Source organism: Amycolatopsis sp. NPDC049253 (assembly GCF_040678995.1).
GTDB lineage: Bacteria > Actinomycetota > Actinomycetes > Mycobacteriales > Pseudonocardiaceae > Amycolatopsis.
In genome coordinates, this window is sequence record NZ_JBFAQX010000001.1 from 55470 (window position 1) to 141003 (window position 85534).

The 85534-nt window shown below is 70.4% G+C and carries 86 protein-coding genes and 1 tRNA gene (1 of these 87 running past the window's edge); 61 read left to right on the top strand and 26 right to left on the bottom strand.

Features of this window, described 5'->3' with window-relative positions; genetic code table 11:
• Both AB0K15_RS00300 and AB0K15_RS00305 read left to right on the top strand, forming a co-directional pair.
• Positions 1 to 469, top strand: the 3' portion of a protein-coding gene (locus AB0K15_RS00300) for a thiopeptide-type bacteriocin biosynthesis protein (protein ID WP_364043502.1). The gene continues 335 nt to the left of window position 1, outside the view; 469 of the gene's 804 nt are visible here — the last part of the coding sequence; its start codon lies off the left edge, out of view; it ends in the stop codon at positions 467 to 469.
• A 38-nt stretch (positions 470 to 507) separates the two neighbouring features.
• Complete coding sequence (locus AB0K15_RS00305; protein ID WP_364043505.1) at positions 508 to 675, top strand: hypothetical protein; 168 nt, start codon at positions 508 to 510, stop codon at positions 673 to 675.
• A 132-nt stretch (positions 676 to 807) separates the two neighbouring features.
• Here the strand turns inward: AB0K15_RS00305 and AB0K15_RS00310 are convergent, their stop codons facing one another.
• The 4 genes from AB0K15_RS00310 to AB0K15_RS00325 form a co-directional block, all read right to left on the bottom strand.
• A complete protein-coding gene (locus tag AB0K15_RS00310) occupies positions 808 to 1143 on the bottom strand; it encodes a hypothetical protein (RefSeq protein WP_364043508.1) in 336 nt (111 codons plus the stop codon).
• 37 nt (positions 1144 to 1180) lie between these two features.
• Positions 1181 to 1927 (bottom strand): trypsin-like serine protease, encoded by a 747-nt coding sequence (locus tag AB0K15_RS00315; protein WP_364043511.1) that lies wholly within the window; start codon positions 1925 to 1927, stop codon positions 1181 to 1183.
• 147 nt (positions 1928 to 2074) lie between these two features.
• A complete protein-coding gene (locus AB0K15_RS00320; protein ID WP_364043514.1) occupies positions 2075 to 2830 on the bottom strand; it encodes a trypsin-like serine protease in 756 nt (251 codons plus the stop codon).
• A gap of 133 nt (positions 2831 to 2963) precedes the next feature.
• Positions 2964 to 3338, bottom strand: coding sequence for an FKBP-type peptidyl-prolyl cis-trans isomerase (locus AB0K15_RS00325; RefSeq protein WP_364043517.1), 375 nt, complete (start codon positions 3336 to 3338; stop codon positions 2964 to 2966).
• Between the two features lie 149 nt (positions 3339 to 3487).
• On the opposite strand from AB0K15_RS00325, the gene AB0K15_RS00330 reads away from it, so the two are divergent.
• The 4 genes from AB0K15_RS00330 to AB0K15_RS00345 all read left to right on the top strand — a co-directional run bounded on the left by AB0K15_RS00330 (position 3488) and on the right by AB0K15_RS00345 (position 9612).
• Positions 3488 to 6709: a penicillin acylase family protein gene (locus AB0K15_RS00330; protein ID WP_364043520.1), complete on the top strand. Its 3222-nt coding sequence runs from the start codon at positions 3488 to 3490 to the stop codon at positions 6707 to 6709.
• Positions 6710 to 6896: 187 nt separating this feature from the next.
• Positions 6897 to 7928 carry a PLP-dependent transferase gene (locus AB0K15_RS00335; protein WP_364043523.1) on the top strand — a complete coding sequence of 344 codons (1032 nt, stop codon included), beginning with the start codon at positions 6897 to 6899 and terminating at the stop codon, positions 7926 to 7928.
• Positions 7929 to 8176: 248 nt separating this feature from the next.
• Complete coding sequence (locus AB0K15_RS00340; protein ID WP_364043526.1) at positions 8177 to 8914, top strand: hypothetical protein; 738 nt, start codon at positions 8177 to 8179, stop codon at positions 8912 to 8914.
• A complete protein-coding gene (locus tag AB0K15_RS00345; RefSeq protein WP_364043529.1) occupies positions 8914 to 9612 on the top strand; it encodes a class F sortase in 699 nt (232 codons plus the stop codon). Before AB0K15_RS00340 ends, AB0K15_RS00345 begins: the two co-directional genes overlap by 1 nt.
• Positions 9613 to 9691: 79 nt before the next feature.
• On the opposite strand, the gene AB0K15_RS00350 is transcribed toward AB0K15_RS00345, so the two are convergent.
• Positions 9692 to 10432: a FadR/GntR family transcriptional regulator gene (locus AB0K15_RS00350; protein WP_364043532.1), complete on the bottom strand. Its 741-nt coding sequence runs from the start codon at positions 10430 to 10432 to the stop codon at positions 9692 to 9694.
• Between the two features lie 98 nt (positions 10433 to 10530).
• Here AB0K15_RS00350 and AB0K15_RS00355 point away from each other — a divergent pair, with 98 nt between their 5' ends.
• From AB0K15_RS00355 to AB0K15_RS00390, 8 genes are read left to right on the top strand one after another with little or no spacing between them, the layout of a single operon-like run.
• Positions 10531 to 12021 (top strand): ABC transporter substrate-binding protein, encoded by a 1491-nt coding sequence (locus AB0K15_RS00355; RefSeq protein ID WP_364043535.1) that lies wholly within the window; start codon positions 10531 to 10533, stop codon positions 12019 to 12021.
• Complete coding sequence (locus tag AB0K15_RS00360; RefSeq protein ID WP_364043538.1) at positions 12018 to 12962, top strand: ABC transporter permease; 945 nt, start codon at positions 12018 to 12020, stop codon at positions 12960 to 12962. Before AB0K15_RS00355 ends, AB0K15_RS00360 begins: the two co-directional genes overlap by 4 nt.
• Positions 12962 to 13792, top strand: a complete 831-nt coding sequence (locus AB0K15_RS00365; protein ID WP_364043541.1) for an ABC transporter permease — start codon at positions 12962 to 12964, stop codon at positions 13790 to 13792. The genes AB0K15_RS00360 and AB0K15_RS00365 overlap by 1 nt, the downstream gene beginning before the upstream one ends.
• On the top strand, positions 13789 to 14523 hold the full coding sequence (locus AB0K15_RS00370; RefSeq protein ID WP_364043544.1) for an ABC transporter ATP-binding protein: 735 nt from the start codon (positions 13789 to 13791) through the stop codon (positions 14521 to 14523). Before AB0K15_RS00365 ends, AB0K15_RS00370 begins: the two co-directional genes overlap by 4 nt.
• Positions 14520 to 15302: an ATP-binding cassette domain-containing protein gene (locus tag AB0K15_RS00375; protein ID WP_364043547.1), complete on the top strand. Its 783-nt coding sequence runs from the start codon at positions 14520 to 14522 to the stop codon at positions 15300 to 15302. The genes AB0K15_RS00370 and AB0K15_RS00375 overlap by 4 nt, the downstream gene beginning before the upstream one ends.
• The gene (locus AB0K15_RS00380) at positions 15295 to 16719 is read left to right on the top strand and encodes an aldehyde dehydrogenase family protein (RefSeq protein WP_364043550.1); all 1425 of its coding nucleotides are present in this window, start codon (positions 15295 to 15297) and stop codon (positions 16717 to 16719) included. Before AB0K15_RS00375 ends, AB0K15_RS00380 begins: the two co-directional genes overlap by 8 nt.
• Positions 16716 to 17474 carry an SDR family NAD(P)-dependent oxidoreductase gene (locus AB0K15_RS00385; protein WP_364043553.1) on the top strand — a complete coding sequence of 253 codons (759 nt, stop codon included), beginning with the start codon at positions 16716 to 16718 and terminating at the stop codon, positions 17472 to 17474. The genes AB0K15_RS00380 and AB0K15_RS00385 overlap by 4 nt, the downstream gene beginning before the upstream one ends.
• A gap of 13 nt (positions 17475 to 17487) precedes the next feature.
• A complete protein-coding gene (locus AB0K15_RS00390) occupies positions 17488 to 18870 on the top strand; it encodes an amidase (RefSeq protein WP_364043556.1) in 1383 nt (460 codons plus the stop codon).
• Between the two features lie 22 nt (positions 18871 to 18892).
• Here the strand turns inward: AB0K15_RS00390 and AB0K15_RS00395 are convergent, their stop codons facing one another.
• On the bottom strand, positions 18893 to 19747 hold the full coding sequence (locus AB0K15_RS00395) for a CoA ester lyase (RefSeq protein WP_364043559.1): 855 nt from the start codon (positions 19745 to 19747) through the stop codon (positions 18893 to 18895).
• 433 nt (positions 19748 to 20180) lie between these two features.
• Here AB0K15_RS00395 and AB0K15_RS00400 point away from each other — a divergent pair, with 433 nt between their 5' ends.
• The 3 genes from AB0K15_RS00400 to AB0K15_RS00410 are packed head-to-tail and all read left to right on the top strand — an operon-like array spanning position 20181 to position 22529.
• Positions 20181 to 20834 carry a hypothetical protein gene (locus tag AB0K15_RS00400; RefSeq protein ID WP_364043562.1) on the top strand — a complete coding sequence of 218 codons (654 nt, stop codon included), beginning with the start codon at positions 20181 to 20183 and terminating at the stop codon, positions 20832 to 20834.
• A 41-nt stretch (positions 20835 to 20875) separates the two neighbouring features.
• Positions 20876 to 21526, top strand: a complete 651-nt coding sequence (locus AB0K15_RS00405; protein ID WP_364043565.1) for an NAD(P)H-binding protein — start codon at positions 20876 to 20878, stop codon at positions 21524 to 21526.
• 43 nt (positions 21527 to 21569) lie between these two features.
• A complete protein-coding gene (locus tag AB0K15_RS00410; RefSeq protein WP_364043568.1) occupies positions 21570 to 22529 on the top strand; it encodes a ribose-phosphate pyrophosphokinase in 960 nt (319 codons plus the stop codon).
• Here the strand turns inward: AB0K15_RS00410 and AB0K15_RS00415 are convergent.
• Positions 22526 to 23830 (bottom strand): D-arabinono-1,4-lactone oxidase, encoded by a 1305-nt coding sequence (locus AB0K15_RS00415; RefSeq protein ID WP_364043571.1) that lies wholly within the window; start codon positions 23828 to 23830, stop codon positions 22526 to 22528. The genes AB0K15_RS00410 and AB0K15_RS00415 overlap by 4 nt on opposite strands.
• Before the next feature lie 103 nt (positions 23831 to 23933).
• Here AB0K15_RS00415 and AB0K15_RS00420 point away from each other — a divergent pair, with 103 nt between their 5' ends.
• Positions 23934 to 25121: an amino acid deaminase/aldolase gene (locus tag AB0K15_RS00420; RefSeq protein WP_364043574.1), complete on the top strand. Its 1188-nt coding sequence runs from the start codon at positions 23934 to 23936 to the stop codon at positions 25119 to 25121.
• Between the two features lie 1098 nt (positions 25122 to 26219).
• Positions 26220 to 27089 (top strand): MerR family transcriptional regulator, encoded by an 870-nt coding sequence (locus tag AB0K15_RS00425; RefSeq protein WP_364043577.1) that lies wholly within the window; start codon positions 26220 to 26222, stop codon positions 27087 to 27089.
• Here the strand turns inward: AB0K15_RS00425 and AB0K15_RS00430 are convergent.
• Positions 27062 to 27688 carry a TetR family transcriptional regulator gene (locus tag AB0K15_RS00430; protein WP_220245489.1) on the bottom strand — a complete coding sequence of 209 codons (627 nt, stop codon included), beginning with the start codon at positions 27686 to 27688 and terminating at the stop codon, positions 27062 to 27064. The genes AB0K15_RS00425 and AB0K15_RS00430 overlap by 28 nt on opposite strands.
• A 176-nt stretch (positions 27689 to 27864) precedes the next feature.
• Here AB0K15_RS00430 and AB0K15_RS00435 point away from each other — a divergent pair, with 176 nt between their 5' ends.
• Complete coding sequence (locus tag AB0K15_RS00435) at positions 27865 to 29187, top strand: GH1 family beta-glucosidase (protein WP_364043581.1); 1323 nt, start codon at positions 27865 to 27867, stop codon at positions 29185 to 29187.
• Positions 29180 to 30445: an MFS transporter gene (locus tag AB0K15_RS00440; RefSeq protein WP_364043584.1), complete on the top strand. Its 1266-nt coding sequence runs from the start codon at positions 29180 to 29182 to the stop codon at positions 30443 to 30445. The genes AB0K15_RS00435 and AB0K15_RS00440 overlap by 8 nt, the downstream gene beginning before the upstream one ends.
• 348 nt (positions 30446 to 30793) lie before the next feature.
• Here AB0K15_RS00440 and AB0K15_RS00445 read toward each other — a convergent pair whose 3' ends face one another.
• Both AB0K15_RS00445 and AB0K15_RS00450 read right to left on the bottom strand, forming a co-directional pair.
• A complete protein-coding gene (locus tag AB0K15_RS00445; protein WP_360598643.1) occupies positions 30794 to 31198 on the bottom strand; it encodes a hypothetical protein in 405 nt (134 codons plus the stop codon).
• 13 nt (positions 31199 to 31211) lie between these two features.
• Entirely contained in the window at positions 31212 to 31556 is a 345-nt protein-coding gene (locus tag AB0K15_RS00450; RefSeq protein ID WP_364043587.1) for a hypothetical protein, read from the bottom strand.
• A 318-nt stretch (positions 31557 to 31874) separates the two neighbouring features.
• Between AB0K15_RS00450 and AB0K15_RS00455 the strand changes: the two genes are divergently transcribed.
• Positions 31875 to 33272: a helix-turn-helix transcriptional regulator gene (locus AB0K15_RS00455; protein WP_364043590.1), complete on the top strand. Its 1398-nt coding sequence runs from the start codon at positions 31875 to 31877 to the stop codon at positions 33270 to 33272.
• Positions 33232 to 34161, top strand: coding sequence for an aminoglycoside phosphotransferase family protein (locus tag AB0K15_RS00460; protein ID WP_364043593.1), 930 nt, complete (start codon positions 33232 to 33234; stop codon positions 34159 to 34161). The genes AB0K15_RS00455 and AB0K15_RS00460 overlap by 41 nt, the downstream gene beginning before the upstream one ends.
• Positions 34162 to 34400: 239 nt before the next feature.
• On the opposite strand, the gene AB0K15_RS00465 is transcribed toward AB0K15_RS00460, so the two are convergent.
• The 4 genes from AB0K15_RS00465 to AB0K15_RS00480 form a co-directional block, all read right to left on the bottom strand.
• Positions 34401 to 35429, bottom strand: coding sequence for a CopD family protein (locus AB0K15_RS00465; protein WP_364043596.1), 1029 nt, complete (start codon positions 35427 to 35429; stop codon positions 34401 to 34403).
• The gene (locus tag AB0K15_RS00470) at positions 35426 to 35995 is read right to left on the bottom strand and encodes a copper resistance CopC family protein (protein ID WP_364043599.1); all 570 of its coding nucleotides are present in this window, start codon (positions 35993 to 35995) and stop codon (positions 35426 to 35428) included. Before AB0K15_RS00470 ends, AB0K15_RS00465 begins: the two co-directional genes overlap by 4 nt.
• Positions 35995 to 36744: a YcnI family protein gene (locus AB0K15_RS00475; RefSeq protein WP_364043602.1), complete on the bottom strand. Its 750-nt coding sequence runs from the start codon at positions 36742 to 36744 to the stop codon at positions 35995 to 35997. Before AB0K15_RS00475 ends, AB0K15_RS00470 begins: the two co-directional genes overlap by 1 nt.
• A gap of 75 nt (positions 36745 to 36819) precedes the next feature.
• Complete coding sequence (locus tag AB0K15_RS00480) at positions 36820 to 37314, bottom strand: hypothetical protein (protein ID WP_364045317.1); 495 nt, start codon at positions 37312 to 37314, stop codon at positions 36820 to 36822.
• A 345-nt stretch (positions 37315 to 37659) separates the two neighbouring features.
• On the opposite strand from AB0K15_RS00480, the gene AB0K15_RS00485 reads away from it, so the two are divergent.
• The 6 genes from AB0K15_RS00485 (at position 37660) to AB0K15_RS00510 (ending at position 42260) form a co-directional block, all read left to right on the top strand.
• A complete protein-coding gene (locus AB0K15_RS00485; protein ID WP_364043605.1) occupies positions 37660 to 38307 on the top strand; it encodes an ABC transporter permease in 648 nt (215 codons plus the stop codon).
• On the top strand, positions 38300 to 39499 hold the full coding sequence (locus AB0K15_RS00490) for an ABC transporter ATP-binding protein (protein ID WP_364043608.1): 1200 nt from the start codon (positions 38300 to 38302) through the stop codon (positions 39497 to 39499). Before AB0K15_RS00485 ends, AB0K15_RS00490 begins: the two co-directional genes overlap by 8 nt.
• Complete coding sequence (locus tag AB0K15_RS00495; protein WP_364043611.1) at positions 39496 to 40275, top strand: ABC transporter permease; 780 nt, start codon at positions 39496 to 39498, stop codon at positions 40273 to 40275. Before AB0K15_RS00490 ends, AB0K15_RS00495 begins: the two co-directional genes overlap by 4 nt.
• Positions 40275 to 41246 (top strand): glycine betaine ABC transporter substrate-binding protein, encoded by a 972-nt coding sequence (locus AB0K15_RS00500; protein ID WP_364043614.1) that lies wholly within the window; start codon positions 40275 to 40277, stop codon positions 41244 to 41246. Before AB0K15_RS00495 ends, AB0K15_RS00500 begins: the two co-directional genes overlap by 1 nt.
• Positions 41247 to 41344: 98 nt before the next feature.
• The gene (locus AB0K15_RS00505; RefSeq protein WP_364043617.1) at positions 41345 to 41914 is read left to right on the top strand and encodes an NAD(P)H-dependent oxidoreductase; all 570 of its coding nucleotides are present in this window, start codon (positions 41345 to 41347) and stop codon (positions 41912 to 41914) included.
• A gap of 10 nt (positions 41915 to 41924) precedes the next feature.
• Positions 41925 to 42260: a helix-turn-helix domain-containing protein gene (locus AB0K15_RS00510; protein ID WP_364043620.1), complete on the top strand. Its 336-nt coding sequence runs from the start codon at positions 41925 to 41927 to the stop codon at positions 42258 to 42260.
• Between the two features lie 56 nt (positions 42261 to 42316).
• Here AB0K15_RS00510 and AB0K15_RS00515 read toward each other — a convergent pair whose 3' ends face one another.
• Positions 42317 to 42781: a DUF6474 family protein gene (locus tag AB0K15_RS00515; protein ID WP_364043623.1), complete on the bottom strand. Its 465-nt coding sequence runs from the start codon at positions 42779 to 42781 to the stop codon at positions 42317 to 42319.
• A 115-nt stretch (positions 42782 to 42896) separates the two neighbouring features.
• Here AB0K15_RS00515 and AB0K15_RS00520 point away from each other — a divergent pair, with 115 nt between their 5' ends.
• From AB0K15_RS00520 to AB0K15_RS00550, 7 genes are all read left to right on the top strand, one after another.
• The gene (locus AB0K15_RS00520) at positions 42897 to 44570 is read left to right on the top strand and encodes a TM0106 family RecB-like putative nuclease (protein ID WP_364043626.1); all 1674 of its coding nucleotides are present in this window, start codon (positions 42897 to 42899) and stop codon (positions 44568 to 44570) included.
• Between the two features lie 31 nt (positions 44571 to 44601).
• The gene (locus tag AB0K15_RS00525) at positions 44602 to 45078 is read left to right on the top strand and encodes a hypothetical protein (RefSeq protein ID WP_364043629.1); all 477 of its coding nucleotides are present in this window, start codon (positions 44602 to 44604) and stop codon (positions 45076 to 45078) included.
• An 11-nt stretch (positions 45079 to 45089) separates the two neighbouring features.
• Positions 45090 to 45446, top strand: coding sequence for a GNAT family N-acetyltransferase (locus AB0K15_RS00530; protein WP_364043632.1), 357 nt, complete (start codon positions 45090 to 45092; stop codon positions 45444 to 45446).
• A gap of 80 nt (positions 45447 to 45526) precedes the next feature.
• Positions 45527 to 46045, top strand: coding sequence for a sigma-70 family RNA polymerase sigma factor (locus AB0K15_RS00535; RefSeq protein WP_364043635.1), 519 nt, complete (start codon positions 45527 to 45529; stop codon positions 46043 to 46045).
• Entirely contained in the window at positions 46042 to 47172 is a 1131-nt protein-coding gene (locus AB0K15_RS00540) for a hypothetical protein (protein WP_364043638.1), read from the top strand. The genes AB0K15_RS00535 and AB0K15_RS00540 overlap by 4 nt, the downstream gene beginning before the upstream one ends.
• 64 nt (positions 47173 to 47236) lie before the next feature.
• Positions 47237 to 48046 (top strand): PadR family transcriptional regulator, encoded by an 810-nt coding sequence (locus AB0K15_RS00545; protein WP_364043641.1) that lies wholly within the window; start codon positions 47237 to 47239, stop codon positions 48044 to 48046.
• Positions 48043 to 48720, top strand: coding sequence for a class I SAM-dependent methyltransferase (locus AB0K15_RS00550; protein WP_364043643.1), 678 nt, complete (start codon positions 48043 to 48045; stop codon positions 48718 to 48720). The genes AB0K15_RS00545 and AB0K15_RS00550 overlap by 4 nt, the downstream gene beginning before the upstream one ends.
• A 48-nt stretch (positions 48721 to 48768) precedes the next feature.
• Here the strand turns inward: AB0K15_RS00550 and AB0K15_RS00555 are convergent, their stop codons facing one another.
• Positions 48769 to 49527 carry an SDR family NAD(P)-dependent oxidoreductase gene (locus tag AB0K15_RS00555; RefSeq protein WP_364043646.1) on the bottom strand — a complete coding sequence of 253 codons (759 nt, stop codon included), beginning with the start codon at positions 49525 to 49527 and terminating at the stop codon, positions 48769 to 48771.
• Positions 49528 to 49708: 181 nt separating this feature from the next.
• Between AB0K15_RS00555 and AB0K15_RS00560 the strand changes: the two genes are divergently transcribed.
• From AB0K15_RS00560 to AB0K15_RS00570, 3 genes are all read left to right on the top strand, one after another.
• On the top strand, positions 49709 to 51019 hold the full coding sequence (locus AB0K15_RS00560) for a UDP-glucose/GDP-mannose dehydrogenase family protein (RefSeq protein WP_364043649.1): 1311 nt from the start codon (positions 49709 to 49711) through the stop codon (positions 51017 to 51019).
• Positions 51020 to 51088: 69 nt separating this feature from the next.
• Complete coding sequence (locus AB0K15_RS00565; RefSeq protein WP_364043652.1) at positions 51089 to 51535, top strand: VOC family protein; 447 nt, start codon at positions 51089 to 51091, stop codon at positions 51533 to 51535.
• A gap of 336 nt (positions 51536 to 51871) precedes the next feature.
• Positions 51872 to 52285: a hypothetical protein gene (locus tag AB0K15_RS00570; RefSeq protein ID WP_364043655.1), complete on the top strand. Its 414-nt coding sequence runs from the start codon at positions 51872 to 51874 to the stop codon at positions 52283 to 52285.
• 346 nt (positions 52286 to 52631) lie between these two features.
• Here AB0K15_RS00570 and AB0K15_RS00575 read toward each other — a convergent pair whose 3' ends face one another.
• On the bottom strand, positions 52632 to 53573 hold the full coding sequence (locus tag AB0K15_RS00575) for an EamA family transporter (RefSeq protein ID WP_364043658.1): 942 nt from the start codon (positions 53571 to 53573) through the stop codon (positions 52632 to 52634).
• Positions 53574 to 53673: 100 nt separating this feature from the next.
• On the opposite strand from AB0K15_RS00575, the gene AB0K15_RS00580 reads away from it, so the two are divergent.
• Genes AB0K15_RS00580 through AB0K15_RS00590 form a run of 3 tightly spaced genes read left to right on the top strand, consistent with a single transcriptional unit; the run spans position 53674 to position 55520 of the window.
• Positions 53674 to 54192, top strand: a complete 519-nt coding sequence (locus AB0K15_RS00580) for a sigma-70 family RNA polymerase sigma factor (RefSeq protein ID WP_364043661.1) — start codon at positions 53674 to 53676, stop codon at positions 54190 to 54192.
• Positions 54185 to 55072 carry a VOC family protein gene (locus AB0K15_RS00585; protein WP_364043664.1) on the top strand — a complete coding sequence of 296 codons (888 nt, stop codon included), beginning with the start codon at positions 54185 to 54187 and terminating at the stop codon, positions 55070 to 55072. Before AB0K15_RS00580 ends, AB0K15_RS00585 begins: the two co-directional genes overlap by 8 nt.
• Before the next feature lie 52 nt (positions 55073 to 55124).
• Positions 55125 to 55520 carry a hypothetical protein gene (locus AB0K15_RS00590; protein ID WP_364043667.1) on the top strand — a complete coding sequence of 132 codons (396 nt, stop codon included), beginning with the start codon at positions 55125 to 55127 and terminating at the stop codon, positions 55518 to 55520.
• A gap of 4 nt (positions 55521 to 55524) precedes the next feature.
• On the opposite strand, the gene AB0K15_RS00595 is transcribed toward AB0K15_RS00590, so the two are convergent.
• The gene (locus tag AB0K15_RS00595) at positions 55525 to 56955 is read right to left on the bottom strand and encodes an MFS transporter (protein WP_364043670.1); all 1431 of its coding nucleotides are present in this window, start codon (positions 56953 to 56955) and stop codon (positions 55525 to 55527) included.
• A gap of 102 nt (positions 56956 to 57057) precedes the next feature.
• On the opposite strand from AB0K15_RS00595, the gene AB0K15_RS00600 reads away from it, so the two are divergent.
• The gene (locus AB0K15_RS00600) at positions 57058 to 57891 is read left to right on the top strand and encodes a helix-turn-helix transcriptional regulator (RefSeq protein WP_364043673.1); all 834 of its coding nucleotides are present in this window, start codon (positions 57058 to 57060) and stop codon (positions 57889 to 57891) included.
• Here the strand turns inward: AB0K15_RS00600 and AB0K15_RS00605 are convergent.
• Positions 57888 to 58139, bottom strand: coding sequence for a Smr/MutS family protein (locus AB0K15_RS00605; protein WP_364043676.1), 252 nt, complete (start codon positions 58137 to 58139; stop codon positions 57888 to 57890). The genes AB0K15_RS00600 and AB0K15_RS00605 overlap by 4 nt on opposite strands.
• 96 nt (positions 58140 to 58235) lie before the next feature.
• On the opposite strand from AB0K15_RS00605, the gene AB0K15_RS00610 reads away from it, so the two are divergent.
• Both AB0K15_RS00610 and AB0K15_RS00615 read left to right on the top strand, forming a co-directional pair.
• Positions 58236 to 59384, top strand: a complete 1149-nt coding sequence (locus AB0K15_RS00610; RefSeq protein ID WP_364043679.1) for a sensor histidine kinase — start codon at positions 58236 to 58238, stop codon at positions 59382 to 59384.
• Complete coding sequence (locus AB0K15_RS00615) at positions 59381 to 60049, top strand: response regulator transcription factor (protein WP_364043682.1); 669 nt, start codon at positions 59381 to 59383, stop codon at positions 60047 to 60049. The genes AB0K15_RS00610 and AB0K15_RS00615 overlap by 4 nt, the downstream gene beginning before the upstream one ends.
• A gap of 89 nt (positions 60050 to 60138) precedes the next feature.
• Here AB0K15_RS00615 and AB0K15_RS00620 read toward each other — a convergent pair whose 3' ends face one another.
• From AB0K15_RS00620 to AB0K15_RS00635, 4 genes are all read right to left on the bottom strand, one after another.
• A complete protein-coding gene (locus AB0K15_RS00620; protein ID WP_364043685.1) occupies positions 60139 to 61686 on the bottom strand; it encodes an acyltransferase in 1548 nt (515 codons plus the stop codon).
• Positions 61687 to 61767: 81 nt separating this feature from the next.
• The gene (locus tag AB0K15_RS00625) at positions 61768 to 65481 is read right to left on the bottom strand and encodes an FkbM family methyltransferase (protein WP_364043688.1); all 3714 of its coding nucleotides are present in this window, start codon (positions 65479 to 65481) and stop codon (positions 61768 to 61770) included.
• Positions 65474 to 66670, bottom strand: a complete 1197-nt coding sequence (locus AB0K15_RS00630; protein ID WP_364043691.1) for a hypothetical protein — start codon at positions 66668 to 66670, stop codon at positions 65474 to 65476. Before AB0K15_RS00630 ends, AB0K15_RS00625 begins: the two co-directional genes overlap by 8 nt.
• 135 nt (positions 66671 to 66805) lie before the next feature.
• Positions 66806 to 68143, bottom strand: coding sequence for a hypothetical protein (locus AB0K15_RS00635; RefSeq protein WP_364043694.1), 1338 nt, complete (start codon positions 68141 to 68143; stop codon positions 66806 to 66808).
• Positions 68144 to 68257: 114 nt separating this feature from the next.
• On the opposite strand from AB0K15_RS00635, the gene AB0K15_RS00640 reads away from it, so the two are divergent.
• The 4 genes from AB0K15_RS00640 (at position 68258) to AB0K15_RS00655 (ending at position 70505) form a co-directional block, all read left to right on the top strand.
• Positions 68258 to 68557 (top strand): hypothetical protein, encoded by a 300-nt coding sequence (locus AB0K15_RS00640; protein WP_364043697.1) that lies wholly within the window; start codon positions 68258 to 68260, stop codon positions 68555 to 68557.
• Between the two features lie 130 nt (positions 68558 to 68687).
• Positions 68688 to 69293, top strand: a complete 606-nt coding sequence (locus AB0K15_RS00645; protein WP_364043700.1) for a hypothetical protein — start codon at positions 68688 to 68690, stop codon at positions 69291 to 69293.
• Between the two features lie 182 nt (positions 69294 to 69475).
• Complete coding sequence (locus tag AB0K15_RS00650) at positions 69476 to 70018, top strand: DUF2716 domain-containing protein (protein WP_364043703.1); 543 nt, start codon at positions 69476 to 69478, stop codon at positions 70016 to 70018.
• An 85-nt stretch (positions 70019 to 70103) separates the two neighbouring features.
• Entirely contained in the window at positions 70104 to 70505 is a 402-nt protein-coding gene (locus AB0K15_RS00655; RefSeq protein WP_360598681.1) for an immunity 7 family protein, read from the top strand.
• Positions 70506 to 70611: 106 nt separating this feature from the next.
• Here AB0K15_RS00655 and AB0K15_RS00660 read toward each other — a convergent pair whose 3' ends face one another.
• On the bottom strand, positions 70612 to 72084 hold the full coding sequence (locus tag AB0K15_RS00660) for a phosphocholine-specific phospholipase C (RefSeq protein ID WP_364043706.1): 1473 nt from the start codon (positions 72082 to 72084) through the stop codon (positions 70612 to 70614).
• A gap of 780 nt (positions 72085 to 72864) precedes the next feature.
• Positions 72865 to 72937 (bottom strand) — tRNA-Gly (locus tag AB0K15_RS00665).
• A 219-nt stretch (positions 72938 to 73156) separates the two neighbouring features.
• Here AB0K15_RS00665 and AB0K15_RS00670 point away from each other — a divergent pair.
• The 11 genes from AB0K15_RS00670 to AB0K15_RS00720 all read left to right on the top strand — a co-directional run bounded on the left by AB0K15_RS00670 (position 73157) and on the right by AB0K15_RS00720 (position 83938).
• Complete coding sequence (locus AB0K15_RS00670; RefSeq protein ID WP_364043709.1) at positions 73157 to 74779, top strand: sigma-70 family RNA polymerase sigma factor; 1623 nt, start codon at positions 73157 to 73159, stop codon at positions 74777 to 74779.
• A 108-nt stretch (positions 74780 to 74887) separates the two neighbouring features.
• The gene (locus AB0K15_RS00675) at positions 74888 to 75328 is read left to right on the top strand and encodes a DUF983 domain-containing protein (RefSeq protein WP_360598683.1); all 441 of its coding nucleotides are present in this window, start codon (positions 74888 to 74890) and stop codon (positions 75326 to 75328) included.
• Between the two features lie 38 nt (positions 75329 to 75366).
• Complete coding sequence (locus AB0K15_RS00680) at positions 75367 to 76227, top strand: DNA-formamidopyrimidine glycosylase family protein (protein ID WP_364043712.1); 861 nt, start codon at positions 75367 to 75369, stop codon at positions 76225 to 76227.
• Positions 76228 to 76439: 212 nt separating this feature from the next.
• On the top strand, positions 76440 to 77741 hold the full coding sequence (locus tag AB0K15_RS00685; protein WP_364043715.1) for a histidine kinase: 1302 nt from the start codon (positions 76440 to 76442) through the stop codon (positions 77739 to 77741).
• Between the two features lie 18 nt (positions 77742 to 77759).
• Entirely contained in the window at positions 77760 to 78605 is an 846-nt protein-coding gene (locus tag AB0K15_RS00690) for a S49 family peptidase (RefSeq protein WP_364043719.1), read from the top strand.
• Positions 78606 to 78767: 162 nt separating this feature from the next.
• Positions 78768 to 79601 (top strand): LytTR family DNA-binding domain-containing protein, encoded by an 834-nt coding sequence (locus tag AB0K15_RS00695; protein ID WP_364043722.1) that lies wholly within the window; start codon positions 78768 to 78770, stop codon positions 79599 to 79601.
• A gap of 4 nt (positions 79602 to 79605) precedes the next feature.
• Entirely contained in the window at positions 79606 to 80112 is a 507-nt protein-coding gene (locus tag AB0K15_RS00700) for a hypothetical protein (protein WP_364043725.1), read from the top strand.
• Between the two features lie 70 nt (positions 80113 to 80182).
• The gene (locus AB0K15_RS00705) at positions 80183 to 81970 is read left to right on the top strand and encodes a cation acetate symporter (protein WP_364043728.1); all 1788 of its coding nucleotides are present in this window, start codon (positions 80183 to 80185) and stop codon (positions 81968 to 81970) included.
• Between the two features lie 130 nt (positions 81971 to 82100).
• Positions 82101 to 82418, top strand: a complete 318-nt coding sequence (locus AB0K15_RS00710) for a DUF485 domain-containing protein (protein ID WP_364043731.1) — start codon at positions 82101 to 82103, stop codon at positions 82416 to 82418.
• 50 nt (positions 82419 to 82468) lie between these two features.
• Positions 82469 to 82819, top strand: coding sequence for a rhodanese-like domain-containing protein (locus AB0K15_RS00715; protein ID WP_364043733.1), 351 nt, complete (start codon positions 82469 to 82471; stop codon positions 82817 to 82819).
• A 186-nt stretch (positions 82820 to 83005) separates the two neighbouring features.
• A complete protein-coding gene (locus tag AB0K15_RS00720; protein WP_364043735.1) occupies positions 83006 to 83938 on the top strand; it encodes a DUF4328 domain-containing protein in 933 nt (310 codons plus the stop codon).
• Positions 83939 to 84015: 77 nt separating this feature from the next.
• On the opposite strand, the gene AB0K15_RS00725 is transcribed toward AB0K15_RS00720, so the two are convergent.
• Complete coding sequence (locus tag AB0K15_RS00725; protein WP_364043737.1) at positions 84016 to 84600, bottom strand: TetR/AcrR family transcriptional regulator; 585 nt, start codon at positions 84598 to 84600, stop codon at positions 84016 to 84018.
• Between the two features lie 99 nt (positions 84601 to 84699).
• Between AB0K15_RS00725 and mca the strand changes: the two genes are divergently transcribed.
• On the top strand, positions 84700 to 85497 hold the full coding sequence (gene mca / locus AB0K15_RS00730) for a mycothiol conjugate amidase Mca (RefSeq protein WP_364043740.1): 798 nt from the start codon (positions 84700 to 84702) through the stop codon (positions 85495 to 85497).
• Positions 85498 to 85534 lie beyond the last annotated feature (37 nt).

The following is an 85534-nucleotide window of genomic DNA, read 5'->3' on the forward strand; positions in this document are numbered from 1 at the left end:
GGGCAGCGACACCGCGCTGGAGCTGTTGCCCGGCCGCGCTTCCGCCCATCGCATCACGCAGGCCGCGGCCCACACCGCCGCGATCGTCGAGGGCCTGCCCGCCGACCAGCAGGTGAGCTTCCTGCACCAGTACGCCTGGTACTGGTCGGGCCGCGGCGCCCGCACCGTCGCCTGGCGCCCGGCCGCGGCCACCGCCCGCCCGGACGACCCGGCCGCGGTTCGCCAGGCGGGCCGGCTGTTCGAGAACGTGACGCGCGAACTGGCCACCGACCGCGTCGGCAAGCCCCTGCGCCGCTACGCCGAGCGCTTTTGGACGGAGTACCGCGAATCGGCACGGCGGGTTTCGCCGTATCGGGCGGCATTCCAGCACGTCCACCTCATGAACAACCGGCTCGGCGCAGTTCCCGGAGAGGAGGCCCAAATCGCGCGGTTGTTGTGGGTGCAGCGATTGCGTAGCATCGGTAATTGATCGGGTAATCCGATAAACAACAGTTGGGGAGAAATACCATGGACTCAGGCTCCAGCGGCGTTGCCGGCGGCATCGGCGACCCGGACGACGACCACCCGAACCCTGTCGGCGACGCCGTGGTCAGCGGCGTGCGCACCGTCCTCGGCAAGCTCGGCCCGGCAGGCAAGAAAGCCGCCGACCAGTTGCCGAAGAAAAAGGACAAGTAAAGTCGCGATTATTCCGGCATCGTGATTGTGGGGGAGAAGGGGAATTCCGCACCCCGCCGGAAACTCCTCGGTGCCGCGGGAATCGACGAATGGCGCACGGAGAGCGATCCCGGTGATCGCTCTCCGTGCGAATCAGAAGCTGATGTTGCCGTGTACGTCTCGCGTCTGGACGACCTTGGCCCCTTCGGCCACGGTGCCCACGTGGTTCGTCACGCCGCCGCCGCGGGCGTCTTGGTGCACCTCGAACTCGGCGCGCAAGGCGGCCGCGAACGAGGAATCCGAAAGGCTCGCGGCGTCGAGCCGTTCGGCGAGCGCTTGAACCGTCTCCGGCTTCTCGGGGGTGGCCGCTTCGAGGGTGGCGACCGCCTTCTTGTCCCCGGAGAACTTGCGCTTCACCAGGTCGTACAAGCCGGTGGCCGCCTTCGTGGCCAACGCGGTGGCCACGGCGGTGAGAATCGGCTCTGGCATCTGCCCCTCCCTCGGATCGATGTCGGCTTCACCGTACTCACTTCGTCCTGGCCGCGATCCAATCCGCGATCACGTCCACGCGCGACGTCGTCTCGACGGTCGCGTGGGGGCAGTCCGGGCCGGTCGTCTCCACGGAGATGAGCTGACCGCCGCTGCCGGAGGGCACGAAGTAGGGCGCGCCCGAGTCGTAGACGCACGCGCTGGTGGTGGGCGAAGGCGCGACGCCGCGGACGCCGACGGTAGTGCTGCCCACCGAGGCGATCTGCACGGTGCCCTGTTGCAGCTTCGACGACGGCACGGGGTTCTTCGCCGTGTGGCTGCCCCAGCCCGCGAGGGTCAGGCGCTGTCCGGCGGCCGGGATCAGGCGGTTCACGGTCAGGGGCGTGATGTTCGGGACCGCGCTGTCGAGTTGCACGAGCGCGACGTCGTTCTCCGCGGACTGCAGCACCTGCGTGGCTTTGCGGGTGACGCCCGCCTCCTTCGCTTCGTCGACCAGGCCGAGCGTGACGGTGGTCGGGTACGGCACCGGGCCGGACACGCGGTTGCGCTGCGCGTCGTGGAAGCAGTGGCCGGTCGTGATGATCCACGTGGGCGCGACGAGGGAGCCCGAGCAGAAGCTCGTGTACGTGCTCCCGTCCGGGCGCGGGATGCTCGCCATGGTCAGCTTGGCCGTGAAGCCGTACTGGCCCGGGGCCACGTCGGACCCGTCGGCGACGGCCAGGGCCGGGCCGGCGGTGAGGAGGGGCAGGAGGGCTGCTGCGGTGAGTGCGGCGCGGACGCGCATTCTTTCCCTTCGTCGGGCCACCGGCGGGGCGCCGATGATCGGCCCTCAACGCTATCCAGCTACTTCCGGGTCAGGAATTCCCTTGTCGGGCGAAAGAAAACGGGCCCCGCGACCTGTGCGCGGAGCCCGTCTTCTGGTATCTGGGCGTCAGTGGGTCTGCGACAGCACCCAGTCGGCGATCACGTCGACGCGCGAGGTCGTCTCCAGCTGGTCGTGGGGGCAATCGGGGCCTTCCGACTCGACGGCCACGATCCGGCCGCCGCGGCCGGAAGCCACGAAGTACGGCGCGCCCGAGTCGTAGAGGCAGGCGCTGGTGTCGGCGGCCGGCGCGACGCCGTGCACGCCCAGGGTGGTGGCCGCGACCTCGCCGACCGCCACGGTGCCCTGCTGCAGCTTCATCGACGGTGCCGCGTCCACCGAGCTCAGCGCGCCCCAGCCGGCGAGTGTCAGCTGCTGCCCGACCGTGGGCTCGGAGCGGCTCACCTTCAGCGGCGTGATCCCGCGGACCGGCCTGTCGAGCTTCGCGAGGGCGATGTCGTTGGTACCGGCCTGGACCACGTCGGTGACCTGGCGCGTCACGCCGAGCTTGCCGCGCTGCACGGTCGTGCCGAGCAGCACCGAAGTCGGGTACGGCACGGGGCCGGAGATCGGGTTGCGGTTCACGTCGTGGAAGCAGTGCCCGGCGGTGAGGATCCACTGCGGCGCGACGAGGGCGCCGGAACAGCCGCTGTCGTAGTGCGTGCCGTCGGGCCGCGGGATGTTCGTCATCGTGAGCTTCGCGGCGAACTCGAACCGGCCCTGCGGCACGTCGGACCCGTTGGCGACGGCCGACGCGGGCACGGCGGTGGCGAGCGCGGCTCCGAGCGTGAGCAGGGCCGCGGAAAGAATCGCGCGAACGCGCATGTCAGGTCCCCCTGGTTACCGGCACCGGCCCCAGCCGGTGATCAACCCGCAGCCTAGCCAGCACCGGGGTTCACTCGAAAGTGTTCGGGCAACCGGGCTGCCCACAGGGCCGGCCCGGTTGCCCGGAAGTCGATCAGTTCACGCCGACGAGGTCGACGACGAAGATCAGCGTCTCGTTCGGCTTGATCACGCCGCCCGCGCCACGCTCGCCGTACGCGAGGTGCGGCGGAATCACGAGCTGTCGGCGGCCACCGATCTTCATGCCGGCCACTCCCTGGTCCCAGCCGGGGATGACCTGGCCGGCGCCGAGCGCGAAGCGCAGGGGCTCGCCGCGATCCCAGGACGCGTCGAACTGCGCACCGGTGGAGTGCGAGACGCCGACGTAGTGGACCGTCACTGCGTTGCCCGGCTGGGCCTCGGCGCCGTCACCGACGGTGAGGTCGGTGATCTCCAGTTCGGCGGGAGGGGGTCCGTCCGGGCGGTCGATTTCGGGCTTTTCCAAGGTCATGGCGCTCACCGTACCCAGCGGCGCGGAGCTGCGCCGAACGGACTAGGCCCAAAGAGGGGTTAAACGCGAATAGTCTTCACACTTCATCTACCCGTCGGTAGCGTGCGCTGGGTCACCCCTGGGGGAACCTCGTGGACGGGAGCTCCGGCATGCGACGACGCATCCGCACCCTGGCTGTTTCGGCCCTGGCCGTTGTCGCGGCGGGACTCGTGACAGCGGTCGGCGGCGCGCCACCCGCTTCGGCGGCCTTGCCCGGCAACGACTACTGCGCCGGCCAGTGCAACGACATCCTCCCGCCGGGGGAGAACGGCAGCGCGACGCTGGCGGAGATCCTCGGCAACAAGGCGTTCGGCACGCAGCCCGCCCACGCCGACGACCAGCTCGGCAAGTACGCCGACCTCGCCGGCGGATACAAGACGCTGACCACCGACACCATCGGCAAGTTCTTCAACGACTCCTCCTTCGGTGTCCCCGCCGACCAGGTCGCGAGCACGCTGCAGCCCCGCTCCGACGTCACGATCACGCGCGACAAGGCCACCGGCGTCCCGCACATCCAGGGCACCACGCGCTCCGGCACCGAGTTCGGCGCCGGCTACGCGGCCGCGCAGGACCGCCTGTGGCTCATGGACATCATGCGCCGCGTCGGCCGCGGCCAGCTGACGTCGTACGCCGGTGGCGCGCCCGCGAACCGCGAGCTGGAGCAGTCGTTCTTCGCCGCCGCGCCCTACACCGAGGACGAGCTGCAGCAGCAGATCGAGGCGACGGCCGCCAGCGGCCCGCGCGGCAAGCAGGGTCTGGCCGATGCGCAGTCGTACCTCGACGGCATCAACAAATACATCACCGACTCCCACAACGGCCGCTACTTCCCGGGCGAGTACGTGCTCACCGGGCACGTCGACGCGATCACCAACGCGGGCACCATCGAGCCGTTCAAGCTCACCGACCTCGTGGTGCTCGCGTCCGTGGTCGGCGCGCAGTTCGGCGCCGGTGGCGGTGGTGAGGTGCAGAACGCGATCGCGAAGCTCGCGCTGCAGGAGAAGTACGGCGTGGCGAAGGGCGAGCAGGTGTGGCAGAGCCTGCGCTCGGCCGATGACCCCGAAGCCGTGAAGACACTGCACGACGGCCAGACCTTCGACTACGGCATGACCCCGGCCAACCCGCAGGGTCTTGCCATGCCGGACAAGGGTTCCGTCTCCCCGCAGCAGCTCGTGTACGACCAGACCGGCTCGGCGGCCACGAACACGCCGGCGAAGGTCGACGTCAAGGCGCCGGCGGACCAGCAGGCCGCGAAAGGCATGTTCGACAACGGCGTGCTGCCCGGCGACATGCTGAGCGACAAGCACGGCATGTCCAACGCGCTCGTCGTTTCAGGCAGCAAGACCGCCAGCGGCCACCCGGTCGCCGTGTTCGGCCCGCAGACCGGGTACTTCGCGCCGCAGCTGCTCCTGCTGCAGGAGCTTCAGGGCCCGGGCATCAGCGCGCGCGGTGCGTCGTTCGCCGGCATCTCGATGTACGTGCTGCTCGGCCGCGGCCAGGACTACTCGTGGAGCGCCACGACGTCGGCGCAGGACATCATCGACACGTTCGCCCTGCCGCTGTGCGACCCGAGCGGCAAGCCGGCCACGAAGGACTCGAACTACTACGTCTACCAGGGCCAGTGCCTGCCGATGGACACCGTGGAGCGCAAGAACTCCTGGTCGCCGACGGTGGCCGACGGCACCGCCGCCGGTTCGTACACGCTGCGCAGCTACCGCACGAAGTACGGCCCCGTCGTCAGCCGCGCGACGATCGGCGGCAAGCCGGTGGCGTACGCGTCGCTGCGGTCCTCGTACTTCCACGAAGTCGATTCGCTCATCGGCTTCCAGGAGTTCAACGACCCCGACTTCATCCACTCCGCGGCCGACTTCCAGCGGGCCGCGAGCGACGTGAACTTCACCTTCAACTGGTTCTACGCCGACTCGAAGGACGTCGCCTACTTCAACTCCGGCGCCAACCCCGTCCGCAATTCCACTGTGGACCCGATGATGCCGGTGTGGGGCGACAAGGGGTACGACTGGCAGGGCTGGAACCCCGACGGCAACAAGGCGAACTACACGCCGGCCTCGCAGCACCCGCAGTCGGTCAACCAGGACTACTACGTCAGCTGGAACAACGCGCAGGCCAAGGGGTACGCCTCGGGTGGGGCCGACAAGTCGGCCGTGCACCGCGCCGACCTGCTCGACACGCGCGTGAAGGCGCTCATCAGCAGCGGCACCAAGGTGACGCGCGTGAACCTCGCGCAGGCCATGGAAGACGCCGCACTGGCCGACCTGCGGGCCGAAGAGGTCCTGCCGTTGCTGCTGCAGGTGCTCGACAAGACCCCGCTCACGGGCGCGGCGGCCGACGCCGAGGCCAAGCTGAAGACGTGGCTGTCGCACGGGCACCAGCGCGTGGAGTCTTCACCGGGCAGCAAGACCTACAACGACGCCGACGCGATCCGGATCATGGACGCGTGGTGGCCGCTGCTCGTCACCGCGGAGTTCAAGCCGGCCATGGGCGACGACGCGTTCACCGCGATGACCAACGTGCTGCAGATCAACGAGAGCCCGTCCGGCTTCCAGAACGAGCTGCCGGGCAAGCACGTCGGCCAGCCGCACCAGGGGTCGTCGTACCAGCACGGGTGGTGGGGCTACGTCAGCAAGGACATCCGCACGGTGCTGGGCCAGCCGGTCGCCGGTCCGCTGGGGTCCACGTTCTGCGGCGGCGGTGACCTCACCGCGTGCCGCACCGCGCTGGTCGACTCGCTCACGGCGGCCGCGGCGCAGCCCGCCACCACCGTGTACCCGGGTGACACCGACTGCTCGGCCGGCGACCAGTGGTGCGCCGACACCGTGATCCAGCGGCCGCTCGGCGGCATCACGCACGACAAGATCAGCACGCAGAACCGGCCGACGTTCCAGCAGGTCGTGGAGTACCCGGCCCACCGTGGCGACAACGTCAGCAACCTCGCCGCGGGCAAGCCGGTGAGCGCCACGAGCGCCGAGACGGGCTTCTACAACTCGCCCGCGTCGAACGCTGTGGACGCCAACGCGAAGACGCGGTGGGCCAGCGACTGGAGTGACAACCAGTCGATCACCGTCGACCTCGGTTCGGTGCAGCAGGTCGCGCGCGTGGTGCTGTCGTGGGAAGCCGCGTACGCGAAGGGCTACAAGATCCAGCTCTCCGCGGACGGCGAAAGCTGGCGTGACGCGGCCGTGGTGACCGACGGCAACGGCGGTGCGGACAACGTGTCGTTCGCGCCGTCGGACGCCCGGTTCGTCCGGATGCAGGGTGTGCAGCGGGGGACCGGTTACGGCTACTCGCTGTACGAGTTCGAGGTGTACGCCCACTGAGCACGCGGTCGGCTCGCCGGCGCGGGTGAGCCGACCGCCGCACCACGGCCGCGAGGTCGCGTGAGCGCCATTGCCAATCCGGCCCCACGCAGGCGCACCCCCCGGCACGAACCGGAAGCCTGCGACGCAGGTCATAGCGCCGTGACTGTGGCCGGATTGGCGACAAAGGCACAGTACGGTGTCGGGTATGGACGATTGGACACCGCGCACGATCGCGATCGCGGCCGGGCGGCCGCACGGCCCCGGCGAGCCCCTGAACACCCCGATCGTGGCCACGAGCACGTTCGAAGCCGGCGGTGACTCCGTCTACGCGCGTTCCGACGGCACGGAGACCTGGCACGCGCTCGAAGAAGCCGTCGGTGCGCTGGAAGGCGGCCACGCCACCAGCTTCGGCTCCGGCGTCGCGACCCTGTCGGCCGTGCTCGACACGTTGCCGGTCGGCTCGTCCGTGGCGGTCCCGACGTTCAGCTACGCGGTGACGCGCGGTGCGATGCACCACGCGGAGAAGATGGGCCGCATCACCGTCACCGAGCTCGAACCCACCGACACGCAGGCGTGGCTCGACTGCGACGCCGACCTGCTGTGGCTCGAGTCGCCGACGAACCCGACGCTCGAAGTGATGGACATCGAGACCATCGCGCACGGCTCGCGGGGTCGCGTGGTCGTGGACAACACCTTCGCGACGCCGCTGCACCAGCAGCCGCTGAAGCTGGGCGCGGACATCGTGGTGCACAGCGCGACGAAGCTCATCGGCGGCCACAGCGACCTGTTGCTGGGCATCACCGTCGCGGCCGACGAGACCATCGCGGCCGAGCTGCGCGGCGCGCGTACGCGCATCGGCTCGACGCCCGGCGCGCTCGAAGCGTGGCTCGCGTTGCGCGGCCTGCGGACCATGCCCGTCCGCCTTGCGGAGCAGACGAAAACGGCGGCACTGCTGGCTTCCCGGCTGGCGGACCACCCGGCGGTGACGAAGGTGCGCTACCCCGGTTTCGGGATGATGGTGTCGTTCGAGCTGGCCACGGCCGAAGCCGCCGACAAGGTGTGTTCCGCCGTCCGGCTGATCCGCGCGGCGACGAGCCTCGGCGGCGTGGAAAGCCTGGTGGAGCGGCGTGCGTGGCTGCCGGGCGAGGAGCGCGTGCCCGCCGGGTTGCTGCGCTTCAGCGTCGGGCTGGAGGACCCGGAAGACCTCTGGCGCGACCTCGTCACCGCACTGGGCTGAATCCGGTCAGCAATTCACGGAGCTTCGCCGGCGGGCCGGAAACTGTTACAGTAAAGCCACGGTTCCGCCGGCTTTCGTGTGTACAGCGCGATGTCGAGCCAGTTCATCGCCAGTGCCCGCGTGTTCGTTACCTCTGTTTACGGTGCTTTTAATCACCGCCGAAATCGTTTCGTGTTCACCCCATTCGTCCGGCAGGATCAGCGGACGCGGTGGGGGTCACCGCGCTTTCTTCCAGGGGAGAACAACACGTGAAGAAGACCCTGGGCAGACTCGCGGGCGCCGTGCTCGCGGGCGCCCTGATCAGCCTCGCCGTCACGCCGACCGCCCTCGCGGACGACGAGACCAGCACCACCCCGACCACGTCCGAGGTCTCGACTCCGCCCACTTCGGACACCCCGGTCACCGACACGCCCACTTCGGACGCGCCGAGCTCGGACGCCCCGTCGTCGGAGGCACCGTCCTCTTCGGACAACCCGCCGGCGACCAGCGGTCAGCCGACCGACACCAGCCAGCCGGGCAACCCGGGCAACCCGGGCAACACCGGTGAGCCGAGCGACTCCTCGACCCCGACCACGTCGGGCTCCGAAGAGACCTCCACGCCGGAGGAGCCGCCGTACGTGGACGACAGTGCCTACGGCATCGACTTCGACGGCAACGAGGGCCTGTTCGTGATCGCGTGCGCCGCGGGCGAGCCGACCAACGTGTCCTCGAGCGACTTCGACCTGATCGAGGGCCCGCACCAGGACGAGACCGACGGCCGCTTCTGGGGCTGGCTCGTGGAGCGCCACGACGGCGTGTCCTTCGACGCCGGCAACGTGACCGCGACCTGGACCTGCGGTGGCGACGAGACCGGCAACCAGCCGGTGCCGCCGGCGGGTGGCGCGGGCGCGGGTTCCGCGGGCACGACCAACGGTGACGGCACCTCGCAGGTCAAGTACGCGCCCAAGGGTGGCGTCGAGACCGGCTTCGGCGGCATGGCCGCTTGATGGCGAGTACTGCGCCGATCGTTACCAATCCGACCACAGCCACGGCCGAATGGCTTCGCGGTAACGGTTACGTGCCGCGCGGGGGCCGGCCTGCTTTTGGCCGGATTGGTAAGTACGGCCAGGGCGTCGCGATCGCGGGCGCCCTGCTCCTTTCCCTGACGCTGAGCGGCTGCGGGTCGGACGCCCCGGCGACCGCCGCGAAGCCGGCCCCGGCGAGCAAGCCGGTGCCGGTGACCAAACCGTTCACCGGCCTGCGGCCGACGTCGGTGGAGATCCCGAAGATCGGCGCGAAGTCTTCGCTGATCACCGTGCTGCCCAACAGAGAGGGGCAGATCTCGGTGCCGTCGGTGAAGACGCCGATGCAGGCCGCGTGGTACCGCCTCTCGCCCGTGCCGGGTGAGGTCGGGCCGGCGATCGTGCTGGGGCACGTCGACGGCAACCACCAGCCGGGGATCTTCTACAAGCTCAAGGACGTCAACCCCGGCGACGAGGTCGACATCGAGCGCAGCGACGGCAAGAAGCTGAAGTTCGTGGTGGACCACAAGGACGAGGTCCCGAAGGACACGTTCCCCACGCAGGCGGTCTTCGGCAACACCGACAAGCCCCAGCTGCGGCTCATCACGTGCGGCGGCGTGTTCGACCACGCCGAGCACAGCTACAAGGACAACATCATCGTGTACGCGAACCTCGTCTCCTGAGCGCTCCCCGACACGATCACGCAGCCCGGCGCCGTAGGCGGCCGGGCTGCGGTCGTTTTGCAGGGCGGCCTCAACGAGTTCAGAGCAGCGGGGTGAGCAGCGCCCGCTGCTCTTCCGGCACGTATTCGGCGTAGTTGTCGTACAACGCGCGCCGCGCCAGCCGCGCCGCCAGTTCGCCGTCGGCCGCGCGCACGGCTTCCAGCACCTCGGCGTGGTGGCCCAGCCACGACTGCATCAACGCCGATCGGTCGCGGGCATGCGAGAGTTTGTCCTCGATCAGCTCCAGCACCACCCCGCGCACGACCTCGGCGCTCACCACCAGCAGCGGATTTCGGGACGCGCGGGCGATCGTCTCGTGGAACGCGACGTCGGCGTGGCTGAACTGCTCGAACCCCTCTTTCGCACCGGCGCGCATGGCCACGAGCGCGGTGTCCAAAGCGGACAGATCGTCGTCCGTGCGCAGCTGCGCGGCCAGCAGGTGGGCCGAACCGTCGAGCACCATCCGGAACTGCAGCAGCTCCGCCAGCCCCACGTGGTCGGCGCGGGCGAGCCGGTGCATCGAGCGGTGCAACGCCGCCGGTGACGCGGCCAGCACTTCGGGGCCGCGCGGATCTCCGGGCCGCGACCGGATCAGCTCGGCGGCCTGCAACACGCGCAACGCTTCCCGTACGGTCGAGCGGCCGACGCCGAACTGCGTCATGAGCTCGCGTTCGCCGGGCAGGCGCTCGCCGGGTTTGAGGCGGCCGCTGACCACGGCCTCCTCGATCTGCTCCACGATCCGCTCGTAGGCGCGGACCGGGGCCACCGGCTCGAACTTCATCCCTTGACCTCAGCGTCGTGTGGTGCGAACCTCAGGCTACTGGTCTGACCAGTGTACTTGCTCAGTGTAGCGGCCGAGGGCCCGTCACAGGAGGCTGAATGAGAGCCCGGCTCCACCTCGCGGCGCTGGCGGTGCTGCTCGCGGCGTCCGCTTGCTCGGCCGGCTCCAGCGCGAGTGTGTCGAGCGGTCCCGGCACACTGTCGGTGGGCTTCACGGCCGAGCCCGCCAACTTCGACTTCACCCACGCCGACGGCGCCGCCATCCCACAGGCCTTGCTGTACAACGTCTACGAGGGCCTGGTGAAGCTCGACGCGCAGGGCCGGATCGTGCCGCTGCTCGCCAAGTCGTGGACCGTGAGCCCCGACCGCAAGACCTACGACTTCCAGCTGCAGCCGGGCGTGAAGTTCAGCAACGGCGCGCCGTTCACCGCCGCGGACGTGAAATTCTCCCTGCTGCGCGTGAAGACCGACTGGACGATCTCGATCAAGTCGGCCATGGACGTGGTCGACCACGTGGACGTGGTCTCGCCCGATCACGCGCGCGTGGTGCTGTCGAAACCCAGCAACGGCTGGCTGTTCAGCCTCACCAGCCGCCTCGGCGCCATGTTCAGCCCGACCGGCGTGGCCGACCTGGCGAACAAACCCGTGGGCACCGGGCCGTACGAGGTCGCGTCGCGCCGGCGCGGAGATTCCATCGTGCTCAAGGAGAACCCGGCGTACTGGGGCCGCAAACCGGCGTACTCCACGGTGGTGCTCAAGTACATCGCCGACCCGACCGCGCTCAACAACGCCCTGCTCAGCAACGGCATCGACGTGATCTCCTCGCTCACCTCGGCCGACTCGATCCCGCAGTTCCAGGGCGACGACCGCTTCACCGTGCTGCAGGGCACCACGAACAGTGAGGTCACGCTCGCGTTCAACAATCGGAAAGCGCCGCTCAACGACCCGCGCGTGCGCCAGGCCCTGACGTACGCGATCGACCGGAAAGCCGTGCTGGACCTGGTGTTCAACGGCCGCGGCACCCTGATCGGCAGCATGGTCCCGCCCACGGACCCGTGGTACGAAGACCTTTCCGGCGTCTACCCGTACGACCCGGCGAAGGCGAAGCAGCTGCTCGCGGAAGCGGGCGTGAAGAACCTCAACCTGCGGCTGCGGATCCCGAACCTGCCCTACGCCGTGTCGGCCGCGCAGGTGGTGCAGTCGCAGCTGGCCGACGTCGGTGTGCGGACCACGATCGAGCCGCTCGACTTCCCGGCCGTGTGGCTCAAGCAGGTGTTCACCGACCACGACTACGACCTGTCGATCATCCAGCACGTGGAGGCCCGCGACATCACGACGTTCGGGAAGCCCACGTACTACTGGGGTTACGACAGCCCGCGGGTGCAGCAGCTGCTGGCCGAGGCCGACAGCGGCACGCCGCAGCAGCAGGTCGCGGACATGAAACAGGTGGCGCGCCAGCTCAACACCGACGCGGCGGCCGACTGGTTGTTCCTGTACCCCAACGTGATCGTGGCGAAGAACAAGGTCACCGGGTTCGCGAAGAACCAGGTCAGCGAGTCGTTCGACCTCACGGGATTGAGGCCGGCATGACCGTGAGAGTGCTCCGGCGCGTGGCGATCCTCGTGGTCAGCCTGTTCGTCGCGTCGATCGTGGTGTTCCTGTTCATGGCCGTGCTGCCGGGCGATCCCGCGCAGGTCGCGCTCGGCGTCAACGCGACGCCGGAGCTGCTGGCGAAGACGCGCGCGGAGTTCGGCATCGACCGCTCGCTCGTCACGCAGTACTTCAGCTGGATCGGCGGTGTCCTGCACGGCGACTTCGGCCGCTCGTACGTCACGCGTGAAGCGATCGGCCCGCAGCTGCTGGACCGACTCGGCGTGACGTTGTGGCTGGTCGGCGCGGGCATGGTCGTGGCGCTGGTGATCGCGGTGCCGGTGGGGATGTTCGCGGCCGTGCGGCATCGCAAGCCCAGCGGGGTCACGGTTTCCGGGCTGTCGCAGATCGGCGTGGCGATCCCCGCGTTCCTCGCCGGGATCATCCTGGTGCAGATCTTCGCCGTGCAGCTGCGGTGGCTGCCCAGCGGCGGGTGGACACCGCCGGACCAGGACGCGGGCCAGTTCGTGCGCGGGCTGATCCTGCCGGCGTTGTCGCTGGGGCTGGTGCAGGGCGCGGTGCTCACGCGCTACGTCCGCTCGGCCGTGCTCGACACGCTCGGACAAGACTATTTGCGCACGGCGCGGTCGAAGGGCCTGTTGCCCGCGCAGGCGTTGCGGCGCCACGGGTTGCGCAACGCGTCGGTGCCCGTGGTGACGGTCCTGGGCTTGCAGCTCGCGACGCTGCTGATCGGCGCGGTGGTGGTGGAGCGGGTGTTCGTGCTGCCGGGCCTGGGCAGCATGTTGCTCGACGCCGTGTCGTCGCGGGATCTGCTGACGGTGCAGGCAATCGTGCTGGTGCTCGTGGCGGGAGTGCTACTGGTGAACTTCGTCGTGGACGTGCTCTACACGGTGCTCGACCCGAGATTGCGGGGTTCGTGATGACCACGCTCACCCCGGTGCGAAACCGCAGCCTCGTGCTCGGCGTGGTGCTGGTGGCGCTCGTCGTGCTGGCCGCGCTGGTGTCCTTCGTGTGGACGCCGTACGACCCGGTGCAGGTCAACGCGGCCGACAAGCTGCTGGGCTTTTCGGCCGAGCACCTGTTCGGCACCGACAAGTTCGGCCGCGACGTGTTCAGCCAGATCATGGTCGGCGCGCGCACGACGTTGTACGTCGGTGTGGTGGCCGTCGGCATCGCCGCGGTGATCGGCACGCCGCTGGGCGTGCTCGCGGGGCTGGCGCCGCGGTGGCTGGGCGAGTTCGTGATGCGGGTGAACGACCTGGTGCTCGCGTTCCCCGCGCTGCTGCTGGCGATCATGTTCGGCGCGGTGTTCGGCGCCGACACGCTGACCGCGATGATCGCCATCGGCATCGCGACCATCCCGTCGTTCGCGCGGATCGCGCGATCGGGGACGTTGCAGGTGGGCAGCAGCGAGTTCGTGCTGGCGGCGCGCGCGGCCGGGCGCTCGCGCGGGAACATCGCCGTGCGCCACGTGCTGCCGAACATCTCGGGCCTGCTGATCGTGCAGTCCTCGGTGTCGTTCGCGATCGCCGTGCTGGCCGAGGCGGCGCTGTCGTTCCTCGGCTTCGGCACGCGGCCGCCGACGCCGTCGTGGGGCCGGATGCTGCAGGAGTCGCAGGAACTGCTGACCAGCCACCCGCGGCTCGCGCTGGTGCCGGGCGTCGCGATCGCGGTGGCGGTGCTCGGGTTCAACCTGCTGGGCGACGGGCTGCGCGACCGGCTCGACCCGCGATTGGCGGCCCGGGCATGACTCTCACGGTGGACGGCCTGCGGGTCGGTGACCTGGTGCGCGACGTTTCGTTCTCCCTCGGCGCGGGCGAACGCGTCGGGCTGATCGGTGAGTCGGGGTCGGGGAAGTCGCTCACGGCGTTGTCGATCATGGGGCTGCTGCCGGACGAGCTGCGGGCGACGGGTTCGGTGCGGCTGGACGACCGCGAGCTGCTGGGCGCCTCCGAACGTGAGCTGTCTCGGCTGCGCGGCAACGGGTTGTCGATGGTGTTCCAGGAGCCGATGACGGCGCTGAACCCGGCGATGCGCGTGGGCCGGCAGGTGACGGAGCCGTTCCGGGTGCACGGCCGGCGGGGGCGTTCCGCCGAGGAACTGCTGGCGGCGGTCGGATTGCCGGGCACGGCCCGGGCGTATCCGCACCAGCTTTCGGGCGGCCAGCGGCAGCGGGTGGTGCTGGCGATGGCGCTGGCCAACGAGCCGTCGCTGCTGATCTGCGACGAGCCGACGACGGCGCTGGACGTGACGGTGCAGGCGCAGATCCTGTCGTTGATCAAGGATTCTTTGTCGGAGAACGCCGCGTTGCTGTTCATCACGCACGACCTGGCGGTGGTGGCGTCGGTGTGCGAGCGGGTGCTCGTGATGCTGGACGGCGAAATCGTGGAGCGCGGGTCGACGCGTGACGTGCTGACCGCGCCGCAGCATGAGTACACGAAGGCTCTGTTGGCGGCTTCGGATCTGGAGGCTTCCCGATGAGCGCGTTGGTCGAAGTGCGCGATGTGACGCGCGTGTACAAGCGCCGCGACGTTCAGGCGTTGCGGGGCGTGAGCTTCGACGTCGAGGCCGGTCAGCGGTTCGGCATCGTCGGTGAGTCCGGGTCGGGCAAATCGACTCTGGTCCGGTTGCTCGCCGCGCTGGACCGGCCGACGTCGGGCACGGTTTCCTTCGACGGGCGGCGGATCGACAACCTGCCGGAGCGGAAGCTGGGGTTCCTGCGGTCGTCGATGCAGATCGTCTTCCAGGACCCCATGGGGTCACTCGACCCGCGGATGCGCGTGCGGGACATCATTTCCGAACCGTTGGGCCGGCGTTCGCCGGAGCGGGTGGCCTCGTTGCTGGAAGCCGTCGGCCTGCCCGCCGAAGCCGCTTCGCGCTACCCGCACCAGTTCTCCGGTGGCCAGCGGCAGCGCATCTCCATCGCTCGCGCGCTGGCGCCGAACCCGAGCGTGCTGCTGGCCGACGAACCGGTGAGCGCCCTCGACGTCTCCGTGCGCGCCCAGATCCTCGACCTGCTGGCGCGCCTGGTGGCGGAGTTCTCGCTGACGCTCGTTTTCGTCTCCCACGACCTCGGCGTGGTGCGGCACGTGTGCGACCGCGTCGCCGTGATGCGGCGCGGGGAGATCGTGGAGATCGGCGCCGTCGAGGAGGTCTACGAAACGCCGCAGCACGAGTACACCCGGGAACTGCTGGCGGCCGCGCCCAACCTGCGCGCCGAGCTGGCCCGGCTGAGTGGAGGGAGCGCGCAGGATGCCTGACTACCCCGAGGGACTGCCGATCGGCTCCGGCTGGGTGTCTACTTCGGACACTTCGGAGGTGGTCTTCCCCTATGACGGCAGTGTGATCGGCTCTGCTCCGGTCGGCACTCCCGCCCTGGCGACCCGCGCGGTCGACGAGGCGGTGGCCGTCGCGCGCGAGGTCGCCGCTCTTCCTTCGCGGACGCGGCGGCAGCTGCTGAACGACGTGGCCGCTGAGTTGCGGACGCATCGCGAGGAGTTCGAACAGCTCCTGGTTCTCGAAACCGGAAAACCGCTGGTCGACTGCCGGGTCGAGGTCGCGCGCACGATCGTCACCTGGGAAGCCGCGGCCGAAGAGGTCTCGCGCCTGCACGGTGAAACCGTGCCCCTGGACCTGCTCCCTTCGGGCGACGGCCTCGTCGGCTTCTGGAAACGCAAGCCGATCGGCGTTGTCGTAGGGATCGCCGGGTTCAACTACCCGGTGCTGCTCGCGTCGCACAAGATCGCGCCGGCCATCGCGGCCGGCTGTCCGGTGGTCGTGAAGCCCGCTCCGCAGACGCCGTTGGCTACGCTGTGGCTGGTCCACCTCGTCCGCTCGCTGGCGCCAGTCCCGGCCATGGTGCAGCTGGTCACGGGTGATGCCTCGGTCGGGTCCGCGCTGGTCACCGACCGCCGCGTCGGCGCGGTGTCGTTCACGGGCTCGGCCGCCGTGGGCCACCGGATCGCCCGCGACGCCGCGCCGACCAAGACCTTGCTGGAGCTGGGCTCGAACGCGGCTCTGGTTGTCGCCGAAGACGCCGACCTCGAAGCCGCCGCGGACGCGGTGTTGCGTGGCGGGTTCTACGCGTCCGGCCAGGCGTGCATCTCGGTGCAGCGGGTTCTGGTCGTTTCTTCGGTGGCCGCGGAGTTCACGGCTCTCGTGTTGGCCCGCCTCGCCGAAGTCGTCGTCGGCGACCCGCGCTCGGAGACCACCCGCGTGTCCCAGCTGATCGACTCCCGTTCCACCGACCGCGTCGTCGAGTGGGTCGACAAAGCGACCGCCGCCGGCGCGCGGGTGCTGTCCGGCGGCTCGCTCGTCGACGGCGCCCTGGAACCGACGGTATTGGCCGACGTCCCCGACGGCGTCGAATGCTGGGACGAGGAGATCTTCGGCCCCGTCGTCTGCCTCCGCACGGTGTCCGATGTGGACTCGGCCTTCGAAGCCGTCAACGCCTCCCGCTACGGCCTCCACGCCAGCGTCTACAGCCGCTCCCTCAGCACCGCCTTCCGTGCTCTTGACGAGCTCGACGTCGGCGGCGTAGTCGTGAACGAGGTCCCCGGCTTCCGCTCCGACACCATGCCCTACGGCGGCGTCAAGGACTCCGGCATCGGCCGCGAGGGCCCCCGCTTCGCCGTGGAAGAACTGACCGTGACGAGGATGGCGGTGCTGCGCCCGTGAACTACGAAAACCTCTTCCGCCTCGACGGCCGCCGCGCCGTCGTCCTGGGTGGTGGCAGCGGCATCGGCCGCGAAGCCGCCCGCGCGCTGGCGGCGCATGGCGCCCACGTGATCTGCGCGGACCGTGATGTCGCCGCCGCGCGCGAGACGGGCGTGGCCGAGGCCTACGAGATCGACCTCCTCCGACCGGGCGCCGTCGAAAAGGCGGCCGCGGACCTGGGTGAGCTCGACACCGTCGTCCTCACCGCCGGCGTCAACGTCCGCAAACGTCTCCTCGACTACACCCGCGAGGAGTTCGACCGCGTCGTCGAGCTGAACCTCGGCGTCGCGTTCGAGGTGGTGCGCGCGTTCGGCGGGCCGATGGTCGCTCGCGGGCGGGGCAGCATCATCGGGTTCTCCTCGATCCGCGGCACGACCGTCGAGCCGGGCCAAGGCCCTTACTCCGCGACAAAAGCCGGCCTCGTGCAGCTCTTCCGCACCGCCGCCGCGGAGTTCGGGCCCTCGGGCGTCCGCGTGAACGCCATCGCGCCGGGTGTCGTCGAAACCCCGCTCACCGCGCAGATCAAGCAGAATCCCGGCTGGTACGACGCCTACGCCACGAAGGGTGCCCTCGGCCGCTGGGCGCGCGCCGACGAGCTGGCCGGCGCCGTGGTGTACCTCGCTTCGGACGCTTCGACGTTCGTCACGGGCTCCGTGCTCGCCGTCGACGGGGGCTGGACCGCCGTCGACGGGCGTTTCGAACCACCCGCTTCGTGAATCGGAGGTAACGATGGAGCTGGCCGATCTGACCGCGGTGGACCTGGTCGCGGGCTACCGCGCGGGCACGGTGTCGCCCGTCGAAGCGACCGAGGCCGTCCTCACCCGCATCGAGGCGCGCGAGCCGCAGCTGCACGCCCTGTACGCGTACGACGCCGCTTCAGCGCGCTCCGCGGCGAAGCAGTCCGAAGCCCGCTGGCACGCGGGCGAACCGCTGGGCCCGATCGACGGCGTTCCCTTGACGTTGAAGGAAAACATCGCCACCCGCGGCACGCCCGTCCCGCTCGGCACCGCCGCCACGGCCCTCACCCCGGCCGCCTCCGATGCCCCCGCCGCCGCGCGCGTCCGCGAGTCCGGCGCCGTGCTGCTGGCCAAGACGACCATGCCCGACTACGGCATGCTCACCTCCGGCCTCTCCAGCTTCCACACCGCCACCCGCAACCCGTGGGACCTTTCGCGCACCCCCGGCGGCTCCAGCGCCGGCGCCGCCGCGGCGGCCGCGGCGGGCTACGGCCCCCTCCACGTCGGCACCGACATCGGCGGCTCCATCCGCCTGCCGGCCGGCTGGTGCGGCCTCGTCGGCCTGAAGCCGAGCTTCGGCCGCGTGCCGGTGGACCCGCCGTTCCTCGGCCGCGTCGCGGGCCCGCTGACCAGGACCGTCGCCGACACCGCACTGCTGATGGGCGTCCTGTCCGCCCCTGACTCGCGTGACCACCTCAGCCTCCCACCGGCCACCCTCCACTGGACCGCGCTGGAGTCTTCGGTGCGCGGCCTGCGCGTCGGCCTCCACCTCGATCCGGGAGCCGGCCTCCCCGTCGACCCGGAGATCACCGCCGCCGTCACCGCAGCCGCAGCCCTCTTCGAAGCCGCCGGCGCCGACGTCTCCCCGGTCGATCCCTTCCTCACCCGCGAGCTCCTCGACGGCCTCGACGTCTTCTGGCGCGTCCGTGCCTGGTCGGACCTGCTCGCCCTGCCCGAGGACCGCCGCTCCCGCGTCCTGCCCTACATCGCCACCTGGGCCGGGGCCGCCGCTTCGGTTTCGGCCCTCGACACCTACCGCGGCTTCGCCTGCATCGACCGCATCGGCACCGCGGCGCTGCACGCCACCTCGGCCTACGACGTCGTCCTCTCCCCGGTCTGCGCGGTCTCCGCCCCGGCCTTCGACGCCGCGTCCCCGACCGACGACCCCGCGCGCCCCTTCGAACACATCCCGTTCACGGTGCCCTACAACATGTCCGGGCAGCCCGCCATCGCCCTCAACTGCGGCTACACCACCGACGGCATCCCGATCGGCCTGCAGATCGCGGGTCCCCGCTTCGCCGACCTGGCCGTGCTGCGGGCCGCCGCCGGCTACGAACAGCTGCGCCCGGAGCAGCGTCCCTGGCCGGTCGGCTGAGGACGGACCGTCCACCCGGGACTCAGCCGACCGCCTCCGCGAGCGCCAGCACCCGCTGCGCTTCCTCCACGTGGAGGTTCTCGATCATCCGCCCGTCCACGGTCACCACGCCGCGGCCGGCCGCGCGGGCCTCGTCGAAGGCCGCGATCACGCGGCGCGCGTGGTCGACCTCCGCGGGGGACGGGGCGAAGACCCGGTTGCACGGCTCCAGCTGCGACGGGTGGATCAGCGTCTTGCCGTCGAAGCCGAAGTCGCGGCCCTGGCGGCATTCGGTCTCGAAACCCGAAGCGTCCTTCACGTCGTTGTACACGCCGTCGAGGATGACCTTGCCGGTCGCGCGGGCGGCGAGGACGGCGGTCGACAACGCGGAAAGCAGCGGCCAGCGGCCCGGGATGAAGGCGGCGTGCAGCTCCTTCGCCAGGTCGTTCGTGCCCATCACCAGCACCGTCAGCCGCGACGAGGCGGCGGCGATCTCCTCGGCGTGCAGGATCGCGACCGGCGTCTCCAGCATCGCCCAGATCTTCGTCTCCTCCGGCGCGCCGCCGAGCTCCAGGGCGCGCTCGATGTTGTGCACCTCGCTCGCCGAGTTCACCTTCGGCACGACCACGGCGGCGGGGCCGGCGGACGCGGCGGCGCGCAGGTCGGCGTCGTGCCATTCGGTGTCGAGGCCGTTGACGCGGATGGCCACCTCGCGCGTCCCGTAGCTCCCCAGTGCGGCGCACACCCGCTCGCGGGCGGCTTCCTTCGCGTCGGGTGCGACGGCGTCCTCGAGGTCGAGGATGAGCGCGTCGGCCGGCAGGGTCTTGGCCTTCTCGAGCGCGCGTTCGTTGGCGCCCGGCATGTAGAGCACCGATCGGCGGGGCCGGATCTGCGTCATGCTCGCTCCTCACGCGACTGGACTCGACGGGTTTCGACGGTCGCCAAACCCTAATCCGGGCCCGTCTGACACCGCTGCGGCGAAGGTCACCGCCAACCGGGTGACCCCCTCCCACCTGCGACGTCCACTGTGGAACACGGCTCGGTTGCGCCGAACGGCGTAACGCGCTGGACTCTTTGCCACGGCGGAGTTCCGGGCTGCGGGTAGCCGGTTGTAGGCGGTCCGTAACGCCACTCATCTCCGGCTCACTCGCTTGGCGGCACCGTCGGGCCGAAGTCCGCCGACCGCCTACCGACCGGTCACCGACCGCTGAGCGCCGCCGATCGCAGCCACTCGCGCAACGTGAAGACCCCGTGCCGCCGCACTGGTACTCAAGTCATGTGCCCGTTTCACAAGGCACACAGGGGTACAGGTTGTTGAAGGAGGCGGACTCGTGGCGGCTACACCTCAGAACACCGAGCGCTCGACGGTCGCCGGCGGCGCGAAGCGCAGCCGGTCGATGCCGAGCCGGGTGGTGCCGCCGATCGAGCTCCCCGCGAGCGTCGACGAGCTGGCGCGCAAGGCCGCGGCCCTGCTGGGCTGGAACGGCGTTGTGCTGCCCGAGGCGACCTTGCTCGGCCGCAAGGTCAGCATCGTCGCCCGGCTTCGCACCGACGTGCACGCGGAGCGGATCGCGATGGGCGTCGGTCCCGTCGCTGATCGCGCCATCGTCGACACCTGGACCTGGCCAGAGCTGGCCGCGACCGCACCCGCGCCGGCCGCCGAGATCATCGGCGTCCTCGCGGTCGCACGGCACTGGCGGACCGCGATGGCCTCCGCGGTTCCGTTCGCACGTTACGGCGAGGCCGCGATGGTTCTGCCATCGCCTGCCGTACTGACGGAAGACTACGTGGCGAACTGCCTGCCGCGCGCTCGCGCGTACGGGCTCGGCATCGCCACCGCCGACCCCCACGCCCAGGTCGATCTCGACCTCGAGGGCCGCACCGAGCGCATCCTCCTCGCCGAGGACCCCGTGTCGCGCTGGGTCAACGAAATGGCCTACGACCTGCTGCTGCGCACCGCCGAAGTCCCCGCCGACGTCGACTGACCACCCGGCGCGGCCGTCCTGATCCGGCTACCCTCGCGAACATGCGAGTCGTCATTGCCGGTGGACACGGTCAGATCGCCCTTCGTCTCGAGAAGCTGCTGTCCGAGCGGGGTGATCAGCCCGTCGGGATCGTGCGCAACCCCGATCACGAAGGCGACCTGCTCGCGGCCGGCGCCGAGACCGTGGTGCTCGATCTGGAGCAGTCCGATGTGGACGCGGTCGCCGAGGTGCTCCGCGGCGCCGACGCGGCGGTGTTCGCCGCGGGCGCCGGGCCGGGCAGTGGCGAGGCGCGCAAGGACACTGTCGACCGCGCGGCCGCCGCGCTCTTCGCCGAGGCGGCCCAGAACGCGGGCGTCCGGCGGTTCATCCAGATCGGCTCCATGGGCGCCGACTCTCCCGACGCGCCGGGCCTCGACCCGGTTTTCCGCGCCTACCTGCACGCGAAGGCCGCCGCGGAGGACGACCTGAAGGCGCGCGACCTCGACTGGACGATCCTGCGTCCCGGCGCGCTGACCAACGACTCCGGCACCGGCAACGTCAAGATCGCCCCCAAGACGGGCCGCGCCGCCGTGCCACGGGAAGACGTTGCCGCCGTGGTCGTTGCCCTGCTCGACGCGCCGGACACCGCGCGCCGCACGCTGGAGCTGATCTCCGGTGAGGATCCGATCGCAGACGCGATCTCGGCGCTCTGACCTGCACCTCTAGGATTGGATCCGTACCCACCGGACCACAGAGATGGGGAATCCTTCCTTGCGGGACATCGCGGTTTTCAGCGGTAGCGCTCATCCTGAACTCGCGGCGGAGATCTGCACCCACCTCGGGGTGCCGCTGCTCCCGGTGCAAGTCGAACGCTTCGCCAACGACTGCCTCCAGGTGCAGCTGCAGGCCAACTGCCGTGAGCGCGACGTCTTCATCATCCAGCCGTTGGTGAAGCCGGTGCAGGAACACCTGGTGGAGCTGCTGCTGATGCTCGATGCTGCCCGCGGTGCGTCGGCGGCCCGCATTTCCGCGGTGATGCCGCACTACGCGTACGCGCGCTCGGACAAGAAGGACGCGCCGCGCATCTCCATCGGCGGCCGGCTCGTGGCCGACCTCATGGTCACCGCCGGCGCCGACCGCGTGCTCGCGATGACGCTGCACTCGCCGCAGGTCCACGGGTTCTTCTCGGTGCCTGTCGACCACCTGCACGCGCTGCACGAGCTGGCCCGGCACTTCCGGCAGTACGACCTGTCCAATGCCACCGTCGTCTCGCCCGACCTGGGCAACGCGAAGGAGGCGGCGCACTTCGCGCGGCTGCTCGGCGCGCGCGTCGCGTCGGGCACGAAGCAGCGCTACGCCGACGACCGCGTGGAGATCGCGTCGGTGATCGGCGACATCACCGGCCGCGACGTGATCGTGCTCGACGACGAGATCGCGCGCGGCAGCACCGTGCTGGAGCTGCTCGACCGGCTGCGCGAGCTGAAGCCGCGCACGATCCGCGTCGCCTGTACCCACGGGTTGTTCGCAGACAAGGCGATCGACCGGATCGGCAGCCAGGAGGACGTGCTGGAGATCGTCTGCACCAACACGGTGCCGGTCGCGGTGGAGGAGCGCAGCGAGAAGCTGAAGATCCTGTCGATCGCCCCGGCGATGGCCGAGGCGATGCGGCGGATCCACAACGGCGAGTCGGTCAGCTCACTGTTCGAGCCGATCTAGGCCGGCCCGAGCACCCGGTCCAGGTACGTGTTGGTGAACGTGCCGGCCGGGTCACACTCCTTGCGCACGCGCAGGAAATCGTCGAAGTGCGGGTAGCGCGTGCGCAGGGTGTGGGCGTCGAGGTCGTGCATCTTGCCCCAGTGCGGGCGGCCGCCGACCTGGGCGACGATCGCCTCGAAGCCCGCGAAGTACTCGCGGTAGGGCATGCCGACGAACTGGTGGATGGCGATGTAGGCCGAGTCGCGGCCGTTCGCCGTGGACAGCCAGATGTCGTCGGCCGCGGCGACGCGCACCTCGACGGGGAACATCACCGGATTCTCGAGCCGCGGCACGAGCGCGCGCAGCTCGGCGAGCACGTCGAGCAGTGATTCACGTGGAACCGCGTATTCGGACTCCACGAACCGCACGCCGCGGTGCGTCACGAACACGCGGTGCGAGAGGTCGCTGTACTCGCGCGCCGAAAGCACCTGCGCGGCGAACCCGCCGAGCGGCCGCACCAGCTTCGGCACGGCGCGGCCGAGTCGGCAGAGGCCGCCGAACGCGACGTTCTCCGTGAGCTCGTAGTCCACGAACTGCCGCACCCGCGACAGCGGCTTGCGAACGGTGCCGAGCGGCTGCCGGTTGTTGCGCTTGACCAGGGCGTTCTTGCCGTAGGGGAACCAGTAGAACTCGAAGTGGTCGCACGTGGAGGCGAACTCGTCGAAGCCTTCGAGTACCTGCTCCAGCGGCTCGGGCCGTTCCTGCGCGGTCAACACGAACGAGGGTTCACACTGCAGGGTGACGGTGGTGATCACGCCGAGGGCGCCCAGACCGACGCGGGCAGCGTTGAACAGGTCGGGGCGCTCGTCGGCGGAACAGGTGACGACGGAGCCGTCGGCAAGCACGAGGTGCAGCGCGACGATCTGCGCCGAGATGCCGCCGAAACGCGCGCCGGTGCCGTGGGTGCCGGTGGAGATCGCGCCGGCGATGGTCTGTGCGTCGATGTCGCCGAGGTTCGTCATGGCCAGGCCGAGGCCGTCGAGTTCGGCGTTGAGCTGCTTGATCGTGGTTCCGGCGCGCACGGTCACGCGGCAGGTTTCGAGGTTGGCCGTCTCGATCCCGGTCCAGCGCGTGAGGTCGAGCGCGTCGCTGTCGGCGACGGCGATGGCCGTGAAGGAGTGGCCGCTGCCCCACGGCCGCACGCGACGGCCGGCGTCGGCGATGCCGCTCACCACGTCGGCGATCTCGGCCGTGCTGCGGGGCCGGTGCACCCGTTGCGGGGAGGCCTTGGCGGTGCCGGCCCAGTTGCTCCACGGAGTCATCGCGCACCTTGTCGTCGCTGAGCTGAGTGTCGTTGAAGATAGTGGGTGGAACAGTAAGTGAATGAGATTCGCGTTTCAAGCGTTGTTGTCGTACCGTAAGTCCGTGACCACCTCTCCGAACGGCTACGACCTCGCGACGAAGGACCTCGATCCGCCTTTCGCGATCGTCGACCTCGACGCGTTCGACGCGAACGCCGACGATCTCCTGCGTCGTGCCGCCGGCAAGCCGATCCGGGTGGTCAGCAAGTCGGTCCGGTGCCGGTACCTGCTGGAACGCGTGCTCGTGCGCGACGGCTTCGAGGGCCTGATGTGCTACTCGCTCGCCGAGGCCGTGTGGCACGTGGAGCAGGGCACGACGCGCGACATCGTCGTGGCCTACCCGACGGCCGACCACGAGGCGCTGCGCCGCCTCGCCGCGTCGGACGAAGCCTGCGCGGCCATCACGATCATGGTGGATTCCACCGAGCACCTGGACCTCGTCGACGCCGCCCTCGGCCACGGCCACCCGGACATCCGCGTGTGCCTCGAGCTGGATGCGTCGTGGCGCCCGCTGCCCGGCGTTCACGTCGGCACGCGGCGTTCGCCGGTGTTCACCGTGAAACAAGCCGTGTCCTTCGCCCGCGAAATCGCCGCGCGGCCGGGCTTCGTGCTCAAAGGACTGATGGCGTACGAAGGCCAGATCGCCGGCCTCGGCGACGCGGCGGGCGGCGGCGTGTCCAACTCCGTGATCGGCTGGATGCAGCGCCGCTCGGCCGCCGAGATCTCGCGCCGCCGCGGCGCCGTCGTCCGCGCCGTGCGCGACATCGCCGACCTCGAGTTCGTCAACGGCGGCGGCACTGGCAGCATCGAAACGACCGGCGCGGAACCCGCCGTCACTGAAATCGCCGCCGGCTCAGGCCTCGTCGCCCCGACGTTGTTCGACGGCTACTCCCGCTTCCACCCGCGCCCCGCCGCGCTCTTCGCCCTGCCCGTCGTCCGCCGCCCGGCCCGCGACGTCGCCACGCTGTTCGCCGGCGGCTACATCGCGTCTGGCCCCGCGGGCGCCTCGCGCGTCCCCTCGCCTTTCTTCCCGGCCGGCCTGAAACTCCTCGGCTTCGAAGGCGCCGGCGAGGTCCAAACCCCGGTCACCGGCCCCGCCGCCCGCACCCTGCGCCTGGGCGACCGCGTCTGGCTGCGCCACGCCAAGGCCGGCGAACTCGCCGAACGCTTCGACGCCTACCACCTGCTGCGAGGCGACCAACTCGACCGCACGGTCCCGACCTACCGCGGGGAACACAAGAACTTCGGCTGACGGCACCACCACGACCTGGAACTCGTCCTCGTACACCACCCGCCCCGGCTCCGCCGACTCCACGCGCTCGCACCCCACCCCGTGCGCCTCGAGAATCTCCAGGTACCCCCGCACCCGCGCGATGAACTCCTCCGCGCCGACCTTGAACCACGCCGCCGCACCGACCCGCTCGTACACCGCGGGATCCACCTTGGTGGGGTTGGGGAAGTTGGCGTCGTACCAATCATTCGCGGCCCGCCGAAACGCTTCCTGCTCCTCGGACAGCCGCCCGGCCTTCGCGAGCCCGTTCACCAAGCCGAACACACCGGTGAACCCGCCCCGCCCGTTCCGCGCCGTGCTCTGAAACCTCACGAACAGCGCAGCCACCCCCACCGCTTCCATGCGCAGTGCCCTCCGGCGCTTCGGCCGCCGCCGGGCTCACGCCTACTTCCTCGGCCCGGCACCGCTCCGGCCGTCCGCTCCTGCTTGGTGCCACCTGGGCGCCTCCGCCTGGCACCGCCCGGGCCGCGCCTTCGCCTGGTACCGCTCCGGCTTGGTGCTGCAGATCCGCACGTCCGCACATCCGCCCGGAACTGCGCCGTCCGTGCTTCTGCCGAACACTGCCGCCCGCGCCTTCGTCCGATACCGTGCGCGCCGCCTTCCGACGAACACTGCCCGGCCGCGTTTCCGCCCCAGTACCGTGCCGGCCGCACCTTCGGCTTGATGCCCGCCCAGGCCGCGCCTCCGCTGGGTACCGACCGCGCCGGCCGCCCCGCCACCAGGCACCGCGCAGGCAGCGCCTCCGCCCAGCACCGCCAAAGTCGTCCAATACCAAGCCAGCCATGCCCTCCGCTGGCCCTTCGACCCGCAGAGCCCTGAACGACCCCCGCAACGACCTTGCTGCCCGCCCACCCCCGCGGAGACAAACCCCCGCCCACCCCCGCGGAGACAAACCCCCGCCCGCCACGGGGGGACGCCCCGATCCCATTCTACCGCCCGAAAGTCGCGCGGAGGCCCCAACAGCCGAGTTGTCCACAGGGGACACGAGTTGTGGACAACTCCTGTGGGCAAACGGAAAACCTTGCACCTCCCCCGAGGGGAGCAGGCACGCTGGTCTCCGTGGAAGACGACGAACTTCTCTCCATCGGTGAGCTGGCCCGGCGAGCCAAGCTGTCCGTCAAGGCGGTCCGCTACTACTCCGACCTCGGGTTGGTCCCCACCAACGGTCGGGATTCAGCCGGGCGGCGGCGGTACAGCCCGGATGCCGCGAAAAGGCTCGGGCTGATCCGGGCCTTGAGAGCGCTCGGCGTCGGGCTGAGGACCATACGAGCCGTCGTCGGGCGGGAAGCCGAGCTGGGCGACGTCGCGGCAAGGGAGGCCGAGGCGATCGGCGAAACGATCAAGGTGCTCCAGCTGCGGCGCGCGGTTCTGCTGGCCGTCGCGCGCGACGGGGTCGGTTGGGAGGAGGTCGAGATGGTGCACGAGTTGGCCGCGATGTCGGCACGGGAACGGCGGAAGTTCGTCGGTGAGTTCCTCGACGAGGTCTTCGGAGGGCTGGACGCGCGGCTGGCGGGGATCAAACGCACCCTCACCCCGGAGCTTGCCGACGAGCCCGCCCCCGAACAGGTCGACGCTTGGGTCGCGCTGGCCGAGCTCACCCAGGACCCGGAGTTCCGGACCACCCTCCGCGACCTGGCCGCCGCCCAGCCGCGCACCCAGCGCCCAACAAAGGACGTCATCGCCAAGGTCGCCGGAGTCAACCCCGAAACCGACCCCACCGGACCAGACGGCGCCGAAGCCCTCCACCGCATCAACCCGACCGCGGCGGACCTGGCCCGCATCAACCAGGCCAAAGACCCGCGCCGAGACGACTACCTCCGGCTATTGGCCGCCATCAACGGCTGGGCGGCACCAACCCCACTCACCCCGGCCCTCGAGTGGTTCGAAAGAGCCACCCGCCATCACTCGCCGAACTTGCTCGCCAAGTAGCCCTTCACCACGTGCTTCGCCTCCGCCACGATCCGCTCGTCGCCCTGCGGATCGCGCCGGAACGCCAGCTTCAGGAGCGCGTCCGCGGTCTCGTTGGCGATCGCGATGGCGAAACGGAGCTCGTCGGCCGGCCGGTCGACCTGCACGCGCAGGATGTCCACCAGCGAGTCGACGATCACGGAGTTGTTGTCGCGCTCCTCGTCGAGGAGCTGGACGTCGATGACGTCACCGAAGTGGACCTTGGAAAACCCCGGGACCTCGCGGTGCATCCGCAGGTAGATGTCGAGCACGGAGTCGACGATGTTCCACCAGTGCTCGGGGTTGAGCTCCTTCAGCCGCTCGTTCACGGCGGCCACGAAGCGCTCCAGGTTGCGCTGCGTCAGCGCCTGGACGACAGCCCGCTTGTCGGGGAAGAACTGGTACAGCGAGCCCACCGCGACGTTCGCGCGTTTGGCGATCAGCGTGGTCGTCAGCGCGTCGTAGCCGAGCTCGTCGATGAGCTGCGCGCTGGCGTCGAGCATCTGCTCCACGCGCTTGGCGCTGCGCTGCTGCACGGGCTTGCGCCGGAGCGGAGTGGTCTCCGCCTGGGTCTCGGACACTGTCGTTCCTCGGTCCTTCTCGCTTTCCTGTTCCGCCGGTGCCGGCGGAACCACTCGTCTGATCTGGGACTTTAGCGCCCTTCTGGGCTTCCCCCTGGACGAGTGACGACCTAGCATATGAGAACTTTTCACGTTCACCCGACCGGGTGGCCGGATGAGAAAGGTGTGTTCCGCCGGTGGACTATCCGACCTTCCCGCCCGAATTCCTGTGGGGTGTCTCGACCTCGGCGTTCCAGATCGAAGGCGCCACGGCCGAAGCCGGCCGTGGACCGTCCATCTGGGACACCTTCACCGCGACCGACGGCAAGATCGCCCGCGGTGAGGACGCCAAGGTAGCGGCGGACCACTACTACCGCTACTCCGAAGACATCGCCCTGATGGCGGAACTCGGTGTGGGCGCCTACCGGATGTCCATCGCCTGGCCGCGCATCCAGCCGACCGGCACCGGCAAACCGAACGCCGAAGGCCTCGCCTTCTACGACAAGCTCATCGACGATGTCTGCGCCGCCGGCATCGCGCCCGCCCTCACGCTGTACCACTGGGACACGCCGCAGGCACTCGAAGACGACGGCGGCTGGCTCAACCGCGACACCGCGCACCACTTCGCCGAGTACGCCGCCATCCTCGGTGAGCGCTTCGCCGATCGGGTGAAGCTGTGGATCCCTCTCAACGAGCCCATGGTCATGTCGATCTACGGCTACGGCATCGGCGAGTACGCGCCCGGCCAGTTCCTCCTGCTCGACGCCCTCCCGACGGCCCACCACCAGAACCTCGCCCACGGCCTCGCCACCCAGGCGCTGCGGGCCGCGGGCGCCGAGAGCATCGGCACGGCCAACAACCACTCGCCCATCTGGCCCGCCGACGAAGACGACGAAACCGAAGCCGCCAAAACCTGGCTCGACGCCCTCCTCAACCGGGCCTTCGCCGACCCGGTCCTGCTGGGCACCTACCCCGAGCAGATCCACCCCCACCTGCCCGACGGGTTCGAAAAGGACCTGCCCACCATCCACCAGCCGCTCGACTTCTACGGCGTCAACTACTACGAGCCCCAGGGCGTCGCGGCACCCGGCGAGGGGAATCCCCTTCCGTTCGAGCTGCGCCCGGTCGAGGGTTACCCGGTGACCACCAACGACTCGCCGATCGTGCCCCAGGGCCTGCGCGAGCTGCTGGTGTCCTTCCACGACCGCTACCGCGAGCACCTCCCGCCCGTCTACATCACCGAGAACGGCTGCAGCTTCGCCGACGCACCCGCCGCCGACGGCCAGGTCCACGACCCCGAACGCATCGACTTCCTCGACGGCCACCTCCAGGCCCTGCGCGAAGCGATGAACGCCGGCGTCGACGTGCGCGGTTACTTCGTCTGGTCCCTGCTCGACAACTTCGAATGGTCCAAGGGCTACGCACCCCGCTTCGGGCTCGTGCACGTGGACTACGAGACTCAGCGCCGCACACCGAAGGACTCCTTCGCCTGGTACCGAAAGCTGGTCCGCCATGAGTGACACGACCACCAACCGGCTTCCGGCAGCGCTCGCCGAACCCGTCACGCGGGTGCGGCCGGGCTGGATGAGCCTGCTGTTCTTCGCGAACATCGCGATGTGGCTCGGGATCTACGCGCCGATCCAGGTTCTGCTGCCGCAGCAGGCCGAGCTGCTCGACGCGGCGAACAAGGAAACCGTGTTCGGCGTGGTCACGGGCGTCGGCGCGGCGGTGGCGCTCGTCGCGAACCCGCTGGTCGGCCTCCTGTCCGACCGCACGGTCTCGCGCTTCGGCCGCCGCCACCCGTGGACCGTCCTGGGTGCGATCCTCGGCGCGGCCGGGCTGCTGGTGCTGGCCGAGGCGCCCAACGTCGTCGTGATGACCATCGGCTGGTGCCTCGTGCAGGCCGGGCTCAACGGCATGCTCGGCGCCACGCTCATGTGCGGCATCGCCGACCGCGTCCCCGTCGGGCAGCGCGCGCAGGTCGGCGGGCTCGTCGGCATCGCGCAGATGCTCGGCACGGTGCTCGGCGCCGTGGTGGTCGTGGTGATGCTCGACCTGGCCGGCCTGCCGCTGGGGTACGCGGTGTGCGCGGTGATCGTGCTCGGCGGGGCCGGCGCCTTCGTGTTCCGCACGCCCGATGCGCGCCTGCCCCTGGAGTTCCGGCCCAGCACCCGGTTCCGGCGGTTCCTCAAGGACCTCTGGGTGTCGCCGCGCAAGCACCCGGACTTCGCGTGGGCCTGGGGTTGCCACTTCATGATCAACCTGGGCAACGCGTTCGGCACGCTCTTCCTGCTGTTCTTCCTCAAGGGCGCCGTGCACTACCCGTCTCCGGAAGACGGGCTGCTCATCATGATGGGCCTTTACGGCGTGGCGCTGGTGATCGGCGCCGTGCTGGCCGGGCACTTCTCCGACAAGTCGGGCCGCCGGAAGCCGTACGTGCTGGCGTCCTCGGCCGTGATGGCGATCGCCGCCCTGCTGCTGGTGGTGTGGCAGACGTGGCCGGCGGCGCTGATCGCGTCGCCGCTGCTGGGCATCGGGTTCGGCGTGTACATGGCCGTGGCGCTGGCGATGCTCACGCAGGTGCTGCCGGTCGCGCAGAACCGGGCGAAGGACCTCGGCGTGGTCAACATCGCCGGTTCGCTGCCCCAGGTCGTGGCACCGTTGCTGACGACGCTGATCCTCAAGTTCCTCGGCGGCTACCCCGCGCTGTTCGGGGCTGCGGCGCTGGCGACGGTCCTCGCGGGTGTGCTCGTCACGCGAGTGAAAGCCGTCCGGTAATCAGTCCGGTAGACAGAGTGGTAATCGGGCAAACCCGATAACTCCGGGAAGTGGAACCGCGGGCCGGTGCCGGTCGGGGGAGGGGAGTGCAACGGCACCGGCCCGCGGAGTTTGTGGTCGTAGCCAGGGGGTTGGCCCGGCTGCGATGATCTTCAACCTAGCGGCGGATTTCACGGTTCGCTAGAGCCTGCGGTGATAATTTTCGATTAATCGCGGTGGGGACTGGGGTAACCGGGGCTGGTTCGCCTCGCTCGGGGGGACGGACGAACCAGCCCGCGGCCACGGCGAGAGTGCCGGTGCCGGTCCGACCGGGGCAGTCGGGTCCGGCGCTCGCTCGCCTGCTCGGGATCAGGCCGTGACGGCCCGGGGGTTCACCAGCGCGTGGCGGCCGGTGGTTTCGGCGGGCGTCGCGCGCCGCGCCTGGTTCGGGACCCGGCGACGGCTCGCGCGACCCTCGTCCTGCGTGCGGGCCTGCGGAGCCAGGCCGCCGGCGACGAGGTGCTCGTGCGCCACCTGCCACACCGAGCACGGCGCCTTGCAGCGGTGCCACCGGGTGGAGCACGTGGGGCAGTCACCGCGCTCGTCGGGCTCGTGGGCCTGCAGCATCGCCCGCCAGCCTTCGGTCAGGCGCGGCAGTTCGGAGCGGGCCACCGAGACGAGCGACTGGGCGTCGGCGCGAGTCGCCAGGTCGGACAGCATGTCGAGGCGTTCCCAGACCGCGTTGCGGAGGACCTGCCCGAGTACCTGATCCATGGAGAGCTCACCGTTACCTTTCCGCCATTTTGGCGGCTTCGTTGAGAGCGGCCCTGAGCTGGCCGAGCTGACCGGATGTCAGGCGAGCGGTCTCACCGGGAGGCGAAACGACGACGACCTGGTCGTTTTCCACGAACACCGTCACCGCGCGCTCGCGGCTGATGAGGTCGCCGCACTGCACGCGCCACACCAGCTGTCCGCCTTCGTAGTGACGGACACCCGCGGTGCGGGGGTCGGCCGCGGCGGAGGGGGTGACGGGCCGGGTCGCGGTCGCGACTCCCGGCATGCCCGGGGCGGGCCGCAAGGGCCGCATCGCGGTCCCGGCATGTCCTCCTGCGAGCGAGTCAACGAACTCCACTGGCCCTCCACCGCTCTCTCGTCCCGTGTGCACCTTGCGAGATGCACATCCGCGTCGTCGCCGGTCTCCCGGTCTTCGTCGCTCTCCGTGATCGCTACCGGTGTCCGGGCGGTGACGGAGATCTGACAACTACAGTGAAGTGAAACCGGGTGCGATAGAAGGTCGAAACCGCGTCATAGCGGTGACCGGGCGGGGTTCCACGGTAAGCGGTCAGTGGAGTTCGGCCGGGCCGATCAGACACACTGTCTGCTCGATTCACATGCTTCTCGAGGTGTGCTTAGTCTGCTTCCGACGCCCAACGGACGGTGAGGGGTCGTTATGGACGCCAGTGCTGGCGACAGTGTTTCCGGTGGTACCGATGCCCGTCAGGGCAGCCCGGTCCCGCCCGATGCCTGGGAACAGCCGGAGATGCGCTCGGCGCTGGCGGCCCGGGAGGTCAGCGCGGTGTACCGCCTGTTGCGCAAGCACGGTGTCTCGCAGCGCCAGATCGCCGCGATGACCGGCCAGTCGCAGTCCGAGGTGTCGGAGATCCTCAAGGGTCGCCAGGTCATGGCCTACGACGTGCTCACGAGAATCGCCGACGGCCTGGGTGTCCCCCGTGGATACATGGGTCTCGCGTACGACGAGACCACGGCGATACGGGTCGTCGGTTCGTCCGACGGCCGGCAGGCTGAGGAGGACGAGTCCGTGAAGCGACGGAGGTTCCTCGCGCACGCCGCCCAGGTCACGATGGGTGCGGCGGTGTTCGGTTCGGAATCCGGGACGTGGTCGGCGGCGCCGGCGCGCACGCCCGCTCCCGGGCGCATCGGGACGACCGACGTCCGCCAGGTGGAGGCTGCGACGAGGGCGCTGCGCGCGCTCGACTACCAGTACGGCGGCGGGTTCTGCCGCGACGCCGTGGTGGCACAGCTGTCCTGGGGTCAGCAGATGCTCGAGTCCAGCTCGACGGAAGCGGTGAAGCAGCGCCTGTTCGTGGCGCTCGCCGACCTGCACAGCCTCGCCGGCTGGACCTCGTTCGACACCGGTCTGATGGACTCCGCCCGCGGCCACTTCGCCAACGCGCTCGACCTGGCCAAACAGGGTGACAGCCACCCGCTCGTCGCCAACGTCCTCTACCGCATGGGCCGCGTCTACCTGCACAACGACGCCCCCAACGACGCGCTGAAGCTCTTCCAGCTCGGCCAGATCGCCGCGCAGGAGTCGGGTTCCGAGCTCGCCGTCGCGGTGCTCTGCGCCAACGAGGCCTGGGCCTACGCGATGATGGGCAACGAGGAGCAGGCCACGAAGCTGCTCGGCCGCAGCAAGGACGAGTTCGCCCGCGCCGACATCGCCAACGCCGAGTCGTGGGTGAAGTTCTTCAACGAGACCGACGTCTACGCGATGACCGGAACCGTGCACACCGTGCTGGCGCAGAAGAACCCCGAGCACACCAAGTACGCCATCCCGGCCCTGACCAGGGCCGTCGACTCCTACACCGACGACATGGCGCGCAGCAAGACGTTCATGCTCAGCGCGCTGGCCACCAACCACCTGCTCGACGGCGACCTCGACCACGGCGCCAAGGTGGGCAGCAAGGCCATCGACTACGCCGAGAGCATCAAGTCGGAGCGCGTGAAGGACCGCCTGCGCCCGCTGCAGGTGGAGGCCGAGCGTCGGCGCAACAACGGTGACGCCCGTGACCTCGCCGACCGGCTCAAGATCTTCTACGCCGCCTGAGGCCGGCGGCCGGTTCACGCCCGAAAAGCTCCGGGGGGCGCTGGCCGACACCTGCGCCCAGCTGGGCCTGGATCCGGCCGGCGCGCGCCTGCTGCGCTTCACCAACAATGCCGTATACGCGCTGGCCACGGCCCCGGTCGTGGTGCGGATCGTCGGCTCCACACGGCTGCGCCACCGGGTCGACACGGTCGTGCGGGTCGCCGAGCACTTCGCGCGCCACGGCATCCCTGCGATCCGGTTGATCGAGGGGGTCGAGCAGCCGCTGTCCGCCGGGTCGCACCTGGTCACGGTGTGGCACGAGGTGCCGCCCGTCGGGTCGGCGCCGACCCCCGCGGACCTGGCCGGGCTGCTGCGCCGCGTCCACGCGCTGCCGCCACCCGAAGGGCTTGCCGTGTGGGCGCCGTTCGACGCGGTGCGTGCCCGCGTGTCCGACGCCGAGGAGCTGTCCGACGGCGATCGCGAGTTCCTGCTGGAGCGCTGCGCGGCCGTCGAGACCCAGCTCGCCGAGCTGGAGTTCCCGCTGGCCAGAGGCTTCGTCCACGGCGACGCGTACCCGGGCAACGTGATCCCCGGCCCCGGCGGTCCGGTGCTGTGCGATTTCGACTCTTCGTGCGTCGGCCCGCCGGAGTGGGACCTCACGCCGCTGGCGGTCGGGCGCGAGCGGTTCGGCGACGCCCCGGGCGGCTACCAGGAGTTCTGCCGGGCGTACGGCTTCGACGTGACCGCTTGGCGCGGGTTCTCCGTGCTGCGGGCCGTGCGGGAGCTCAAGCTCACCACCAGCGTGCTGCCGATCCTGCGCAGCAACCCGCAGGTCCGGTCCGAGCTGCACCGCCGGCTCGACGACTTGCGCCACGGTCGTACCGACGCCCGCTGGACCCGCTACCGCTGAACGGCACGAGTGGCCCGCGCCACATTCATGAGCTGCTGCACGTGCATTCGACGCCTGAAGAGGACCACTCGTCGCTTCCCCGAAGATCGCTGACGGGGTCTCCGCGCGAGTAGAAAATTCGGTCCGGCCGATCGCCTCTAACGGAGGACTGCTACTCCCGTGGTGCAACTTGCAGCTACGTGCGGTGAGAACCAGCCGGTGGCGAGCGGGGAAACAGCGGGATTCCGAGCAAAACGGCTTCAGGAAACGGCGACCGGCGCCCGCGTCAGCACGACCGCGAAGCCGAACGCCAGCCCCATCACCGTGAGCTCGAGCGTCGCCCACGACGCGATCGCCGTGCGGTTGTGCCGCACGATCTGCGGCATCAGCCGCCAGCGCAGGTTGGCCGCGAGCAGGGCGATCGCCACGGTGCACGCGATCTTCAGCAGCACCAGCTGCCCGTAGGGCGTGGTGAACACGCCCGCCCAGAAGCTGATGGTCGGGTTGGCCAGGATCTCGACGGCGCCGTTGAACACGCCGGTCACCGCCGAGACGGCCAGGCACAGCGTCGCCAGCTTGGAGAACCGCGGTAGCGCATGGGCCAGCAGCGTGCGGTTCGTCGCGAGCAGCACGATCATCGCGCCGAGGCCGCCGCACCAGGCGACGGCGCTCATCACGTGCAGCTCCATCGAGATCATCGTGTAGTCGTGCCACGACGAGTTCGACGCGTGGCCGGTCACCGGCAGCGGCAGGAGCGCGAACATGCCGACTCCCACGCGCACCTCCGCCGGCACCTTCTCGCCCTGGCGCAGCGCGAGGAACCCGAGCCCGGCGTGCAGCAGCGCCAGCACCGCGACGATCACGAGCGCCTTGCCCGCGCCGACCTCCGCGATGTACGCGCCGATGTCGCTCGCGGTCAGCGTCGACTTGCCCGGCTTGTACTCCGCCGTCTGCAGGATCAGGGCGACCACCGAACTGGCGGACCAGATCAGTGCGGCGGCGACGGCGGCAGGGCGCGCGCGGCGCATGATCGGCTCGGTGAGCTTCGGCCGGTCGTAGCCGACCATCACCGAAAGCAGGCCCAGCCCGATCGTGGCGACCGCGGCCAGATCCATCAGCACGCGCACGATCGGGATGGCGGCCGAGACCACCTCGCTGGGCTCCACCACACCCGGAATGGGTGCCGACGCCGTGAGCGCGACGCCGATCAGCGCGCCCAGCAGGCCCGCCGTGACCACGCAGACCAGCGTGGACCAGCGGACCGTGGAGGTGGTCTCGGCTCTCGTCACTGCTTCGTCTTCTCCTGGCTCGGTTCACGCCCGGTGCGCAGCGCGACGGTGAGCCCGATCGCGAGCAGGACCACCGCGCCGGCGATCCAGACCCAGATCGGAATGCCCGTCGAGCCGGAGGTCGAAGACGTCGCCGGCGCACCGACGGCCGGCGCCCCGGACGCCTTGGCCGCGTCGACCTTCGCCGGCGTACCGGTGCCCGCCTTGGTGAGCGTGAACGGGATCTCGCCCGACACCGGGTGCCCGTCGGCCGACAGGATCCGGTAGCCGACCGTGTACTTGCCAGCCGGGCCGAGCGGCCGCAGCGGTGCGCTGATCACGTTGTTCTCCACGGTCACCGGGCCCTCGGCCCACTGGTTCCCGTCGGGTCCGGTCACCGCGATCTGGTTCACGTCGGCGTCCTGCACGTACTGGTCGAACGTCAGCGTGACCTTCGCCGGACCGGTGGCCAGCGACGCGCCGTCGGCCGGGTCGGAGCTGATCAGCACGTTGTGCGCCAGCGCCGGGGTGGCCGTGCCCAGCAGGGCCATCCCGGTGATCGCCAGCGCGAGGAGCGCTTTCCGCATTACTTGGTTCCTTCGGTGTTTCCGGTGCGCCGCGAGCGCGTGATGGCGCCGACGCCGAAGCCGAGGCCGAGCGCCCCGACGACGAGGCCCGCGCCGCCGAGCCAGCGGGCGGTGCTGTCGGAGGTATCGGCCGCGGCCGCCTGCGGTTCGGCGTCCGTGGTGGACGCGGTCATGCCGGCGTGCTCATCCCCGCCGCTCTTGGCGGCGAGCTTGATGGTGGGCGCCGGGTGCTCCGGCTCCTCGCCGCCGGGAGTCGCCGTCTCGTTCCACGACACCACCTTGCCCGCCTCGTACGTCTGGATGGCGGGGAACTCGAGCTGGTCCACGTTCGCCGGCAGCGGGCCGGCGCTGACCTCGAACTCCTGGAACTGGTTCTGCCCGATCTTGGTGCCGGCCTCTGCGGTCCAGACGACCTTGGTGACGGCCTCGGTGATCTTCGTGCCCGACGCGGTGGTCACCGGCTGGGGGAGCGAAGACTTGGTGACCTGCGCGGTCCAGCCGGGGATCGGCTTGGTGCTCACGCTGCCGATGCCGTACTCCGGCTTGAAGTCCACTTCGAGGCCGATGGTGCCGAGTTTGGCGTCCTCGTTGGGAACGCGGAAGAAGATCGCGCCGTAGCCGCCCTGGGTCGCCGGGCCGCCGTAGACGTTGGCGGTGACGTGGGCCGACGCAATGCCGGCGCCGAGCAGGCCGGTGATGCCGATGGTGGCGGCGAGGACACCGGCGCGTTTGAAGACGTGATGGGACACAACTGCTCCTGAACAGGGGTGATCCGGTGGAGAGCTTTCGGGGGCTCCACCGGTGAGGGGAAAGGGAAATCGGGTTCAGGACAGCGCAGGTGGCCCGCGCCGGCCGCGGACGCGCCGCAGCTCGACGTCGAGGATCGCCACGGACCGCACGGGCCGCGGCGGGAGTGCCACGGCCGCGCCGGCGGGCACGGGCAGTGGCGGCGTGAGGAGCGGCAGGACCGCTCGCACCACGTGGAGCACGGCCAGCAGCAGCGCGTCCGCGCGCGCCAGCAACAGGGCCGTGAGCAAGGTGGCGGCGGCGTGCGAAGCCGTCATCGTCCAGCCGCTCGCCCAGCCTGCGGCGGGGTGGGCGTCGTGGCCTGCGAGCGTGGTCAGCACCAGGTGCATCACCAGCTGGCCGGCCCCGAGCACGCCGACGGTCGCGAGGCGGCCGCGGGCTTTGCCCGCGAGCGCGGTGGCCGTCCAGCCGAGCAGACCGGTGAGCAGGACCGTGAGCGCCGGGTCGGGCAGCCCGCCGTCGGCGACGCCGTGGGCGGTCACCGCGAGTGACGCCGAACTGGCCGCGAGCAGCCCGCCACGCGCAGCGGCCAGCGCTCCGCGGTGCCGGGTCCGGGTGCTCACCGAGGCAGCTTATCGGCACTCCGCCGGGTGATCGAGCGCTCCCGGCCTGTGAGCAGTGTCTCGGTGAACGTTCAAGTAGCTGCTGGTCGCAGCGTTGCGATCAGGTGACGACCGCCTGGCCGGGCCACTTGCTTCGGTTGCCGATCGTCTCAGGATGCGAAACGGTGGCCTGACCAACGGTGAGACGGGAGGTTTGGTCCGCATTCGTTCTGGGTAGTCACCCTCCCGGTTGATGAGCTACTCCGAACGGGTGACTTCTGGGGCTCCTCACTAGCGGCAGGAGAACGAATACGCATGAACCTCTTCGAGTACATCTCGGACCGGTGGGACCGGCTGTGGCTGCAGGCGTACCTGCACACGAGCATGGTCGTGCAGTGCACGATCCTCGCCGCCGTGCTGGGTGTGGTGATCGGCATCGCGGTGTACCGCAGTCCCATCGGCTCGGCCGTCGCCACGGCGCTGGCCAGCACAATCCTGACCGTTCCCTCGTTCGCCCTCCTCGGGCTGCTGATCCCGATCTCGGGACTCGGCTCCACCACCGCGGTCATCGCGCTGGTGCTCTACGGCCTCCTCCCGATCGTGCGGAACACGATCGTCGGCCTCGCCGGTGTCGACCCGGCGGTGACCGATGCCGCGCGCGGCATCGGGATGGGCCGGTTCGCCGTGCTCACCCGCGTCGAGCTGCGGCTGGCGTGGCCCGCGATCCTCACCGGCATGCGCGTCGCGACGCAGATGCTGATGGGCATCGCGGTGATCGCGGCCTACGCGAAGGGCCCCGGCCTGGGTTCCGAGGTCTTCTCGGGCCTCACCAACGCGGGGAGTGCCAACTCGCTCAACCAGGCCCTCACGGGCACCGTCGGCGTCGTCATCCTCGCGCTCGTGCTCGACGCCATCTACGTCCTGATCAAGCGATTGACCGTAACGAGGGGGCTCCGTGGCTGAGCACGCTTCCGAAGACCAGGTGTCCGGTGTCGAGATCGAGCTGGACCGCGTCACCAAGCGCTACTCGGGCACGCGCGAACCGGCCGTCGACGACTTCTCGATGGTCGTGCCGGCCGGCAAGATCGTGGTGTTCGTCGGCCCGTCGGGCTGCGGCAAGACCACCACGATGCGGATGATCAACCGCCTGATCGAGCCGACGTCCGGGCGCATCACCATCGGCGGCGAAGACGCGCTGAAGCTCGATGTCGACACCTTGCGCCGCCGCATCGGCTACGCCATCCAGCAGGCCGGGCTGTTCCCGCACTTCACCGTCGCGCAGAACATCGGCGTGGTGCCGGGGCTGCTCGGGTGGGACAAGAAGAAGGTCACCGCGCGCGTCGAGGAGATGATGGACCTCGTCGGGCTGGACCCGGCGGACTTCCGCGACCGCTTCCCGCGCCAGCTCTCCGGTGGCCAGCAGCAGCGCGTCGGGGTGGCCCGCGCGCTCGCGGCCGACCCGCCGGTGCTGCTGATGGACGAGCCGTTCGGCGCGGTGGACCCCATCACGCGCGGCAACCTGCAGGACGAGCTGCTGCGGCTGCAGACCGACCTCAAGAAGACGATCGTCTTCGTCACGCACGACTTCGACGAGGCCGTGAAGCTCGGCGACAAGATCGCCGTGCTGGGCAACCAGTCGAAGATCCTGCAGTACGACACTCCGGACGCGATCCTCGCCAACCCGGCCGACGACACCGTCGCCGGCTTCGTCGGCGCCGGCGCTTCGCTCAAGCAGCTGACCCTGCTGCGCGTACGCGACGTCGAGCTGAAGCAGGACGCGCTGACCGCGGGCGAGGACGAGGCCCCGGCCGACATCGCGCGCAAGCTCGACGACCAGCGCAAGCACTTCGTGCTCGTCCTCGACCGGCGCCGCCGCCCCGTGCGCTGGGTGCACCGGCGTCAGCTCACCGCGGCGACCTCGCTCGCCGACGCGGGCAAGCCGCTGCGCGACATCGTGAGCCTGCAGTCGACGCTGCAGGACGCGCTCGAGGCCATGCTCGCCGAGGGCGGTTCGGTGCCGGTCACCGGCCCGCGCGGCGAGTTCGCCGGCACGATCGAGCTGGACACCGTGATCTCCACGATCCAGCAGCTGCGCGACGAGCACGCCGACGACCACTCCGACAATCACCAGTCGGTGGGAGGTGTGACCCAGTGACAGCCGTCGTCGAAGCGGGCTTCTCCACCGAATCCGGCTCCCGCGGCGCGGAGCGCTTCCGCCTGTTCGCGCAGCCCATCGCCGTGGTCGTGCTGGTCGCGGTCACGCTCGGCTGGGTGTTCGGCACCGGGCTGACCGCCACCGAGAAGACCACGCTCAACGCGACCTCGCTGCTCACCGCGCTGCGGGACCACGTCGCCATGACGCTCGTCGTCGTGGTGCTCGTGGTGCTCGTGGCCGTGCCGCTCGGGGTCATGGTCACGCGGCGGTGGGCGCGGTTCCTCGCGCCCGTCTTCCTCGCGATCGCCAACATCGGCCAGGCCGCGCCCGCGCTGGGTGTGCTGGTGCTGTGGTTCATCTTCACCGGCGCGGTCGGCGGGCTGTGGGTCGCGGCGCTGCCGCTGGCGTTCTACTCGCTGCTGCCGGTGCTGCGGAACACGATGGTGGGCCTGCAGCAGGTGGACCCGGCGCTGATCGACGCCGGGCGTGGCATCGGGATGTCGTCGTCGGCCGTGCTGTGGCGCGTCGAGTTCCCGCTGGCGATCCCGCTGATCCTGGCCGGCCTGCGCACGTCGCTCGTGCTGGCCGTGGGTACCGCCACGTTCGGGATGTTCGTCAACGCCGGCGGTTTCGGTCTGCTGATCGACACCGGCTACAAGCTCAACCTCACGAAGGTGCTGATCACCGGCTCCGTGCTGGCCGTCGCGCTGGCGCTGCTGGTCGACTGGCTGGGCGCGGTGGCGGAACAGTTCTTCGGACCGAAGGGGCTGCGCTGATGAACGTCCTCAAGAAGGCGGGCGTCCTCGCGGGGGCCGCGCTGCTCGCCGGGACGCTCTCGGCGTGCGGGCTCGACCTCAACACGTCCGTGCCGTACTCGATCCAGCCCGGTTCCATCCAGCCGACTCCCGGCGTGCAGGGCGTGCGCGTGGTGGTGGGCTCGAAGGACTTCACCGAGAACATCATCCTGGGCTACATGGCCGAGATGGCGCTGAGCGCCGCCGGTGCCGACGTCGTGGACCTCACCGACATCAAGGGGTCCAACTCGTCGCGCCAGGCGCTGCTCAACGGGCAGACCGACGTCACCTGGGAGTACACCGGCACCGGCTGGATCAACTACCAGGGCAACGAGCTGCCCGTGCCGGGCGGTGAGCAGGCGCAGTACGACGCGACCGCGAAGGCCGACGCCGAGAAGAACGGCATCACCTGGCTCAAGTACTCGCCGCTCAACGACCAGTACGCCTTCGCCACGACCGAGGCCTACGCCAAGCAGAACAACCTCAAGACCACCACCGACCTGGCGAACTTCCTCAAACAGAAGCCCGACCAGGCGCGGTTCTGCCTGGAGACGGAGTTCACCAGCCGCCAGGACGGGTTCCCGGCGGCGGTCAAGGCGTACGGCTTCCAGAACCCGAAGATCGAGAACTTCGGCATCGGCACGATCTACTCCGCGGTGGCCAACGGCACGTGCCCGGTCGGCGAGGTGTTCACGACCGACGGCCGCATCTCGGGGCTCAACCTGCGAGTGCTGGAGGACGACAAGAAGGCGTTCCCGCAGTACAACGCCGCGGTGACGATGCGCACGGACTTCCTGAACCAGCACCCCGCGCTGCGGGGCCCGCTCGAGAAGGTGACCGCGGCGATCGACAACGAGCAGATGGTGCAGCTGTGCAAGCAGGTCGACGTCGACGGCAAGGACGCCGGCGTCGTCGCGCACCAGTGGATGATCGACAAGGGGTTCATCAAGTAAGCAGCCGGACGCGGGCCGTTCACTAAGGAATGCTAAGTTGCTCAGGAATCCTTAGTCGAGCGGCCCGCGTTCTGCCGGGCCGGGAGGAGGCGGAGGCGTTGCCGAAGCTTGAGATCATCCTGGCGAGCACGCGGCCGGGCCGGGTGGGCCTGCCGGTGGCGAAGTGGACGGAGTCCGCGGCGATCGAGCACGGCGGTTTCGACGTCGAGCTCGTGGACCTCGCGGAGGTCAACCTGCCGTTCTTCAACGAGCCGAAGCACCCGCGCCTCGGTCAGTACGAGCACCAGCACACGAAGGACTGGAGCGCGAAAGTCTCCGAAGCGGACGCGTTCGTCTTCGTGATGCCGGAGTACAACTACGGCTACAACGCCGAGCTGAAGAACGCCATCGACTACCTGCACAACGAGTGGAAGTACAAGGCCGTCGGCCTGGTCAGCTACGGCGGCGTGGCGGCGGGCACGCGCGCGGTGCAGCAGATCAAGCAGGTCGTGACCACGCTGCGCATGACCCCGGTGATCGACGCGGTGTCGGTGCCGTTCGTGCAGCAGTTCATCAGCGACGAGGGCGAGTTCGTGCCCAACGAGATCGTGAAGACCTCAGCCAAGGCCATGTTCGACGAGCTGGTGCGGGTCACCGCGTCGCTGGCGCCGCTGCGCTCGGGCGACTGAGGGAATGGCCGTGGACCGGCACGAAGTGGAAGCCCACCGCGTGTGCACGCGCTTCCACGCGGCGATCGAGCTGATCGGCACGCGCTGGACGGGCGCGATCCTGCGCGCGGTCTTCACCGGTCACCACCGCTACGCCCTGATCAAGGCCGCGGTGCCCGGCATCAGCGACACGATGCTGGCGCAGCGGCTGCGGACGCTGGAGGAGGAGGGTCTGCTGGAGAAGCGGGTCCTCACCGCCACGCCGCTGCAGGTGGAGTACCACCTCACGGCGAAGAGCCAGGACCTGGAGCCGGTTCTCGACGCCGTGATCACGTGGTCGCACAAGTGGATCCCGCTGCCGTCATGACGCCGGCGGCCGAAGCCGGGCCGTTCACCGCTTCGGGTGACCGGCCCGGCTCGCGCTCAGACGCCGAGCCGGTGCAGCAGCTGTTCCTCCAGGGAGTCGAGCTCGCTCGCGACCGCGCGGTGCGCGGCCTTGCGCCGGGTGGCGGGCATCCGCTCGGCCGCGCGGACCGTGGCCGACAGCTGTTCGAGGGTGCCCTGGGTGTCGGTCGCGAACTTCGCGTCGGCGTCGGTGGCCTTGCTCGACTTCCTGAGTTCGCCCAGGCCCTGCACGAGACCGGCGATCCGCGCGTGCAGCGCGGCGCCACGGCCGGAGAACTCGCCGATCTGGTCGACGGCGACGCCGAGCTTGCGCGCCTGGTAGCGGTCGTACAGCTCCCGGGCCGCGCCCGCCGCGCGCACCGCGTACGGCGCGACCACGGGGATCACGGCCGGGCCGAGCACCTTGGCCACCGCGATCGCGTTCTTCGCCTTCTTCGGGGTGATCCGAGCTTCACCCGCGTCCTGCTTGGCCTTGCGCGCCATGGCCCACCTCCTGCTACTCGTCGGGGTCGAACTTACTGGTCCGAGCAGGGCCGGGCATGTCGGCTCGCAGCACGGAAAGGCAGTTCTGTCGGTGGGGCCGGATAAGGTGATCGTCATGGGTAACGAGGTGCTGCTCGACGCCGGAGCGGTCAGTCGCTGCCGTCGTCGTGTGCATCTGGAGCACGACCCCGCGATGCGCGACGTCCCGCTGCCGCCGCCGGATCCCACGGCGCAGCAGCGGATCGACGACGCGACGGCGCACCGCGAGGCGATCCTGCGGCGCCTCATCGACGCGACGACCGAGGGCATGGACCCCGATGCGACCAGTGCCGACGCGACCTGGGTGCGCATCCCGCGCGACCTGCCCGCGGCCGACCGCGTGCGGCTCACGGAGGAGGCCTTCGCCGAGGGCACGCGGTTCATCTGGGGCCCGCTGCTGCAGGCCGACCCGGTCGGGCACCGGCGCGGCGGCGTCGACCTGCTCGTGCGCACCGCGACCGGTTACGTGCCGGTGCTCGTGGTGCGCCACCGCATCACCGACCGCGGCCAGGGCGCGCCGACCACCGGGCTGACCGACCTCGACCCCGCGCACCGCACGCCGGACGAGACGCGCAAGGTGCGTTCGCAGCCGCGTGACCAACTGCGGCTCGCGCACTTGCGGCGGATGCTGCAGACGTACGGCCGGGCGGAGACCGGCCGCGCCGTCGGCGGCGTGATCGGGCTCGACGCCGACGTGGTGGTCTGGCACGACCTCACCGCCGGAACCTGGCCCGGCGGCCGCAGCGCGCTGGCTGAGTACGACGCGCGCTTCGCCGACCGCCTCGCCGTGGCCACCGCGGCCGCGACCGGCGGCGAACCACTGGCCATGCCCTCGCGGGTGCTGGAGTGCCGACGCTGCCCGTTCTGGCCGACGTGCGAGGTGCAGCTCACCGAGACCCGCGATGTCAGCCTCGTGGTGCGCGGCGAGGACGCCGGCGAGCTGCGCCGCGCCGGTGTGTCCACTGTGGACAAGCTGGCCGCACTCGACCCGGCCGCCGAGGCACCGCCGATGAACTGGACCGGCGGCACGTTCGCCGACGCCATCATGCTCGCGCGCGCGTGGCTCGCCGACCTCACCGTGGTGCGCCGCACGCCGCAGGTCGAGGTGCCGCGCGGCGACGTCGAGGTCGACGTCGACATGGAGAGTTTCGGCGACGCGGGCGCGTACCTGTGGGGCACGCTGCTCTCGGGCGCCGACATCGGCGTCGAGCAGGGCTACCGCGCGTTCGCCACGTGGGAGCCGCTGCCGACCACGGACGAAGCGCGTTCGTTCGCGGAGTTCTGGGCGTGGTTCACCGACGTGCGCGAGCGCACGCTGGCGGCCGGGCTCACGTTCCGCGCGTATTGCTACAACGCGCTAGCGGAGAACCGCTGGCTGTTCGGCTCCGTCGAGCGGTTCGGCGACCACCCGGGGATTCCGGCGAAGAAGGACGTGCAGTCCTTTGTGGACTCCGACGAGTGGGTGGACCTCTTCCGCAGCGTCACCGACCAGTTCCTGTGCTCGCGCGGCAAGGGCCTCAAGGTGATCGCTCCCGTCGCGGGCTTCCGGTGGCGCGACGCGGAGGCCGGCGGCGAAGCGTCGATGCGCTGGTACCGCGATGCCGTGGGCATGGACGGCGAAACCCCCGACGACACCCAGCGCGAGCGTCTCCTGCAGTACAACGAGGACGACGTGCTGGCCACCAAGGCCTTGCGCGAGTGGATGTCCGATCGGGCACAGGTCGAGGTGCCGTTCATGCTCGACCTCTGACCCGGTGGCCGGCGCGAAGTAGGGTGGCCCGATGATCAAGGTCGAGCCACCCCTGGCGATCGAGGAGTCCGAGGCCGAAGCGGTGTTTCGGCTCGAGACCGGCGGTCCCGAATCGGTGCGTTCCGCGCTCGGTGTGACGGCCACCCGGCTCGGTGGCGCGGTCGTGTTGGCGGTGCGCAACGACCCGACCGACTACTGGAGCAAGGCGCTCGGCTTCGGCCGCACGGAGCCGGTCACCGCGGAGCTCATCGCCGAGGTGTGCGCGTTCTACCGCGCCGCGGCCACGCGCCGGGCCACGTTGCAGCTCGCGCCGTCGGTGATTCCGGAGGACTGGGCCGAGATCTGCGAGCGCGAAGGGCTCACTCCCTCGTCGGCGGTGGCGAAGCTGGTCGCGTCGGTGCCCGAGGTGGTCGCCCGAGCCGATGACCCCGCCCGCAGGCCGGCCGATGGCATCCGGATCGCTCCGGTCGAACCCGGCGACACCCCCGGTGGACGTCGCGGCTGCTGAGCGTCTTCGGCATGCCGGAAGAGCACTTCGCGGAACTGTTCGCCGCGTTGACCACCGACCCGGACTGCTACCCGTACGGCGCCTGGCTCGGCGACGACCTCGTGGGCACCGCGCTGCTCTACCACCGGGGCGACATCGGCCAGCTGTTCAGCGGCGCGGTCGCCGAGCACGCCCGCAACCGCGGCGGTCAGACGGAGCTCGTCGCCGCTCGCGCCCGGCTCGCGGCCGAGCTGGGCTGCCGCCTGCTCGTCGCCGAAACCGGTGCCGAGGCCGAGGGCGAGCACAACTCGTCGCTGCACAACCTGCTCAACCTGGGCTTTCAGGTGGCCTACGAGCGGCAGCACTGGGTGTGGCAACCCGCCGACTGACTTGCCGGCCCGAGTTCGCCTGCCCAGGCAACTTTCCGGCGTCCTCCGTGATCCAAGGGGGCGTCGGCTAGCGGAGGGCGGTGGGTGTGCGCGGGTTCGAGGTCTTCGTCGAGCGGCACTACGACGAGCTGTTCCGCTACGCGCTCGTGCTGACCGGTGACCGCGGCGAGGCCGAGGACGTGGTGCACGACGCGCTGCTGCGGCTGGTCAAGCACGTCGGCCGCACGGACATCGAGCACGAGCGCGCCTACGCCCGGCAGGCGTTGTTCCGCGTTTTCCTCGCTCGTCGCGACCGTCGCCGCCGCGAGCGGCTGATGCCGATCGCCGGGGCGGACGTCGAGGCCGGCGGAGACGCGTTCGCCGTGTCGGCCGGCCGGGCGGAGATGGTCGCGTTGCTGTGGCAGCTCCCGCCGCGGATGCGGGCGGTGCTGGCGGCGCGGTTCTACCTGGACCTCGGCGAGGCGGAGACCGCGCGGCTGCTGGGCTGTGGCGTCGGCACGGTGAAGTCGTCGACGGCGCGCGGGCTGGCCCGGCTGCGGGAGCTGTGGGCGGCCACGCACGACCCGAGTCCGGCGGCGATCGGGAGGGGACCGCGTTGAGGCAGCAGGAGTTCACCGACACCGTCCGCCGGGAGTTCGGTGAGAGCGCACTGGCGCCGCCGGAGCCAGGGGACGCGGCGCGGATGGCGCGGCGGGTGCTGGAGACGCGGACGCGTCGACGGCAGCGGCGGCTCGTCGGGGCCGCGGCCGCCGCCGTGGTGTTCGCGCTGGGAGCGGCGACGATCGGCACCACGCAGCCAACGTCGTCGCAGGTCCAGGCCGTGCCGGTGACGCAGTGGCCCGCGCGGGGGTCGCTGGCCGGGAACGTGGGGGTGGTCGATCGGGCCAGGTGGGGCTGGGGCGGGCAGGCGGCGCAGGTCGTCTTCGCCGGGAGCCGCCCGGAGGTGGGCACGATCGTCGTGCTGCGGAGCCAGGATCGGGACGGCGGCGTCCGGCTGGCGTTCCTCACTGGGCCTGACCTGCAGGTTCAGGCCGAGCTGAGCATCCCGGCCGACCGGCTCACGGCTCCGGCGTACGGCTTCGTCGCCTCCGCGCCGGACAGTGGCCCGGCCACGGGCGTCGCGGTGACGGCCCCGCAAGTCGACTCGGCGACGTTCACCTCCGGCGAGACCCAGGTGGCCGACGGCCTCGCGACCGCGGAGCTCCCGCCCACCGCGGCCGCGTGGAACACCTCGCTGGCCACCGGAAACCCGCAGCACCCGATCTTCGGCACCCTCACCAGCTCGGCGCATGACCCAGCCGTCTCCGTGGGGACCGTCGTGCGCGCGGGGGCCGATGCCCAGTTCGGCGTCTCCGGCGTCACCGCGAAGCCGGGCGACGTCGTCGCGACGCAGGCCGGGTTCGTCGGCGTGATCACCACCGGGCTCGACGACTTCGCGGTCTTGAAGTCGAACCCGGACGAGCTGTCGGGACCCTGGGGTCTGCGCACGGTGACGGCGTCCGGCGAGTCGGTGACGCTGATCGGCACCGGTGGCCCGACGACCGTCATCCCGGCCGGTGCCGGCGCACTGCACGAGGGCGACCGGATCGTGCTGACCGGCTTCGGCCGCTCTGCCGCCGTGCTCGCCCTCGGCACTGTCCACGCCGGGAAAAACGGTTCTTGGCTGCTTCAGCGTGCCGTCCCCCTGCCGCCCGACCAGTCCTCGGTGCTGCTGATCCACCGCTGACCCCTGGCGATCACCAGCCGGCTGAGCTTATACTCGTCTGCGAATACTCGTAGACGAGGAAGTGGTGACCGTGAAGCGGCGCAAGGTCGGGAACATGCTGGGGCTGGCCGTGCTGTCGGCCCTGGTCGAACGGCCGATGCACCCGTACGAAATGGCCTCCGTGCTGCGCGAACGCGGCAAGGAAGCCGACATGAAGATCAAGTGGGGCTCGCTCTACACGGTTGTCGGCAACCTCGAGAAGCACGGCTTCGTCGCCACCGTGGAGAGCGTCCGCGACGGCGCGCGGCCCGAGCGCACGATCTACCGCCTCACCGACGCCGGCCGCGCCGAGCTGGAGGACTGGGTGGCCGAGCTGCTCGCCGAGCCGGACCTCGAGCCGACGAAGTTCCAGGCCGGGCTGTCCATCATGGCCTCGCTCGGGCCGGACGAGGTGGCGGACCTGCTGACGAAACGGCTCACCGCGCTGGAAAAGCGCCTCGCCGAACGGGTGGCGGTGCTCGAAGCCTCGCGCGCCGAGGTGCCGCGGCTTTTCCTCGTCGAAGGCGAATACGAGCTGGTGCTGCTGCGCGCCGAGATCGAGTGGGTGCGCGGCCTGCGCGACGACCTGGCCACGAGCGCGCTGCCGGGCGTCGCCGAGTGGCGGCACTACCGCGAGACCGGCGAGCTGCCGGAAGACTTGACCGCTTTCACCGAAGGCGGCCAGGAGTGGAAAGCCGGCCCCGGAGGCAGTGCTGGCACACCGCCACCGGGACCGGGGAAACCCTCGAACCGATTCCGCGGACGCGGATCCGATCCTCAGGCTGCGATCACAGGATACGGGCCCGCACTCGCCGGAGCGGTTCGGCCGACCCACCGAACTGGAGTGCAACCATGACGAACACCGAGGTCAAACGACACCGGACCAAGCTCGTTCCGGAGATGGAGGGACCGGTCGCGCGGGCCTACGCGCGCGGTCGCGGGACGGCGCCGCAGCTGGCGTTCTACCGCTCGTCGGCGGCGGCGCTGGCCCAGCAGCTGCCCGCCGACGCCGAAGTGCTGGAGGTCGCGCCCGGGCCCGGCTTCCACGCGGTCGAGCTCGCGCGGCTCGGCTTCGCGGTCACGGGGCTGGACGTGAGCCGCACGTTCGTGTCCCTCGCGAGCCAGTACGCGCGCGAGCAGGGTGTCGCGGCGGAGTTCGTGCACGGCGACGTCGCGGCGATGCCGTTCGCGGACGAGTCCTTCGACTTCCTGATCACGCAGGCGGCGTTCAAGAACTTCGCCGACCCGGTCGACGCGCTCGACGAGATGTGGCGCGTGCTGCGGCCGGGCGGAGTGGCGCTGGTGCAGGACCTGCGCAAGACGGCGACGTCGGAAGACATCGCGGCCGAGGTGGCCGGGATGAAGCTGGGGCCCGTGGGCGCGTTCACGACGAAGTGGACACTCGGGCAGCTGCGCAAGCGCGCGTACACGCCGGAGCAGTTCGAGACGCTGGCGCGGGAAAGCCGCTTCGGTTCGTGCCGCATCACCACGGACGGCATCGGGCTGGAAGCGCGGCTGACGAAGGCGTGACGCGCGGGCGGTCTGGACCATGCTGGTGGTCCAGGCCGCCCGACGGCATCAGCGCGGGGCCATGCGCAGCGCGCCGTCCATGCGGACGACTTCGCCGTTGAGGTAGTCGTGGTCGATCAGCGAGAGGGCGAGCTGCGCGTACTCGTCCGGACGCGCCAGGCGCTTCGGGAACGGCACGCCGGCGGCGAGGCCCGCGCGGAACTCGTCGCTGACCGTGGCGAGCATCGGGGTGTCGACGATGCCCGGGGCGATCGTCAGCACGCGGATGCCCTGCGACGCCAGGTCGCGCGCGGCCGGCAGCGTGAGGCCGACGACGCCGCCCTTGGACGACGAGTAGGCCACCTGACCGATCTGGCCGTCGTAGGCCGCGACGGAGGCGGTGTTGATGACGACGCCGCGGGCGTCGTCGGTCAGCGGCTCGGTCTTGGCGATGGCCTCCGCCGCGATGGTGAGCACGTTGAAGGTGCCGATGAGGTTGATCTGCACGACCTTCGCGTACAGCGCGAGGTCGTGGCGGCCTTTCTTCGACAGGATGCGGGCAGAGGGGCCGATGCCGGCGCAGTTCACCACCGTGCGCAGCGGCACGCCGGAGCCGGCCGCGGTGTCGACGGCGGCCTGGACCTGGTCGGGGTCGGTGACGTCGGCCTCGACGTAGGTGACGCCGTCGACCTGCTCCGCCTTCTCGATCGACGCGGCGAGGTCGAGCGCGAAGACGCGCGCGCCCTTGGCGGCCAGCGCCTTGGCGGTGGCGCCGCCGAGGCCGGAAGCACCACCCGTGACGAGCGCTGCGGTGTCGGTGATCTGCATCTTCAGCCTTTCTGCTGCTCGTGGTGCGGCCCTGCACCGTGACGACAGGTTAACGCTCGTTCGCACCGGCGCTGGGTGTGCTACCTCACGCGAGGGCCGTTCTTCACTTCTCGCGTGGAGTATTCGGCGTCGCCCACTTCCGTTAGCGCCCGCTTCAACTCCGAATGTCACCTTCGGCATCATGAGCGCAGCTCGGATCGTGGTGGTGGGGACGGGGTACGTCGGATTGACCACGGGGGCATGTCTCGCGAGCCTGGGGCATCGCGTCACCTGCGTGGACGTGGACGAGGCGAAGGTCTCTCGCCTCTCCGCCGGCAGAGTGGACATTCTCGAACCGGGGCTGGCCGAACTGGTCACCGGTGGCATCGCGGGCGGGCGGCTGTCGTTCGTCGTCGGCGCGCGCGAAGCCGTGCGGGAGGCGGACGGCGTCTTCCTGTGCGTGCCGACGCCGATGGGCGCGGGCGGTTCCGCGGACCTGCGCGCGGTGGAGGCGGTGACGGCCGAGATCGGCGCCGTGCTGCCCGCCGGCTGCGCGCTGATCACCAAGTCGACCGTGCCCGTGGGCACGTCCAAGCGCATCCGCGCGATGCTCGGCCGCGAAGACGTTCCCATCGTGTCCAATCCGGAATTCCTGCGTGAAGGCACGGCGGTTTCCGACTTCCTCAACCCCGACCGGATCGTGGTCGGCTCCGACACTCCCGGCGCGGCGCGCTGGGTCGGTGACCTCTACGCGGACCTCGGCGCACCGGTCGTCGTCGCCGACGCGGCGAGCGCGGAGCTCGTGAAGTACGCGGCCAACTGCTTCCTCGCGCTGAAACTGTCCTATGTGAACTCGATCGCCGAGCTGTGCGAACGCCTCGGCGCCGACATCGACCTCGTGACCGAGGGCATGGGCTACGACCGGCGCATCGGCCGCACGTTCCTCAAGCCCGGCCCGGGCTGGGGCGGCTCGTGCCTGCCCAAGGACACCAGCGCGCTCGTGAAGGTCGCGGAGTCGGTGAACTACGACTTCCGCATGCTCACCTCGGCCATCGACGAGAACATCGCCCAGCGCGACCGCATCGTCGCGAAGATCGCCGGCGCCTGCGGCGGCACGCTCGCCGGCGCGCGGATCGGCGTGCTGGGCCTGGCGTTCAAGGCCGGTACCAACGACCTGCGCGACTCGCCCGCCCTCGCCGTCTCCTCGGTGCTCGGCGCGCTGGGCGCGGAGATCACGGCCTACGACCCGGCGGTCGACACCGGCATCGACGGCATGACCGTGGTCGACGACCCGTACCAGGTCGCGAAGGACGCCGACGTGATCGTCGTCCTCACCGAGTGGGCCGAGTTCAAGCACCTCGACTGGACGGTGATGGCCGACGCGATGGAAGGCGACGACGTCGTCGACACCCGCAACCTCCTCGACCCGCGCACAGTCATCGACGCCGGCCTCTCCTGGCAGGGCGTCGGCCGCCCGCGCGTGGCGGGGCGAAAGCGCGTGACGGTTTCCTAGTCGCAGTACCCTGTCCTGGCTTAGGATCACGGACGCGGCATCGCGTGTCGGTCACCGGCCGGGTGAGACATGGAGGTGCCGGGATGCCTTCTGGAGGCATTGTTCGTGTCCGTTTCCGTTGAACTGAACCATGTGATCGTGCCGTCCCGGGACAACCGGGAGTCCGCCGAGTTCCTTGCCCGCTTGCTGGGTCTCGAAGTGGGCGAGGAATGGGGGCCGTTCATCCCCGTCGAAACCGGCAATGGTGTCCGGCTGGACTTCGCGACGATCCCGCCGCGGGATCTTCGGCTGCAGCACTACTGTTTCCTGATCCCCGAGGCCGACTTCGACGCGTTTTTCGCACGGCTGAAGGAAACCGGCGTGACCTACCACGCCGATCCGGCCGGGAAGCTGGTCGGCGAGATCAACCACAACCACGGCGGCCGCGGGGTCTACTTCCTCGACCCGGGCGGCAACGGCGTGGAAGTGATCACGCAGCCCTACGAGCCGGACCGCCGTCGTCCGGCCGGCTGGTAGTCAAAATGCAGGTTGTCGGCTTGTGAGCGCCGGGTTGATCATGACGAATGCGGTTTTCTCGGTAAGGCCAGCGAGGGTGCGTGTTGCGCTGAGATGAGGCGTGGGGCCGCTGGTAGGGCTGGATTTGCGAAGATCGAATCCTCAACTCCAGCGACCCCACGTGATCACCTTTGGTGCCACGCTCGACGTGGCGCGCGTGTTGCCTTGTTCGTGACCGGTGTCCTGCGGGTAGAACGAGTCCGACGAGGTAAATCAGCTTCTCCACCGCCTATCGCCAAGAGTGCCGACCTCATGCTGAGTGAGGGCGCCGCGGCGTCACCGAAGTAGCTTTACCGCATGTCTCATCCCCTGACCCGCGCCTCGTTCAAACACGCTTTGCTCCCCATCGCCAACCCCCGCGAGCTGCCCGCTCCGCAACGGTTGTGGACCAACTCGGAATGGGAGCGGATCAGGCTGGGGCTGCAGGAGAAGGACATGGACGACAAATGGGTGGCGCTGGCCGAAGGCGACCGGCTGTCCATCTATCGCGCCGGAGTCGGGCAGTGCGTCTACGACGCCGTCTTCGCCCCTTGCGAAGGTGGCTTCCGAATCACCACAGCCCGGATGGAGGCTGGCCGCAACGACCGGCTAGACCTGCACGGCGCCTTCCTCGAACTGCTGATCACCGGACAGATCCTGCACTCGCCCGACAGTGACTTATGGGCCAGGTTCACCACACTGGGCGGAATCAACGCCCTATTCGGTTACTGACCGAGTCGCCCGCGGCCGTTAGCCGTATTGTCGTCGGCCCTCTGGCGCTTCCATTCTCGATGGCCGAGCGGGGGAATAAGCCCTCTGAAGATCAACCCATGTCGACTTTCGCTTCGAACGCACCCCGCCGGATGCTGATCATGCTCGCTCTGGCCCTGTCAAAACAGCCGACTCCGCTGCCTCGGCGAACGCGCGGCCGCGATCCTCACCACCCGCTGGACAGACCTCCGATGCATCACCCTCTGCCCCAACGCATCGGCGCCGTCCTCCGAGCAGCCCTCGTCCTCGTCCACCACGAACACCATCACCAGCACTGAAACCTCAACAAGCCGACGCACGACCCGAGCTAACCGGTGACCGTCACCGGATCTCGCACTCCGGCCGGGGTGCGAGATCCGGCCACCTGCACCAGCACTGCTCCCGCGAGCAACACGACCGCACCGACCAGCTGCGTCGCGCCGAGGGTTTCGCCGAGCCACCACCACGCCAGCCCCGCGGCGACGAGTGGTTCCACCAGCGCCAGCACGCTCGCCAGGGCCGGAGGCAGATCGCGCAACGCGCGCAGCCCGGCCAGGTAGGGCAGTACCGTGCCGGCCACGGCCAGCACCAGCACCGCCAGCCACACGGGCACGTGCAGGCTCCCGAGCGTTGCCGTGGCGGTGATCGAGGCCGGCGCCACCGCCCACGGTGGACTGACCGCGCCGACCACGACGGCGCCGATTGCCAGCCCGACGGCCGTGAGTCCCACCGAGTCGTGCCGGCCCGCGCCGCGTTCGCCGAGCAGGAAGTACCCCGCCGAGCACACGGCCGCGCCGATGCCGGCGGCGATGCCGAGCGCGTCGAGCCGGCCGCCCTGCCAGACCTGCGCGACGAGCGCCAGCCCGGCCACGCCCAGCGCGGTCCCGGCCCACACCAGCGCCGGCAGCCGTTCGCGCCGCACCACGCGCACCCACAGCGCGACCAACGCGGGCGCCAGGTTCACCAGCACCATCGCCACCCCGACCGGCACCCGGTCCACGGCCACGAAGAAGCACAGCTGCACCCCGGCCACGCCGAGCACGCCGTAGCCGAGCACCAGCCACACGTCGGACCCGCGAAACCGCAACGCCCACGGCCGCACCAGCGCGACGCCCGGCACCAGCACCACGGCCGCCAGCGCGATGCGCACGGCCGTGACCGCGGCCGGTGACCAGCCCGTGGTCATCACGGCCTTCGCCACCGGCCCGGAGCCGGCGAACAGCACCCAGGACGTGAGGCTCAACCCCGTCGCTCGTCCTCGTCCGGCCATGACCGCAGTGTCGCTGCCCGCCACCGGCGCCGACCAACGATTTTCCAGCGGACCGAAATTCACCCGACGGAAAACGCGGTGCCCGGACGACGATGTGGGTGTGACGGAACCGCGGGTGAGACCGGACCCGGCTTTCGCGCTGCTCGGGCTGTACGAGTCCGCGCTGCCGGAGGTCTACGGGTATCTGCTCGCGCGCTGCGGTGACCGCGTGCTGGCCGAGGAGCTGACGTCGGAGACGTTCCTGGGCGCCGTGGCCGCGTGCCGCAAGGGAGGTGCGCCGCCGGTGAGTACCGGGTGGCTGATCGGGGTGGCGCGGCACAAGCTGGCCGACCACTGGCGCCGCAAGGCCCGGGAGGAGCGCGGGTTGCGGCTGGTGCACGAGCCCGACGCCCACGACCCGTGGGACACCGCGCTCGACGCGTTGCGCGCACGCCAGGTGCTCGAGTCGCTCGGCGCGCACCACCGGGCAGTGCTCACGCTGCGGTACGTCGACGGCCTGCCGGTCGGCGACGTCGCCGCTTGCCTGGGCCGCACGCTCAACGCGACGGAAGCGCTGCTGACCCGTGCGAAGGCCGCGTTCCGCCACAGCTACGAGGAGAAGGGGGGCCGCGATGACTGAGCCGTTCGACGCGCTTCGCCTGCCCCCGACGCCGGTCGACCCGGACCCGGCGTTCGCCAGGGAGCTGCGGGACAACCTGCGGCGCCTCATCCTGAACGGAGCCGAGATGACCACCACCGAAACCCCCGCCGACGCCGCCGTGCGCGCGCTCGCGCCGTACCTCGTCGTCACCGATGCCCGTGCCGCGCTGGACTTCTACGTCGAGGTCTTCGGCGCGCGGCGCCGCTCCGACCCGATCGTGATGGACGACGGCCGCGTCGGGCACGCCGAGCTGGCCATCGGCGACAGCGTGCTGATGCTCGCGGAGGAGTTCCCCGAGCTGGGCAACGTCGTCGCGCCCGAGGGCGGGGCGCTGATCCGCGTGGAAGTGCCCGACGTCCGCGAGTCGGCCCGCCGCGCCGTGGAGCTGGGTGGCGAGCTGCTGCGTCCGGTCGAGGACCGCGGTTACGGGCTCGGCGGCACGATCAAGGACCCGTACGGCCAGCGCTGGCTCGTCGCGCAGGCCGGCCAGACCGCCAAGCACGCGACGAAGCCCACCCGCCACGGCGAGGCCATGTACTTCACGTTCCAGGTCCCCGACGGCGAACGGGCGAAGGCGTTCTACGGCGGCGTCGTCGGCTGGCAGTTCTCGCCCGGGTCCGTGCCGGACGCGTGGGGCTTCGAAGGCCCCGGCCTGGAAGGCGGCCTGTGGGGCGGCTCGGGCCGGCAGGTCGGCTGGAAGCTGATGTACGCGGTGGACGACCTCGAAGCGGCTCGCGCCCGCGTCCGCGACCACGGCGGCACGGCCGGTGAGGTGGAGCACCACCCGTACGGCACGACCGCCGACTGCGTCGACGACCAGGGCATCGAGTTCTGGCTCTGGGAACAACCACACGAGTGAGAAACCCCATGACCCCGGCGGGTCCCGCGCCGCCGGGGCGCACACTCGAATCATGGCCGGGCACTGGACTCCGTGCAACGAAGCTGAGCTGACCGCCGGCTGGCGGCTGTGGCTGGAGCTGGGCTCCTGCACGTGGCCGGGCCCGGACTGGGACGGCACGCCCGCGGAGGCGGTGACCGGTTTGACGCGGTTGTTCTCGACGTGCAACGAGATCCTCGAGTCCTACCGCCGCAGTGGCGGCCCGGACGGCGCCGGGATCATCGGCCTGGTGCGCTCGATGTTCCTCGCCGCCAACTGGACCCTCGAACTCTGGCGCGACGACACGGCACCGCTGGATGCCGAGCGTGCCGCGTTGCTCCACGGCGACCTCGCGGGCTTCGCGGAACACGCCGAGGCCGTCCGGACCCTGCTCGCCCGGGGCGGCGGCTGGTCGTCGCTCCCGGGCTGAGCCTTCACCGAGGATCCGGCAGCTTCCTGGCCAGCACCACCACGAGCAGCGCCACCGCGGCCAGCAGCGCCATGACCAGCACGAACGCCCCCTCGTACCCCATCGACCCCGTGCTCAAGCCCGCGAACAGGCTGCCGAACACGGCCACCCCGAGGGCCAGTGACGTCTGCTGCGTCGTGGTCATCACGCCGCCGCCGATGCCGGCGAGGTCGTGGGGGACGCGGGACAGGACGATGCGGAACAGCGTGGTCATGGCCAGGCCGTTGCCGATCCCGATGAGGACCATGGCGGGCGCCAGCTCCCACAGCGTGAGGTCGGGCCACGCCCACAACGCCGAGCCGGCCAGCACGAGCAGGCCGAGCGCCGCGATCACGCCGCCGGCGAGCACCACCTTCTGGCCGTAGCGGGCGACGAGGTGGCTGCTGACCAGCGACGTCACGAAGTACGCCACGGCCATCGGCGTCAGCACGAGACCCGAGCCGAGCGGGCCGAGGTGCAGGCCGTCCTGCAGGGTCACGGCGTAGACGAACATGAAGGACCCGAAGCCGCAGAAGAACGGCACCGCGACGACCAGGCCGTGGCGCACGTTGGCCGTGCGCAGCAGCGCCGGCGGCAGCAGGGGCATCCCGCCGCGCGCCTCCAGCCGTTTCTCGACGCGGGCGAAGCCCAGGGCGGCGAACGGGAACAGCACCAGCAGCGCGATGGTCCACCACGGCCAGCCCAGAGCAGAGCCTTCCATCAACGGCACGAGCAGCGTCAGGAGCGACGCGGCGAGCAGCGCCGTGCCCCAGCGGTCGACGCCGAGCGGGTTCTCCGCGCGGCTGTCGGGCACCGTGCGGCGCGCGACCAGCAGCCCGATGAGGCCGATCGGCACGTTGACCAGGAAGATCGGCCGCCAGCTCGTGCCCCACAGGTCGGCGGCGACCAAAGCGCCGCCCAGCAGCTGGCCGACGACGGTCGCGATGCCGCCCATCGCGCCGTAGGAGCCGAGCGCGCGCGAGCGGTGTTCGCCGGTCGTGCCGGCCTGGATGATCGAGAGCACCTGCGGCAGCAGCATCGCCGCCGCTGCCCCTTGCGCGGCGCGGGCGAGCACCAGCGTCAACGCATCGGGAGCGAGGCCGCAGACCAGCGACGTCAGTGTGAACAGCGCGAGCCCCAGCAGGAACAGCCGGCGGCGGCCGAACGCGTCGCCGAGCCGGCCGCCGAGGACCAGCAACACGGCGTACGCGATGCCGTACGCGGCCACCACCAGCTCCAACGTCGCGGTGGACGCGTGCAGATCGGTATCGATGGTGGGGAGGGCGACGTTGACGATGAAGAAGTCGATGACCGGCAGTGCCGCCCCCAGCAACACGGTGACCAGGCCGGCGGAGGTGAGCGCCGGCCTGGCGATCACGCCGGTGGGGTGCACCGGCGTAGTGGTTGTCGTCGTCATGACTACCACGCTCCGACGCTTTCGAACCTGGTACCAGGTGCGCTCTTATCCTGGTAGTGGGAGTACCTGGTACCAGGCAACGCGCTGTGCTGAACTGGGAGCATGACCACCGCTGTCGAAGTACGCCTCCGCCGCGGCGAGCTCGGTGCGTTCCTGCGCAGCCGCCGCGCCCGCATCACGCCGGAGCAGGTCGGCCTGCCCCTCGGCGGCCGCCGTCGTACGCCTGGCCTGCGCCGCGAAGAGGTCGCGCAGCTCGCCGGCGTCGGGGTCACCTGGTACACGTGGCTGGAGCAGGGCCGCGACATCAACGCGTCAGAGCAGGTGCTCGGCGCGATTTCGCGGACGCTGCGGCTCGACCCGCACGAGCACTCCCACCTGTTCACCCTCGCCGGCGCGCCCGAACCGCCGGCCGCCGAAGAGTGCAACGCCATCACGCCCTCGATGCGCAAGATGATGACCCAGCTCGAGCCTTTCCCCGTCGCGGTCCGCAACGCGCGCTGTGACCTGCTCGGCTACAACCGCGCGTACGCGTGGCTCATGGGCGGCGTCGACTCCATCCCGTTCGAAGACCGCAACACGCTGGTCCAGTGCCTGCTCAACCCGGACTGGCGCAAGCGGATGCTCGACTGGGAGCAGAACGTCCCGCGCGTGGTCGCGTCGTTCCGCGCGGCGATGGCCGAGCACGTGGCCGAACCGTCGTGGAAGTCGCTGGTCAAGCGGCTGAAGGCCGAGTCGCCGTTGTTCGAGCAGCTGTGGAATCGCCACGACGTGAACCCGGAGCCGATCCGCACCAAGTGCTACGACCACCCCGAGGTCGGGCTGCTGAAGTTCAACTTCACCTACCTGTACTCGGGTCGCCGCTCCGAGATCACGGTGTCCACCTACACGCCGGCCGACGAGCAGACCGCCGCGAAGCTGCCGAGCTCGTTCGACTAGAAGCGGACCAGCACCCGTCCGTCGTTGTCGTTGTCGGTTTCCACGCGGCGGTAGAGCTTCTTGAGGTGCGGCTGGTTCAGCGTGGCGAGAACGCGCTTTTTCAGCTTGCCGGAGCCTTTTCCGGTGATGATTTCGACGACCTTGATCTTTTCCCGGGCCGCGCGGAAGATCGCGGTTCGCACAGCCGCGTCGATGTCGCGGTCACTCCGGAAGATCGGGTGCAGGTCGACGGTCAGCATCTCCGGCATGTCAGCTCCTTGGGACGTCGTACGGCACCAAACGTAGCCGGAGTGCCGCTTCCGGACGGACGCGCGGGCGCCGTGTGAGCGGTAGTTTTCTGCACCATGCAGGACTGGTGGCGGGCGCGGAACCCGTGGTTCGGACGCGTGTTCCGGACCTTCGTGGTGCTCGTGTTCACGCTCGGCGCCACGAGCGCGGCCGGCCGCTGGCAGCCGGGCGCCCACCCGCTGAGCGCCGCGGGCGCCGCGTGGCTGGTCGCGACCGTGCTGACGCTGCTGGTCGTCCACCGCTACCCGCTGCCGGTTTTCGTGGTCACGGCCGCGTCGGCGTATGCGTTCTACGCCTCGCCCGAGCCCGGCGGACCGATCATCCTGGTGCCGACGATCGCGTTGTTCATGCTCACCCGGCGCAGTGGCCCGGTGGTCGCGGGCTGGACCGGCGCCGGCGTGCTCGTCGCCGGGTACGCGGCCCACGTGATCACCACGCGGTCGTTCGCGATCGCCCCCTCGGCCGGGGTGTTCGTGGTGTGGCTGGCGGCGGTGATCGGCATCGGCACCGCCGTGCGCTACCAGTTCGCGGCCCTGGCGGCGCGGCGCGAGCAGGCCGTGGAGCACCGCCACCGCCTGGCCGAGCAGGAGCGGCTGCAGATCGCGCGCGAGGTGCACGACGTCGTGGCCCACAGCCTCGCGATGATCAACGTGCAGGCCGGCGTCGCCGCCCACGTCGCCGACCGGCGGCCCGAGCAGGCGAAAGAGGCACTGCTGAACATCAAGGCGGCCAGCGCGTCGGCGCTCAACGACCTGCGTGCGACGCTCGCCGTGCTGCGTTCGGGTGAGGACAAGGCGCCCGCGCCGAGCCTGTCGCAGCTGGGTGAGCTGCTCGACCACGCGCGGTCCGCCGGCCTCGAAGTGCGGCTGCACGGCGACGCGGGCGACGTGCCCGCGCCCGTGGCCGGCGCGGCCTACCGGATCCTGCAGGAGTCGCTCACCAACGTCGTCCGCCACGCCGACGGCGCGCAGCACGTGGACGTCCACCTCGACCGGCGCCCGGGGAGCCTCACGCTCACCGTCCGCGACGACGGCCGCGCCACCACCGCGCCCACACCCGGCCACGGCCTGCGCGGCATGAACGAACGCGCGGCCGCTCTCGGTGGCACGGTGCGGGCCGGCCTGGTCAGTGCCACCGGGGGCGGCTTCGAAGTCCGGGCCGAGCTGCCCGTGAAGGGGGAACAAGCAAGGGGGCGAGAGCAATGACGATCACCGTGGTGCTGGCCGACGACCAGGCCCTGGTCCGCGCGGGGTTCCGCGTGCTGCTGGAGACCGAAGACGGCTTCGACGTCGTCGGCGAGGCGGGCGACGGCGCGCAAGCCGTGGCGCTCGCGGCCGAGCACAAACCGGACATCGTGGTGATGGACGTCCGCATGCCCGGCACCGACGGCCTCGAAGCCACCCGCCGCATCACCGCCGACCCGGCGCTGGCCGGCGTGAAGGTGCTGGTCCTGACCACCTTCGATGTCGACGAGTACGTCTATGAGGCCCTGCGCTCGGGCGCGAGCGGCTTCCTGCTCAAGGACACCGAGCCGGTGGAGCTGCTGCGCGCGCTGCGTGTGGTCGCCGCGGGCGAGGCGCTGCTGGCCCCGACGGTGACGCGCCGGCTGATCTCGGAGTTCGTCGGCCGCCCCGAGCACCGCCGCATCGACACGGCCGCGGTCAAGGCGATCACCGACCGCGAACGCGAGGTCCTCGGCCTCGTCGCCGGCGGCCTGTCCAACGACGAGATCGCCGCCCACCTGGTCATCTCCACCGCCACGGCCCGCACCCACGTCAGCCGCATCATGACGAAGATCGGCGCCCGCGACCGCGCGCAACTGGTGGTCCTGGCGTACGAATCGGGCCTCGTCACCCCTCGGCGGCACTAGCCCGGCAACTAGCCCGAAGGTGTGAGTTACGCCGTGTCGGTGAACGTCGTCCCACGTTCGGACGCCTTACCAGCAGAGCATCGCCTCACTCAGCGATGTGTTCGGCGGAAGGAGCTCCCATGGCGTGGGAGATCGTCGTGGTCGCCGCGCTGGCCGTGATCTTCCTGGTCAGACTGGTGCTGCAGCTCAAGCGGGGGTGACGGGCGCCGCCGCGGCGTGCTGTGCCGGGCGCGAGGCTCGGCGGTGCGGTCGGAGCCCGACTCCTGCGCGAGCGGGGGCCGGGGCTGCGGTTGGGGCTGCGGACGCCGAGGCGGGACAGTCCGCGTGATCACCGTCTTCTCCGCGTCGGTCGGCGGCGGGGGCTTCGGAGCACGCTGTGGCGGAGTCGGCGGCGGCTTGAGCACGCCCTTGGTCGGCGGGGGCGGCAAACTGCCGTTCAACGAGCCGGAGACGGAACCCGCCGGCGCGTCACCCGCCAGGTGCCGAGGCCGGTCCACCTTCGGGATCTCGATCGTGATCTCGCTGGTGACCTGGATCGGCGCCGGCTTCTCACGCCGGTACGAGAGCTTGCGCGCCAGCGCGTGGCTCGGCCGCTCCACGAACCGGTAGCTCACCTCGACCACGCCGAACACCGCAGGGATCACGATCAGCAACGCGATCGGCAGCGGCACCGCCGGGCGCAGCAGCTGCAGCAGCACGAACGAGACCAGCATGTGCAGCAGGTAGATCGAGTAACTGCGCTCGGACACGATGGTCCAGAACTTCCGCTGCTTGAGCTTCGGCTCCGCCATCAGGCCCAGCATGAACAGCGCCACGGCGAACGCCATCGACAGGTTGTAGGCCGTGTCCACACGGCCGACGTTGATGATGTCGCCGAGCACGTACAGACTCCACGCCAGACCACCGAACACGCCACCGGCCCACACCGGAATCTTTTTCGACGTGGTGGCCCAGATGACCTGGCCGATGACCATGATCGGCAGGTAGGACACGTTCACCGCGAACAGGAAGTACCCGGCGGTGAGCTGCCTGCCGCTCAGCATCACCACGAAGATGAACGTGATCTCGACAGCGATGGCCAGCCACACCCACCGGCGCAGCACCGGGAGCAAGAGCAGCAGGATGAAGTAGAACAGGACCTCGACGATCATCGTCCACGCCACCGGCACCAGGACGACCTGCGGGTTGATCAGGTAGTTGACCAGCAGGGAGTTGGTGAGCACGGTCAGCGGCGTCAGCTCCTGCGACTGTCCCGGCGTCGCGGGCGGATGCAGGTGTACCAAGATCAGCAGCGCGGTCAGCAGCACGACGAACACCATCGGCGCGTACACCCGGATCAGCCGGTTCACGGCGAACCGCCTGCTGCCCTGCCGCATCGCGATCGGGGTGACCACGAAACCGCTGACCAGGAAGAAGAACGGCACCGCGATCTCCCCGATGCCCTGTGTCGACATGTGCATCGGGTTGCTGGTGAGCGCCTCGATGAAGTCGATGTACGGCGCGTGCTCGCCCTTGGCCTTCACCCAAGGATGCGCGATGTGGCTGTAGAAGACCAGCAGCGCACCGAGCCCGCGACCGATGTCGATGAAGACGATCCGGGTCTTCTTCGCCGGTTCGGAGGGCGTGACTTCGGCCAACGCCCACCCCCAACTGGTCGAACCGACTTAGTCCGTAAGGAGTGTAACGAAGAAACACCGAGTGGTTTCCACGGATGGAAATTACCCAGCCAAGGCGGGGTCGGGTCGGAGCCACAGCGTCACGAAGTCCTTTTCGTTACGCCGCGCGATGCGAATCAGCTCCCGGTCACCCTGTGGGTAGGTGACCGGCCCTTCGTCGCCGACCTCGATCGGCTGGTAGCCCAGCTCGCGGTAGCGGGCGAGCACCGCGTGCGGATCGTCCCCGAGTTCCTCGATGGCGCTCGGGCAGAACTCGCACACGATGTGGGGGCGGTCGCGGCGCAGCACCTCGTCCAGCCCGGCCAGCGCCCGGTGATCGCGGCCCTGCAGGTCGACCTTGATCAGGGTGATCTGCTGCTCGCTGACCTCGGGCACCTCGCCGAGCCGGACCGCGGGCACCTCGATACCCGGCCCGTCCTCGCTGACCCGGTTGTCGCCGCTGTTGTCGGCTTCCGGATGGGTGAGCCGCACGGTGCCGGCGTGGTCCCAGGCGGCCACCGGCAGCACCGTGGTCAGCTCGACCGCGGCGGCGGGCAGGTTCACCTCGAGGTTGCGGCGCAGGTACTGGGCGTTGAGGGGGTCGGCCTCGACGGCGATCACGCGGCTGACGTCCGGACAGGACCGCATCAGTCGCAGCGTGTGGTAACCGACGTGCGCGCCGATATCGAGGATGGCGCCGGGATGCCGGGTCACCAACTCGCACATGAGCTCGGCCTCGCTGTTCTCCCAGGACCGGTGGAACCGGATCCACGGGAGCATGACCTCGTCGACCGGCATCAGCAGCGCGCCCACGTCGCTGACCACGACCTCGGCGTCGCGCGGGACCGGAACGTGCGCGAGCCGGGCGGCGTCGCGCAGTGCGCCCAGGTCGACGGCAACGCGCTGGATTGCCTCTTCGTCCTGGTCGAGCCGTTGGTCGCGGGCCGAGAAGTCGGCGTGCACGTTCGCCGTGACCGACTCCAGCTCGCCGGTGAAGCTCTCCGACATTTTGCTGACGTCGGCCTCGATGTTGCGCACCGCTAGATCGAGGCTCGGCGTTTGGTCGCGCAGCTCCTCGGCGAAAGTCTCCAGCGCCCGCAGCCGGCCCTCGACCGAGGTCTTGAGGGTGTCCAGCTTGTCGTCGAAACGGCGGCTCAGCTCCGCGGCACGCTGCGCGTCGTCGAGGCGCGCCTCCACGGACTCCAGCCGGGCCAGCAACCTGCTGGCGGTCTCCTCCGTGGCGTCGCGGAGCTCGCCCATGACCCGGCGTTGATGCACGTCGTAGTGGTCGATGGCACGCAGCACGGCCTTGCGCATCGCGGGCGCGAGCGGCGTCCTCGAAGGCGCGGCCGGCTCCGGCCGCCAGTGCAGCGCCTCGGCGGCCTTGCGCACCGGGGTCAGCGGGTGCTCCGGCTCCTGCGGCCGGTACGCCTGGCGCGAACGCCAGATTTCGTAGGCGCCGCCCAGTTCGCGGCGCATCCACTCGGCGGCGGCCGCCATGGACCGCGTGCGCAGCACCTGCTGGCGCGCCTTCCGGCCGCGCCGCTCGGCCTCGTCCGGATCGTCGGCGACCTCGCGCATGGCGGCCGCGGCCGCCTCGATGTCCGGATCCGCCCAGAGGGTGTCGCGCTCGTACGGGTCGTTGCCCTTGCCCACCGGGACCAGCCGGTAGGGCACCGGCCAGCCGGTGGTCGAGTCGAGGAACTCGGTGGTGCTGGAGTAGTCCGTCGAGATGACGGGCATGGCACGCGCCATCGCCTCGGCCACGGTCAGCCCGAAGCCCTCGCCCCGGTGCAGCGACACGTAGCACGTGCTGCGGTCGTAGAGGTCGTTCAGTTCGGCCACCGACAGGTAACGCTCGATCAGCTCGATCCTCGGATCGCCCGCTGCCGCCGCGCGCAGCCGCTCCGCCTCGAACGGGCGCTGCTTGGCGTTGATCGTCTTGATGGTCAGCCGCACGTCGTCGCGGCCGGGGAAGGCCTGCTGGAACGCCTTGATCGTGCCCCACGGGTTCTTGCGCTGCGCGATGCTGTTGAAGTCGAACGCGAACAGGAACCGGACCGGCTCACCGGGCTCGCGGGCGGGGCGGGAGGGTTCACCGGGATCGCGCACCGGAACCGGCACGGTCTTGACCGGGATCGGCGAGTGCTTGGCGATCGCGGTGCGGCAGAAGTCGCTGACCGTCCACACCTCGTCGACCAGCCCGAACGCCTCGTGCATCGAGGCGGGGAAATCCTCCGTCTCCCACGCCCACAGGCCGATCCGGTAGCGGTCGTGCCCGACCTCGGGATGCGTGCCGAGCAGCACCCTCGTCTGGTCGGCGTTGACGGCGAGCACGCTCACCGGGAACCGCGGGTCACCGAGGCTCTCCGGTTGATCGAGACCGGTGCGGTTCAGGATGCGTTCCTCGACGACCGACGCGATCTGCACCCCGGCGGTCTCGATCGCCTCGTGCACGATCCGGCCCATCTCGCCGACGCCCAGCTCGGCGGTCAGATAGCCGAGCAGGTTGACGCCGAACTCGTCCACCGGCGCGCGGGCGGCCACCGGATGGCTGGGCAGCGCCCACTCGGCGAGTTCGCCCTCGTTGATGCCGGAGGTCACGCACCACGCGCGGAACTTCTCGGCGTCTTCACCAGTCGGATGCGGGAAGGCGATTCGAAGATCGACACGGGAATCCCAGACGGCGAGCGCCGCCCGATTCAGCCCGGACGCGGCTTGCGCCGAGTCCTCCGCGCCGGCCAGCCACTCGCGCAGGGCGCGGCCACCGTCTTCGCCGTAGGCGTGCGGTGGGAGGCGCTTGTTCTTGCGCTCGGCCTTGATCCAGGCCTCGCGGAACACGCGCCGGGCCAGCCGGGGCAGCGGCGTGCCGTCCCCGAAACCGGCGAAACCGTAGGGCACCGCTTCCAGCGTCTCGGCGTAACCCGCTTCGCGCAGCGCCGCGCCGTAGGCGTCGCACAGCTCGCGCAGTTCGGGGTTGGCCGAGAGCAGCACGCGCGGTTCGCGTGCGCAGTAGTAGGTCAGCAGCCACGGCGTCTCCGGCCGGTAACCACTGAAGTGGAAGAACCGCAGTTTCGCCCCGCCCGCGGTCAGCTCGCCGTTGTCGTCGCGTTCGACCGGGCGGTCGTGCAGGTTCCAGTACGCGACGTTGAAACCGGGGTCCACGAGCACGTGGTGGCCGAAGAGCGCGGGCACGTTGTCCACCCAGCGCTGGTCGGTGAACAGCTGCTGCTCCGGCGCCACGATCGCGTCGTGCCGCAGCCGCTGCGCCCAGAAATCGAGGAAGTCGCCGGAACCGGGACCGACCCCGATGAAGCCGAGGTTGAAGATCCCGGCGCCCATGATGACGGCCTCGTCGGGCTCCATCCCGTCGCGCGGCAGTGGGGACAGCACGTGCGGGGTGAGCACGATGCCGTGCTCCATCGCGAGCTCCGCGATCTCCGGCATCGGCGCGAAGACCCTGATGTCCGGATCGAGGTAGATCGCTACGTCGTACTCGCGGCGCAACTCGCGCAGCAGATAGGGCTTCACCGAGGTGGCCAGCTCGGTCACCGAGTAGGCCGTGGCCATGCGCAGGTAGTCGTCCCGGTCGATGCCGAACGCGTCCTGCCCGACGACCCGGTACCCGTCGCGCTCGTCCTCGTGGCCGTCGATGACCGCGATGACGAAGTCGTTTTCGGGGTGCTGCGCCAGGTAGGACCTGGCCAGGACACGGGCCGCGGGCAGGTAGTTGCGCGCGACGATCGTGCACGCGGTGACTGTGCGCGCGTCACCCATTGCTCGGGAGCACCTTCAGCTGAGCAGCGAGGATCGTGTCGAAGTTCGTCCTCGCGGTCTGCAGGCTCCCCGGAGCGGTCACCTCGATCCGGACCACCACGTTGCCGTGCGAGTAGTGGCCACGGATCTGCGCGGGGGAGCTGTCCTTCGCGTCGACCGAGGTGACGAACACGCCGTCCGGGGCGTCGGTGACGCGGGTGGCGTCGTTGCGGATTTGCGTGGCCAGCAGCTTGCTCGCTGCGTCCTGCGCCGCGGCCGGGCTGCTCACCTTGGTCAGCATGAGGATCGCCCGGGCCCCGCCGCCGAGGTCGTGCACCACGAACTTCACGTCGCCGGCCTGCGCGGCCTCGTACGTCGACAGCTCGTCGGAGGTGAGGTAGTTCAGCGCCGGGATCTGCGTGAAGTTCTTGATGGTGTCGTACTTCTCCGCGGCGCCCGGAATGTCGGCGACCGCCATCCCGTCCGGCGGCTTCGGCGCGCTGGAGGGCGCCTGCTGCGTCGGCTGGGCGGTGGGCTGCTCGTTGCCGCCGCCGCTGTCGCGGCCCCAGAGCCAGTAGGCGCCGAACGCGATCGCGGCCAGCACGACCACGGCGCCGACGATCGCGCCGACCTTCTTGCCGTTGCCCGACTTGGGCTTCTCGGCGAAGAACTCGGGACCCTGGCGGAAGGAGTCATTGCCCGTCGGGCCGAGCGGCGGCAGGTCGCCACCGCCCCACGGCGGGCTCTGGTCGCCCTCGGGCGCGTTCCACGGCTGCTGCTGCGGGAAGCCGCCGGCGGGGGACGCGGGCTGCTGGAACCCGCCGGGCGGGGAGTACTGCGCCTGCGGCGGCTGCTGCGACGGCTGCACGTACTCGGTGCGTGCGGGGTCGGCCTGCTGCATCTGCCAGGACTGCACGGCCTGGGTGCGCTCGGCGCTCGGGTCACCGGCGGGCTGCTGCGGCGCCTGCTGCTGGACCGGCGGCTGCTGCTGCGGGGCCGGCTGCTGCTGGGGCATGCCCTGCGGCGGGCTGACCGGCGTGATGATCTGCGTCGAGTCCGCGCTCGGGGCGGCCTGCTGCGCGGCCGGCTGGTCCTGCTGGCCGACGGCCGAGGACAGCACCTGGTCGCGCCGGATCCGGTAGTCGTCCGCGGACAGCCGCCCTGACGCGAGCTCCTCGTCCAGCCGCCGCAGCTCCTCCTGCCAGGACACCAGGGCCCCCCTTATCTGTCGGCATGGCGACGATCAGTGCGCCACCGCGACCCGATGTGTGTGACGACGTGGACATTGTGCACGGCTGTGACCCCGCGCGACGCCGCGGGTCGCCTTCCGTGGCCGGGGCTCGCGTCAGCGGGCGGGCAGGGCCGCCGCGACCTTCGTGCGGATCTGTTCGATCCGCGACCGGAGCACCACCGCGTCGTCCGTGAGCGGCTGCGACACGCCGATGCCGATCGCCACCGGACCGGAGGTGTACCAGAACGCGAGGACGCGTCCGGCCGGGCTGCTGCCGGAGTACAGCAGGTCCGTCGGCGCGGGTCCCAGCGGTGTGCTGTCGAAGCCGCCCGCGGTGAGGTTCTGCTGCAGCCCCTTCACGAGCTGCGCGGCCTGCGCGGGCGACGGCGTCGGCACGGCGAGCAGGATCGTGCCGTTGTCGGTGTGCGTGGTGTCGGCGTATGCGTGGTAGACGAGCTCGGTCGCGGTGGCCGTCTTCATCAGGTCCGCGTCGGCCTGCGACACGACCTTCAGCTGCACGGCCTTGTCCAGCGACATCGTCGAGTTGTCGGGGTTCGGCGTGCCGGCCAGGGCCGGCAGCTTGTCCTCCAGCGACGCCGACGGGTCCTGGCCGCCGGTGGCCGAGGGGACCGGCGGCGGCGAGACGCTGTCGGCGCTGTCGCTCTGGTCCGGCCGGTTGCCGATGTACCAGATTCCGCCGACGACCAGCGCCAGCACGACCAGCACTCCCAGCGACAGGAACAGCCACGTCGGCTTCTTCTTCCGCGGCGGCGCTTCCTCCCAGAGGCGGCGCAGCTCGGGCGTCTGCCGGCGGCCCAGGTCACCCGTGTCGCCGGTGACGGGCAGGTAGCCGGTCGGGTTCGTGTCGGCCGGGCTCGGCGCGGTCGCGAACGACGGCTCGCCGTCCTTCGGGCTCCACCGCGGCTTCCGGGTCAGCGACGACCGGGGCGGCCGCTGCGGCTTGGCCTTCTTCTTGTCCTGCTTCTCCGGCTGGGGCTCGGGCTGCGGCTCCGCGGGCACGGGCTCAGTGACCTGCTGCTGGACGGGGTGCCAGACCGGCTGGGGCTGGGGTTGCTGCTGCTGGATCGCCGGGTTGGCGCTGGCCCACGTGTTCGCCGGGCCCGGGGTGCCCGGCGCGGTCGGCATGGCCGGCGTGGTCGGCGCCCAGTCTTGCTGGGGCTGGTTCCACGCCACCGGCTGGGCGCTCCACGTCCCCGCGGCCGCGCTAGGCTCCGTGACCTGGGCGGGCACCTCACCCGCGCCCGCTCGCAGCGGCGACGCCACCGGCGAGGCCGCACCCCCGCCCGACGCCTCGGCGAGCAGCTCCTCGCGCTTGTGCCGGTGCTCGGCGTGCCCGATCCGGCCCGCGGCCAGGTCGGAGTCCAGCCGCCGAAGCTCTTCCTGCCAGCTCATCGCCATCCTCTGCCACTGGTCGGGGCCGTAGTTTTTCATGCACCCGGACCTGCGGGGGTACCGGTTTGTCGACTCGTGATCGATTCGTCGGCGAGATCATTCCGCGCCAGTCGCGTGGCGTCCAGGGTCCAGGGCCGTCCGTAGGATCGGTGTATGTCCTCGAACCGCGGTGAGGTGCCCGCCGACACCGCGACAGCGCGTTGGGAACGGCTCGGCGAGACGCTGGGCGCCATGGTGCGCGGTGAGACACCGGTCGGCGCCGCCAGCCGCAGCGTGCGCGAACAGTCGGAGCGGCTCGGGTCGCCCGCAGCCTTGCGTGACCTCCAGCGGTGGATCGCGATGCTCGACTCCTGGATCCCCACCGACGTCACGCCCGTCAGCTTCTGCGAGGACCAGATCCTGCAGCAGGCCCGCGAACTCCTCGCCGGAAACTGGCCACCCGTCACCCGTTGAGCGGCAAAAACTGTCGTACACATGTTCTAAAATTGGCCGTGTCCAGGGGAGATGCCGCTCGCGCAGCGTTCACAGTGGGTGCGGCGGGGGCGGCATCGGCGAAGAGTTCGGACCGGAAGGCGGCTGTCCCATGGCCTACATCACCCTGCCCACGTTCGTCGGCTACAGCGCGAGCACGGGTCCCACGCGGTCGTCGTTCGTGCGGCGCCAGCGGCGGCTGTACGAGGACCCGGCGCGGGCGGCGTTCAACTACTACCGGCGGGCGGCCAACGCGGTGCGGGCCGGACGCGCGGCACGGCAGGACGAGGTGGCGATGCGTTCGCTGGTCCACCACGCCGACGACCGCACGCGCCCGCACTACGCGGCCATCGCCGAGGGTTGGCTGCGCTACCTGGGCCGGCGTGACCCGAAGCTGATCGAGGTCGGGCGGGCGCGCGTGCCGCTCGGGGAGCTGGAGGTGGGCCTGAGCCCGCAGCTCGGCCTGCGCAAGAGCAACGGTCAGCGCTACGCGACCTGGCTCTACTTCAAGGAGGAACCGCTCACGCGTGACGCCGCCCAGCTCGCGCTGTGGCTGCTCGTGCAGGGCATGTCCGACATCCTGCCGGGCGGCGAGGCGCTGGTCGTCGACGTGCGGCGCGCGAAGGAGTTCACGCTCACGGCGCGCGATCGCGAACGGCTGCGGCCGTGGGCGTTCAGCGAGGCGTCGGCCTTCATGACCCTGTGGGAAGCTGCGTGATGTGACGGTCGGTGACCGGGCGTTCCGGCTGCGCTCGGTCACCGATCCCCCAGGCCACAGGCCCGCGACGCACCCACTCGGGTGACGCATTTGGCACTGGGCGGCCGTGGACTGGACAATCTCGCCCCCGGACACGAAGCTTTCGACAGTTTTGAGCCGGCCGATGACTTCGAGGTCGATAAGTGAACGCAGCAGCCTGGGAACCGCTCTCCAGAGTGGCCGACGAGCCCGCTTGGTACTGGGTCTACAACAAGCTCGGCTTCTGGCCGAGCACCTTCGCGCACGACTGGCCCGGCTTCCGCGAGCCCACGCCGTCCCGTACGTGGGACCTGTCGGCGGGTGACTTCGACCGCGCGTCGGCGGAGTTCCGGCTCGGGCCGTACGCGGTGGAGGAACCCGACGTCGCGCGGATCGTGCTGGCGGCGCTGAAGGAGATCGTGCGCGAGGACGAGTGGCTGTGGGTGCTGCACTGGCAGCACCAGTCGTTCAAGTTCTGGCCGCACCGCATGCCCGAGGGCGCGGCGTGGCCGGTGCCCGTGTTCCCGCGCGGCGACTACCACCTGTTCCTCGCCGAGGACTTCAGCTTCGGCACCCTCGGGCACCCGTGGGAGCGCACGCTGTGCGCGTTCGGCGACCGGCTGCTGCCCGCCGTGGAGAAGCACGGCGAGGGCGTGCTGACGAAGGTCCTGCGCCGCGACGGCCGCCCCAGCGCCCTGGCGCGCTGACCGCCCGTCCCGCCTGGGGAACCGCCCGTCGCGGCGGGCCGACCGGCGCATCGGCGCAGCTTGTGGCGCTGCTACCGTTCGCGACGTGTACGAATACCACGGCTGGGTGACCATCGCGGCGACCACGAGCGGCGACGACGACGCTGCTCTGCTGGAGCGCCTGGTCGATCGCGTTCACCGAGCCGTGCGTGACGCCGGCACGCTGGATCTCGTCGACCTCCGCTGGAGCGCGGGCATGCCGATGCTGCACCTCGGCGGCCTCGACAAGCACGGCGGGGCGATCGCGCCCGAGCTGCTGGAGACGTTCACCCGCGTCGGCGAGCTGGCGCCGGGTTCGTACGGGCTGCTGCACGTCTGGGACGACCAGGATCCCGATCACGACAACGAGTTCCGCGTGTTCCGCATGGCGCGCGGCCTCGTGTCCGAGTTCCGCGACGAGCACCTCACGCCGGTCGCCCCGACCGTGCTGGACGTCTACGAGCTGTAGAACAGCGCGGTAGCCGAAACGGCACGAACGGCCCCTTCGCGCTTGTGGCACGAAGGGGCCGTTCGCTTCATCTGCCCCGCGGGAGGGCGTTCTGGGTGGGACGCCGTCAGTGGTGGTGGTTCGGCGTCTGCGGGCGGCTGCCCGGCTCCTGGCGCGGCGGCTTCTGGTCCGTGCCCGGGAACACCGGGGCGGGCAGGTTCGCGGCCTCGTAGCGCGACAGCGTGAGCGGGCCCGAGGTGTCGGGCAGCGTCGGCGGCTGCGCCTTGTGGTCGTTGAAGCGGAAGGCCGAGGTCATGTCACCGAAGGTCTTGCGGCGCCAGTCGGAGATGTTCGTCTCGCGCACACCGGTGACCTGCTCGAGGAACTGCAGCGTCGACGTGTGGTCGAACGGCTCGCTGCACACCCAGCCGCCCGCGGTCCAGGGCGAGATGATGATCGCCGGCACGCGGTAGCCCGCGCCGACCGAAAGGCCGTTGCCCTTGGTACCGCCCGGCGAGGTCTTGGTGACGAACTCGTGCGGGGTGCCGGTGGGCGGCATCGGCGGGACGACGTGGTCGAACAGGCCGTCGTTCTCGTCGTAGTTGAGGATGAACACGGTCTTGGCCCACACGTCCGGGTTGGACGCGATGGCGTCGATCTTCGAGGCGACGAACGCCGCGCCCTCGGCGGGCGTGTAGTTCGGGTGCTCCGAAGCCGTGGAGGTGCAGATGATCCACGAGACGGTGGGCAGCTTGTCGTTGCGCGCGTCGTACTCGAACTGGCCCTCGGGGCGGTGGGTGAGGCCGTTGACGGCGAGCGGCGAGTCGGCCGGCGCGTTCTTGAAGTTGGCGAAGTTCTCGAGCATGTTGCAGCCGTAGGTGTCGCTTTGCTCGTAGACCTTCCAGCTCACGCCCGCGGCCTGGAGGCGCTCCGCGTACGTGGTCCAGGTGTAGCCGCCGGCGGGGGCGTTGTTGTCGAGGATCGGACCGCCGTTCTCGCCATCGGGGTCGATGGTGCCGGTCATCCACATCATGCGGTTCGGCCACGTCGGGCCGAGCACCGAGCAGAAGTAGCTGTCGCACACGGTGAACGACTCGGCGAGCGCGAACTGGAACGGCAGGTCGGCGCGCGTGTGGTAGCCCATCACGTACGGGCCGTTCTTGCCGTCGGCCTTGCGGTGGGCCGGGAGCCAGCTGTCCATCTTGCCGCCGTTGAGGGCGTCGTGCTGGACCTGCCAGGCGTGGGAGGTCGACGGGATCTTCTGGGCGTTGGTGGCGTGCGTGTCGAGGTGGAACGGCAGCGCGTAGCCGGCGGGGTTCTCGGCGTCGGGCTGGTAGAACACGGACTTGCCGTTCGGCAGCTTCGTGGCGTGCGGGTCGCCGAACCCGCGCACGCCGCGCATGGTGCCGAAGTAGTGGTCGAACGACCGGTTTTCCTGCATCAGCAGCACGACGTGCTCGATGTCCTTGATCGAGCCGTGCTTGGGCGCTCCCTGGGCGAGGGCCTTCTGCACGCTGGGCGGAAGCAGCGTGGCCGCGGCAGCGGCGGCAGCGGCCCCGGCGGTGGATCCGAGAAGACGGCGACGAGTCAGTTCGGTCATGGCTGACACCCTGCAGCCACTCCGTCACCCAAAAAGGTGGTTATCTCGGAACGAGCGACTAACACATGATGAAAACAACTGCCGAACCACCCAACAACCCCGAACCACCCCGTTCCCGCTGGTACACGCATTACGCCACCCGGGTGATTGCCTGCGGGGCCAGTGCTGTCTTGCCTTCCGCTGGTGCTCGGCTAACCGTCTGCTTGCCTTCTGGGCTTCGTTCGGCTGCCGTCGGGTCACTGTCGGGTCACCTGCGTGGGTGGTTTGCGGGGTGCCGCTGGACGCACCCCGAGCATCGATTGTCACCGTGTGAGGGCTGCGGATCGAGGTGCAGGGAGGGGGCTGGGTGGTCTCGCCGCTGCGTTGCCGGCCTGCGGTTGGTGAGATGGCAGCTGCCGCCGGTTGGGAGGTTGGTCAGGCGCCGTGCTCGGCTTGAGTGTCTGCGTCGCCGGTCGCCGCGCCCGCCCAGGCAGACACAGTCACCCGCACTTCAGCAACGCAGCTGTTTCGCCACTCAGCTGGGCCGCGCGCACCGGTCACCCCGCAACTCACCCCGGGCGCTCGTCTCACCATTGAACTCACCCGCGCAGCGCATCTCACCCGCACTCAACAACGCAGCTGTCTCACCACGAGCACTGCGCCCCGCGCAGTAGCTCCCCACCTCAACCATGCAGGAACGGTCACCGATGGCACCGTGGGGGTCCGGGGGCTCGGCCCCCGGGAGATATGGCGAGGGCCACCCGGCTCGCGCTTTCGGCGAGCAGAGTGGCCCCTGGACCGAGCGGATGACGGGATTCGAACCCGCGACCCTCACCTTGGCAAGGTGATGCGCTACCAGCTGCGCTACATCCGCGTTGACCGCTTGTTGCTCGGTGTTGTCGTAACTCTATACCGAGGGATGGGAGCCACTTTCGGGGGGTGCACCTTGGCGCGGCGCGGCCTGTGACGTGCTTCGACTCGGTGCTTCGTTGTCACATCGGGCGTACAAGGGGTGACGACGGGCTTTTCGCTCCGTATGGTGTCCCCATTCGACCGAGTGGTGAGTCCTTCGGGGGAGGAGGTGCCTTGCCGGATGACCGAGCTGGGCACGGCGCCGCCACCAGCGGCCTCGGAATCCGACGAGCAGGCACTTCTTCAGCGGCTCCGCAACGGGGAAGACGCCGCGTTCGGGGAGCTGTTCGAGCTCCACGCAGCGGCCGTGCGCAGATTGGCGCAGAGCCTCGCGTCGGACAGTTCCGAGGCCGAGGACATCACGGCCGAGACGTTCTTCCGGGTCCTGCAGGCGCTGCGGCGCGGCGCGGGCCCGCGTGACTACGTCCGCGCGTACCTGCTGACCGTCGCCCGCCGGGTGTCGTGGGAGTGGCACGGCGCGCGCCGCGACGTGCCGGTGACCGACGACGAGCTGACGTTCCGTGCGGGCGCGGGCGCGGACACCAACGCGCGCACCGCCGAGCACACGCTGATCACCACGGCGTTCACGAGCTTGCCGGAGCGTTGGCGCACGGTGTTGTGGCAGACCGAGGTCGAGGGTGAGCAACCCGCCATGGTCGCGCCGCACTTCGGGCTTTCGGCCAATGCGACGGCGGCGCTCGCCCGTCGCGCGCGTCAAGGTCTGAGGGCGGCCTACCTCCAGGCACACCTTTCGGTGAACCGCGGGCCGGGGACGTGCCGCTCGGTCGTCGAGAAGATGGGCGGCTTCACCGCGGGCAGCGTCACGGGCGCCGAGGCCGAGCGGATCAAGGCGCACCTGCTGGGGTGCGCGTCGTGCCGCGCGACGCAGGACGAGCTGCGCGACGTCTGTTCCTCGCTGCGTGCGCACGCCGAGGTGATCGTGGTCGCGGTGCCCGCGGTGGTGGGCATCGGCAAGGCAGCCGGTGCGACGGGGGTCGTCACCACGGTGAAGAGCGTGCTGTTCGGCTCGAAGGTGAAGGTCGGGCTCGCGCTCGCGTCGACGGCCGCGGCGGGCGTCGCCGGGTTCACGACCGGTCCGCTTGTGTTCGGTACGCACCCGGTGCAGGACGTCGGTCTCCAGGGTGGCGCGCCGGAGCTGGCGTTGCAGCCGCCCGCGCTGCCGGCTCAGCAGCCGCCTCCGCAGGTGCAGCACGGCCCGCGCGTGGCGACCGGCCGGTTGCACGGGGCCGCGCGCCCGCAGCACCCGGCGGTCCACACCGTCGGGTCGCAGCTGGGCACCAACGACGTGCCGAAGCTCCCGGGCGGGCCCGCTGCCGGAGCCGGCGCCGGGCAGCCGTCCGACGGTTCGCCCCGCGACGACCTCCCCGGCGGCAGCCAGTCGCACTCGCCGATGTCGAGCCAGAACTCCACGGACACCACCGAGTCCACGGACTCCCGCGCCGACACCGATCCGGACCTGACGTCGGGCAACCCGTGCGACGACCCGACGATCGACGGCCCGTACAGCACCACGCGGACCTCGTACCCGCCGTCGTTCGTGCCGCCGCCGGCGTTCACGTACGTGCCCCCGCCGGAGACCTACCTCCCGCCGACGGTCACGACCACGCCGACGCCGGGTGACACCGTCCCGGAGAAGCCCGGATCGTCCGCGAAGTCCGCTCCGACCAAGTCCACGCAGTCCGAGACCCGGTCCGAGACGGACACCGCTTCCCAGGACTCGGGAGACGTGACCCCCTCGGATGTCACCGGTTCGGCCGATTCCGATTCACCGGCGGCTCCCTGAGCAGCGAAAACCGGGCAAACCTCACGCCACGCTCCGTGACCACCTCGCGCTGACGGGCGCCGTCACGGTAGCGTTGACCGACTCGAGCGTCGCCCGGGAGGCAACAGGATGAACCGGCTGGTGCGCGGCGAAGACGGCCGCGACTGGGTGGTCCGAGCCCAGATGGAGTGGCGTGCGCCCGCCACCGCGGACGATTTCGAACACGACGTGGCCGGCAGCTACACGCCGGGCATCGCCATGCTCCTGGTCACCGCGTTCCTGGCCGTGGTGCTCGTGATCTGGACGCCGGACCAGGTGCGCGTGCCGGCGTGGGTGTTCCTCGCGATCCTGCTGGTGCTGCTGTTCTTCCCGTTGCGCTGGATCCTGAGGCGGCCGTGGACGGTCGTGGCCGAGACCGAGGGCGACGTGACGGGCGACCGGCCGTCGGAGCGCTGGGTCGGCACGATCCGGGGCATGTTCACGGTGTCGGGCGAGGTCAAGCGGATCACGAAGACGATCCAGAAGCACTCGCTGCCCGACTTCGACGGTCCTCTGCACCCGGTCGAATAGACCTGGCCGATTCGGGCATCACGAGCAAGACTGGTGTCATGCCCGAGCTGCCCGAGGTCGAAGCACTCGCCCACCACCTGCGCGAACACGCCGTGGGCGCCACGGTGTTCCGGCTCGACGTCGCCTCGCTCAGCGTCCTGAAGACGGCCGTGCCGCCCTACGCCGAGCTGCACGGCCGCGAAATCACCGGCGCCACCCGCCACGGCAAGCACCTCGACGTGGTCCTCGGCGACCTGCACCTCGTCGTGCACCTGGCGCGCGCCGGCTGGCTGCGCTGGTCCGACCAGCTCTCGCCGACGCCGTTGAAGCCGGGCAAGGGGCCGATCTCGCTGCGCGTGCACCTCAACGCGGCGGCCGGCCCGGGCTTCGACCTCACCGAGGCCGGCACGAAGAAGGGCCTCGCCGTCTGGATCGTCCACGACCCGAGCGAGATCCCGAGCGTCGCGCGCCTGGGGCCGGACGCCCTGTCGCTCGACGCTTCGCAGCTGCGCGAGCTCTTCGCCGGCAAGGGCACGCGGCTCAAGTGGGCGCTCACCGACCAGTCGCTCATCGCCGGCATCGGCAACGCCTACTCCGACGAGATCATGCACAAGGCCAAGCTCTCCCCGTACGCCACCGTCGGCAAGCTCGACGAGGGCGCGCTGGAGACGCTGGCCGCCGCCATCCACGACATCGAGTCCGACGCCGTGCAGCGCTCCGTCGGCCAGAAGGCCGCGATGCTCAAGGGCGAGAAGCGCTCGGGCCTGCGCGTGCACGCCCGTACCGGCCTGCCCTGCCCGGTCTGCGGCGACACCATCCGCGAGATCTCGTTCGCCGACAAGTCGTTCCAGTACTGCCCCACCTGCCAGACGGGCGGCAAACCCCTGGCCGACCGCCGGATGTCGCGCCTGCTCAAGTAACGCCGGGCCCGGGCTCCGCGAACCTCCGCACGACGGGTCCGTTCGTGCCGTGAGAGCGCTGGGCCGAACGGGAAAAACCAGCCCGACGACCGTTGCAGGGAGTGACCATGCGGCGCTGGCACGCCGCTCGGTAGGGTTCAGCCACCCTCGGTCGTCACAACTGGACAGAAAGTGGGGAGCAAGCCTTGCACCCGGTCGGTCGAGCGCAGAGCATGGACGTCGTGTCCGCCTTCCCCCTCGCGCAGGTCGTCCCGTGGACGCTGGCCGGTGTGCTCGCGGTCATCGTCCTCGTGCTGCTCTTCAAGGTGCGCCGGCCCAAAGGCGTGATCCAGGACGCCGTGCTGCAGGCCGTGCACCGGATGTCGAAGGCCACGCCGAACCTGCGCGCCGGGCTCGACGAGGAGGCCGCCAACCGGATGACGGCCGAGCTGCTCGAAGTGCTCGACTGCCTCGCCGTGGGGATCACCGACAGTGAGGGCACGCTGCTGTCCTGGGCCGGCGAGGCCACCGACCACTACCTCGACCTCGTCGACGACATCGGCACCGCGCTGCGCAAGCACCGCCGCGCCGTCGCCGACCACAACAGGATGCCGTGCAACCACCGCGGCACCTGCAAGATGAAGACCGCCGCGATCGTGCCGATCCTGGTCGAGGGCACGGCGGAGGCCACGCTGATCGTCGTCGGGCGCACGCGCGGCAAGCTCGTGCAGATGGCGGAGGCCGTGGCGCAGTTCGTGTGCACGCAGTTCGAACTGGCTCGGCTGGAAGAGTCGCGCAACCAGCTGAACCAGGCCGAGATCAAGGCCCTGCGCGCGCAGATCTCGCCACACTTCGTCTACAACGCGCTGAACACGATCTCGGCGCTGATCCGCACGGACCCCGAAGAAGCGCGCGAGCTGCTTCAGGACTTCGCCGACTTCACGCGCTACTCGTTCCGCACCTCCGGCATGTACACCACGCTCGCCGAAGAACTGCGCAACATCGACCGCTACCTCACGATCGAGAACGCGCGCTTCGGCGGCCGCCTCGAGGTGCGCATGAAGATCGCGCCCGAGGTGCTGAGTGTGGTCGTGCCATTCCTGATCATCCAGCCGCTGGTGGAGAACGCCGTGAAGCACGGCCTGGCCAGCAAGCCCAGCGGCGGCTGCGTCACGGTGATCGCGCAGGACTACGGCACCGAGGCCCTGATCAGCGTCGAGGACGACGGCATCGGCATGGACCCGCGCGCGCTCACCGACCTGAAGAACGCGCACCGCACCGGCGCCCACGTCGGCCTCGGCAACATCAACCAGCGCATGCGCCAGGTGTTCGGCGAGGACTACGCGCTCACCGTCGACACCGCGCCCGGCGCGGGCATGAAGGTGACGCTGCGCGTGCCGAAGTTCAAGCTCGGTGTGCGCCCGAACATGCCCGACTACTCGGCCGACGTGCCGCCCCAGGGCGGTCCCGAGGACGACGAGGTCGAGCACAACGGTGTGAACGGATCGCGTTCGGGAATGCTGCCCGCCCACTGACATGGCTAGCCTGGCCGCATGAGCGTTACCGAGAAGCTGACGTCCCGCCTGCCCGTGCTCGGCGACCGCGTCGAGCGCAAGGACGTGGTCGCGGTGGTGAAGCTGCACGGCGTGATCACGCCGTCGCCTTCGCCGCTGGCGCGCGGCTCGATCAACCTGGCGGCCGTCGAGTCGGCGCTGACCAGGGCGTTCGGTCACGACCGGCTCAAGGCGGTGGCGCTGCTGATCAACTCGCCGGGTGGCGCGCCGACGCAGTCGGGCCTGGTCGCGGAGCGCATCCGCCAGCTGGCCGACGAGAAGAAGGTGCCCGTGCTGGCCTTCGCCGAGGACGTCGCCGCGTCCGGCGGCTACTGGCTCGCGTGCGCGGCCGACGAGATCTTCGCCCACCGCACGTCGATGGTCGGGTCCATCGGCGTGATCAGCGGCGGCTTCGGGTTCACGGGCCTGCTGGAGCGCTTCGGCATCGAGCGCCGGCTGCACACGGCGGGCGCGAACAAGTCGCGGCTCGACCCGTTCAGCCCGGAGAAGCCCGAGGACGTCGAGTGGCTGAAGAGGATGCACAGCCAGCTCCACGAGCTGTTCGTCGACTGGGTCAAGGAGCGCCGCGGCAGCCGGCTCGCCGACACCGAGGATCTGTTCACCGGCGACGTCTGGCTCGGGCAGAAGGCGCTCGACCTCGGCTTGATCGACGGCCTCGGCTCGCTGCGCCAGATCGTCACCGAGCGGTACCCGGACGCGGAGATCTCCGTGGCCGAGCCGAAGAAGCCGTTGCTCGCGCGGCTCGGCATCGGCGCGCCCGCGGCGGCGAGCGCGGTGCTCGACGCGGTGACCACCAAGGCCGCGTGGGCCCGCTTCGGTTTGTGACCTCCGGACACCCGTGCGCGTCCGGTACTCGCCCGGTTGGCCGCACCGTCGTCCTGCGCCGTGCCGCGCCCGTGACCAGGAATGGGGCAAAGGGGGCGTCGGCTTTCCCCGACGGGCGGATGAGCCGGACGGGGCTGGACATTGCACTCGGCAATGGGCAGGATGCGACTCACTGTGAGTGCTCATGAAGACACCCGGAAGCTCATCGTCCTGGCGGTGGACGACGAGCTCAACGGGCTTGACGAACTGACCCACGGCCTGAAGAACAACCCGCACATCCACCGCGTCTTCAAGGCGTCGGACGCTTCCGACGCGCTGCGGTTGTTCTCCCACGACGACCCCGAGCTCATCGCCCGGCGCGCGCAGGGCCTGCCGACGGTCGACGCCGTGTTCGCCGACATCGACATGCCCGGCCTGTCCGGGATGGAGATGTCACGCGTGATCGCGGCGATGAACCCGTCGCCGATCCTGGTGTTCGTCACGGGCCACGCCGAGGAAGCCGTGAACGCGTTCGACCTCGGCGCGGTCGACTACGTGCTCAAGCCGTTCCAGCAGGACCGCCTCGACCGGTCCGTCGCGCGCGTGCGCGAAAAGCTGGCCGCGGCCACGTCGCCGCCGCCCGGGCAGCGCGCGGGCGAGCCGGTGAAGAACGACGACGAGGTGATCCCCGTCGAGCTCGCCGGCACCACCAAGCTCATCCCGCGCTCGTCGGTGCGCTGGGTGGAGGCCCAGGGCGACTACGCCAGGCTGTTCACCACCGAGGGCAGCCACCTGGTGCGCATCCCGCTGGCCCAGCTCGAGGAACGCTGGGAGAAAGCCGGGTTCGTGCGCATCCACCGCTCGTTCCTGGTCGCGCTGCCGCTGATCACGGAGCTGCGCATGGGCCAGGGCGGCTACCAGGTCGTGATCGGCAACGAGGAGAAGGTGCTGCCGGTCAGCCGGCGGCACACGCGGGCGCTGAAGGACCGGCTCGTCGGCTCCGGCCGCGGCGGCTGAGCCCGTGTCCGCGCCCGACGACCCGTACCACCGCCTGGCCAACGGGGTCCGCGAACCGGACCCCACGCTGGGTCGCGTGCCCGAGGACAGCGCGGTGGTGGAGCCGGTGCCGCCGGCGCCCGAGCCGCTGCGCCCGGCCGAGCCCGCGCACGAAAAGCCGAAGCGCCAGCGCGTGGTCCTCGCCGACCCGCGCCAGTCGGCGGGCCGGATGCGGGCGCGCGTCGAGCTGGAGGAACAGACCAGCTGGGGAAAGCTGCTGGTCCGTGATCTCGTGAAGGTGCAGCTGCGCACCGCCGTGCTGCTGGCGTTGCTGGTGCTGCTGGTGCTCGGCGCGATGCCCGTGCTGTTCTACCTGCTGCCCGCCGTCGCGCGGTTCACGGTGATCGGCATCCCGATCCCGTGGCTCGTGCTCGGGCTGCTGCCGTTCCCGTTCCTGTTCGCGGTGGGCCTCTGGTACAACCGGCTGGCCGAGCGCCACGAGCGCGACTTCGTGGACATGATCGAAAACTGACCGCCGGCGGACGGGAAAGCCCCGGTGGCGGGGCATCACCTGGCTGCGGGCTCGTGCGAGGATTCCAGCCGTGCAGCTGAACCCGTGGGCGTTGACCGGCATCGTGCTGGTCGCCCTCGCGACGTACTACCTCGGGTACCGCTCGTCGCGTTCGGCCACCAGCACACACGATTTCCTCGTCGCCAGGCGAACGGTTCGTTCGCGCCGCAACGCCGCGGCCATCTCGGGGGAGTACCTGTCGGCCGCGTCGTTCCTGGGCGTCGCGGGCATCGTGCTCAAGGAAGGCGCGGACGCCACCTGGTACCCGATCGGCTTCACCGCCGGTTACCTCGCGCTGATGCTGTTCGTCGCCGCGCCGCTGCGCCGTTCGGGCGCGTACACGTTGCCGGACTTCGTGGAGATGCGCCTCGGTTCGCTGGGGCTGCGCCGCTTCGCGACGGCGTTCGTGGTGTTCATCGGGATCCTCTACATGGTCCCGCAGCTGCAGGGCGCGGGGCTCACGCTCGCGTCGATCCTGCCGGTGCCCGCTTGGGTGGGCGCGGTCGTGGTCACGGTGCTGGTGGGGATCAACGTGATCGCCGGCGGCATGCGGGCGATCACGGTGGTCCAGGCCTTCCAGTACTGGCTCAAGCTGTTCGCGATCTCGGTGCCGACTTTCGTGCTGTGCATGGTTTTCTTCTCCGGCGGCGGCCCCGGTGGCGTGCGCGCGCTCGGCTCGCCGGCCCCGCCCGTGTTCCCGCAGGACACCACGGTGTCGGTGCAGACCGACGTGACGGTGAAGGTCACCACCGAGACCTACTTCTACGCCGACGGCCGCATCGACGACGGCCCCGCGCGCGGTGTGGCGCGCTGGTCGCCGCTGATCCCGCACACGGTCGAGAAGGGCACCACGCTCAAGTTCGCCGCGGGCACGCCGGTGCCGGTGATCAGCGACGCGCCGGCGAGCAACGACGCCTGGCTGCACCCCGCGTCCGGCAAGATCACCGACCTGCTGCAGACGTACTCGCTGATCTTCGCGCTGTTCCTCGGCACCATGGGCCTGCCCCACGTGCTGGTGCGCTTCTACACCAATCCCGACGGCAAGGCCGCGCGCCGCACGACCGTCCACGTGCTGTTGCTGCTCGGGCTGTTCTACCTGTTCCCGACGATGCTGGGCGCGCTGTCACGGATGTACGTGCCGCAGCTGCTCGTCACCGGCAACACCGACGCGGCCGTGCTGATGCTGCCGTCGGCGATGGTGCCGGGGGTGGCGGGCCAGATCCTCGCGGCGGTCGTGGCGGCGGGCGCGTTCGCGGCGTTCCTGTCGAGCTCGTCGGGGCTGCTGGTGAGCGTGGCCGGCGTGGTGTCCACGGACCTGCTTCCGGGGCGCGTCAAGGACTTCAAGGTGGGCACGGCCATCGTCGCGTTGTGTCCGCTGGGCCTGGCGTTCCTGCTGCGCACGGAGGACATCTCGCTGTCGATCGGGCTGACGTTCGCGTTGGCGGCCTCGACGTTCAGCCCGCTCCTGCTGCTCGGCATCTGGTGGCGCAAGCTCAGCTGGCCGGGTGCACTGGCGGGCATGCTCGTCGGCGGTGGGCTGGTGCTGGCCGCGCTGGGCGTCGACATCGCCGCGGGCTACATGGGCTTCGAAGCGCCCTGGTTCACGAGCCAGCCGGGCCTGATCTCGGTGCCGGCGGCGTTCCTCACGACGTACGTGGTCAGCCGCCTGACCCGCTACGGGCGTCCCGAACTGGTCAACGACATCATGCTGCGGCTGCACGCTCCCGACCCGCTCGGCCTCATGCGCGACCGGGCCGTCGTGCGGTTCGGCCAGGCGGAGGACAAGGCGCGCGCCGGGCGGGGCCGGCACCGCAAGTAGGTCACTCGGCGTCACGGCCTAATCACCCGATTCGACGAGGTCGCATCAGCCTTTCCGGGGCGGAAGATCTTCGTGTTGGTCGTGTCGGTGTTGTCGGGTCGTGGTCAGGTCGTGGTCGGGAAGGGGCGCCGTGGAACGCACCGAAGCGGACGTCGACTGGGAGCACGTGCAGGCGACACCCGAGTTCCAGCAGCTTCGCCGGCGTCGGCGCGGGTTCGTGTTCCCCATGTCGGCGGCGTTCCTGGCCTGGTACCTGCTCTACGTGCTCCTCGCCGACTACGCGCACGCGTTCATGAGCGCGCGCCTGTGGGGCAACATCACGGTGGGTTTGGTGCTGGGCCTGGCACAGTTCTTGACGACGTTCGTCATCACGGCGTTGTATGTGCGCTTCGCGAACCGCAAGCTGGATCCCCTGGCCGCGGAGCTGCGCGCCGAGTACGGGGGCTAGCGTCTGGTTCCTCACACGCGTACAACGCCTGGACATGGGAGCATGGAACTGTGGTGAGCCCCGCTGAACTGCCGACCGCCGAGGTCCGTGACCTGCCGAAGGACGGCGTCCCCCTGCTGGACGTCCGCGAGGACGACGAGTGGGCCGCCGGTCACGCGCCCGGCGCCGTCCATATCCCCCTCGGTGAGCTGCCCGCGCGGGTCGACGAGCTTTCCGAGCTGCCTGACGACCAGCCCATCTACGTCATCTGCCGCAGCGGCGGCCGTTCCGCCCGCGCCACCGCCTGGCTGAACGCCAGCGGCTGGGACTCCGTCAACGTCGCCGGCGGCATGGGTGCCTGGGCCCGCGAGGGCCGCCCCATGGTGAGCGAGATCGCGGGCGCCGAACCCGAGGTCATCTGACGGATGCACCCGGCCCAGCCCCCCGTCCCCCCGGGATCCGCGCACGCCGCGGGTCCTCAGGGCGGTGCGGGCTGGCCCCAGTACCCGCCTTGGCCGGGTGAGTCTTCTCCCGACGGCTGGGTGCCGGGTTTCGGTGCGCCGCCGGCCGGTCAGCCGCGACCGTTCACCGCTGCCCCGCAGGGCCAGGTGCAGCGAACCGCGCCCGAGCACCCGTCCCAGCCGCGGCAACGTCCACGCCTGAAGTGGGTCGCTTCACCGCCGCCCGGCTCGGTGATCCGGCGGCGCGCCGTGGCGACCACGCCGTACACCGGCCCCCCGTCCTACCCGGTCCCGCCGCGCTGGGGCTTCCCCAACCTCGTCTGGCGCCGCCCGACGACGGTGCCCGGCACCGCGTCCGGCGCGGTACGCGCGATCGACCGCATCCCGGTCCTGGCGCAGAGCCTCAACACCATCCTGTGGACGTTCGTGTTCCTCGCCCTCGCGGCGGCGGGCTCGGAGATCTGGCGCTACGTCCTGCTGGTGCAGAGCCGCGACTCCGCGCTGAGCACGTCGGTGGTCGGTTTCTCCGACGCGTTCGTGGTCACCGCCGGCCTGCTCACCACGATCCTTTCGCTGCTCCCGGCGGGCCTGGCCGTGTGGTGGCTGCTCGTTGCCCGCCACGCCGCCGCCGACGAGGCCGGCGTCGAACCCGCGCGGCCCGTCTGGCAGGTGCTCGTCGGCGTGCTGGTGCCGGTCGCGAACCTGCCCATGGCGCTGTCCGTGGTGGGCGAACTGGAGCACGCCGTCCTCCGCCGCCCCCGCGACGAACGCCCCAAGCCCTCCCGCCTGGTGCTGATCTGGTGGGGCACCTGGCTGGCCAACTGGGTACTCCTCGCGGTCACGATCATCTGGCGCCTGCGCCCGGGCGTCCAGGCCATGGCGGACAGCGTCGTCCTCGTCGCCCTCACCGACCTCACCGCCGCCGCCCTCGCGGTCACCACAGCGCTCGTCATCCGCCGCTTCTCGGACCTCCTGATGCCCATCGCCCCGGACCGGCTGCGCACGCTACGCGTCCTCAAGGTCGACGGCGCCCCGGAGCCGGAGCTGCACAATGCCCGTCCGGTGGGGGCTGCGCGCTGAGTCTTGTCGGGCCTCGGCCTCTGCGGGGGTTCGGTGCTGCATTTGTTCGTCAGAACGTCCTGGCGCTGCCCTGAGCCTCAGCCCAGCGCCGGTTCGAGCTGCCCGAATGCCTTTGTTGCAGCCTCGCGCACCTTGGTGACCAAATCCTCGTCGCCGGCGTAGGTGAGGTCCCAGACCTCGTCGAAGAGCAGCCGCAGTATCGAAGTCAGGTGGGCCGCCGTCGCGCGCGCGAGGATGTCGCCGCCGGGTGTCAGCAGGGCGGCGGCGAGCTGCTGTTCCCGGTCGAGGTGCATCTGCGTGAGCGCGGCCATGAGCGTCACGCTGGCCCGCACCATCCCGACGAACTCGATCCCCGCGAACCCCAGCAGCGCGCTCCGCCCGTCGAGCGCCGCGAAGTACCCGTCGCGCACCGCCGCAAACGGCGTGCTCGACGGCGCCTGCTGCACCAGCTTGGCCGGCCAGTCGACGAAGTCGTTGCGGATGTCGAAGACCAGGTCCTCCTTGCGACCGAAGTGGTTCGTCACGGTCATCTTCGCGACGCGCGCCGCCTCCGCGACCTCGGCGATCGTCACCCCGTCGAACCCGCGCGCGATGAACAGCCGCGTCGCCGCGTGCGAGATGTTCTGCCGGGTCTCGAGTTTCTTCTGCTGCCTGAGGCTCATCCGCCCATCTTACTAGGTCCGACCTAAATTTGTGCTTGACCCAACGAATGGTGCCAACCTAATGTTAGGTCCGACCTAATCAACCTCGAAGGGGCATCGATGACCCTGCGCCTGCTCGCCGTCCACGCCCACCCCGACGACGAATCCAGCAAGGGCGCCGCCACCCTCGCCCGCTATGCCGCGGAAGGCGTCGACGTCCTCGTGGCCACGTGCACCGGCGGCGAGCGCGGCGATGTGCTCAACCCAGCGTTGAACACCCCGGCCATCCACAGGGATCTGCCTGCCATCCGCAGGCGCGAGATGGCCGCCGCAGCGGAGATTCTCGGTGTGCGTCAGCAGTTCCTGGGCCACGTCGACTCCGGCCTCGACCAGCCGCTACCCGAAGGCTGCTTCGCGAAACTGTCCATTGAGGACGCCGCCAAGCCCCTCGCCGACCTGCTCCGCGAATTCCGTCCACAGGTCGTGATCACCTACGACGAGACCGGCGGTTATCCACACCCCGACCACATCCGCACGCACGAAGTCACCCGCGCAGCCTTCGCCGCGACCGACGACGGCACCCCGCGCAAGCTCTACTACCAGGCCACCCTCAGCCGCGCGTGGTTCCAGGCCATGCACGACGCCACACTCGCCGCCGGCCTCGAGTCACAGATGGGCCCGGTCCTCGACGAGCTCCCGCCCGACCGCCTCCGCGCCACCACGAGGATCCGCTGCGAGCAGTACTTCGACACCCGCGACCGCGGCCTCAAGGCCCACGCCACCCAGGCCGACCCGGCCCACCCGTTCTTCCATCACTCCCGCGACGTCGAACGCGCCGCCTGGCCCTGGGAGGAGTACCACCTCGTCGGCAGCACCCCGGACACCCACGAAGACGACCTCTTCGTCGGCCTCCGCTGACCCGGCCGATCAGCCCAGCCGACCGGTCAGCCCGACC

Excerpts from the sequence above, each read along its gene's own strand:
- AB0K15_RS00575 (WP_364043658.1), bottom strand. The coding sequence starts at position 53,573 with ATGGCCGGACGAGGACGAGCGACGGGGTTGAGCCTCACGTCCTGGGTG.
- AB0K15_RS00470 (WP_364043599.1), bottom strand. The coding sequence starts at position 35,995 with ATGCGGAAAGCGCTCCTCGCGCTGGCGATCACCGGGATGGCCCTGCTG.
- AB0K15_RS00365 (WP_364043541.1), top strand. The coding sequence starts at position 12,962 with ATGACCACGCTCACCCCGGTGCGAAACCGCAGCCTCGTGCTCGGCGTG.
- AB0K15_RS00550 (WP_364043643.1), top strand. The coding sequence starts at position 48,043 with ATGACGAACACCGAGGTCAAACGACACCGGACCAAGCTCGTTCCGGAG.
- AB0K15_RS00485 (WP_364043605.1), top strand. The coding sequence starts at position 37,660 with ATGAACCTCTTCGAGTACATCTCGGACCGGTGGGACCGGCTGTGGCTG.
- AB0K15_RS00570 (WP_364043655.1), top strand. The coding sequence starts at position 51,872 with ATGTCTCATCCCCTGACCCGCGCCTCGTTCAAACACGCTTTGCTCCCC.
- AB0K15_RS00350 (WP_364043532.1), bottom strand. The coding sequence starts at position 10,432 with ATGAAGTTCGAGCCGGTGGCCCCGGTCCGCGCCTACGAGCGGATCGTG.
- AB0K15_RS00525 (WP_364043629.1), top strand. The coding sequence starts at position 44,602 with ATGATCAAGGTCGAGCCACCCCTGGCGATCGAGGAGTCCGAGGCCGAA.
- AB0K15_RS00600 (WP_364043673.1), top strand. The coding sequence starts at position 57,058 with ATGACCACCGCTGTCGAAGTACGCCTCCGCCGCGGCGAGCTCGGTGCG.
- AB0K15_RS00345 (WP_364043529.1), top strand. The coding sequence starts at position 8,914 with ATGGCGAGTACTGCGCCGATCGTTACCAATCCGACCACAGCCACGGCC.
- AB0K15_RS00530 (WP_364043632.1), top strand. The coding sequence starts at position 45,090 with ATGCCGGAAGAGCACTTCGCGGAACTGTTCGCCGCGTTGACCACCGAC.
- AB0K15_RS00500 (WP_364043614.1), top strand. The coding sequence starts at position 40,275 with ATGAACGTCCTCAAGAAGGCGGGCGTCCTCGCGGGGGCCGCGCTGCTC.
- AB0K15_RS00410 (WP_364043568.1), top strand. The coding sequence starts at position 21,570 with ATGGGGAATCCTTCCTTGCGGGACATCGCGGTTTTCAGCGGTAGCGCT.
- AB0K15_RS00310 (WP_364043508.1), bottom strand. The coding sequence starts at position 1,143 with ATGCCAGAGCCGATTCTCACCGCCGTGGCCACCGCGTTGGCCACGAAG.
- AB0K15_RS00615 (WP_364043682.1), top strand. The coding sequence starts at position 59,381 with ATGACGATCACCGTGGTGCTGGCCGACGACCAGGCCCTGGTCCGCGCG.
- AB0K15_RS00455 (WP_364043590.1), top strand. The coding sequence starts at position 31,875 with ATGGACGCCAGTGCTGGCGACAGTGTTTCCGGTGGTACCGATGCCCGT.
- AB0K15_RS00315 (WP_364043511.1), bottom strand. The coding sequence starts at position 1,927 with ATGCGCGTCCGCGCCGCACTCACCGCAGCAGCCCTCCTGCCCCTCCTC.
- AB0K15_RS00375 (WP_364043547.1), top strand. The coding sequence starts at position 14,520 with ATGAGCGCGTTGGTCGAAGTGCGCGATGTGACGCGCGTGTACAAGCGC.
- AB0K15_RS00515 (WP_364043623.1), bottom strand. The coding sequence starts at position 42,781 with ATGGCGCGCAAGGCCAAGCAGGACGCGGGTGAAGCTCGGATCACCCCG.
- AB0K15_RS00695 (WP_364043722.1), top strand. The coding sequence starts at position 78,768 with ATGCGACTCACTGTGAGTGCTCATGAAGACACCCGGAAGCTCATCGTC.
- AB0K15_RS00355 (WP_364043535.1), top strand. The coding sequence starts at position 10,531 with ATGAGAGCCCGGCTCCACCTCGCGGCGCTGGCGGTGCTGCTCGCGGCG.
- AB0K15_RS00725 (WP_364043737.1), bottom strand. The coding sequence starts at position 84,600 with ATGAGCCTCAGGCAGCAGAAGAAACTCGAGACCCGGCAGAACATCTCG.
- AB0K15_RS00625 (WP_364043688.1), bottom strand. The coding sequence starts at position 65,481 with ATGGGTGACGCGCGCACAGTCACCGCGTGCACGATCGTCGCGCGCAAC.
- AB0K15_RS00320 (WP_364043514.1), bottom strand. The coding sequence starts at position 2,830 with ATGCGCGTTCGCGCGATTCTTTCCGCGGCCCTGCTCACGCTCGGAGCC.
- AB0K15_RS00605 (WP_364043676.1), bottom strand. The coding sequence starts at position 58,139 with ATGCCGGAGATGCTGACCGTCGACCTGCACCCGATCTTCCGGAGTGAC.
- AB0K15_RS00330 (WP_364043520.1), top strand. The coding sequence starts at position 3,488 with ATGCGACGACGCATCCGCACCCTGGCTGTTTCGGCCCTGGCCGTTGTC.
- AB0K15_RS00360 (WP_364043538.1), top strand. The coding sequence starts at position 12,018 with ATGACCGTGAGAGTGCTCCGGCGCGTGGCGATCCTCGTGGTCAGCCTG.
- AB0K15_RS00335 (WP_364043523.1), top strand. The coding sequence starts at position 6,897 with ATGGACGATTGGACACCGCGCACGATCGCGATCGCGGCCGGGCGGCCG.
- AB0K15_RS00395 (WP_364043559.1), bottom strand. The coding sequence starts at position 19,747 with ATGACGCAGATCCGGCCCCGCCGATCGGTGCTCTACATGCCGGGCGCC.
- AB0K15_RS00305 (WP_364043505.1), top strand. The coding sequence starts at position 508 with ATGGACTCAGGCTCCAGCGGCGTTGCCGGCGGCATCGGCGACCCGGAC.
- AB0K15_RS00555 (WP_364043646.1), bottom strand. The coding sequence starts at position 49,527 with ATGCAGATCACCGACACCGCAGCGCTCGTCACGGGTGGTGCTTCCGGC.
- AB0K15_RS00590 (WP_364043667.1), top strand. The coding sequence starts at position 55,125 with ATGGCCGGGCACTGGACTCCGTGCAACGAAGCTGAGCTGACCGCCGGC.
- AB0K15_RS00560 (WP_364043649.1), top strand. The coding sequence starts at position 49,709 with ATGAGCGCAGCTCGGATCGTGGTGGTGGGGACGGGGTACGTCGGATTG.
- AB0K15_RS00325 (WP_364043517.1), bottom strand. The coding sequence starts at position 3,338 with ATGACCTTGGAAAAGCCCGAAATCGACCGCCCGGACGGACCCCCTCCC.
- AB0K15_RS00565 (WP_364043652.1), top strand. The coding sequence starts at position 51,089 with ATGGAGGTGCCGGGATGCCTTCTGGAGGCATTGTTCGTGTCCGTTTCC.
- AB0K15_RS00390 (WP_364043556.1), top strand. The coding sequence starts at position 17,488 with ATGGAGCTGGCCGATCTGACCGCGGTGGACCTGGTCGCGGGCTACCGC.
- AB0K15_RS00690 (WP_364043719.1), top strand. The coding sequence starts at position 77,760 with ATGAGCGTTACCGAGAAGCTGACGTCCCGCCTGCCCGTGCTCGGCGAC.
- AB0K15_RS00610 (WP_364043679.1), top strand. The coding sequence starts at position 58,236 with ATGCAGGACTGGTGGCGGGCGCGGAACCCGTGGTTCGGACGCGTGTTC.
- AB0K15_RS00680 (WP_364043712.1), top strand. The coding sequence starts at position 75,367 with ATGCCCGAGCTGCCCGAGGTCGAAGCACTCGCCCACCACCTGCGCGAA.
- AB0K15_RS00520 (WP_364043626.1), top strand. The coding sequence starts at position 42,897 with ATGGGTAACGAGGTGCTGCTCGACGCCGGAGCGGTCAGTCGCTGCCGT.
- mca (WP_364043740.1), top strand. The coding sequence starts at position 84,700 with ATGACCCTGCGCCTGCTCGCCGTCCACGCCCACCCCGACGACGAATCC.
- AB0K15_RS00670 (WP_364043709.1), top strand. The coding sequence starts at position 73,157 with ATGACCGAGCTGGGCACGGCGCCGCCACCAGCGGCCTCGGAATCCGAC.
- AB0K15_RS00585 (WP_364043664.1), top strand. The coding sequence starts at position 54,185 with ATGACTGAGCCGTTCGACGCGCTTCGCCTGCCCCCGACGCCGGTCGAC.
- AB0K15_RS00415 (WP_364043571.1), bottom strand. The coding sequence starts at position 23,830 with ATGACTCCGTGGAGCAACTGGGCCGGCACCGCCAAGGCCTCCCCGCAA.
- AB0K15_RS00675 (WP_360598683.1), top strand. The coding sequence starts at position 74,888 with ATGAACCGGCTGGTGCGCGGCGAAGACGGCCGCGACTGGGTGGTCCGA.
- AB0K15_RS00640 (WP_364043697.1), top strand. The coding sequence starts at position 68,258 with ATGTCCTCGAACCGCGGTGAGGTGCCCGCCGACACCGCGACAGCGCGT.
- AB0K15_RS00595 (WP_364043670.1), bottom strand. The coding sequence starts at position 56,955 with ATGACGACGACAACCACTACGCCGGTGCACCCCACCGGCGTGATCGCC.
- AB0K15_RS00370 (WP_364043544.1), top strand. The coding sequence starts at position 13,789 with ATGACTCTCACGGTGGACGGCCTGCGGGTCGGTGACCTGGTGCGCGAC.
- AB0K15_RS00405 (WP_364043565.1), top strand. The coding sequence starts at position 20,876 with ATGCGAGTCGTCATTGCCGGTGGACACGGTCAGATCGCCCTTCGTCTC.
- AB0K15_RS00635 (WP_364043694.1), bottom strand. The coding sequence starts at position 68,143 with ATGAAAAACTACGGCCCCGACCAGTGGCAGAGGATGGCGATGAGCTGG.
- AB0K15_RS00445 (WP_360598643.1), bottom strand. The coding sequence starts at position 31,198 with ATGGATCAGGTACTCGGGCAGGTCCTCCGCAACGCGGTCTGGGAACGC.
- AB0K15_RS00660 (WP_364043706.1), bottom strand. The coding sequence starts at position 72,084 with ATGACCGAACTGACTCGTCGCCGTCTTCTCGGATCCACCGCCGGGGCC.
- AB0K15_RS00380 (WP_364043550.1), top strand. The coding sequence starts at position 15,295 with ATGCCTGACTACCCCGAGGGACTGCCGATCGGCTCCGGCTGGGTGTCT.
- AB0K15_RS00440 (WP_364043584.1), top strand. The coding sequence starts at position 29,180 with ATGAGTGACACGACCACCAACCGGCTTCCGGCAGCGCTCGCCGAACCC.
- AB0K15_RS00685 (WP_364043715.1), top strand. The coding sequence starts at position 76,440 with ATGGACGTCGTGTCCGCCTTCCCCCTCGCGCAGGTCGTCCCGTGGACG.
- AB0K15_RS00645 (WP_364043700.1), top strand. The coding sequence starts at position 68,688 with ATGGCCTACATCACCCTGCCCACGTTCGTCGGCTACAGCGCGAGCACG.